Origin of the sequence: Mesobacillus selenatarsenatis SF-1, assembly GCF_000813125.1 — a bacterium.
Lineage (GTDB): Bacteria > Bacillota > Bacilli > Bacillales > Cytobacillaceae > Mesobacillus > Mesobacillus selenatarsenatis.
Window position 1 is genome coordinate 1 of the sequence record NZ_BASE01000005.1, and the last position, 89432, is coordinate 89432.

88 protein-coding genes, 1 tRNA gene and 3 other annotated features are annotated in these 89432 nt (G+C 43.1%); of the genes, 9 read left to right on the forward strand and 80 right to left on the reverse strand.

The features are described 5' to 3' along the window. Window positions 1-215: 215 nt before the first annotated feature. A complete protein-coding gene (locus TY49_RS00800; protein WP_041964004.1) occupies window positions 216-1355 on the forward strand; it encodes an IscS subfamily cysteine desulfurase in 1140 nt (379 codons plus the stop codon). A gap of 59 nt (window positions 1356-1414) precedes the next feature. Next, a complete protein-coding gene (locus tag TY49_RS00805) occupies window positions 1415-1954 on the forward strand; it encodes a transcription repressor NadR (protein WP_041964005.1) in 540 nt (179 codons plus the stop codon). Between the two features lie 355 nt (window positions 1955-2309). Here TY49_RS00805 and pheA read toward each other — a convergent pair whose 3' ends face one another. From pheA to TY49_RS00955, 28 genes are all read right to left on the reverse strand, one after another. Beyond that, the gene (gene pheA / locus TY49_RS00815) at window positions 2310-3152 is read right to left on the reverse strand and encodes a prephenate dehydratase (RefSeq protein ID WP_041964007.1); all 843 of its coding nucleotides are present in this window, start codon (window positions 3150-3152) and stop codon (window positions 2310-2312) included. Window positions 3153-3183: 31 nt separating this feature from the next. Next, entirely contained in the window at window positions 3184-3636 is a 453-nt protein-coding gene (thrR, locus tag TY49_RS00820; RefSeq protein ID WP_041964008.1) for a transcriptional regulator ThrR, read from the reverse strand. A gap of 133 nt (window positions 3637-3769) precedes the next feature. After that, window positions 3770-5062: a GTPase ObgE gene (obgE, locus tag TY49_RS00825; protein WP_041964009.1), complete on the reverse strand. Its 1293-nt coding sequence runs from the start codon at window positions 5060-5062 to the stop codon at window positions 3770-3772. 47 nt (window positions 5063-5109) lie between these two features. Further along, window positions 5110-5649, reverse strand: coding sequence for a sporulation initiation phosphotransferase B (locus TY49_RS00830; protein WP_041964010.1), 540 nt, complete (start codon window positions 5647-5649; stop codon window positions 5110-5112). Window positions 5650-6038: 389 nt separating this feature from the next. Further along, the gene (rpmA, locus tag TY49_RS00835; protein ID WP_041964011.1) at window positions 6039-6329 is read right to left on the reverse strand and encodes a 50S ribosomal protein L27; all 291 of its coding nucleotides are present in this window, start codon (window positions 6327-6329) and stop codon (window positions 6039-6041) included. 13 nt (window positions 6330-6342) lie between these two features. Further along, a complete protein-coding gene (locus TY49_RS00840; RefSeq protein WP_041964012.1) occupies window positions 6343-6675 on the reverse strand; it encodes a ribosomal-processing cysteine protease Prp in 333 nt (110 codons plus the stop codon). A 15-nt stretch (window positions 6676-6690) separates the two neighbouring features. Then, window positions 6691-6999 (reverse strand): 50S ribosomal protein L21, encoded by a 309-nt coding sequence (gene rplU / locus TY49_RS00845; protein WP_041964013.1) that lies wholly within the window; start codon window positions 6997-6999, stop codon window positions 6691-6693. A 15-nt stretch (window positions 7000-7014) separates the two neighbouring features. Continuing rightward, window positions 7015-7095, reverse strand: a sequence feature (ribosomal protein L21 leader region). Between the two features lie 89 nt (window positions 7096-7184). Beyond that, window positions 7185-8639, reverse strand: a complete 1455-nt coding sequence (locus tag TY49_RS00850; RefSeq protein ID WP_041964014.1) for an Rne/Rng family ribonuclease — start codon at window positions 8637-8639, stop codon at window positions 7185-7187. A gap of 65 nt (window positions 8640-8704) precedes the next feature. Continuing rightward, a complete protein-coding gene (locus TY49_RS00855) occupies window positions 8705-9571 on the reverse strand; it encodes a M50 family metallopeptidase (protein ID WP_041964015.1) in 867 nt (288 codons plus the stop codon). Then, window positions 9564-10343, reverse strand: a complete 780-nt coding sequence (locus tag TY49_RS00860) for a M23 family metallopeptidase (protein WP_041964016.1) — start codon at window positions 10341-10343, stop codon at window positions 9564-9566. Before TY49_RS00860 ends, TY49_RS00855 begins: the two co-directional genes overlap by 8 nt. A 147-nt stretch (window positions 10344-10490) precedes the next feature. Beyond that, entirely contained in the window at window positions 10491-11294 is an 804-nt protein-coding gene (gene minD, locus TY49_RS00865) for a septum site-determining protein MinD (RefSeq protein WP_041964017.1), read from the reverse strand. 1 nt (window position 11295) lies between these two features. Beyond that, on the reverse strand, window positions 11296-11976 hold the full coding sequence (gene minC / locus TY49_RS00870) for a septum site-determining protein MinC (RefSeq protein WP_041964018.1): 681 nt from the start codon (window positions 11974-11976) through the stop codon (window positions 11296-11298). A 374-nt stretch (window positions 11977-12350) separates the two neighbouring features. Further along, entirely contained in the window at window positions 12351-12866 is a 516-nt protein-coding gene (mreD, locus tag TY49_RS00875) for a rod shape-determining protein MreD (protein ID WP_041964019.1), read from the reverse strand. Next, window positions 12863-13753: a rod shape-determining protein MreC gene (mreC, locus tag TY49_RS00880; protein ID WP_041964020.1), complete on the reverse strand. Its 891-nt coding sequence runs from the start codon at window positions 13751-13753 to the stop codon at window positions 12863-12865. The genes mreD and mreC overlap by 4 nt, the downstream gene beginning before the upstream one ends. 76 nt (window positions 13754-13829) lie before the next feature. Beyond that, window positions 13830-14852, reverse strand: a complete 1023-nt coding sequence (locus TY49_RS00885; RefSeq protein ID WP_041964021.1) for a rod shape-determining protein — start codon at window positions 14850-14852, stop codon at window positions 13830-13832. A 160-nt stretch (window positions 14853-15012) separates the two neighbouring features. Then, window positions 15013-15702 carry a RadC family protein gene (gene radC, locus TY49_RS00890; protein ID WP_041964022.1) on the reverse strand — a complete coding sequence of 230 codons (690 nt, stop codon included), beginning with the start codon at window positions 15700-15702 and terminating at the stop codon, window positions 15013-15015. Window positions 15703-15767: 65 nt separating this feature from the next. After that, complete coding sequence (locus TY49_RS00895; RefSeq protein ID WP_041964023.1) at window positions 15768-16340, reverse strand: Maf family protein; 573 nt, start codon at window positions 16338-16340, stop codon at window positions 15768-15770. A gap of 202 nt (window positions 16341-16542) precedes the next feature. Then, window positions 16543-17664: an SPOR domain-containing protein gene (locus TY49_RS00905; protein WP_041964025.1), complete on the reverse strand. Its 1122-nt coding sequence runs from the start codon at window positions 17662-17664 to the stop codon at window positions 16543-16545. A gap of 118 nt (window positions 17665-17782) precedes the next feature. Next, window positions 17783-18604 carry a hypothetical protein gene (locus TY49_RS23730; RefSeq protein WP_052442032.1) on the reverse strand — a complete coding sequence of 274 codons (822 nt, stop codon included), beginning with the start codon at window positions 18602-18604 and terminating at the stop codon, window positions 17783-17785. Then, on the reverse strand, window positions 18601-19209 hold the full coding sequence (locus TY49_RS00915; RefSeq protein WP_041964026.1) for a PilN family protein: 609 nt from the start codon (window positions 19207-19209) through the stop codon (window positions 18601-18603). Before TY49_RS00915 ends, TY49_RS23730 begins: the two co-directional genes overlap by 4 nt. 2 nt (window positions 19210-19211) lie before the next feature. Next, window positions 19212-20204 (reverse strand): type IV pilus biogenesis protein PilM, encoded by a 993-nt coding sequence (pilM, locus tag TY49_RS00920; protein WP_041964027.1) that lies wholly within the window; start codon window positions 20202-20204, stop codon window positions 19212-19214. A 77-nt stretch (window positions 20205-20281) separates the two neighbouring features. Continuing rightward, window positions 20282-21043: a prepilin peptidase gene (locus tag TY49_RS00925; RefSeq protein ID WP_041964028.1), complete on the reverse strand. Its 762-nt coding sequence runs from the start codon at window positions 21041-21043 to the stop codon at window positions 20282-20284. Window positions 21044-21081: 38 nt separating this feature from the next. Beyond that, window positions 21082-21561, reverse strand: a complete 480-nt coding sequence (locus TY49_RS00930) for a type II secretion system protein (protein ID WP_052442033.1) — start codon at window positions 21559-21561, stop codon at window positions 21082-21084. A 126-nt stretch (window positions 21562-21687) separates the two neighbouring features. Continuing rightward, window positions 21688-22893 (reverse strand): type II secretion system F family protein, encoded by a 1206-nt coding sequence (locus TY49_RS00935; protein ID WP_041964030.1) that lies wholly within the window; start codon window positions 22891-22893, stop codon window positions 21688-21690. A 1-nt stretch (window position 22894) separates the two neighbouring features. Continuing rightward, entirely contained in the window at window positions 22895-23935 is a 1041-nt protein-coding gene (locus TY49_RS00940) for a type IV pilus twitching motility protein PilT (RefSeq protein ID WP_041964031.1), read from the reverse strand. A 13-nt stretch (window positions 23936-23948) separates the two neighbouring features. After that, entirely contained in the window at window positions 23949-25613 is a 1665-nt protein-coding gene (locus TY49_RS00945; RefSeq protein WP_041964032.1) for a GspE/PulE family protein, read from the reverse strand. A gap of 23 nt (window positions 25614-25636) precedes the next feature. Beyond that, window positions 25637-26962: a VanW family protein gene (locus TY49_RS00950; protein ID WP_041964033.1), complete on the reverse strand. Its 1326-nt coding sequence runs from the start codon at window positions 26960-26962 to the stop codon at window positions 25637-25639. A 32-nt stretch (window positions 26963-26994) separates the two neighbouring features. Then, window positions 26995-27537: a hypothetical protein gene (locus TY49_RS00955; RefSeq protein ID WP_041964034.1), complete on the reverse strand. Its 543-nt coding sequence runs from the start codon at window positions 27535-27537 to the stop codon at window positions 26995-26997. Between the two features lie 147 nt (window positions 27538-27684). Between TY49_RS00955 and TY49_RS00960 the strand changes: the two genes are divergently transcribed. The 3 genes from TY49_RS00960 to TY49_RS00970 are packed head-to-tail and all read left to right on the forward strand — an operon-like array spanning window position 27685 to window position 29476. Continuing rightward, on the forward strand, window positions 27685-28101 hold the full coding sequence (locus TY49_RS00960; RefSeq protein ID WP_041964035.1) for a type IV pilus modification PilV family protein: 417 nt from the start codon (window positions 27685-27687) through the stop codon (window positions 28099-28101). Between the two features lie 4 nt (window positions 28102-28105). Beyond that, entirely contained in the window at window positions 28106-28537 is a 432-nt protein-coding gene (locus TY49_RS23735; protein ID WP_052442034.1) for a PilW family protein, read from the forward strand. A 12-nt stretch (window positions 28538-28549) separates the two neighbouring features. After that, window positions 28550-29476 carry a hypothetical protein gene (locus TY49_RS00970; RefSeq protein ID WP_041964036.1) on the forward strand — a complete coding sequence of 309 codons (927 nt, stop codon included), beginning with the start codon at window positions 28550-28552 and terminating at the stop codon, window positions 29474-29476. A gap of 27 nt (window positions 29477-29503) precedes the next feature. On the opposite strand, the gene TY49_RS00975 is transcribed toward TY49_RS00970, so the two are convergent. The 3 genes from TY49_RS00975 to TY49_RS00985 form a co-directional block, all read right to left on the reverse strand. After that, the gene (locus tag TY49_RS00975; protein ID WP_084135336.1) at window positions 29504-31219 is read right to left on the reverse strand and encodes a sensor domain-containing diguanylate cyclase; all 1716 of its coding nucleotides are present in this window, start codon (window positions 31217-31219) and stop codon (window positions 29504-29506) included. A gap of 84 nt (window positions 31220-31303) precedes the next feature. After that, the gene (locus TY49_RS00980) at window positions 31304-32617 is read right to left on the reverse strand and encodes a bifunctional folylpolyglutamate synthase/dihydrofolate synthase (protein ID WP_041964037.1); all 1314 of its coding nucleotides are present in this window, start codon (window positions 32615-32617) and stop codon (window positions 31304-31306) included. Window positions 32618-32684: 67 nt separating this feature from the next. Further along, entirely contained in the window at window positions 32685-35324 is a 2640-nt protein-coding gene (locus TY49_RS00985; protein ID WP_041964038.1) for a valine--tRNA ligase, read from the reverse strand. Between the two features lie 215 nt (window positions 35325-35539). Further along, window positions 35540-35783 (reverse strand) — a binding site (T-box leader). Window positions 35784-35961: 178 nt separating this feature from the next. Here TY49_RS00985 and TY49_RS00995 point away from each other — a divergent pair. Beyond that, the gene (locus tag TY49_RS00995) at window positions 35962-36156 is read left to right on the forward strand and encodes a YszA family small membrane protein (RefSeq protein ID WP_041964040.1); all 195 of its coding nucleotides are present in this window, start codon (window positions 35962-35964) and stop codon (window positions 36154-36156) included. Window positions 36157-36174: 18 nt separating this feature from the next. Here TY49_RS00995 and ysxE read toward each other — a convergent pair whose 3' ends face one another. From ysxE to hemA, 8 genes are all read right to left on the reverse strand, one after another. Further along, complete coding sequence (gene ysxE, locus TY49_RS01000) at window positions 36175-37212, reverse strand: spore coat protein YsxE (RefSeq protein ID WP_041964041.1); 1038 nt, start codon at window positions 37210-37212, stop codon at window positions 36175-36177. A gap of 149 nt (window positions 37213-37361) precedes the next feature. Next, entirely contained in the window at window positions 37362-38543 is a 1182-nt protein-coding gene (gene spoVID / locus TY49_RS01005) for a stage VI sporulation protein D (RefSeq protein WP_041964042.1), read from the reverse strand. Window positions 38544-39551: 1008 nt separating this feature from the next. Continuing rightward, on the reverse strand, window positions 39552-40841 hold the full coding sequence (hemL, locus tag TY49_RS01010; RefSeq protein ID WP_041964043.1) for a glutamate-1-semialdehyde 2,1-aminomutase: 1290 nt from the start codon (window positions 40839-40841) through the stop codon (window positions 39552-39554). Window positions 40842-40898: 57 nt separating this feature from the next. Further along, window positions 40899-41879, reverse strand: coding sequence for a porphobilinogen synthase (gene hemB, locus TY49_RS01015; protein WP_041964044.1), 981 nt, complete (start codon window positions 41877-41879; stop codon window positions 40899-40901). A 3-nt stretch (window positions 41880-41882) separates the two neighbouring features. Beyond that, a complete protein-coding gene (locus tag TY49_RS01020) occupies window positions 41883-42659 on the reverse strand; it encodes a uroporphyrinogen-III synthase (RefSeq protein ID WP_041964045.1) in 777 nt (258 codons plus the stop codon). Then, the gene (gene hemC, locus TY49_RS01025; protein ID WP_041964046.1) at window positions 42656-43591 is read right to left on the reverse strand and encodes a hydroxymethylbilane synthase; all 936 of its coding nucleotides are present in this window, start codon (window positions 43589-43591) and stop codon (window positions 42656-42658) included. The genes TY49_RS01020 and hemC overlap by 4 nt, the downstream gene beginning before the upstream one ends. Before the next feature lie 13 nt (window positions 43592-43604). Next, window positions 43605-44438, reverse strand: coding sequence for a cytochrome C assembly family protein (locus TY49_RS01030; protein WP_041964047.1), 834 nt, complete (start codon window positions 44436-44438; stop codon window positions 43605-43607). Window positions 44439-44452: 14 nt separating this feature from the next. Next, window positions 44453-45799: a glutamyl-tRNA reductase gene (gene hemA / locus TY49_RS01035; protein WP_041964048.1), complete on the reverse strand. Its 1347-nt coding sequence runs from the start codon at window positions 45797-45799 to the stop codon at window positions 44453-44455. 259 nt (window positions 45800-46058) lie between these two features. Here hemA and TY49_RS01040 point away from each other — a divergent pair, with 259 nt between their 5' ends. Beyond that, window positions 46059-46544 carry a LiaI-LiaF-like domain-containing protein gene (locus TY49_RS01040; protein ID WP_041964049.1) on the forward strand — a complete coding sequence of 162 codons (486 nt, stop codon included), beginning with the start codon at window positions 46059-46061 and terminating at the stop codon, window positions 46542-46544. Between the two features lie 119 nt (window positions 46545-46663). Here TY49_RS01040 and yihA read toward each other — a convergent pair whose 3' ends face one another. The 21 genes from yihA to TY49_RS01145 all read right to left on the reverse strand — a co-directional run bounded on the left by yihA (window position 46664) and on the right by TY49_RS01145 (window position 69383). Beyond that, window positions 46664-47248, reverse strand: coding sequence for a ribosome biogenesis GTP-binding protein YihA/YsxC (gene yihA / locus TY49_RS01045; RefSeq protein ID WP_041964050.1), 585 nt, complete (start codon window positions 47246-47248; stop codon window positions 46664-46666). Then, window positions 47245-49572, reverse strand: a complete 2328-nt coding sequence (gene lon / locus TY49_RS01050; RefSeq protein WP_041964051.1) for an endopeptidase La — start codon at window positions 49570-49572, stop codon at window positions 47245-47247. The genes yihA and lon overlap by 4 nt, the downstream gene beginning before the upstream one ends. Before the next feature lie 141 nt (window positions 49573-49713). Then, on the reverse strand, window positions 49714-49926 hold the full coding sequence (locus tag TY49_RS01055) for a hypothetical protein (RefSeq protein WP_041964052.1): 213 nt from the start codon (window positions 49924-49926) through the stop codon (window positions 49714-49716). Window position 49927: 1 nt separating this feature from the next. Further along, window positions 49928-51595 (reverse strand): ATP-dependent protease LonB, encoded by a 1668-nt coding sequence (lonB, locus tag TY49_RS01060; protein WP_041964053.1) that lies wholly within the window; start codon window positions 51593-51595, stop codon window positions 49928-49930. 488 nt (window positions 51596-52083) lie between these two features. Then, complete coding sequence (clpX, locus tag TY49_RS01065; protein ID WP_041964054.1) at window positions 52084-53346, reverse strand: ATP-dependent protease ATP-binding subunit ClpX; 1263 nt, start codon at window positions 53344-53346, stop codon at window positions 52084-52086. Window positions 53347-53700: 354 nt separating this feature from the next. Further along, window positions 53701-53886: a hypothetical protein gene (locus tag TY49_RS01070; RefSeq protein ID WP_041964055.1), complete on the reverse strand. Its 186-nt coding sequence runs from the start codon at window positions 53884-53886 to the stop codon at window positions 53701-53703. A 55-nt stretch (window positions 53887-53941) separates the two neighbouring features. Further along, window positions 53942-55231: a trigger factor gene (gene tig / locus TY49_RS01075; RefSeq protein ID WP_041964056.1), complete on the reverse strand. Its 1290-nt coding sequence runs from the start codon at window positions 55229-55231 to the stop codon at window positions 53942-53944. 157 nt (window positions 55232-55388) lie between these two features. Further along, entirely contained in the window at window positions 55389-56411 is a 1023-nt protein-coding gene (locus tag TY49_RS01080) for a tetratricopeptide repeat protein (protein ID WP_041964057.1), read from the reverse strand. Between the two features lie 142 nt (window positions 56412-56553). Next, a complete protein-coding gene (leuD, locus tag TY49_RS01085) occupies window positions 56554-57150 on the reverse strand; it encodes a 3-isopropylmalate dehydratase small subunit (protein WP_041964058.1) in 597 nt (198 codons plus the stop codon). Window positions 57151-57436: 286 nt separating this feature from the next. After that, window positions 57437-58846: a 3-isopropylmalate dehydratase large subunit gene (leuC, locus tag TY49_RS01090; RefSeq protein ID WP_041964059.1), complete on the reverse strand. Its 1410-nt coding sequence runs from the start codon at window positions 58844-58846 to the stop codon at window positions 57437-57439. A gap of 99 nt (window positions 58847-58945) precedes the next feature. Further along, on the reverse strand, window positions 58946-60058 hold the full coding sequence (gene leuB, locus TY49_RS01095) for a 3-isopropylmalate dehydrogenase (protein ID WP_041964060.1): 1113 nt from the start codon (window positions 60056-60058) through the stop codon (window positions 58946-58948). A 32-nt stretch (window positions 60059-60090) separates the two neighbouring features. Continuing rightward, complete coding sequence (locus tag TY49_RS01100) at window positions 60091-61629, reverse strand: 2-isopropylmalate synthase (RefSeq protein ID WP_041964061.1); 1539 nt, start codon at window positions 61627-61629, stop codon at window positions 60091-60093. Continuing rightward, entirely contained in the window at window positions 61616-62638 is a 1023-nt protein-coding gene (ilvC, locus tag TY49_RS01105) for a ketol-acid reductoisomerase (protein WP_041964062.1), read from the reverse strand. Before ilvC ends, TY49_RS01100 begins: the two co-directional genes overlap by 14 nt. 37 nt (window positions 62639-62675) lie before the next feature. Then, on the reverse strand, window positions 62676-63191 hold the full coding sequence (gene ilvN / locus TY49_RS01110; RefSeq protein ID WP_041964063.1) for an acetolactate synthase small subunit: 516 nt from the start codon (window positions 63189-63191) through the stop codon (window positions 62676-62678). Next, on the reverse strand, window positions 63188-64897 hold the full coding sequence (gene ilvB, locus TY49_RS01115) for an acetolactate synthase large subunit (protein WP_041964064.1): 1710 nt from the start codon (window positions 64895-64897) through the stop codon (window positions 63188-63190). The genes ilvN and ilvB overlap by 4 nt, the downstream gene beginning before the upstream one ends. Before the next feature lie 76 nt (window positions 64898-64973). After that, window positions 64974-65226 (reverse strand) — a binding site (T-box leader). Between the two features lie 41 nt (window positions 65227-65267). After that, complete coding sequence (gene ilvE / locus TY49_RS01120; RefSeq protein ID WP_041964065.1) at window positions 65268-66170, reverse strand: branched-chain-amino-acid transaminase; 903 nt, start codon at window positions 66168-66170, stop codon at window positions 65268-65270. 683 nt (window positions 66171-66853) lie between these two features. Next, window positions 66854-67006, reverse strand: a complete 153-nt coding sequence (locus tag TY49_RS24460; RefSeq protein WP_156972572.1) for a hypothetical protein — start codon at window positions 67004-67006, stop codon at window positions 66854-66856. Beyond that, the gene (locus TY49_RS23740; protein WP_052442035.1) at window positions 67006-67512 is read right to left on the reverse strand and encodes an HNH endonuclease; all 507 of its coding nucleotides are present in this window, start codon (window positions 67510-67512) and stop codon (window positions 67006-67008) included. The genes TY49_RS24460 and TY49_RS23740 overlap by 1 nt, the downstream gene beginning before the upstream one ends. A 112-nt stretch (window positions 67513-67624) precedes the next feature. Next, window positions 67625-67846 (reverse strand): hypothetical protein, encoded by a 222-nt coding sequence (locus tag TY49_RS01135; RefSeq protein ID WP_041964066.1) that lies wholly within the window; start codon window positions 67844-67846, stop codon window positions 67625-67627. Next, window positions 67833-68459: a hypothetical protein gene (locus TY49_RS01140; RefSeq protein WP_041964067.1), complete on the reverse strand. Its 627-nt coding sequence runs from the start codon at window positions 68457-68459 to the stop codon at window positions 67833-67835. Before TY49_RS01140 ends, TY49_RS01135 begins: the two co-directional genes overlap by 14 nt. Window positions 68460-68666: 207 nt before the next feature. Further along, window positions 68667-69383, reverse strand: a complete 717-nt coding sequence (locus TY49_RS01145; protein ID WP_041964068.1) for a hypothetical protein — start codon at window positions 69381-69383, stop codon at window positions 68667-68669. A 128-nt stretch (window positions 69384-69511) separates the two neighbouring features. Here TY49_RS01145 and TY49_RS01150 point away from each other — a divergent pair, with 128 nt between their 5' ends. After that, a complete protein-coding gene (locus TY49_RS01150) occupies window positions 69512-70198 on the forward strand; it encodes a hypothetical protein (protein ID WP_041964069.1) in 687 nt (228 codons plus the stop codon). A gap of 450 nt (window positions 70199-70648) precedes the next feature. On the opposite strand, the gene TY49_RS01155 is transcribed toward TY49_RS01150, so the two are convergent. From TY49_RS01155 to TY49_RS01255, 20 genes are all read right to left on the reverse strand, one after another. Beyond that, entirely contained in the window at window positions 70649-71230 is a 582-nt protein-coding gene (locus TY49_RS01155) for a recombinase family protein (RefSeq protein ID WP_041964070.1), read from the reverse strand. A gap of 448 nt (window positions 71231-71678) precedes the next feature. Further along, on the reverse strand, window positions 71679-72158 hold the full coding sequence (locus TY49_RS01160; protein ID WP_041964071.1) for a hypothetical protein: 480 nt from the start codon (window positions 72156-72158) through the stop codon (window positions 71679-71681). A gap of 1 nt (window position 72159) precedes the next feature. Beyond that, on the reverse strand, window positions 72160-72930 hold the full coding sequence (locus TY49_RS01165) for an AbiV family abortive infection protein (protein ID WP_041964072.1): 771 nt from the start codon (window positions 72928-72930) through the stop codon (window positions 72160-72162). 95 nt (window positions 72931-73025) lie between these two features. After that, entirely contained in the window at window positions 73026-73481 is a 456-nt protein-coding gene (locus tag TY49_RS01170; RefSeq protein WP_052442036.1) for an SHOCT domain-containing protein, read from the reverse strand. A gap of 105 nt (window positions 73482-73586) precedes the next feature. Continuing rightward, window positions 73587-74069 (reverse strand): hypothetical protein, encoded by a 483-nt coding sequence (locus tag TY49_RS01175; RefSeq protein WP_052442037.1) that lies wholly within the window; start codon window positions 74067-74069, stop codon window positions 73587-73589. 103 nt (window positions 74070-74172) lie between these two features. Next, window positions 74173-75180, reverse strand: coding sequence for a tyrosine-type recombinase/integrase (locus TY49_RS01180; protein ID WP_041964074.1), 1008 nt, complete (start codon window positions 75178-75180; stop codon window positions 74173-74175). A gap of 132 nt (window positions 75181-75312) precedes the next feature. Beyond that, a tRNA-Arg gene (locus TY49_RS01185) sits at window positions 75313-75386 on the reverse strand. 122 nt (window positions 75387-75508) lie between these two features. After that, complete coding sequence (locus TY49_RS01190) at window positions 75509-76033, reverse strand: metallophosphoesterase (RefSeq protein ID WP_041964075.1); 525 nt, start codon at window positions 76031-76033, stop codon at window positions 75509-75511. Next, on the reverse strand, window positions 76026-76631 hold the full coding sequence (locus TY49_RS01195) for an XTP/dITP diphosphatase (protein WP_041964076.1): 606 nt from the start codon (window positions 76629-76631) through the stop codon (window positions 76026-76028). The genes TY49_RS01190 and TY49_RS01195 overlap by 8 nt, the downstream gene beginning before the upstream one ends. Window positions 76632-76645: 14 nt before the next feature. Then, window positions 76646-77401, reverse strand: a complete 756-nt coding sequence (rph, locus tag TY49_RS01200) for a ribonuclease PH (protein ID WP_041964077.1) — start codon at window positions 77399-77401, stop codon at window positions 76646-76648. 121 nt (window positions 77402-77522) lie between these two features. Then, on the reverse strand, window positions 77523-78593 hold the full coding sequence (locus TY49_RS01205; RefSeq protein WP_041964078.1) for a GerMN domain-containing protein: 1071 nt from the start codon (window positions 78591-78593) through the stop codon (window positions 77523-77525). Between the two features lie 138 nt (window positions 78594-78731). Continuing rightward, a complete protein-coding gene (gene racE, locus TY49_RS01210; RefSeq protein ID WP_041964093.1) occupies window positions 78732-79529 on the reverse strand; it encodes a glutamate racemase in 798 nt (265 codons plus the stop codon). 10 nt (window positions 79530-79539) lie between these two features. Beyond that, the gene (locus TY49_RS01215) at window positions 79540-79998 is read right to left on the reverse strand and encodes a MarR family winged helix-turn-helix transcriptional regulator (RefSeq protein WP_041964079.1); all 459 of its coding nucleotides are present in this window, start codon (window positions 79996-79998) and stop codon (window positions 79540-79542) included. Between the two features lie 186 nt (window positions 79999-80184). Continuing rightward, window positions 80185-80409, reverse strand: coding sequence for a spore germination transcription factor GerE (gerE, locus tag TY49_RS01220; protein ID WP_019154738.1), 225 nt, complete (start codon window positions 80407-80409; stop codon window positions 80185-80187). A 332-nt stretch (window positions 80410-80741) separates the two neighbouring features. Beyond that, window positions 80742-81209: an acyl-CoA thioesterase gene (locus tag TY49_RS01225; RefSeq protein WP_041964080.1), complete on the reverse strand. Its 468-nt coding sequence runs from the start codon at window positions 81207-81209 to the stop codon at window positions 80742-80744. Between the two features lie 350 nt (window positions 81210-81559). Continuing rightward, entirely contained in the window at window positions 81560-83851 is a 2292-nt protein-coding gene (locus tag TY49_RS01235; RefSeq protein ID WP_052442038.1) for a DUF8508 domain-containing protein, read from the reverse strand. Window positions 83852-84076: 225 nt separating this feature from the next. Then, window positions 84077-84658, reverse strand: coding sequence for a class D sortase, LPxTATN-specific (gene srtD, locus TY49_RS01240; RefSeq protein ID WP_041964082.1), 582 nt, complete (start codon window positions 84656-84658; stop codon window positions 84077-84079). A gap of 277 nt (window positions 84659-84935) precedes the next feature. Then, window positions 84936-85697: a succinate dehydrogenase iron-sulfur subunit gene (sdhB, locus tag TY49_RS01245; protein ID WP_041964083.1), complete on the reverse strand. Its 762-nt coding sequence runs from the start codon at window positions 85695-85697 to the stop codon at window positions 84936-84938. Between the two features lie 6 nt (window positions 85698-85703). Further along, window positions 85704-87461 carry a succinate dehydrogenase flavoprotein subunit gene (gene sdhA / locus TY49_RS01250; RefSeq protein ID WP_041964084.1) on the reverse strand — a complete coding sequence of 586 codons (1758 nt, stop codon included), beginning with the start codon at window positions 87459-87461 and terminating at the stop codon, window positions 85704-85706. Between the two features lie 86 nt (window positions 87462-87547). Further along, window positions 87548-88156 carry a succinate dehydrogenase cytochrome b558 subunit gene (locus TY49_RS01255; protein ID WP_041964085.1) on the reverse strand — a complete coding sequence of 203 codons (609 nt, stop codon included), beginning with the start codon at window positions 88154-88156 and terminating at the stop codon, window positions 87548-87550. A gap of 457 nt (window positions 88157-88613) precedes the next feature. On the opposite strand from TY49_RS01255, the gene TY49_RS01260 reads away from it, so the two are divergent. Next, on the forward strand, window positions 88614-89069 hold the full coding sequence (locus TY49_RS01260) for a YslB family protein (RefSeq protein WP_041964086.1): 456 nt from the start codon (window positions 88614-88616) through the stop codon (window positions 89067-89069). The last annotated feature ends 363 nt before the right edge of the window (window positions 89070-89432 follow it).

Genomic DNA, 89432 nt, shown 5'->3' on the forward strand with positions numbered 1-89432 from the left:
TTGAAACCGGGCATATATCCAGGCTTTTTGTGACCGGTTTCCTCTTATTGAACAAAGACTGGGAACATATCCGGGCTTTTTGTGATCGGTTTTCTCTTCCTGGACTGAGACGGGGAACATATCCGGGCTTTTTGTGACCGGTTTTCTCTTCTTGGACAAATACGAGGCACATAAGGAAGTATATCCATACCAAATTCCAATCTAGGAGCGAACCTATGAAATATTTCGATTACGCGGCAACTTGTCCGCTTGACCAGGACGCGGCAGATATTTTTATACAGGCATCGACAAAGTACTATGGGAATAGTCAGAGTCTTCATGAAGCAGGCAGTGCTTCTGCTAATCTATTGGAGAGCTGCCGACAGGAATTCGCGCGCTTGCTTGGTGTTGAAAAGGCGGGGATTTATTTTACAAGTGGAGGCTCTGAAGCGAATTATCTTGGGATTATGGCGCTCCTCTCTGCCAAAAGAAAAAACGGCAATCATATTATTACCGGGGCGGCTGAACATTCCTCCGTCTATAATTTGATGAAAAAGCTTGAAGGAGAAGGATGGGAGATCACATACCTCCCATTGAACTCAAATGGCAAAATTGAGCTTGCGAGTTTCATCGAAGCTGTCCGACCCGAAACTGTGCTCGTTTCGATTCAGCATGGCAACCCTGAAGTTGGAACAATCCAGCCGATCATCAATATGGCTGAATATTGCCGCTCTAAAGAAATACTGATTCACACGGACTGTGTGCAAACCTTCGGAAAAATTCCAGTTGCCCCACTGGCCGGCTGGGTAGATGCCCTTTCAATTTCAGGCCATAAGTTTTACGGACCTAAAGGAACTGGAACGGCTTATGTAAATCCCAAGCTTGCCTGGAAGCCTTACATTGATGGTACTGTACATGAAAAAGGCTTCAGGCCCGGCACGGTAAATGTCCCGGGAATCGCCGCTATGACCGCAGCAGCGCAAAAAGCACATTCCCTCATGGATACAGAAACGAAAAGAGCTATTAAACTGAGAGAGGCTCTTATCGAATCCCTTTCAGAGGTCAGGGATTCAATCGAGATTTTTGGAACAGAAGGCGATGAACAACTTACAGGTATCTTGGGAATGGCTATAAAAGGACTTGAGGGACAATATGTCCTGCTTGAATGCAACCGCAAAGGCTTTGCGATTTCCACCGGAACCGCTTGTCATACAGGCATGCTATCCCCAGCAAAAACGATGTCTGCAATGGGGATTAAAGGGAAACCGGCCAAGGAATTTTTCAGAATATCCTTCGGAAGGGAAACTCAGCAGGAAGATGCAGTTAATCTTGGAAGAATGCTTGCAGCAATCAACTCACAGGTGTCGTCCGTTTAACTTCAAGCTGATTTTATGGTAAAATTCTCGAATGAAGAAGTCGAAGGAGAGATCGGACTATGAAAGAACCTACGAAAATCCTCGGAGATGAACGCCGGGCTTACATCCTGAAACGTCTGCAGGAAAGCAGTGAGCCCATCACCGGAGGCGAGCTTTCGGCGATAACGAATGTAAGCAGACAGGTCATTGTTGGCGATATCACCTTGCTAAAAGCGAAAAACGAACCAATCATTGCTACCAGCCAGGGATATCTATATATGCATGCATCTCGTCCTTCAGCAGCAGAAAGGACTATTGCCGTCTCCCACGGCCCTGAAAGGACAGAAGAAGAACTCCTGCTTCTTGTCGATCACGGTGTAACTGTTAAGGACGTGAAAATTGAGCATCCCGTATATGGGGATTTAACAGCCTCCATCATGGTCTCAAACCGAAATGAAGTAAAACAATTCATGGAAAAAATCAGGGCAACCAAAGCTTCCTATTTATCAGAGTTAACGGACGGAATCCACTTGCACACAATTTCTGCTCCGACGGAAAAAGCGCTGGATGAAGCTGAAGAAACGCTAAGAAAAGAAAAGTTACTTATTGATTTAGAATAGAGAGGCTGTCTGAAAAGGTTCGATTAAAACAAATGAGGAATATTCTTGTTTTTAATTTTGCGGTAAAAATGGATTTTAAAACCTGAGTTGATTGAAGTGGAAGGCGCGAAGACTCCTCCGAAAATGCTAACGCATTTTCATCGTGCGTGGGCAGGTTCGAGGAAGCTCAATCAATGTCCTGCGGGATCAGCTGGACAGGTGAGACCCCGCAGAGGCCTACGGCGGCGAGGAGGCTCAGCGCCAGCCCCGCGGAAAGCGAAGCACCTGGAACGGAAATCAACGGACTTTTTTATACCTGCAAAAAAAATAAAAAGAGGGTGCCCAAAAGTTTTTACCTTTTGGGACACTCTCTTTCTTATATCTTATGGCTCGAATAGCTTCCAAGCAGTTTAACAGTGCAGCCTAATGCCTCTAGTTCAGCAATGGCTCCTGGAATTAACACGTCATCCATTTTCAAATTAATATCGATAATGAAAAAGTATTTTCCCAAACCCGTTTTCATTGGGCGTGATTCAATTTTAGACAGATTGAGCTTCCGCCATGAGAAAGCAGATAAGACCTGGTGCAGTGCTCCTGCGCGATCCGAAGGCAGTGTAATCATCAAACTCGTCTTGGACTCTTCAGTTGGAGCCATGAAAATTTCATGATCTTCCTTCGCCAGCACAGCAAATACGGTATGGTTATAGCTATAATCATGGACATTTTGCTCAACAGTGACTAATCCATATTCCTCTGCAGCGAGGCTATTCGCGATTGCCACGATGTTTCGGCCCGGATGGTTTTGTACATACTTAGCCGCTGCGGCTGTAGATGACATATGTTCAAGAGGTATTCCTTTGAATTCTTTATGTAAAAATTTATGGCACTGTGCTAGTGCGTGTGGATGGCTGCAAATCAATTCAGCTTCCCTCCACTTTTCGATATTATCCCGGTGAACCAGCAGATGCTGCCTGATTGGCACCACCGCTTCACCAACAATCTGAAGGTCTGTTTCATGGACTAAATAATCAATCGTGACATTAACTGAACCCTCAATGGAATTTTCCAATGGAACGATTGCTGCATCAATTTCTCCTGCTGAAGCAGCATCCATGCATTCTGGTATACTCACAAATGGAATCCTCTTAGCCTCTTTAAACAATTGCCGGGCAGCATAGTCCGTAAAGGTTGCTTCCGGTCCAAGAAAACCAATAATCAAGCCAATCTCCCCCTGCAGCAAAGCACTCTCATTAAGCTCCTGAACCCAGTACTTCAACTTTTTCTACAAATTCCAGTCTTTTCAGCCTTGCGAGCATCTCATCCATTTCGACTTTCATTTCGGTGACATTCAAGCTTAGCGTTACATTCGCCCTGCTTTGCAGAGGAATCGTTTGATGGATAGTCAGAACATTGCAGCCAGTAGCAGCAACCGTACTCAACAGTTCGGAAAGTGTCCCAGACCGGTCTTCAAGCTGGAAAAAAAGCGTAATGATCCGTTCCTTCACAACTGTGTGGAACGGAAAGACCGTATCACGATATTTGTAAAATGCACTCCGGCTCAAGTCGACCCTTTGAACTGCATCCCAGACCGACTCTGCTTTACCACGTTCGATCATTTCCTTTGCCTCAAGCGTTTTCTTCATCGCCTCAGGCAGGACATCTTCACGAACAAGATAAAACTTCCTATCTTGATTTTGCTTCATCTCCACCACCCCATCAGAATGCCAGCCTTTTTATTTTGCTTTAAAAATAACCATTTCGTTTAAAACAATCATTTTTAAAGAGGAAAGCCGATTAACCTGTGCTGGCTAATCGACCTTCTAAAATCATTTAAGCCTATTCCACGAATTCAAATTCATATTCAAGCAGTTTGACTGTATCTCCATCTTTCGCGCCTCTTTCACGAAGTGCATCATCAATGCCCATACCGCGCATCTGGCGGGCGAACCTTTGGACAGATTCATCCCTTGAGAAGTCAGTCATCTTGAACAGCCTTTCAATACTGTCACCCGAAATGACAAATGTTCCATCCGATTCACGGGTAATCTGGAATTCCTGTTCTGCTTTTTCGTGCTTGTACATCACGCGGTTTTCATCTTTTTCTAATTCCTCTTCTTCAATGAGAGGGAACTCCGGAGTCTTTTCAATCAGGTCAGCTACCGCGAACAATAATTCACGCAGACCTTCTCTAGTAACAGCTGAGATAGGAAAAACAGGATGTTCGTCCCCTAGCTTTTCCTTGAACACTTTCAGATTTTCTTCCGCATCTGGCATGTCCATTTTATTGGCTACAATTACTTGTGGTCTTTCTGTAAGCCTCAAGTTATATTCTTTCAATTCATTATTGATCGTCAGATAATCCTCATAAGGATCGCGGTTTTCCGTTGCAGCCATGTCAATAACATGGATGATTACGCGGGTACGTTCGATATGGCGCAGGAACTGATGTCCTAGGCCCACTCCTGAGTGCGCACCTTCAATAAGTCCAGGCAAGTCTGCAAGCACGAAGCTTCTGCTATCTTCTGTTTCGACCATTCCGAGATTTGGAGCAATCGTCGTGAAGTGGTATTCCGCAATTTTCGGTCTAGCAGCTGAAACAACAGACAACAATGTTGATTTCCCAACGCTTGGAAAGCCTACTAGCCCTACATCCGCAAGAAGCTTCAACTCCATGATGATTTCTTTTTCTTGTCCTGGTTCACCTTTTTCGGAAAGCTCAGGTGCCGGGTTGGCCGGTGTTGCGAAACGTGAGTTGCCACGGCCGCCGCGTCCGCCTTTCGCGATGACAGCCTTCTGGCCATGCTCAACCAAGTCAGCAATGATCGCGCCAGTCTCGGCATCGGATACAATTGTCCCTGGTGGTACCTTTACGATCATATCCTTCGAATTCTTACCATGCTGGTTTTTAGACATTCCGTGCTCTCCGCGCGGTGCCTTGAAGTGGCGCTGGTATCTGAAATCCATCAGCGTGCGCAGTCCCTCTTCCACCTGGAAGACTACATTTGCACCGTTACCGCCGTCGCCGCCAGCCGGGCCGCCCTTCGGTACATACTTTTCACGTCGGAACGCGACCATTCCATCGCCGCCGTCCCCGCCTTTTACATAAATCTTAACCTGATCGACAAACATTATGTCATTACCACCTGTCTGAAATTTGTTATCGCTTCTATGTTTCCCTAGAGTGATTCCAAGAAAACTTCTATCGTCAATTCCCCATCGACTACGCCATCCGACATTACTTTCATATTGTAACCCGGCTGCTGGTCGAGGAAACTTTTCAAGCGATTTTTATCATTTATTATTCCGCTAAAATCAAAAAAGAACCCGATTCCTTTCTCCTGCGGTTCAATTGTGACGGAGAGATGATTTTCCTGATATGGTTCAATCGAAGAATTCAATGCATCAAAAAGCTGCTCTGTCCAGCGAGTCAACAACTGGTCATCTAATCTGTGGAAGTTCTGAGAGTCCATTACTTCATATTCCAATTGGAAATGATGATTCTCCCAATTGCAGGTTAACAATGTAGAGGCAAACTGAGGAAGATGTAAATTAGATAGCTTTGCATCCTGCCTGGCTTCCATGATAATTTCTTCAATGATCTCTTTAGCCCGGTCCACTTTATTCAACGATAAATTCCCTTTAATTAGTTGAAGCTGATTCATCCAATCATGGCGTGCATGACGCAAAACCTCGATTGTATCCCTCTCTTTTTTCATACACACATACTCCTACTCATAAGACTGCTTGGTGTAAGTATAACAAAAAAGCCATTCTGCGTAAGCTAATTATGTATTTAAGTTAGTTGGATTTAATATCATATTTATTATTTGGCTCTGTTAAACAAGACTGTTGATTTTCGTTACAGGCGCTTCGCTTTCCGCGGGTGGCTCGGGAAGCCTCCTCGTCGTTTCACTCCTGTGGGGTCTCCCCTGACCCATGCTCCCGCAGGAGTCTACGCGCCTTCCACTACAATCAACAGGATGCTAAAACAAACATTGGGTGTTAACAGAGCCATTTATAATTCTTGTATGAAAAGTTTCTGTAAACCACAAAGGCATAAAATACAAGAAAACCCTAACCGCAGTGGTTAGGGCTTCTCTTTGGCTTACGCTTCTTGAGCTGCAGGATAAACACTTACTTGCTTGCGGTCACGGCCAAGACGTTCGAATTTAACGACGCCGTCAACCTTAGCGAATAGAGTGTCATCTCCACCTTTACCCACGTTTACACCTGGGTAGATTTTAGTTCCGCGCTGACGGTAAAGGATAGAACCACCAGATACGAATTGACCATCTGCACGCTTAGCACCAAGGCGCTTAGAGATTGAGTCACGTCCGTTCTTAGTTGAACCTACACCCTTCTTAGAAGCGAAGAATTGAAGATCTAATCTTAACATTTTGTTCCACCTCCTACTGTTTGAAGGTTAATTTTATATACTTTCCGTAATCTTTTTCCATCGATTGCAATGTAATGACCATGCTTTCAAGGAGTAGTTGGATTTTCTCCTGTGTTTCCACCGGCAAATTGTCGGGGATTTCACAGCGGAGAAAACCATCAGCACCTTGTTCAATGTCAGGGGTGACTCCTGTCAATCCAATGATGGAATTGACTGTCCCAATCGAGATGGTCGAAACACCTGCACAGACAATGTCACTGCCATGGGCAGCGAATCCAGCGTGGCCGCTAATCGTAAACGATTGGATGCTTCCGGATTTTGTACGATTAATCGTTGCACGAATCATGGTAATCCGCCTTAATTAAGCGTTGATCTTGTCGATAACAACTTTAGTGTAAGGCTGACGATGACCTTGCTTCTTACGATTGTTCTTTTTCGCTTTGTACTTGAAAACGATGATTTTCTTTTGACGGCCGTTCTTTTCAACTTTAGCAGTTACAGTTGCGCCTTCAACTACTGGGCTACCAACTTTAACGTTATCGCCACCTACAAAAAGAACCTTGTCAAAAGTTACAGTTTCGCCTTCAGCTGCGTTTAGCTTTTCAATGTAGATTGCTTGTCCTTCTTCTACCTTTACTTGCTTGCCGCCAGTTTCGATAATTGCGTACATTCCAGTGCACCTCCTCATTAGACTCAGACTCGCCAACCGCAGGCGTTTGCGTATTTGCAAAGCTTAGATACCTGAAGTGTGCGGTTGTAGCACGGGTGCTACAAACAATAACATTAAAATATTACCATATGCCGAGCGAAAGTGTCAACATAATAATCGGTGTTCTTTTAATGGCCAGATTTGGTTCAACCGAATTCTGTCGAAGCACCAACCTTAAAGATTTCATAAAAAGGTTTCGCCGCGTCTGACACTGAGAATTTTATCTTAATGCTCAGTGCTTTTTCAAGCCTCAATTTATGGATATCAGCTTCACCGGAAAAATGGTGAATGACCTCCTTCGTCGCGGCAACGTGAATTTCTTCGTAATCGGAGTTCTTGTATTCCCATAGTGCGCGCTCTAGTCTGTATGCGACGGATTCCGTGCTCAGAACCTGCCCTGTACCTCCGCATGTCCAGCATTTTTCAGTCAGAGTCTCGGCCAGCGACTGCTTCGTCTTTTTTCTTGTCAACTGGAGGATGCCAAGTTCTGTAAAGCCGATGATCCGTGTCCTGCGCTCATCCAGGTGCAGCTCTTTTTGAATGAGTTTCAGCACCTTGTTCCGTTCCGAATCAGTCTTCATATCAATAAAATCGATCAGAATGATGCCGGCAAGATCCCTGAGCCTTATTTGCCTTGCCGCTTCGACTGCCGCATTCATGTTCGTTTTCATGACAGTGTCACGCAAATCGGTTTTGCCGGAAAACTTGCCTGTATTCACATCAATCATCGTAAGTGCCTCTCCCTGGTCAATGACCATGTAGGCTCCTTTTTCCAGCCACACAATCCTTTTTAGCAGCCGCTCGATTTCTTGCTCAATTTTATAAAAAGAAAAGATGTTATCCTTCCCATTATAAAATTCAATCTCTTTACCTTCTGTAACCGCAAACTCGATTCTTTTCTTAAAATCGAGGCAATCCGTAATCACTTCTCCATTTGTAAAAGAAAGAAGTGCTCCCACAGCCTGCTCTAAAAAGTAATCACGGCTGTGTACGATTCCTGGTTTCTTCATTGCCGACATGGTCTTTTTCAATTCAGCGTATTGAGCGCGCTGCTGCTCAAGCTCACGCATGATTGCTTCCTCGGTCTGGTTCAGGCTTTCGGTCCTGAAAATGAGACCTTCCTCGGACGTTTTGACCTGGCTGGCGAATTCCTTCCATTTATTCCTGGTGTCTGGTGATTCTGCCTTTTTAGACACTGCTATGTACTTCCCATGAGGCATATAGACAAGATTCTCACCCTGTAATTCAATGACTGCAGTCAGCCTTGCCCCTTTTGTCCCAGCCGCATCTTTTTCAACCTGGACCAGCAGCTTTTCCCCTTGATGGACATACGAAGAGATCGAGCGATTTGCTTTATTCTCATCCTCTGACAGTACATAGGACGGAAGCTTATCTTTTTGCAGAAAGCCGCTTAATTCTTCGCCAAAATTAATGAATGCTGCGTTCATCCCTTGTATCACTTTTTCGACGATGCCAAGATAAATATTCCCGACCAGCGATTGCTGGCCAGGCTGTTCAATATATATTTTTTCGACTTCGCCATTTTTGACCAAAGCGAAGCGTTTCTCTCTCGAATTTGCATTGATAATTAACTGGTTCATTATTTCTCCTTAACCGCAAAAAAATGCAGCGCAAAGAGTGTCTGCGCTGCTTTTATTATCCTATTTTAGAAGGTGTAAAGCAAATCTCCTATTTTCGCCGACAATAACTTCTCACTGAAAAAAGCATGGAGCAATTCATTCTCATCCATAACCATTTCCTTGCCGTTCTGCTGCTTGACGATGATTGGATGCTTGCAGCCACGCTGGAACTTTTCAAGGACCTGGCCGACCATTTCATTCTCGGTTGCGTTAATTGGCTTAAGCTCCCTCAAATCCAGCTGTTTCCCATAATGCCTTTCCATTAAAAAGCGCATGAAGATAAAACGCCGCTGCTTCCATTCATAATAAAGTGAAAATGACAGGAAACCGATGATGACCCAAACATTCAATGTCAACGGTGCGATGATGATTAGGCTCGCCGAAAAAATAACGAGTGAACCTGCTGAAACATACAATGTCCGCAGATGGGCTTCCTGAAATGATTTGTTCATTGATAACAAAATGAACACCAGCTTGCCTCCATCCAAAGGCCATATCGGGATAAGATTGAACAGGAGAATCATCATATTATATTGAATGAACAGCAGATGCCATTTTTCCGGAAAAAACCCTGAAACAAACAGGATATAGGACAGTGCCATCATCCAAACATGCTGCAGCGGTCCAGCCAGAACAACAATCAACTCTTCGTTTAACGGCCTGTTCCCGTGCTCATCCATCTCAGCCACACCGCCAAAAGGGAGCATGGCAATTTTCTTGATTCTCCACGAAAAAAAAGAAGCTGCAGCACCATGTCCCATTTCATGAACAAAAATAATCAGCAGCACCATCATCAGCTCTATAAAATGCGCCGTCGCAACAGCAAGGGCGATGATCACCCACAACAAGGGATGGATGTGTATTTTTCGCAATAATGCAATGGCTTTATTCAAACTTGATCACCTGGACGGGATCTACGAAGTCATCCCCTTTTTTTATAGCGAAATAAAATGAACCTTTGATTCCATCCGTACTATCCATTGCCGTACCTACTTTCGCTCCTTTAGAAATATACTCATAGAGGCTCACATCGATCTTATCGAGATTTCCGTACCATGTTTCACTCTTGTCCGCATGCTGCACAATGACCGTCTTACCGAACCCCTCTTTCATGCCGACAAAGTGGACAAGCCCTTCATCCATGGCTTCCACGCCGGCACCTTTGCCAGTTTCAATCTGAATTCTCTGGCCATTGTCTCCAAAATCTTCAAGGATTTTTCCGGAAGCAGGGAGTGCATACTGGTTGCCTGGAGTCAAATCCTGTTTGTTTTCTTCATCACCACTTTTTTTGGCAGGAAGCAAAGCCAGCGGTTTGCCAAATTGGTCTTCATACCAGTCTGAAACGGCAGCAAACTGAAATTCCTGGTCCATCGTTTGCTTCACATATTGCTGGATTGTTTCTGCTTTTTCAGATGGACTCCGAAAAATGATCGCTACAATCAAAACAAGGCAAGCGGAAGCAAGTACCTTAAAGAGAAACACTTCCTTCTTGAATAGAGGATGGCCGCCTTCCCCTGGACCCGTGTCATAAGATGGAATCCTGTCAAAACCATGCCGTTCTTCCTCGGTCGAGAAAAAGCGGTTATGGCTCATTTTCTCCATTCTTTCCCGCTCTCTTTTCCTTTTCATCATCCTTCTGCGTATATCATCAGCTCTCGAGTTCATCTAATCCCCACCATTCCCCTTGTACTCTAAGTTAGTACAAGTCTATGACCTGTCCCACAAGAGTATGACAATTTCACTTATTTGAAAGTGAGGATTAAATAGAAAAGGCATCTGTCCTCGTATAAACGAGAAGCAGATGCCTTGTAATCAGCGGACTCCGAAGAACTTCTTAATCTTCGAAAATACGCCTTTATTATCGTTGTCTAATTGCTGCAATGGAACGGACTCACCGAGAATCCTCCTGGCGATGTTCCTGTATGCAATTGATGCTTTGCTATTTGGATTCAGTGCGATTGGCTCACCGTGGTTTGATGCTTTGATGACTTCATCATCATCGGCAACAATCCCGATTAAGTCGATGGAAAGATGTGTCGTGATTTCGTCCACATCAAGCATATCGCCATTTTTCATCATATGGGTGCGGATCCGGTTGATGACAAGTTTTGGTGACTCAACATTTTCTTCTTTTTCAAGCAAGCCGATAATCCTGTCAGCATCCCTGACCGCGGATACTTCTGGTGTTGTCACGACAATCGCCTTGTCAGCACCGGCAACAGCGTTTTTATAGCCTTGCTCGATTCCAGCCGGGCAATCAATCACGATATAATCATAATCCTGCTTTAGCTCATTCACCAATTTTCTCATTTGTTCAGGCTGGACCGCAGTTTTATCGCTCGTCTGGGCAGCTGGTAGCAAATAAAGGTGGTCATCGAAGCGCTTATCTTTTACAAGTGCCTGATGGATCTTGCATCTTCCTTCGATTACATCGACAAGATCATATATGATGCGATTTTCAAGCCCCATTACAACGTCAAGGTTACGCAAGCCGATATCTGTATCGACCAGGCAGACTCTTTTGCCTTGAAGGGCCAAAGCTGTACCAATATTAGCAGAAGTTGTCGTTTTGCCAACTCCGCCTTTTCCGGATGTAACTACTATCGCTTCTCCCACTTTAGAGGCCTCCTTCAAATCTAGTTAAACTAGGTCTTTTCTTCATTAAAACTTGCAATCTATCAACAACAATCTGTTGATTGTCAGATATGTAAGCACATTCCATCACGCGGTTGTCGTCTTCAGGGACATGGTCTGGGGCCCGGTTGATGCAATCACTGATTCTGAGCTGTGAGGGCTTCATGACAGAGGCAGCAATGACCGCTTCGTTATTCCCTTCCGTACCAGCATGCGCAACCCCTTTCAAGGCACCCATGATAAAAATATTCCCTGTTGCCTTCACCGTTCCTCCAGGGTTGACATCTCCAATGAGCAGCAAATCCCCTGTTATCTCAAGAACCTGGCCTGAACGGATCACTTTGGCAACAGGTACGATTTCTGTTTCCTGACGAAGCCTCTCAGCTTCCTGCCTGGTGATCACATTCGTCTCAAGGTCCTCAACGATTAAGTTTCTCTTCTGACGGATCAGGTCTTTCAGCTCTTCCTCTTGAGCCTTCGTAAGGTACCTATTTCCTACCTTCACCTTAACCGAAAGCAGCTGCTGCTCCTCCTGAACACGAGTTGAATTCGAAAGCTTCCGATCGAGCTCCTTCTTCAATTCATCATAGGAGCAAGTATCGTCCAAATGGAGCGTAAGTCCATCTTTTGTACCTTTTATTGTCACATTTTGTGATTTCTTCATACTGGATGTTCACCTCATAAGAAAAGCGCTAGCGCCTTGGTCAGCCTCGACAGGCATGAAACGTCCTGTGAGGAAGCAATTCCACAGCCTGTCAAGTACCCCGAATAAACTCCCCTTGTTGCAAAGCGACCAGGCCTAATCCCTGGGTGCAGCCTGCCTCCTCGAAAGGTCTTCTTTAGAAGTCCCATGACCAGAGGATCAGGAACGGGGGCTGAAAAGTCTGTTTTATTTCACCTAAAAGGAATTCGACAAGCTTCCCTCAGATTCCTTTATTTGAATAGGCGTGGTCAATAATTCCCTTACTTCGCTACTTCATTGGAATCAAAAAATAATATCTGCTTTTTCGGAGTGCCTCCCAAAATACAACAAGATAATCAGTCTTTAAGTCTGTCTGCAGCATTCTCAAACTGTTTTTTAAATGGATAGGCAGCCAAGATGATAAAAGCAAGATTTAAAATCAGCGTCGGGACTAGTCTTATTTTAACATAGGTCGAAAAGTCCAGGTCAGTAATTTTTATCAACAGCATCAACTCGTAGACTCCTACCTCCAAAAGCGCAATGCCAAGAATCGATAGGATTGAAACGATCAAAATATTTGTCTGAAGGATCCTCATCATATTTGCGAACAAATAGGCGATGAACGGGAACATGAATAGATAAATTCCGATGATTTCTGTGTAGATGACATCAAAAAGCAGTCCAAAGATAATGCCATAAAGAATTCCATGTTTTGGGCTCAGGTAAGCCGTCAAAAATAAGATTCCTGCCATGAGGAAATGCGGAACTAGTATCCGGTCACTGTTGAATAATTCTGCAGGCAGAAGTTCGACAAACAAACTTTCCAGGATGAATAACAAGGCGAAAAGTGCCGGGAGCAGGAAACGGATCAATTGCCTTCCTCCTCACCTTCACTATCTTCCAAGCTTTCTTCAAGGTCCACTGAGACCATTGATTTCTTGACAACCATGACATGTTCCAAATCATAAAGATTTGCTTCTGGCTTAATATATGCCGTTTGATTCAGGCCAAATTGATCCGGGACAACTTTGACAACCTTGCCGATTGGAAGGTCTTTCGGGAAGATTCCCCCCATACCAGTCGTGACGACATTTTGTCCTTTTTCAATTTCCGCATCGTACGGCAGCCCTTTTAACAAAAGAAGCTCTTTCTTCTTGTCATACCCTTCGATTGTTCCGTAAAGCGGCTTTTCTGCCTGGAGAATCGCAGAAATTCTGTTGGTCGGGTCAATGGAACTGATCAGCTGCACGGTTGCCGAAAATGGTGTCGTGCTCTTAACCTTGCCAATTAATCCTTTTGCAGTGATAACGGCCATGTTTTTTTCAACGCCATTAGAAGCACCTTTATTGATGATAATCAGTTCATTCCAGCGTTCAGGACTTCTTGCAATCCTCACTGCCTGGATTGGTTCATAGTCTGCTAGTGATTCTTTCTTATCTAAAATTTCCTGAAGCTCCTCGTTTTCTTTTTCAAGGGAGTATACTTTCGCTTCAAGGCGGGCCATATCATCAACGCGTTTCTTCAACTCTTTGTTTTCCTGATATGTATTTTGCAAGTCTTGAAGGTTTTCGATTAAACCAGCAATATAATTCGCAGGCCTTGAGACAACGGATTGCACCCAGCTTGTAGAGTCTTTGACAAACTGCTCGGGCCATGTCAATTCTTCTCTTTCCCTTAAAGAAAATCCAATCAATGCCACGAGGACTATAATGCTCACAAGCAGCATTATCAGGCGTTTATTAAAGAAAAACTGTGGCATGATTTACACCTCTAATCTAAAAAAATGGATTACAGAAGAGGAGGGAAGTGGATTCCCCCCGCTTCCCTTCTTCTTCTTACCTGGATTCTTTTGCTTTGTTCTTGAATAAATCGATATGATCCAAGGCCTTGCCTGTACCAATTGCAACACAGTCAAGTGGGTCTTCGGCAATCAAGACCGGCATTTTTGTTTCTTCACTGATGACCTTGTCCAAATTACGAAGCAACGCACCTCCGCCTGTAAGGACAATTCCACGGTCCATGATATCTGAAGCAAGTTCCGGCGGTGTTTTTTCAAGCGTCAGCTTAACAGCATCAACAATGGCGTATACTGTGTCACGCAGCGCTTTAGCAATTTCTTCAGCCGTAATTTCAATTGTCTTAGGCAATCCTGTCAACAAGTCACGACCGCGGATTTCCATATTTTCAATCCCATCGGCATCTCCTGCTGAACCAACTTCCATTTTAATCGCTTCAGCTGTTCTCTCACCGATCATCAGGTTGTAAGTTTTACGGATATAATTGATGATTGCGCCATCCATCTCATCACCAGCAATGCGGACAGATTGAGATGTCACGATTCCGCCAAGAGAAATGATTGCGACTTCTGTCGTACCGCCGCCAATGTCGACAACCATGCTGCCCGTTGGCTCCCATACAGGAAGGTTTGCTCCGATTGCTGCTGCAAACGGTTCCTCAATCGTAAAGGCATCTCTTGCGCCTGCCTGGCGAGTTGCGTCAATAACAGCGCGTTCCTCAACAGCTGTTATTCCAGAAGGAACACATACCATTACATACGGCTTGCCGGCAAACCAGCCTTTATTCTTCGTTGCCTGTTTGATATAGTATTTCATCATTGAGGCTGTAGTCTCATAATCAGCAATGACGCCATCCTTCATTGGCCTTAATGCGACGACATTACCTGGCGTACGGCCTATCATATTTTTCGCATCATTACCGACAGCAACGATATTTTTCGTATCCGTCTGAAGCGCCACAACGGACGGCTCTCGTAAAACAATTCCTTTTCCTTTAACATAAACAAGTGTATTAGCAGTACCAAGGTCGATTCCTAGGTCTCTTGTTCCAATCCCAAACATATTTGTATCTCCCTTTCTTAACAAAAAATGCAATAAAAGAACAGGCAATCTATAACAAAATTAGTTGAATGTTCATAGGCAGATTTCCTGACAAAATTTTAACTTTGTCCGCAAAAATCATAAATTATATTATATCGCAACGTCAATCAAAATCCTAGTATCATACATACCCTTTTTCCTTCAAACTAACATATTTATTTTCCCCAATGATCAAATGATCTAACAATTCGATTCCGACAACTTTCCCAGACTCAGCAAGTCTTTTCGTCACTTCTATATCCTCCCTGCTAGGGGTTGGATCACCGGATGGATGATTGTGGACGCAAATGACAGACGCTGCCGACCGGCGTACCGCTTCTTTATATACCTCTCTCGGGTGGACAATGGAAGCGTTCAGGCTGCCGATAAATATCGTCTGCCTGTGGATCACCTGATTTTTCGTATTCAAGTATAGGCAGACAAAATGCTCCTGTGTCAGGAAGCGCATATCATTCATTAAATATTTCGCACCGTCTTCCGGTGAGCGAATCACATAACGTTCATCAAGGGTATGGTTGGCGATGCGCCTGCCGATTTCAACTGCCGCGAGGACATGGATCGCTTTTGCTTTACCGATTCCTTTTATTTGGGTTAACTCTTCCAGTGTAGCATCTTTTAGAAGGCGGAGACCCTCAAACTGGGCAAGCATTCGGTTTGCAAGCTGGAGGACTGATTCCTCCCGTGAGCCTGTACCAAGCAACAAGGCAAGCAATTCATGATTGGAGAGGCTTTGGGGGCCATTCTGGACAAATCGCTCCCGCGGCCGCTCATTTTGCGGATAATCTCTAATCATTAATGAATTTGTAGACAATAGGTTTTCCTCCCAGTCATTGATTATGACGAGGGAAGTGTAGAAGAAGTTTCTGTGGCATTCTTTTAATAAGGAAGGTTGTAACCGATTTTTCTTAACTCCCTGATCAACTTGGATACAGGCAGTCCAACAACTGTGTAATAATCCCCACTGATTTCTTTGACAAGCATGCTGCCGAATCCCTGGATCCCATAGCTCCCTGCCTTATCGAATGGTTCACCGCTCTTTATATAGGTGTCGATTTCTTCATCTGACAAATCCCAGAACGTCACATCTGTTTTTTCATAGAAACGCGTTTCCTTCTCAGGGGAGATGATCGATACTCCTGTGTAAACTGAATGGGTGTTTCCAGACAGCTTTTTGAGCATCTGTAAGGCTTCTTTTCCGCTCTCAGGCTTCCCAAGGATTGCTCCATCATGGACCACGACAGTATCTGAGCCAATCACGAAACAATCAGGATAATCTTGAGCCACAGTTCCCGATTTTCTGGAAGCAAGCTCCATAACCACTTCAGCAGGGCTGAGGGACTCACTGAAACTTTCGTCTGCATCACTGCTCGAGATTTCGAATTTCAAGCGGAGGTTTTCAAGAAGTTCTTTTCGCCGTGGAGAAGAAGAGGCTAAAATGAGGCGTTGCATAAAATCACCTTTCTTTTCTTTTTGCATCAAAGGGAGATACAAGCTAATACTATCAAAGTTCACCATTTCAAACAATCTAAAGTCCTTATTCTGGCAAAAAAAATCAGAGCCTGGCGCATTTTGCCGAAGGCTCTGTTAATTTGTACAATTTTCCGGGAAATATTCTTTCTCCATCCCGCCAAGAAATGATTGCCGGCAGAGATTACTTGCCAATGGATTGATAGGCTGACAGGAATGCCAGAAGGCTTATCTCCATTTCCGCCAGCTGGTTGGCATCCTTACTTTTTTGATAGTTTATAAAAGCGGCACCCGCCCTCTCCATGCTTGCCTTAGCCTTCAGGACGGTTTTATCCTTTACACTCTTGTCTTCAATCTTGCTGATCATGTTCTGGTATTTTTCTGCTTTCTGGACTTCCTCTGGTCCAGCTGCTGCTCCGCTCATCAGGATAGAATGGATTTCGGGTGCCTGCTTGAGGAATTCAGATTCAGCTGCTGTTAAGCCGGCTGCCGTCCCACCTGCAATCTCGAATGGTTTTGCGAACACCTCAACACCTTTGGCCTTCAGTGCCTCTGCCTGTTGTTTCGCAGCCTCAATGCTTCCCGCAGTTCCTAAATAGACGGCAAACTGTCCATTTACAGGAAATAACTCAGCTGTAACTCCCTGGCCAGCCAGAAGATTCACCCTTTCCTTGGCAGCAGCCTCTGTTGTGAAGACACCATTCTGGACGACAAAGGTCGGGATCGATGTTAACTCAATTGACTCCTTCCCGCCTGCCGGTTTCTCTTCTGCTTGCCCTGGTGTTGGCTGAGCCACTGCTGGTGCAGCCGTATCAGGTTCTGATGGCAAGAATTTAAGGAATGTCACTCCAAATGCTGTCCCGAGCAAAACGGCAAAAAGGACATTCATAATAATAGTCGTATAAAGACGATTGTTCTTTTTAGACTTAGTATTCCAAACCGAAATGCCTATGCTTTTCTTTTTCGGCTTTTTTTCTTGCTTCGGAGCGATTTTGTATTCTTTGATAATTTCTTCTTCGACAGGATCAGGCAAGATCCAGTCAAAGCTTTCCTCGGTATGTTCCTGGGCTGCCGCTGTTTCATTCAACACAGCATCATTGTCCAGCGAATACACCTTGCTTCGGTCTTTGGGAACCTCGGTGATTTGGTAACTGTTGCTTTTTTCTTTATAATATTTAGGTTTTTCAAAGGGTTCTTCTTGTTTTGGTTTCTTTTTGCTGCCATTATCCTGCATTTTTTTGTCTGCGTGTACCGGACGGTCCTTGCCATTAATCTTGATAGTGATCGTCTTTCCTTGCTTGTCCAATGCTTGTACCTCCCCCTGTCCGTTCCTATTTTGCTCAATCCTATCATAGTGGCAAAAAAAAATAACAAGACTTTTGTCGTCTTGTTATAGAATGCTTTCGTCAATTTTTTTAGTAGATTTAGTTTTCGTTCGTTCCCTGTGTTTCATCAACTTCGGACTGCTCTTCTTCTAATAGATTATCCTCTGAATAATCGCCGAAAGTTGGGAATGGGTTGCGCTTGTTTGCTGGGGCTGGGGTTTCGATTTTTGGATTGTAGTCTTTTAATTCCGCTAGCTCTGGAAAATAGAAGGCATTGATCGTTAACGCCATTTCTATCGGTGCTTCTTCATCTGATAGAGTGAAGATTTCTTGAGGACCGCTAAAAGAGATAGATTCTACCACTACTATTCTCCTAAGAGATTCTAACGCTGAGATGAATTTTTCGAGACTAAAGTAGTTATCCGCTCTAACATTGATTTGTGCTGTTGTTTTCACCAGGCCGTCCGGCATCTCTAATTGCGGATTCGTTACTTCCACCTCAGAAACGGAATTATCAGCCTGACCCCCAGACTCATCAGTAACCTGTTCAGAAGCTGATAATTCCGGTTTTATTGTAGGGGAAGCCTGCTGGCTAGCATCGAATTCAATAGAAGTAACAAAGCTGTTTGAAATGACCTCTGCTTTTTCAATGTCAAGGACTAACTGCTCAACCATCGGATCAACCGGAAGCCTTTTTTGCAACTCAGCTGAGCTGCTAAAATCTGTTTCATTTACTGAAGCAAGCCTTTCTTCCAATGTTGAATTAAGCTGCTTCTCCATCTTTAGTTGACTTTCCTTTAATGACAAACTAGCATTCATAGGAGCTAAATAAAGATAAAAACCAGCGATATAAATTAAAAAAGACAATAAAGCTGCAGCCAGAAGGATTAAGTAATGCTTTCTTTCTAATCGGAGGTTCATGATTCATCTCCTCCTTCAACAGCTGCCGGTTTAAACAATTCAGGATGGAATACAATCTTATAGGCTGCACTATACCGTGGCAGTGTTTTTCCTTCAGAATCATTGATTGATCCAGTCTCTTCTACAGTCTCAATGGCTACAACATTCATCAATTCAGCTTCCCGAACCCATTCTGATTGTTTAAGAGAGCTTAAGTAAAAGGCAGAATCCCTTGCAGCATCATATTGAATCGTCACAAGGATAGAATCCATGTTGCTGTATTCAAAACTTTGGATGAATCCGCGTTCGGGCAACAAGGAGATGATATTTTGCATAATCGGTACTGTGAGAACTGGGTATTGCTCTATCCACTGGACAGCTTCCTGCAGCTTGATCACTGAATTCCCAGCGTTTTCTTCAGCCAATTTTTCCTGCTGTGCATTATTCAATTTTTCCAGAGTCAAGATTTTTTGATCGACTAGCTCCATTTCATTTTCATAGCTCCTGCCCTGAAAATATATAACGGAAATAATAATCGCAATTAAAATGAAGATTATAGCGGCGATAATAAGCTGTGATGATTTTCTATGTTCTTTTTTTGGTAAAAGATTAATTTCAACCAGCATTATTACACCTCTTTCAAGCCAAGCCCAAGAGCAAGGTTAAACGCAACTGTTAATCCTTCCGATTTGGACCCCATTTGATTCATATTAATAGTCGATACAGTCATACCAAACCGCTCTTTCATATCGACAATCGCCCGGTCCAGCATTGGATGGTCACCGTTTACTAATATTCTCGTTACCTCTTGTTTTCCTTGAGTCAGGGAAAATCGATAAAAATCCATTAGTTTCGTAATATCCCGATAGATTTCCTCAAGCTGGAATATAATATCAGAAACTTCTCCATCATAAACGAGTTCCGGACTTGAATGATCCTCTCCCGGACGTGAAAGCTTCCAGTTATCCTTTAAATCCCCTGGGATATGGCGCATAAATACAGGGATTTGCTCTTCAAAAATACACAAACTGACAACATCAAGGTCAAATTGGACAGTCAGCAATACTTCATTTTTCACAGCCATATCATGATGGTGATAGAGACGATAGATTGCAAGTGGTGAAATATCAGCGGCAACCGGCTTAAGTCTGACACTTTTGAATAAATCCTCAAACTCAAGTATGTATTTTTCTGGTGCTGCAAATAATAGAATTTCTTTCTTGTTATTCACTATGCCAAGGGTGATCGTGTCGAATACTGGATCTTCAAAAGGCAAATGGATGGTTGAACCCAGCTCCAAATATAAATATCCCTCGATTTCATCTTCGTTGATATCAGCAGGAATAGTTACCTTCCTGATAATGACAAGGGAATCTGGTACGATGAAGCGAATTTCCCTTTTAGCTATTTTCCACTCAGCAATGCACTCATCCAGTATATTCGATAATGTGGCAAAATCGAGGATTTTACCATCTGAGATGATTCCTGGCGGTAAATATCTCTCTCCAAAATGATTCACTGTAATCGGGTTCTTCTGCTTTAACTCCACAAAACGAATTGAATGGTCATTGAGCACGATATTGACGATTTTGTTACTGCTGGAAAATAAGGAAAATGCCATGATTGAAACTCCTTAATGTATGACTGTTCTTAGACTGATGTTAATTCTTGTATTTTAATTTGCTGTTTATATATAAGTTAGAATCCAAGCATGAAAAATCGAAGATACCATCCTAAGATTTCTTCACCAAAGAAATAGGCTGTTAGAGTACCAATGGCAATGAACGGACCAAATGGAATGGCTTGCTTTCTCTTCACAAATCCAAGAAGCATGGCAGCAATGCCAAAGAAAGCACCATAAAAGGTAGCAAAAAAGAAGGATAGAATCATAGTCTTAAAACCAACTGCGAAGCCAATCAACGCAAAAAGCTTGATATCGCCGCCTCCCATCCCTCCCTTGCTGATGAGGGCAATAAATAAGAGGATTAAGAAACCTGCAACTGCCCCAGCGACTGAGTCCCACCAGGGAGAGAGAGGAAGAAATATACGCTCAACAATAAAAATACCCGCAAAAACAAGCAACACCTTATCGGGAATAATCATGTAAGCAAGATCAGACACCGTAATGATGATAAACAATGAAATCAAAGTCAGGGCAATGAACAATTCACCGCTCCACCCAAGCAAAAGATAAGCCACCGCAAACAGAATCCCTGTCAAAAGCTCAAAAAAAGGATAAACGGGCGAAATGCCGACCTTGCACTGGCGGCACTTCCCCCTTTGAATAAAATATGAAACTACCGGAATCAACTCAATTGCCTGCAGCTGATGCCCACAATTAGGACATGAGGACCGCGGTGCGATGATTGATTTCCCTTCTGGGACACGCAGACCTACTACGTTGTAGAAGGAGCCTAGGAACAGGCCATATATTAAAGGAATTAATAATTCATAATCCATTCAGCTTCCTACCTGTTAATTTTTTCTCAAAGGAACTATTATTTAACATTATCTCTCTTTAAATTCCCAACAAGAATCGGTCCACCTTCACTATTCTGAACACCCCTAGTAGAATTCACCAATTTAACTGATTCAACCGAGCCATTTGTGATTTTCACGTAAGAACCAGCCTCTGGAGCCGCATTTAAGATAGTTGAGGGACTTTCTCCACCTATATAAGCACTACCTTTATCCGGACTATCAATAGCTTCAATATACCCTTTGCCTACTAGATAATCCAGAGTTAAGTAATCAGTTCCCTCCAAAAGAGTCTCATCAGCGGTGACAGCAAGTTTAGCAGCATTGACCAACTGTTGGGCGTTGGCTACATGTGCATCTTTTCTAGAGTTATCAATTAGCCCGCCAATACTCGGCACGGCAATCGCACTAATAATCCCCAAAATAACAACTACAGCCAAAAGTTCAACTAGCGTCAAACCTCTTTGATCTTTCATTTTTTTCTTGATTGCTTTTAACATAATATTTCTCTCCTTTTAGTAAATTTTACCCACGACTATTGGAATATGTATCTAATCATATTATAGATGATAGATAATAATTTTCATATAAAGAATGTGTAGAGAATTGTCTCTTTTTGGTCAAAATCAATTTACGTGATTGAATATGTCGAACATTGGAATCATGATGGATGTAACAATGGTTCCGACAAGTCCTGCGAGTATGACGATCATGATTGGTTCAATCAATGATTTTAATTGATCGGTACTGGTCTCTACTTCTTTTTCGTAGAAGTCGGCTACTTTTCCAAGCATGGCGTCCAGTGAACCTGTTTCTTCACCGATGGCAATCATCTGTGTGACTAACGGCGGGAATGCCCAGTGTTTCTTCATTGGTCCTGTCATTGATTGTCCAATCTCGAGCGCATCACGAGATTCACGAACGACTCTTCCTACCACTTCATTCTCTACAACATTTTCAACAATTGACAATGCCTGTAAAATGGGGACTGAACTCGAAAAGAGAGAGCTTAGAGTTCTTGTCATTCTGGCCAGGACTGCTTTTTGCATCATTTTTCCGAAAATCGGCATCCGCAGAATAGCAAAATCCAGATAATATTTTGTCTGTTTATTTTTCTTCATTGCCGAAAGACCTGCAACAACACCCACCAGTAACAGCAGAATCAGCCACCAAAAGGCTTGCATGAACTCACTTGCTGCAAGGACAAATTTTGTAATTGCCGGCAGTTCCCCGCCAAAATCCTCGAACATGCCAACAAAGGTTGGTACTATCGAAACTAGTAAAAAGATGACCACCAGTATCGCAATTACCGCAATTACAGCTGGATAACTGATTGCGGCGATGACCTTCTGCCGGGTGTTATGCTGCTTTTCATAGTGTTCAGCAAGCCGCTCCAGCGTCTCATCCATATTTCCGCCCGCTTCTCCTGCTTTCACCATATTAATATACATGGAAGAAAAGATTTTACTGTGCTTGGCGGTTGCTTCTGACAGCTGAACCCCTTCTCGCAGTTCTGCTTCAATATCCAGCAGTGCTTTCTTCAATGCTTTACTATCCGTTTGTTTCGCTAAAATTTTTGTTGATTCCACAACCGAGACCCCGGCTTTTAACAAGGTAGCAAACTGGCGTAGATAGATGACCAGATGCTGAAGCTTCACAGGATTTCCGATTGTAATATCTTTTGTCAGCCAAGTTTCAGGCACTTCGATTATTTCTGTAGTCCTGATTCCTTCCTCACGAAGCTTTTCCAATGCTTCACGTTTGGAACCTGCCGTGATCGTGCCTGAGCGTTTTTTTGTCCGGTCGCGTCCGGTATATTTAAATCGAGCCATATCAAACCATCTTCTCCAGCAAGTATGGTTCAGCAATTTCCTTAGAGATGATACCTCTCTGGACAAGCTCCTTGATGTCCATCTCAAGTGTATGCATGCCATGAATTCTCGAAGTCTGCATGATACTGATAATTTGATGGATTTTTTCATTCCTGATTAAATTTGCTACGGCCGCATTATTTATCAAAATTTCCGTTGCGTTTCTACGCCCCTTTTTATCCACAGTAGGAAATAGACGCTGGGAAATGACTGAAACAAGGACAGAAGCAAGCTGTATTCGAATCTGCGCCTGCTGTCCCGGCGGAAAAACATCTAGTATTCTATTAATTGTAGCTGGGGCACTTGATGTATGGAGTGTGCCCAGCACAAGATGCCCGGTTTCAGCAGCAGTAATCGCCGTCTGTATCGTATCAAGGTCTCGCAGTTCCCCGACCAGGATGACATCGGGATCCTGTCGGAGGGCCGCGCGTAATCCATTAGCGAAGTTATTCGTATCCAGACCTATTTCACGCTGGTCAATAATGCTGTTTCCATGCTTATGCAAATATTCAATCGGGTCCTCTAAAGTGACAATATGCTTACGCATTGTCGTGTTCATATACTGGATTAATGACGCCAGCGTCGTAGATTTACCGCTTCCGGTCGGTCCTGTCACGAGAACAAGTCCCTGTGGTTTTTCGGCAATTCTTTTAAGGATTTCCGGCAGTTCCAGCTCCTCTAATGTCGGGATTCTTGTAGGAACGATCCTGACTGCCAGGGAAACGCAGCCCCTTTGATGGTAGGCATTTACCCTAAACCTGGAGATGCCTGCTATTCCATACGAAAAGTCTAACTCACCTTTCGACTTGAACAGATCCCAGGAATTTTCGGGAACGATGGATTTTGCCATTGCTTCTATTTCATCTGGTGTAATTGTATCTGTCCCGTATCTTCTTAAGTCCCCATTGATTCTCATTACTGGAGGAATGCCAACAGTTATGTGAATATCTGAAGCCTTAAGTTCAAAGGCTGACCTCAGCAAATGCTCTATTTTTTCTTTCATGTTAACTCCCCGCTTATTCTGTTATGGCTACCCTTAAAACTTCTTCAGTCGTGGTGAGTCCTTGTTTAATCTTCAGCAGTCCGTCATCAATCAGGAAAATCGTTTTATTTCTGACAGCAAATTCCCTTAATACCGTAACTGGCTCTTCATTCATGATCGCTCTGCGAAGTTCATTGTCCACCGCCAGCACCTCATGGATTGCCAATCGGCCTCGATAACCTGTCATATTACAGGAAGAACAGCCTCTTCCCTTCCACACAGTCTCAATTGAAATTCCTCTTTTAGAAAAAATATCTATTTCACGTTTTGTCGGCTCATGAGCCTCTGCGCAGTCCCGGCACACCCTTCTGACGAGCCGCTGGGCGACAACTCCACTTAACGAGGATGCGACAAGGAAAGGTTCGACACCCATGTCCAGCATTCTTGTTACAGAACTCAGTGCGTCATTCGTGTGCATCGTGCTGAGTACCAGGTGTCCCGTTAAAGAAGCTCTCACTGCCACTTCCACTGTCTCTTTATCCCGTATTTCACCAACCATGATGATGTTGGGATCCTGGCGGAGAATGGACCTTAGTCCTGCCGCAAATGTCATGCCAACATTCGGGTTGACCTGGATTTGATTAATTCCCTCAATCTGATATTCTACAGGGTCCTCAATCGTAATGATGTTAACCTCTTCACTATTCAGCTTGTTCAAAGCGGCATAAAGGGTAGAAGATTTCCCTGAACCAGTAGGACCAGTAATTAAAACGATTCCATTAGGTTTTGAGATCATGTTCGTAAATCGATTGAGATTATGCTTGTTGAAACCAAGCTTTTCGATGTCATTCAATGTACTGCCCATATCGAGTATACGCATGACGACCTTTTCACCAAAAACGGTTGGCAAAGTAGAAACACGGAGGTCAATAGGATGAAAATCAAGATTGGCTTTGATTCTTCCATCCTGAGGAGTCCTGTTCTCAGTGATATCAAGATTCGCCATAATCTTGATCCGGGCAATCAACACGTTTTGCATATGCTTCGGCAGCACCCGTTCCACCCTCAGGATTCCGTCAATACGATAGCGGATGACAACCTTCCTTTCCTGTGGGTCGATATGAATATCACTCGCCTTGTTGGCAGAAGCATTGGATAGCAGCTGATTCACCAGCCTGATAACGGGAGAATCAGACTCTGTCAGACTATCTTCCTGCACAGTTTCCATTACCGGGGTGCTGATGCCAATTAAATCATCAAGTCCATCGTTATTATCGTAGTACTTATTAATCGCACGAATGATATCGTCCTTAGTCGCTATCGCCGTTTCTATATGGAAGCCTGTTGACAACCTGAGATCATCCACCGTGAAAAAGTCCATCGGATCCGCCATTGCAACAAATAGCTTTTCCCCTTCTTTTTTCAGAGGAATAACTAAATTACGTTTCGCTGTTTCTTTGGGGATAAGTGTAAAAAGCTTAGTATCAAATGGATAGCGATACAAACTGATATGCGGGATTCCCAGTTGGAACTCGAGAACTTCAATCAGTTGCTGCTCTGTTATAAGCCCTCTTTGCAGGAGTGCATCTCCAAGCTTTTGCCCAGCTGTTTTCTCAGCTAGTGTGGCTTGCAGCTGAGCTTCTGAAAGCAATCCTGTTTCGACTAACAAGTCGCCAAGCCGTCTTCTCATTTGTCTCATATTACTCACTCCTGAACTTTGGCTTACTTTGGTTCTTCATTCGGCTTGCCGAATAGACCGTCCTCTTCTTTGTCAGCTTCTACATTTGTTTCAACTTCACCTTCATCTTCTCCAGGTGAAGTTTCTACTGCGGACTGGCCTGGCTGCGCGTCCGAATCTCCAGTTCCAGGTAAAACTCCTGTATCCTCCCCGATAACAGTGCCAGATTTAGGTTCAGTGGCAACTGTTTTTAAGGGATGGACTTCTATTCGGTGGACGGGAGGATAAAAGTCCTCTGACAATACCTCTGTTTTCAATAATTCTCCCTTTTGAGAATAGGTTTCACGAACCAGCTTCACTATTACACCAGGGCTTCCTTCCACTTTTACGGATTTTTGTCCTACATTTAATAGTGGAGAGAATTGCTTGATCGTCCTCGGTCTAAATTCCTGCTTGTCCAAAGTTTGAATACTGTATTTGTATAAGAATGGCTCTCCTTTAACCGAAACTTCCAGATCTGGGCTATTCCAGTTGAATACAATTGTATAAGTGGAAGTATTAGGGTTATAAACACTGAAATCCATTCTCTTATTAAATTGAACTTTTGCTTCAAAACCCGGTTCAATATTCTCTGTAAGCTCCCTGCTTATATGCCTCTCCGATATATGAAAGTTCGTGGGCAGGATGGCCTGATAGATTGCAGTGGCTATTTGGCTGTAGGTATGGTCCAATAGCTCAGGTAATTCACTTTCCTTTACAAGAGATGCCAGCGAGAACTGTGACTCAGGTTCCAGCTCGATTGTCGGGAAGATTTTTATAAAACTCAACAACTCTTCATTATTATCATCCAATTTTATAGATATAGATGAAACTTCTATTGATTCTTCTTGGGGGAGATACCGGTCCAACTTGATGACAATATTCTCATTTAATCCTTGAATAGCTTCCGCCAAATCCTTTTCCAGCACTTCCAAGTTCAAACGGTTATCGATTGTGTCAGGCAAAACTCCATTTAAAGATTTCATCTCAACAAAGAGTTCATTCTGTTGTCCATCAATTGCAGAGCTAACCGTCTGGTCTGTTAAAAAGATGAAACTTCCCGCCTTAACCGAGTAGGCTTGTTCTTTATAAATCATTGCCACTTTCGCATTGGAAGACCATTCGTTCCAACGTGCTTCCAACAAAACTCTGGCTTCTTCTTTTGTTTTGTTTGATACATCGATCGTCCCGATGAAAGTATGATCCGAAAATATAGATTCCACACCTTTTTGGGAGCTCAAGGCTGAAGCACCAAAATAAGTGAAACTGTATGTAAATAATGAAAAAACAATGACAATCAACGAGACTTTTATTATTTGGCGTTTTTTCACATATATTCCCCTTAAAAAAAGATTGTATTGTACTAAGAATGCTGGTTTTCGTAGGCTGCATCGTCAACTTCTTCTTTTGGAGCTTCAAAGTTCAGCACAGGGATTGCCTCTAATTTCTCTAATTCAAACTCACGATCGTTTCTTGCTTCCAAGAATGAGATATCCTCTATCATTCTTATTTCTTCCTCTTTTGAGGAAACAGCCTTTTCGAGATGTCTCTCATTCAAAGCTAGATTGAAGTTTTCATCTTTATCAATCGATTTTGGTAAAACATGATGATCGTCCAACTTCGATAAATCACCTGAATCCATCACCCTTGATATTGTCTCTTCGGATTCAAGATTTGCTGTTGCCCTGCTGATTATTACGTAGCCTGCCGAAAAACCCAATAATACCATAACCAGTAGTGACTGCCAGGGTGAGGCAATCAAGCTAAAAGCCAATCCCAAAGAACCAACTACAGGAGCGGTGACAGCAATTAACTTTTTCTGCCTTTTTTCCAGGCCAAATGGAATGATGTAAATGAGTACAGCGCTAAAAACTGTAGATAGAAAAAGAAGTAACAGGCTTATCATTGTCTCACTCCATGCTTCGTTGTATTCTTTACTTTTTTTATACATAAAACAGCAATATATCAAACTATTATCTGTAAATACGACAAAATTCTCTCTCTTCTATTGTATAATAAAATTAATAGATTTAATAGACGGAGGAGCAATGACTTGGGCAGAAAGTTGGATGACCAAAAAGGAATCACTTTGCTGGAAGTGTTGCTGTCAATTGTACTTCTAGTTATAGTTCTTACATCTTTTGCTGGTTTTTTCACACAATCAGCACTGTTTGTGAAGAAAAATGAAGACAAGATCAGTACAACCCAGACCGCTCAGCAAATTGTGAATTTAATAGAAGTGAAGCTTACAAGGGATATACTGAGCACCAGCACTGAATGTCCAAGTCTTCCATGTAACCTTGATGAAGACAAATTATCAGGCCTATTGGGCCGTTCATTCGGCAGTTCCCAAAAGATTTTCGCTGAATTCAGTAAGGGTACAGAAGGATTAATTGCCGTGGAAGTGTCTGTACAAGATACCAACAACCCCGAAAGTAACTCAAGAACTTTTACATATATAAGAAGGTGATATCTTGAAAGACGAACGTGGACTCACATTATACGAACTGCTCGCTGCGATTTCGATCTTAATGGTCGCTTCTGCTCTCATATATGGAGTTTTCTTTAGCTTTAATAAAAACTATAATCAAATCTCGGCTAAAAATAATATGGACCAGACAGCGAACGTGATCATCGCAACTATCAAGCAATATCATTTAAAATACGATGAATATATCATTGACTACAATGCTTCGGCTCAGTCTGCACACATCGGGGTAACAGACAGCGAACAAATACTTGGTGATGCCAGATACTCACTACAAATCAAAGCCGGTTTTCCAGAACCAGAATCATTTTCTGAAAAAAAAATGATTTATTCGGATACTCCTCTATCAATCCATTTACTCCTTAAGGATAAAACCGGACAAACCTATGAAATGGAAACAATTATCAAAAGATATTAGGAGGGGCTCGTGATGAAAAATGAAAAAGGCTATGCACTTGTCCTGGTTTTGCTGATAATCACCATCACCTTCACCTTCGCCATATCATTGAGTGGAATGGCCCTTTCAGCTCGCAAGCAGTTCAACAAGACAGATGAGATCAATCGAGCCACAGACCTAGCTGAGATGGGAGTCGCTCATTATGATGCGCTCTTGAATAACTTCGTCAAGGAAGCCCTTTCAGAAACTGAAGATGCCATCCAAAAAGCTGAAGAAGAGGCCAAGAATAAAAACCATGCACCCCCAATCCCTGATTTCGACCAGTTATTTAAGTCCACCATGGTTTCAAAGGCGTCCGGAGTTGGAAAAATTGTCAAAAACATCAAAGAAAGCAATACTTACCAAGTTGATTTAACAGGCATATCAGGAAAAACCCAATCAGGGGCTCTGATCGTCGCCTTCATGAGCACTGGATCTACCGAAAACGAATCAAAAACCATTACTGGCAGTATAACAATCCTTAAACAGCGCCAAAGTCAATTCTCGGCTGGTGCTAAAGCACCGCTGCCACAAGAATTTGACCAAATCATCTCTACTCCCTTGACATTGAATAAAGCTCGGACATACGGTACATCCACTTATTTTGCAGAAGAAATCACATGGAACGGCGGGAACAATAAACCATTCATTGTGAGCGGAAGTGCCTTTTTCAATGACAAACTGACGATTAACGGCAGTTCAAGGATTAAAATCCTCGGAGATGCCATTTTTAAAGTCAAATTATCGGAGAAAGAAAAGTCCTATTCATTTTGCATCTCTGGCACGCCTTATCTGGTGGATCAGGAAGGCAACCTTGAAGTTTATGAAAACTTTCCTGCAGGAAGAGCTGAAACATGCCAGCTTTCTGAAAATGGCCAATGGGCAATCGATCCAGACGAAGGTGTCAAAGTACAATACTAAAAGGCTGATCCCTTGGGATCAGCCTTTTCACTTAACATATTCCGCAACCCGATTCCGCCCTGATCGCTTCGCACCAACATATAAAGCTCTGTCTGCATGTCTGATCAATGCGAGTGAATCTTCGGCGTCCTGCGGGGCAGTGGCTACGCCGATTGATGCGGTGATATTTACGTCAAGCTGCTTTCCTTCGTCATCCATCGATTGCATTAGTGTAAACGGATTATCCGCAATCAACAGCCTGATTTGTTCCGCAAGTTTAAGAGCATCGCCTTTCATCATGTCTGGAAGCAGAATCACGAACTCTTCCCCACCATAGCGGGCAACCGAGCCAATATTTCCGATTCGCTTGCTTAGCCGTTCACCGAGTTCGATTAAAATCTCATTACCACTTTGGTGTCCGTAAGTATCATTAACGGATTTGAAGTGGTCGATGTCGAGCAGGATTAAGGATAGGAGGTCCCTTTCGCCTTTTTGTAATTTTCCGAATTCTAATGACAACATGTTTTCAAAATAGCGATAATTGTATAGTCCTGTTAATGCACAGCGTTCACTATTTTCCTTCGTTTTTTCATGGTGCCTTGCATTTTCCACCGCAACCGCAAAATAGGAACATAGGATGTCGATAATCATCAGCTGCGATTTTTCGAATGCTCTTTTTTTGTTTGCGGCCAGGACAAGTACACCAATGACCTGGTTGTTTCGAACGATCGGTACACCGAGGATACTTTCTGCACCTGCCGGAATATAGCCTGAATTAATATGCTTCCATTGTTTTTTCGAATGGAAAAGAACAGGCTTTTTCTCTGCCCATACAAGCCCGCTTATTCCTCTACCTTTTTCAAGAGGCTCGGCAACCGGATCCAGGACTTCCCCGAATTCCACTTTATGAATGAGTTTTAATTCTTTGTCTTCTTCCACATCCAAAATGTAAGCATAGTCAACCGGCAGCATCTCAATCACTTTTTGAACAAAGAGGTCAAGAACATCATCCGACTTCAGCCTTTCAGCGAGCTGGTGGCCAATCTCTGCGGCACTTTGCAAAAAGTGGTTTACCTTGCCGCTTGAATAATAAAGACTGAGAATGATAGATAGACTCGCGAAAGGAATCCCGACGAACAATAATGAATAGATCCCCATCTCACTTTGGTATAGTTCAAAAAGTATAAAGCCGATAGGGAAAGTGATCAAAGTCGTGACGGTTTCCCAGATGAAATCCTTTCCGAAATATGGTCCCTTCAGTTTTAGGACGACTGCTTGCAGTAATATCAGGAATAATGTATTAACTCCGTAATTACTAATGCCATATACTGTTCCAAGGATGTACGTATATGGATCGTCCGTCAAATGATCGCCATGTGTTCCTCCCAGTGTGTAAAATATCAATCCACTCACTAATGATACGATGAAGAACATTAATGAGTTCAGAGGAAATCTGTATATATCAGACTTTTGTACGCGAAGTCGCATTAAAAGGATCAGCACGGAAATTTGCATCAAGACCATTTCTACAAATATACCGTATGTCAGGAATACAGCGAGCGATACCCATTGAATCAGAAAAATTGGCGTATTGTTGACTACCATTGGCATGGAAGCCACGACAGACATCAATAAGAGGAAGGTAAATACTTCCCACAATGAAATATCACCAGGAGGCGGATAGACTTGATAGGTCAGCCAGAGTCCAACCGGGACGATCAGTAACCAGCTGAACCAAATTGATTTTTTCACAATTGAAGTCATTTTTATCAACCGCCTCCTTCCTAGGTAAAAAGTCACACTTTTTCTAATAGTTTAGCAAACTTTCTATACAATGTCATAATTTTCTTATTTATTTTTCAACACGTTCATGATAAAGGGCTTTGCTTCTGATAAAAAGTAAAGAGAGCCTGTAACAATTAGAATTTCATCTTTGTTCAATTCATTTATTTTCTTATCGAGATAGCTTCTATAATCAACTGCGATGTTTTTATTCCCGCTGTTACTGCCAACTTCCATTAGTTCTTCCACGGAAGCTGCACGCGGAAAGTCAAATGTTGTGAAAGTCAGTTGGTCGGCAGCTTCTTCAAGAGTCGCAATCATCTTGTCCAATTTCTTGTCTTTTAGAGCCGCAAAAAGGATGCTAATCTTTTTATCGGCATATCGAGAATTTATTTCACGTGCCAGCGCATTTATTCCCTCTTCGTTATGCGCGCCATCGATCAGGACTAAAGGATTTTCACTTAAAATCTCAAGCCGGCCAGGCCAGTATGCTTGAGTCAGGCCTTCCCTTATATGCTCTTCATCAATCATAAAGGAATAGTAGTTTGCAAGGACCTGGCTAGCCATTACTGCACAGGCAGCATTGTCTACCTGATGAGAACCGATCATCGATGTTTCCAGCTTCTGAATCTGGCCGAACATGCTGGAAAATGAAAACTGTTCTCCCCGTTTTAAAGACTCTCTTGAACTTGTTGAAAATTCATCCCCAAGATGGTACAGCGGAGACTTCCCTTCAATCGCTTTTTTTCTAATGACATTCAGTGCTTCAGGCTGCTTCACTCCCGTAATTACACTTACACCATTCTTGATGATACCTGCCTTTTCAAAAGCTATTTCTTCATATGTATCACCAAGGATCGCCGTGTGATCCAGGCCAATGCTGGTGATGATCGATAGCAGCGGATGAATGACATTGGTTGAATCGAATCGGCCGCCAAGACCTACCTCATAAATGGCCACATCAACAGGGGTCATCTTCGCAAAGTAATATAAAGACATCGCTGTGATGACTTCAAATTCGGTCGGTCCGCCCAGTTCAGTTTGGTCCAATTCATCGGCAAGAGGCTTGATCACATTTGTCAGTTCAATCAGTTCCTGATCATTGATAGGCTGGCCATTGATGCTGATTCTTTCATTAAATTGCTCAAAGTATGGTGATGTAAAAGTTCCAACTCTATATCCTGCCGATTGCAGGATTGAACGAAGAAAGGTGACTGTGGAGCCTTTTCCATTCGTTCCGCCGATGTGGATAGTTTTAATCCTTCTTTCAGGATGGTCCAGTCTTTCTAGCATCCATTCCATTCTTGAAAGTCCTGGTTTAATTCCAAGTCTTAGTCTTGCATGGATCCAATCAATTGCCTGTTCATATGTATCAAACATGTAACACACCTCAATTCAAGATGAAGACGAACCAATACTGGTTCGCCTTCAAATTTTTGATATTTAATTAGTTTCTCAATTCGTTAATGCGTGCTTCGACTGCTGCACGTTTTTCCAGGTAGTCTTTTTCCTTTGCGCGTTCTTCGTCAATGACTTTCTCAGGAGCTTTCTTGACAAAGCCTTCGTTTGCCAGCTTCTTCTGGACGCGTTCTACCTCTTTATCAAGCTTCTCTTTTTCCTTTTGAAGACGGGCGATTTCCTCGTCGATGTTGATCAGGCCTTCAAGCGGCATGATGATTTCGAGTCCTGTAGCGACTGCTGTCATTGCTTTTTCAGGAGCGTTGACTTCAAGCCCGATTTCAAGGTTCTCTGGATTACAGAATCGAACGATATAGCCACGGTTATTTTCAAGCATACTTAATGTCTTTTCATCCTTCGTCTTCAGGAACATATCAACCTTCTTGCTAAGTGGCGTGTTCACTTCGGAGCGTATGTTTCGTACAGAACGGATGACTTCAACAAGAAGCTTCATATCGTCTGCTGCCTCTTTATCAGTCAGAGCCGGGTCAACCTTCGGCCAGCTTGCAACCGTAATGGACTCCCCTTCATGAGGAAGGTTCTGCCAGATTTCTTCCGTAATGAATGGCATGAATGGGTGAAGCAGGCGCATCGTGTTGTCAAGAACGTATGCAAGGATGGATCTTGTCGTCTTCTTAGCTGCTTCATCTTCGCCGTAGAGCGGAAGCTTCGCCATTTCAATATACCAGTCACAGAAATCATCCCAGATGAAGTTGTATAGCGCTCGGCCAACCTCACCAAACTCATAACGGTCTGAAAGTCTTGTAACAGTTTCGATCGTTTCATTCAGCCTTGTCAAAATCCACTTATCTGCAACAGATTTCTCGCCGCTCAAATCGATTTCTTCGTACTTCATGCCGTTCATGTTCATTAAGGCAAAACGTGATGCATTCCAGATTTTATTGGCAAAATTCCAGGTCGCTTCAACCTTTTCCGTACTGTAGCGAAGGTCCTGCCCCGGTGAGCTTCCAGTTGTCAGGAAGTAGCGGAGTGAGTCAGCACCGTACTGGTCGATGACATCCATCGGATCAACACCATTTCCTAGTGACTTACTCATCTTACGGCCATCTTCTGCACGAACGAGTCCGTGGATCAGTACATCCTTGAATGGTCTCTGGCCAGTGAACTCAAGGCCCTGGAAGATCATCCTTGATACCCAGAAAGCGATGATATCATAACCAGTTACAAGGGCGTCGGTTGGATAGTAGCGCTTAAAATCTGCAGCCTCCTCATTAGGCCAGCCCATTGTTGAGAAAGGCCATAGTGCTGAGCTAAACCATGTATCAAGAACGTCGTTGTCCTGTTCCCAATTTTCAGCGTCAGCCGGCGGCTCGTGGTCAACGTATACCTCGCCTGTTTCTTTATGGTACCAGGCAGGAATTCGGTGGCCCCACCATAGCTGGCGGGAAATACACCAGTCACGGATGTTTTCCATCCAGCGCATATAGGTGTTTTCGAAGCGCTCAGGTACGAAATTAACCTTCTCTTCTTTGCTCTGCAGGGCGATTGCTTCATCAGCTAGCGGCTGCATTTTAACGAACCATTGAGTTGAAAGATACGGCTCGACTACAGCTCCGCTTCGCTCAGAGTGTCCCACTGAGTGCATATGCTCTTCAATCTTAAACAGTATGCCTTCTTCCTGAAGATCTTTGACTATTTGCTTGCGGCACTCGAAACGGTCCATACCCTGGTACTTGCCAGCTTTGGCGTTCATAGAGCCATCTTCGTTCATGACAAGAACTCTTTCAAGATTATGGCGGTTTCCGATTTCAAAGTCGTTAGGGTCATGTGCAGGAGTGATTTTAACCGCTCCAGATCCGAATTCCATATCAACATAATCGTCGCCGACAATCGGAATCTCACGGCCAACGATTGGCAGGATTACGGTCTTGCCAATCAAATGCTTGTAGCGGTCATCTTCTGGATGAACAGCAACCGCCGTATCGCCAAGCATCGTTTCCGGTCTTGTTGTTGCGATTTCGATGTGGCCGCTTCCGTCTGCCAGAGGATATCTCATGTGGTAGAAAGCACCCTGGATGTCTTTATGGATAACCTCAATGTCAGATAAAGCTGTTTTTGCTGCAGGGTCCCAGTTGATGATATATTCACCGCGGTAAATGAGGCCTTTGCGATATAGGGTAACAAATACTTCTTTAACTGCATCTGACAGCCCTTCATCCAATGTGAAGCGTTCGCGGCTGTAGTCAAGTCCCAGTCCAAGCTTTGACCATTGCTGGCGGATATGCTGTGCGTATTCCTCTTTCCATTTCCATGATTCCTCAAGGAACTTTTCGCGACCCAGTTCATAGCGGTTGATGCCCTGGCTGCGAAGTTTTTCGTCAACCTTTGCCTGTGTCGCAATGCCCGCATGGTCCATTCCCGGAAGCCATAGAACATCGTATCCCTGCATCCGCTTCATGCGTGTAAGGATATCCTGAAGCGCTGTATCCCATGCATGGCCCAGATGCAGCTTCCCAGTTACGTTTGGCGGCGGAATGACGATTGTATAAGGCTTTTTCGTTTCATCGTTTTTCGCTTCGAAAAACTTCCCATTGATCCACCATTCATAGCGTCCTTGCTCAATCGAAGACGGATCGTATTTAGTCGGCATTGACAAATTCTCTTCCATCAGTTTTTCCTCCATTCAAATGCATTTCCTTGAATTAGAAAAGCGCAAGCGCCTTGTTCAGCCCCGACAAGCGCTGGAGGGCCGACCAGTGAAGTCGTTCTTTGACTTCATTGGGCGGACCGAAGCGACTCGAGGGGTTAGGCGCTGGAGCTAGACAATTCTCAAAGTGAAAATTTATACTTTCTTATCTTAAAATAAAAAAACTCCATTCGCCTTAAAAGGACGAATGGAGTATGTTCGCGGTACCACCTTTTTTCCCAGCAACGGTAAAAACACCTCAGTTGCTGGCTCAAATCTGGATAACGGCTTTTCACCGTCGCCTGTTACTGGGGATATATCCGTTCCCAGGCGATGCTCAAGGGCGACCTTCCATGGTTCCTGCTTAGAAGTCCTCTCAGCTACTGGACTCCCTCTCTTCAAGCTGGCTTCTCATGTACTCTTCCCTGTCAAAGCTTTACTTTATAGTGTTTTTGTATATTAGTTATACTACCCAAAAAAGGGGATTGACGTCAATCATCATTTCCTACTTTTTATTATTTTATACTTTTTCCGCCTTCATGTGCGAACAATAAGCACTTTTTGGGCCTTTCATTCATAGAATGAAAAAAGGGATACCTGATTGTTTGGAGGGATGGCGATGAAGAGACGTAGGTATAATCCTTATACACTCCCGAGGTGGGCGAGGACAGCGCGTGCAGTATGTGCTCAGCTTATTATTCCTTTTTGCGTGTTCCAGGGGATTCGCACACTTTTCTTTCCGACGACATTTGATGTCTTCCTGTTATCGATATTCATCATGATTGCACTGGCAATCAAATTCGAAATTATTTAAGGAGCCAAAGAGCATTTTTCAGCTCTGGGCTCCTTCTTGTTTTGCCTGTTGCTTTTGCCTCTCCAGTTCGTCTATCTTGGTTACTACATAACCCGTGTTGCTCAAGAGCCAGTACTGGCGCTGCAGCTTTTGGACAAACTTCCTCTCATCCACTTCAACCCTACGCTGATGGTACAATTCCGCGACACGGATAATACCTGAAGGAAAAGCAAGATAGCTCATGAATAACTGCATTTCATCCTCACGGAACGGAAAATACTTCAGATAGACATAAATCCAATCGATGATTTCGTCTCCATATTTCGGCTGTGTCTTCAACGCCCTTGCTAAAAAGGGCAGCAAATCCTGAATCGGCGACCCCTGTCGCGCCTTCTCAAAATTTATGAAATAACCATATCCTCTTTCGTCGAACAGGAAGTGTTCAGGAGAAACTTTACCGTGAAGAGTAACAGTCCGCGTTTTCTTTTGCTCCTTCGTTTTTTCATTCCAAGTCTCAAGTTTTTGCTTCGCGAACTGGATTGCTTGACTGATTTGAATGTAATACAGACAGAATGTCAGTTCAAACGGGGACATATATACTCTGTTCTCACAGCTTTCAAGGAATCCATTTATGAATTCTTCTTCCTTTTCCCATTCTTTTATCGTCTTTTCGTAATGCTCTTGCTTAACTTCATTGCTGATTTCCATTTCCTTTACTGACAATGTATGCATCCTCGCTAGTTCCCTGAACAACTGCTGGTGTCTTTGTGTTTGGTCCTCTCTAGTCTCATTCTGCATCCAGGGCATTAAATAATACAGCGACTTATTATGCAGAACTGCATATCGTCCGTCATTCGCCGGATAGACTGGAACAATCCTGTTATAGCCTTTTTGATAAAGGTGCTGGATATGCTTGATAAAATCCGTCCCCTCATACGGGTGGATTTTTTTCAAAGCGAAGGTCCCTGACTTCGTATAGACTTTTTTTACTTTGCCAAAATCCTCTGCAAAGTACGGATCGATAGGGTATTGTTTTAACACTGAAGAATCTTCTTTTAAAAAATTGCGATCATCCATCGAATCTCGCCTACTTTCCGTGCTTCATATGAATGAACAAAGCTGGGCAGGTGTTAGACACCTGCCCTTGCTAAAAGCTATAGCAATCCCAGCCAGCAGCCAAGCCAGCCCTGACAACCAGCCTCCCCTTGGACAAGGACATGTAAATGTTAGGTATTGTGAACAGCTACTCCAGGAACATAGAGCACCTGGCCTTCATGGACCTCATGGTCAATACTCAGGTGATTCACCCGCAGAAGCTGCTGGACTGGCACATCATAGCGTTCAGAGATCGACTGAAGTGAGTCGCCTTGCTGGACAATGCACACTCTGATTTTGGCAACTTCTGTTTCTTCTTCCTTCCTCGCCAAAAATTCGGCGATTGAAATGCCTTGCTTCATGTTCGGCTTTTTCTTTTTTAATACTGGAGAAGACGAGCTCTCCGGAGATTCCTCCATTTCAGCAGGCACATTTTCTGCCTCTGGCTGGTCTTCAATCTCCAGTTCAACTTCAACTTCTTCTTCCTGCTCAACTTCGACCTCTGCAACAGGCTCCGGCTCGCCTCTGAAGTCACTTAAAGCATATTCCGGAACTGGTTGGTGTTCTCTTTGCTCCTGCAGTTCTGGTTCAGTTAATTCTTCGGCATCTGCCTCTTTCCTTGCTTCTGCCCTGAATGGAGCATACAATTCTTCCTCATAGGAATATTGCTCTTCTTGATTTAATGTTTCATTTTGCTGAACAAATGAATAGGCAGGAGCTTCCGGGAAGTCTGGTTCAGCACTATCTTCTGTGTTATGGCTTCCTGTTTCTGCGTATGCTGCTTCAACCTCTGCATCAACTTCCTCAGTAGCCTCCTCACGGTAACTGACTTCCAGTTCCTCCACTTCTTCGCTGTCAGTCTCCTGATCAGCTTCATGCTGTTGTTCGCCGTATAAGCCAGTGATGGCAAGATCAGCGGTCAGCTTCAGGCGGTCTTTTTCCGGAAAAACATAATCGAATCCTTCTACCTGAATATCAATGTCATAAATACTTTCAATCCGGTTTTTAGGGATTGTGATATCCACCGGGAAACGGTGAAGGAATTCATTGACCCCTTCTTCCCTCTCCATGACAGAATGAACGTACTTAAGAGCAGAGAGTTGTTCCTCATCATTCTCTTGCTGTTGTTCGTGGCATGTATATTCCCCAGTCAACTCCAGCGATCCGCGAATGGATACGTATTGTTCATTATCCTGGATGGTTATGTTCGGATCGAGTGAAATCGAGACAAGCTCCGCGACTTCCTGTCCTCTTTGAAACCACACTGACTCTTCTAATGAAAATCGCAGGCACGATTGATTCCCCTGAGACAAAGCGACTCCTCCTTTCATTCCTTAAACGTAAAATCACTATGTCATTAACACTTTATGAGTCTATATTTACTTTTATGATAATTTAGAACATAAAAAGGAGCGGTATATAGATGCACAGATTGATAAAAGACATCTGTATGAAGTAATTACTTTTAGAAAACAAATCTAGAGTGACTTCAGACAAATCTGCTTGTAAATGACGGGAATTTGTCCGAACCTGGGGCTTCTTCGGACATTTCCTCTTGTCTATGACGGTATTTTGGCTGAACCTGGGGCTACTTCAGACAAATCTTCTTGCAAATGACAGGAATTTGGCCGAACCTGTGGGTACTTCAGACATTTCCTCGTGTCTATGCCGGTATTTTGGCTGAACCCAAGGCTACTTCAGACAAATCTTCTTGCAAATGACAGGAATTTGGCCGAACCTGAGGCAACTTCGGACATTTCCTCGTGTCTATGACGGTATTTTGGCTGAACCTGGGGCTACTTCGGACAAATCTGCTTGTAAATGACAGGAATTTGGGTGAACTAGGGGTACTTCGGACATTTCTTCCTGACTATGACGGTGTTTTGGCTGAACCTGGGACTACTTCGGACATTTCCTCGTGACTGTGGCGGTGTTTTGTCTGAACCTGGGGCTACTTCAGACAAATCTGCTTGTAAATGACAGGAATTTGGCCGAACCTGGGGCTTCTTCGGACAATTCCTCGTGACTATTACGATGTTTTGGCTGAACTTGGAGGTACTTCAGACATTTCCTCCCGACTATGACAGGAATTTGGCCGAACCTGTGGGTACTTCAGACATTTCCTCGTGTCTATGACGGTATTTTGGCTGAACCCAAGGCTACTTCAGACAAATCTGCTGAAGGCATCGGGGTCTTGTCCGAACGTAAGGCACTTCACACAAGTACCAATACGCACTAACTTGTCCTGTTTCCGCAACCAATAATCTTAGTTACCAAAAACAAAAAAACACTCCCCAAAACGGAGAGTGCGACACCAATTATTAACTCTGCAGCTTCGCAAATGCTTTCTCAGCTGCTTCAATTGTTTTTTGCAGATCTTCATCTGTGTGTGCTGTTGATAGGAATAACCCTTCAAACTGTGATGGAGGCAGGAATACTCCTTCGTTCGCCATTTCACGGTAGTAGGCTGCAAAGAATTCTAGATTCGATTGTTTGGCGACTTCATAGTTGATGACATTTTCATTTGTGAAGAAGATGCCAATCATTGATCCTGCGCGGTTGATTGTGTGAGGGATCCCGTATTTCTCAGCCGCTGCCTTCAGACCTTTTTCAAGAATATCAGCTTTTCGCTCAAACTCTTTGTATGATTCCGGTGTTAGCTGCTTCAATGTTTCCAGGCCAGCTGTCATCGCCAGCGGGTTGCCTGATAGCGTTCCCGCCTGGTAAATCGGACCGCTTGGAGCGATTTGTTCCATGATCTCTCTTTTACCCCCGTATGCGCCTACTGGAAGTCCTCCGCCTATTACCTTGCCAAGGCAAGTAAGGTCAGGAGTTACATTGTAATATCCCTGCGCACAGTTATACCCTACGCGGAAGCCTGTCATGACTTCATCAAAGATCAAGACACTGCCATACTGTGTAGTAATTTCGCGCAAGCCTTCAAGGAAACCTTCTACTGGTGGCACTACACCCATATTCCCGGCTACTGGTTCGACGATGACGCCGGCAATATCATCACCATACTGTTCGAATGCGTAACGGAGGCTCTCAAGATCGTTGTAAGGGACCGTAATCGTGTTCTTAGCAACTCCCTCAGGAACACCTGGGCTGTCAGGCAATCCAAGCGTGGCGACGCCTGAACCTGCTTTTATAAGCAATGAGTCACCATGTCCATGGTAGCAGCCTTCAAATTTAAGGATTTTGCTTCTGCCTGTATACCCTCGAGCAAGGCGCAAGGCACTCATCGTTGCCTCAGTTCCCGAAGATACCATTCTTACCATCTCAATTGATGGCACACGGTCAATGACCAATTGTGCAAGCTCGTTCTCGACAACTGTCGGCGCACCAAAGCTTGTCCCAAGTTCAGCTACCTTCTTGATTCCCTCAACGACCTTCTCGTTTGTGTGGCCTAGGATCAGCGGTCCCCATGATAATACATAGTCAATATATTCATTGCCATCGATATCATAGATTTTTGAACCCTTCCCTTTTTCCATGAAGAACGGATCCATATTGACTGACTTGAATGCGCGGACGGGGCTGTTTACTCCTCCAGGCAATAGTTCTTTTGCTTCTTTAAAAGCTGCAATCGATTTATCATATGAGCGCATATTATCCCTCATTTCTATTTGATTGGCTCTGTAGAAAAGCAGAGCCTTTTTCAATCCTTACAGTTCTTTAAGCCAGCGTGCTGCATCCTTCGCATGGTAGGTGATGATCAGGTCAGACCCAGCGCGCTTCATACCTGTCAGCATTTCCATGACGATGCTCTTTTCGTCAACCCAGCCGTTTTGGGCTGCTGCTTTGACCATTGAGTACTCACCGCTGACATTATAGATGACAACAGGCAGGTTGAAGTTGTTTTTCACATCGCGGACGATGTCCAGGTATGGCATGCCCGGTTTTACGATCAGGAAGTCTGCGCCTTCCATGACATCTGACTCTGCTTCGCGCATAGCTTCGATGCGGTTTGCTGGATCCATCTGATAGGATTTGCGGTCACCGAACTGCGGCGTGCTTTCTGCTGCTTCGCGGAATGGACCGTAAAATGCTGACGAATATTTAACCGCATAGGACATAATTGGTACATCATGGAACCCTGCTTCATCCAAAGCAAAACGAATCGCTGTAACAAATCCGTCCATCATGTTTGATGGAGCAATGATATCAGCGCCTGCTTGTGCCTGGCTGACAGCCGTCTTTCCTAATAGTTCAAGAGAAGGGTCGTTAAGTACTTTGCCATCCTCAATTACGCCGCAGTGGCCATGGCTTGTATATTCACAAAGGCAAGTATCGGCGATGACAACCAAATCAGGAAAATCTTTTTTGATGACGCGGATTGCTTCCTGCAAAATTCCATGGTCATGATACGCCTGACAGCCTACTTCATCTTTTTCGTTCGGAACACCGAAAAGCAGCACAGATTTAATGCCCAGAGATTCCACTTCAGTGATTTCTTCTTTTAGATTATCAAGGGATAATTGATAGACTCCTGGCATTGAAGAAACTTCTTTTTTTACATTTTCTCCTTCAACGACAAAAAGCGGATAGATCAAGTCTTCAGTGCGAAGATAGTTTTCTCGTACAAGCGCGCGCATATTCGCTGTCTGACGAAGACGGCGGTGGCGGCTGAATTCAAGGTGTTTCATGGATTACCCTCCAATATTTATAAACTTGGCAATGCTTTTCAGCATTTCTTCAACAGTGTACTTTTCAGGCACGGCATGGACATTCAATCTCCATTGCTCTGCCTTCCTTTTTGAGACAGGACCGATGCAGGCAACGATGCAATGCTCAAGCTTGCCTCTTAAATTTTGTTCTTCTACGATTTTCATAAAATGATCAATCGTAGAAGGGCTTGTAAAAGTAAGTATATCAAGACTTTCTTCGGTTAGCATCTTAACGAGCTTGCCCCTGCTTTCTTCAGGCAGGTAAGTTTCATAGATGATGATTTCTTCAACGATCGCTCCCTTTTCCTTCAAAGCGGCTGAGATATAATCCCTGGCCAGGTTCCCTTTTGGAATCAGGATTCTGTCCCCCTGATTAACATGAGGGAGGAACTCCTCAATGAATCCTTCGGCAACATATTCTGCCGGAACGAAGTCTACATTTTCTCCCATATCTTCCAGGATTTCTTTCGTTTTTTCGCCAATCACGGCTATTTTCGGCAGAAGAGTCCGACCCTTTTTGATAAAAGAATAGAATGTTTCCACAGTCACATTGCTCGTAAAAATGATCCAATCGTAGTTATGTAAATTTGCAAGTGTATTATGTAGTTTTTTTGAAGCTGTAACCGGCTGAAAGGCAATAAGAGGGATTTCCACGGGAATCCCTCCATTTCTTTTAACCAAATCGGAGAAAGACTTCGCGTGAGCCTTCCCCCTTGGAATCATGACTGTTTTATTTTGCAGCGAATGCGCTGGAATCATTCACTATCAAGCTCCTGTTTTACCTTGTCGATCAAGTCTTTCGCTCCCTGACTGATCAGCTTCTCAGCAGCTAGCTCTCCCAGCTCCTCAGGATTTGTGCCTGTAACCTGCTCCTTGAAGATTGTCTTTCCATCCGGCGAGCCGACTAGGACAGTGAGCACGATTTCTTCCTTGTCATTGAGATTTGCATACCCTGCAATCGGCACCTGGCAGCCGCCTTCCATCTTGTGAAGGAAAGCTCTTTCGGCTCTTACTGTAGCACTTGTTTCAGCGCAAGTGAATTTTTCAAGCAGCTGTAGAAGCTCTTCGTCATCGCCGCGGCACTCAATCGAAAGTGCTCCCTGGCCGACAGCAGGGACACAAATATCCTCATCTATGAACTCGGTTACTGTATCACTAGCCCATCCCATGCGCTTCAAACCGGCAGCAGCAAGGATAATACCATCATAGTCTTCAGTTTCAAGTTTAGCGATCCGTGTATCAATATTTCCGCGTATCCACTTCATTTCAAGATCAGGACGCTGAGCCAAAAGCTGCGCGCTCCTGCGAAGGCTGCTTGTTCCGATTACTGAGCCCGGTTTTAATTCTTTAAAAGGTATATGATCGTTGGAAATAAGCACATCACGGTGATCTTCTCTCTCTGGGATAGACCCGATGACAAGCCCCTCTGGAAGTACTGCAGGCATATCCTTCATGCTATGGACAGCCATATCAATTTCTTTGTCGAGCATAGCCTGTTCGATTTCTTTTACGAAAAGACCTTTTCCTCCGACCTTTGATAAAGTCACATCAAGGATTTTGTCTCCTTTTGTGACGATTTCCTTTACTTCAAACTCAAAAGGAGCACCTAATTTCTTCAGCTGCTCAATTACCCAATTTGTTTGTGTCAATGCTAGCTTACTCCGTCTGGAGCCAACGATAATTTTTCTCATGACAGCCTCCTAATTATTGATACCAAAAATGGAAAGACGATAATTTTCCGAAAAGGAAAAAATTAATTAATACAATCAGGAACGATGCAACATTCCATAGGGCAAGTGATCTTCCATACATTTCTTTTCCAACCCTTAAATAAAGGTAAATGCTATATACTGCGAGTACGATGAATGAACCTATCAACTTGGCATCATACCAGGCAAGGTCAGGTACTTTTATCCATGCCCATTGAAGACCGAGGATGAGGCTCAGGATCAGCATCGGCACTCCGATGACATTCAATATGTATGACCAATAATCAAGTTTCGTTAAATCCGTGATCCTCCATAACAGCTTACCCCACTTTTTCCGCTTTAAAAGGTCATATTGAATGAGATAAAGAAGCGAAAAGACCACTGAGATAGAGAATGCCCCATATGACAGGATCGCCATGGTGATATGGATGAGCAAAAGCTCTGATATCAGCTGCTCGGACATGACATTGGAGTCATACTGCACCGGTGCAAAAGTATGGATCGCCATAATTATGAATCCAAGGATATTTGTAAAAAAGACAATAAAATCTACTTTTAATAGTTTATTGATCGCCAGCGACAGCGTTACCAGTACCCACGCATAAAAGTAAAGCCCTTCAAAGAGGGTCAGGACTGGGAAACGGCCTTTGTCGACCATGTAATATAACAGGAAAATTGTCTGGAATACCCAAACAAATGCAAGTAACCAGAAAGCAACTTTGTTTGCCCTCCGGTTACTGTTAAGAAAATCGATAAAGTATAAGAGCACGCTTGCCGCATAAATCACAATGGTTATTTCATGGAGACGTGTAATATAAAGATCACCCATGGACACTACCTCTCTTACGGCTGAAAAGAAGCCTGAGGCGAAGGAACTTTTACCTGCTTGGTTTCAGCCGTTTTCATTCCTTCTTGTTCAGCGACGAGCTGTTCAATATTGAAAATCTTCACGAATAGATTCAGTGCTTCATCTGCATCAGGCCCATCCGCAAGCTCTTTCGCCTGCAAAATTGGATCCTTCAGGAGCTGGTTGATGATGCTCTTTGTATGCTTGTTAAGGACTTTAATATCACGATCAGATAGATGAGGCAGTTTCCGTTCGATACTGTTCATCGTTTCTTGCTGGATTGATAGGGCTTTGACCCTCAAAGCAGAAATGACCGGTACAACACCAAGTGTATTCAGCCACTGTTTGAATTGGACAATCTCACCTTCAATCATGATAAGAATCTTCTCTGCTGCCTTCTGTCGTTCCTGCAGATTAGCTTCAACAATGCCCTCTAGATCATCGATATCATAAAGGAATACATTTTCCAGAGTCGCAATTTCCGGATCAAGATCACGGGGAACAGCGATATCCACCATGAATAATGGTTTTCCTTTTCGCTTTTGTTCGACCTTTGCCATCATATCCTTTGTGACGACAAAGTCCTTCGCACCTGTTGAACTGATAAGGATATCTGCATCCACCAGCGCAGTCTGGAGTTCATCCAAAGTTTTGGCCATGCCGGAAAAACGATTAGCCAAATCTTCAGCTTTCTGGTAAGTCCGGTTGATGACCGTTACCTTCTTTGCACCATTTGCATGAAGGTTCTGGATCGCCAGCTCGCCCATCTTGCCTGCACCAAGAATCAGCACATGCTTTTGATCAAGAGAGCCGAAAATCTTCTTGGCAAGTTCAACAGCTGCGTAGCTGACAGAAACAGCGTTCGCACCGATATCTGTTTCGGAATGGCCACGCTTGGCAATAGTGACTGCCTGCTTAAATAACTGGTTGAAGACCGTTCCAGTAGTGTTCTTTTCAAGGCCAAGCATGAAGCTTGAACGCACTTGCCCAAGGATTTGTGTTTCACCCAGCACCATGGAGTTCAAGCCGCAAGAAACCTTGAATAAATGTTCAATTGCCCCATCTTGTTCGTAAATGAACAGGAACGGCGTAAATTCTGCCTGAGGGATCCCGAACCATTCAGATAAAAACTCTTTGATATAATATCTGCCTGTGTGAAGCTGGTCCACGACAGCATATATTTCTGTACGGTTGCAAGTTGATACGATGACATTCTCAAGGATGCTCTTCTTTTCCTGAAGGGCACTCATCGCTTCACCAAGGTTTCCCTCGTTGAATGTCAATCTTTCGCGGATTTCGACAGGGGCAGTTTTATAGTTTAGTCCGACAACGATAATATGCATTATTAATTGACACCCCCAACATAGAAATTGCATAATTGGCTAAAGCAATTATACATGAAGTTTTTTTCCTTTTAACGTTGTAAATGTGAACAACTGTTGAAAAAACATATATATAATAGCATTAAATAAATTGAACTATTTTTCCCGTCTGTTTGTTATACTTTTATACTATATCAAAAGCAAATAAACATACTCCCTAATGTACCTTATCAAAGTTTGTCCCTTAATTCAAGTGAGCCTTTCTGGAAGTGGTGAAAGAATGAAAAATCAGAGAATTATACCAGGAATGATATTAATCGGATTTGGAATCTATTTTTATCTTCAGCAGGAAAATGTTTCGTTGTTCAATGAATTTTATACGTGGCCGACACTCTTGATCATTGTCGGGGCTGCCTTTTTAGTTCAAGGATACTGGGGCAAGGATTATGAAGCCATCTTTCCTGGTGTGATCCTCGTTGGCTTCGGTGTCCACTTTCATGTGGTCAATAGATTCGACCTATGGCCCGATCACCTTGGTGCATTTATTTTAATCATTGCTCTCGGCTTCTTGCTCCGCTATCAAAAAACAGGCAATGGCTTGTTTCATGGAGTCCTCTTTCTCATATTAGCAGGGTTGCTTCTGTTTTATGACAGAATCACTGGATGGCTTGGTTTATTGGAAAATGGAGTCGCGACGGCATGGAGATTTTGGCCGGCAGCATTGATCCTTATTGGTGTTTACCTGTTATTCATTAAAAAGAAATAACAAAACTGGCCAGGCGCAGGAGCGAGACACTAATCTTGGTTCAAAGAGTAAATACTTAATAAAGTATTAAGAAACCCGCACCGTGATTGTCAACGGTGCGGGTTTCTTATTATAAACGATTATTTCATGAAACTTCCTAATACTGACCAGGCTTTGTCTTTCCCTTCTCCTGTTTCTGATGAGAAAAGAATGATCGTGTCGTTCGGGTCTAAATCAAGGGTTTCTTTTGTAATCTTTAAATGCTTTTGCCACTTTGACTTTGGAATTTTATCCGCTTTAGTTGCGATAATGATGACCGGAATCTCGTAATGTTTGAGGAAATCATACATCATCACATCGTCTTTTGAAGGCGGGTGCCTCAGGTCAACGATCAGCAGCATCGCCTTCAATTGTTCGCGTGAGGTAATATAAGTTTCAATCATCTTGCCCCAGGCTTCACGTTCGGATTTTGAAACTTTAGCGTAACCGTAACCCGGAACATCTACAAAATGAAGCATTTCATTGATCAGGTAAAAATTCAAAGTCTGAGTCTTTCCTGGCTTCGAGGATGTCCTGGCAAGGCTTTTCCGGTTAAGCATTTTATTGATAAAAGAAGATTTACCAACATTCGATCGGCCAGCAAGGGCGAATTCCGGCAGATTACTTTCCGGATATTGATTCGGCCTTACGGCACTGATCACGATTTCTGCACTATTTACTTTCATTGAGAATCACCGCTGGCGAGAGCGTGTTTCAATACTTCATCTAAATGAGAAACTAACACAAATTCAAGCTCCTTACGTACACTTTCTGGAATATCATCAATATCTTTTTCATTATCTTTTGGACAAATAACCTTGGTTAGGCCTGCTCTGTGGGCGCTCAGAGATTTCTCTTTGAGACCGCCAATTGGCAATACGCGTCCTCTAAGCGTTATTTCTCCGGTCATTCCGACTTCCCTGCGGATCGGTTTTCCTGACAAAGCGGATACAAGTGCAGTTGCAATCGTAATACCCGCTGAAGGACCATCTTTCGGTACAGCACCCTCAGGAACATGGATATGGATATCATTCTTCTCATGAAAGTCCGGATCAATGTCCAGATCCTTTGCCTTTGAACGCACATAGCTGAAGGCAGCCTGGGCAGATTCCTTCATGACATCCCCAAGCTTACCAGTAAGGACGAGCTTGCCTTTTCCCGGTGACAGGGAAACTTCAATTTGGAGGGTATCGCCACCGACTGTTGTATAAGCGAGACCAGTGGCAACGCCTATCTGGTCTTCCAACTCAGCCTGCCCATACCTGAACTTAGTCTTTCCAAGGAAGTCCTCGACGTTCTTATCACTAACGATTACACGTTTTTTCTCTCCAGAAACAACGATTTTCGCTGTTTTCCTGCAGATGGATGCAAGCTGCCTCTCGAGGGAGCGCACACCAGATTCCCGTGTATAATAACGAATTACCTTCGTAATCGCTTCATCCTTCATCTGAAGCTGTGATTTTGACAGACCATGGTCCTTGATTTGTCTTGGAAGGAGATGGTCCTTGGCAATGTGCAGCTTTTCCTGCTCAGTATAGCCTGCAATATTGATGATTTCCATTCTGTCGAGCAACGGGCCAGGTACAGTTGAAAGATTATTGGCTGTAGCGATGAACATTACTTTTGAAAGGTCATATGGCTCTTCAATGTAATGATCGCTGAAATTATGGTTTTGTTCGGGATCGAGCACCTCTAGCATCGCAGAAGAAGGATCTCCGCGGAAATCATTTGACATTTTATCGATCTCATCAAGTAGGAAAACAGGGTTAATCGTTCCTGCCTTTTTCATCCCCTGGATGACTCTTCCCGGCATAGCACCGACATAAGTCCTTCTGTGGCCGCGAATTTCTGACTCATCACGGACACCGCCTAAAGACACCCTTACAAAGTTACGGTTCAGGGATTTAGCGATCGACCTGGCCAAGCTCGTTTTACCGACTCCCGGAGGTCCAGCCAGACACAGGATTGGTCCTTTTAATGAGTTCGTAAGCTTCTGGACCGCAAGATACTCAAGAACTCTTTCCTTAACTTTTTCCAGTCCGTAATGGTCCTTATCAAGGATCTTTTCGGCTTTGCTGATATCAAGATCATCCTCTGTCGACTTTGACCACGGCAAAGCAACAAGCCATTCAATATAATTCCGGATCACTGCGCTTTCTGCAGAAGTAGTCGGCACTTTCTCGTAACGGTCGAGTTCCTTCAAAGCAGTTTCCTTCACATTTTCAGGCATTCCAGCAAGCTCGATTTTTTCAGTAAGCTCAGCAATTTCTCCTGTCTTTCCTTCCTTCTCTCCAAGCTCCTTCTGGATGGCCTTCATCTGTTCACGCAAATAATATTCTTTCTGAGTTCGCTCCATGGAACGCTTTACACGCTGTCCGATCTTTTTCTCGAGGCCCAGCACTTCTTTTTCATTATGGATGATTTCAATTACACGATTCATCCGGTCTTTGATGTCAATCGTCTCGAGAATTTCCTGCTTCTCTTTAAGCTTTAGCGGTAGATGGGAAGCGATGATATCAGCCATCCTGCCCGGCTCTTCAATATCAGAAACAGATGCATACGTTTCCGCAGAAATTTTCTTGGACATTTTTATGTATTGTTCGAAATACTCAAGCATTGTCCTCATTAATGCTTCATCTTCGACATCCTTTGATTCATCATCTTCAAAGGTTCTTACTTTACAGGAATAATGGTCATTCTCATCAAAAAGTTCAATGATTTCAGCTCTGGACAATCCTTCAACCAACACGCGGATCGTTCCGTTCGGAAGCTTCAGCATTTGTTTGACGCGAGTCAAAGTACCCATCTGGTACAAATCCTCCTCGCCTGGTTCATCTATGGATATATCCTTTTGGGTTGTAAGATAGATTAAATGGTCATCCACCATTGCCTTCTCCAATGCCTGTACCGATTTTTCTCGTCCTACATCCAAATGCAGAACCATCGTCGGGTACACAAGCAAACCGCGCAGCGGCAGAAGTGGGACAGTGTGCTCATTCTTATTCGCCATGACATTGCACCTCCAACATGCATTGTATCAAACCATAAGTATAATAATACTTTGTTGTTCAATTCTATCGTATTTATTTTCAAGTGTCTAATAACAAGAGCAGTTAGCACCGTTTTGCCTCATTGATTAGTATCCTGATATTCATGTGAAAATATGTCCACATCTGAAGTTACTTTCAAAACCAAACATAAGCTTTTTTTTTGGGAAAATAGCAATTTCAGCCCGGGTACCTTCAATACACCCTCTTTCCTTTTTTAGGGAAAAATAAACCCCTTTTACTGTTTGGTTAACTTTAGGTGAAACAGCAGCAAAACAGCGTAAAAAAAGAACGCCGGCAAGCGTTCTCTTTATCATTCTAGCTCGTCTCTTTTGCCGTTAAGTCACTGGCAGCCTTGATGATTTGCTCCCTCGGATGATCTTTTTCAAGAGCAATTTCAAACACTTCATTCAGGTGTGTGACTGGAATGATTTCTATATCTGTGATTTCATTAAGGATGGTCTGCACATTTTCCTGCGGAATGATTACCTTTTTGGCACCTGCTTTTTTCGCTGCCTTCACTTTTGGATAGACACCGCCAATCGGCTTTACATTCCCATGGATGCTAATTTCTCCTGTCATTGCAACTGTATGGTCCATCGGGATTTTATAGATTGCTGAATAAATTCCCGTTGCCATTGCGATTCCGGCAGATGGACCATCGATTGGGGTACCGCCTGGGAAGTTGACATGGATGTCGAATTCATCAGCTGGAACACCCATCGATCTTAGAACAGTGATGACATTTTCAATTGAACCTCTTGCCATGCTCTTTCTGCGTATGGATTTTCCCTGTCCGCCGATGCTTTCTTCATCGACGATGCCAGTGATATTGATTGAGCCTTTATCCTTTGCTTTAATTACAGTAACTTCGATTTCAAGAAGCGCACCCGTATTGGGCCCATACACAGCCAATCCATTGACAAGACCGATTGCTGACTTTTCATTGATCCTTCTTTCCATCCTTGGTGTGAGCTGGCTCGAATGGACTACCCATTCAATTTCCTCTTCTTTAATGTAGGTTCGTTCGTCAGTAATTGCCAATCCTGCAGCTATCTGCACCATATTAACGGCTTCACGTCCATTTCGTGCATAATTTGACAAGATTTCAATCGCTTTTTCACTCATATTCAGTTCTACTTTTTCAGCTGCATTCCTTGCTACTTCAGAAATTTCCTCCTGTGATAGCTCACGGAAAAACACTTCCATGCATCTCGATCTGATTGCCGGAGGGATCTCGCTTGGAGTTCTCGTCGTCGCGCCTACAAGGCGGAAGTCTGCCGGGAGCCCATTTTTGAAGATGTCGTGGATATGGCTTGGGATTTGCGTATTTTCCTCATTATAATACGCACTCTCTAAAAATACTTTCCTGTCTTCCAGTACTTTTAAAAGCTTGTTCATCTGGATTGGGTGCAGCTCACCAATTTCATCAATGAATAAAACTCCTCCATGTGCATTGGTCACAGCACCCTGTTTCGGCTGAGGAATGCCGGCCTGTCCCATTGCACCTGCCCCTTGATAAATCGGATCATGAACGGAACCGATCAATGGGTCAGCAATTCCTCGCTCATCAAACCTGGCCGTTGTAGCATCCAGCTCAACAAATACTGAAGATTTTTTGAAGGGGGATTTTTGGTTTTGCTTCGCTTCTTCTAATACGAGCCTTGCCGCGGCAGTTTTTCCTACTCCCGGTGGCCCATAAATGATGACATGCTGCGGATTGGGTCCACATAACGCTGCTTTAAGTGCCTTGATTCCATCTTCCTGTCCGACAATATCCTTGAAGCTGGATGGCCTGACTTTTTCGGCAAGCGGTTCACTCAGGGAGACCGATCTCATCTTTCTTAACTGTTCCATTTCCTTTCGGGATTCCCGATCAATTGATACTTTTTGCGTCCGCTGATTCCTGAGTAAATTCCAGAAATACAGCCCGATGATGATTCCGAAAAACAGCTGTATAAACAAGGCGATTCCTGTCCAACTCAATTTACATTCCCTCCCGTAAGTTGATACTATTGGCTTTAACCTAGTATCTCCCTGAGAGTGTTGGAATAAACAATATTTTCAAGTGAATTTTTCCACCCGGAGAGACCTTAGTATGGCAGGATTAAAGAGTGTTTCGTCAAAATGAATATAGCATTTTCTGGTTCTGACAGCTTTTCTTCTTTTACCGGTGAACCTGTCTGAAGTTGCCCTTACTTCTGACAGCTTTTCCTCTAACAACACCAAACCTGTCCGAAGTTGCCCTTACTTCTGGCAGCTTTTCCTCTTTCAACACCAAACCTGTCCGAAGTTGCCCTTACTTCTGACAGCTTTTCCTCTTCCAACACCAAACCTGTCCGAAGTTGCCCTTACTTTTGACAGGTTCCCCGTATAGCACAAAACCCTCTGAAGTTAGATAGGAATATTGATTACAAAGAGAGAGCGGTTAAACTAAAAAAATACCCGGTGAATAATCACCGGGATTTTGTGTATTATGCTGAATTTCTTTCGTCTTTAAGGACTGTTCCGTCCTCTAGCACTAGCTTTGGCGGCATGTTGTTTTCGACTGTTTCCTTTGTGATGATACACTTTACGATATCTTCACGGGATGGAAGGTCGAACATGACATCCAACATGATGCCTTCGATGATTGAACGAAGTCCGCGGGCACCTGTCTTGCGTTCAATTGCCTTTTTGGCAATTTCAATGAGTGCACCGTCTTCAAATTCAAGCTCGACGTCATCTAGGTTTAGCATTTTTTGATACTGTTTTACAAGAGCGTTCTTCGGTTTTGTCAAGATTTCGACTAGCGCTTCTTCATCAAGCGGAGTCAGGCTGGCAATTACCGGAAGACGGCCGATGAATTCAGGGATTAACCCGAATTTAAGTAAATCTTCAGGTAGGACTTTTGACAACAATTCCTTCTTGTCTAAGTCTTCCTCTTTCTTTTCAGAGCCAAAGCCGATTACTTTCTGGCCGAGGCGACGCTTAATGATTTGCTCAATACCGTCGAATGCTCCGCCGCAAATGAACAGGATATTCGTCGTATCGATCTGGATGAATTCTTGGTGCGGATGCTTTCGTCCACCTTGTGGCGGTACACTTGCAACTGTTCCTTCAAGAATTTTCAGGAGCGCCTGCTGCACACCTTCACCGGAAACATCTCTAGTAATAGAAGGGTTTTCGGATTTTCTAGCGATCTTATCGATTTCATCGATATAAATGATTCCTTTTTCAGCCTTTTCTACATCGTAATCAGCTGATTGGATCAATTTCAAAAGGATGTTTTCAACATCTTCACCAACATAACCTGCTTCAGTCAGTGATGTTGCATCCGCGATTGCGAAAGGAACATTGAGAATACGGGCTAATGTTTGAGCAAGCAAAGTTTTACCGCTCCCTGTAGGCCCGATCATCGCAATATTACTTTTTGATAGTTCAACATCATCAATCTTGCTGTTTGAGTTGATACGCTTATAGTGATTGTAAACGGCTACAGATAAGTTCTTCTTAGCCTGGTCCTGACCAATTACATACTCATTAAGAATATCGCGGATTTCCAGTGGTTTAGGAACATCCTTAAACTCAACTTCTTCTTCAGTGCCAAGTTCTTCTTCAACGATTTCTGTGCATAATTCAATACACTCGTCACAGATATAGACGCCTGGCCCTGCTACCAATTTGCGGACTTGATCCTGCGTCTTGCCGCAGAAAGAACATTTAAGCTGTCCTTTTTCATCATTAAATTTGAACAATGCCTTCACCCCTTGAGAACTTCTAAACATATATAAAGCTGCGATTCATAAGCAAACGATAAGTTAAGTAACAGTTTTTTCTGCTGCTTTCGAGCAGGTATGTATTGCATTGTATCACATTTTGCCAGGTGACAGGAAATGATAACCCTCAGCCATTTCAGTTTCGCGCTTATGAATCGAAAAAATATGTACTAATTCATCTTTTCCATAAATCAAGCCGTTAAATCGACTTATATGAAATTGCTAAAAAAATTATGTATGTATATTGGTGTTAATTGTAGAAAACAAGGCACGATTTACTCGCGCCTTGTCTCTATATTATATACTAAGTATAAAATTCACTTTGAGAAATGTCTAGCTGCGGCTCCTAACTCCTCGAGACGCTTGTCTAGTGTTGCCTCCTAGAAACTCCGAAACTTCAACTCCGCCGGCAGAAGCAAAAAGCGCTTCTTTGTCGGAGTCTCCAGTTTCTGCGTTCCTGGACAGTCGGCTATACTTTTCTATTTCGGTCCTGCCAATGAAGTCAAAGAACGACTTCACTGGCAGGCCCTCCAGCGCTTGTCGGAGTTAAGCAGTCGCCTCCGCTTTTCTCTTATTATGCAACAGTCTTACTGTTTTCTACAAGGAAATCAACTGCTTTTTTCAATTGAAGGTCGCCTTTGATTCCGTCAAGGCTTCCGCCTAGTGCTGCTTGGATTTGGTCAGCAGTCATATTGTACATTTCAGACATCTTTTGAAGCTCTGCACTTACTTCTTCATCAGTAACTTCGATGTTTTCAGCTTTTGCGATTGCTTCAAGAGTAAGGTTCACACGTACGCGTGTAGCAGCTTCTTCTTTCATTTGTTCGCGAAGAGCAGCTTCGTCTTGACCTGAGAACTGGTAGTATAGGTCAAGGTTCATGCCTTGCATTTGCAAGCGTTGTTCGAACTCATTTACCATGCGGTCGATTTCAGTGTCGATCATGGATTCAGGAACTTCGATTTCAGCGTTAGCTGCTGCTTTTTCTACAACAGTGTCACGTTCGAAGTGTTCTTTTTGGTGTGCTTTGTCATGAGCAAGACGATCTTTGATCTTTGTCTTAAGCTCTTCTAAAGTTTCAACTTCTTCATCAGCATCTTTAGCGAACTCATCATCTAGAGCTGGAAGTTCTTTTCCTTTGATTTCGTGAACTTTCACTTTGAAAGTTGCAGGCTTACCAGCAAGTTCAGCTGCATGGTACTCTTCAGGGAAAGTAACCTCTACATCTTTTTCTTCGCCAGTAGCTAATCCAACTAGCTGTTCTTCAAAGCCTGGGATGAAAGAACCTGAACCAAGTTCAAGTGCGTAGTTTTCAGCTTTGCCGCCTTCGAAAGCTTCGCCATCAACGAATCCTTCGAAATCGATGACAACACTGTCGCCATTTTCAGCAGTGCCTTCTTCTTTAACAACAAGCTCAGCCTGCTTTTCCTGCATTGCTTTCAATTCGTTTTCTACTTCTTCATCTGATACGTTTGTGTCGAATGCTTCTACTTCAAGTCCTTTGTACTCGCCAAGCTTCACTTCAGGCTTAACTGTTACAGTTGCCTTGATGATCAAGCTCTTGCCCTTTTCGATTTGTTCTACATCGATTTCCGGGCGGTCAACTGGTTCGATTCCAGTTTCTTCGATTGCATTTGCATATGCTTCTGGAAGAAGGATATCAATTGCATCCTGATATAAAGACTCTACGCCGAAACGCTTTTCGAACATTTGGCGAGGCATTTTTCCTTTACGGAATCCTGGTACGTTAATTTGCTTAACGACTTTCTTGAATGCAGCGTCAAGACCTTGGTTGACCTTTTCTGCATCTAATTCAATTGTTAGAACCGTTTGGTTCCCTTCTCTTTTTTCTACCTTTGCAGACATACAGTTCCCTCCAACAATTATCTATTGTCATTTTCATTCGACGATGAATACCCTTGTTTACCAAGCAATATTCCAGATTAAATGTAAAATAGAATGATTTTTACATAATACAACCACTACATTATAACACAGGTTTATTTCGTTTCAACAGCTTGAACTATATTATCGGGTAAGAAATTTCTTCTAGCTTCCGGATAAAGTCCAGAACCTGTTCTGTCTCCTCAACCTGGCTGTCGTATATTCCAGCAAATGACTCTAGTTGATCTTCAAATCCATAATACTCATTAGCGATGAAATGGCAGGCAGCAGCCCAGGCCGAAACCTGCCCGATTGGCAGTTTAAATGGGTAGATCAGAAAGAAATAACGCTCGACCAACCTTTGGACGTTTTCGAATAAGACAGGATCGTCACTTTCAATCTCATCGCTTAATAGTTTGATCACACCACTGTTCTCAATAAAATCCCTCAGCTCCGGTAAATTTGCAGGATTGAACGATTCTGTCCAGCCAAATTTGAATACATGTAATTCTTCAGCATACTCTTGTTCTTTCAATATATTAAGCAGCATTGTTTTTAAGAAAGGATGGCCATCTTCTGACGCGACATACTCCATTATTTTTTTTATATAAGGTCTTATATTTACCTTAGCGAGGCCCGCAGCAACCATCACCTGGTCATTGGGGTTCTTATAGTCAAACAGATTAAGCTCATCCTCTTCAGGTTCCTCTTCAAACCTCTCAATGGGCCCGACTTCTGTTTCGCCATTAAGCATCTTCCTGGCAAATTCAAGCATGGTGATGAAATGCTCATGCTTGTCTGCTGGAATTTCCCGTTCTTCCAAAAGAGCTTCGATAGTCGTGACGACTTCATTATATTCATTCAACTGGACAAGAATCATTAAATACATGTCAATCACTTGTATGTAATCACCCAGCCCGCTCCGCAGCATCTCTGCCACGAGTTCCTTCGCCTGATTGGTATTGCCTGCCTCATAATTAGCAAGCACAAGGCCAACGTATACATCACTATTCTCAGGGTCATGTTCCAATGCCTGCTCGAGAAATTGAATCGCATCCCTGTACTTTTGCTGTTTCAAATAATCCAGGCCCTTTTCCAACAGACGCTTTTCCAGACCGGGAAACAGGACCACTTTATCCTTTTTTGATTCCCGTTTATCCATAAACATACCGCCTTACTTTTTCTATTGATTTCCGTTGAATGCACTTCGTGAGTTCAGCTTTTTTAGAAAGTTTAGCACGAATCCCTGAAAAAACAAAAAGATTCACAAGCAGTGCCTGTGAATCAATCATATTTTTTTAAAATTAGATTATTTTTTCTAAATGCTTTCCTTCAAATACTTTGATACTTCCTTCGAGCTGAAGGGTTAGTTCGATCTCATCCCAGCCATTGAGGAGCATATTATACCAATATGGAGTGATATCAAATTTGGCCTCGAATCCCTGGTCGTCATAAACTCTCTTCTCTTCTAGTGAAACGGTCAGTTCATATTCCTGCCCGCTTGCTTTCTTAAGCAAATATGAAACGTCTTTTTCTAGCAGAACAACCGGAAGGATTCCGTTTTTCAGACAATTCTGTTTAAAAATATCAGCAAATGACGGGGCGATTAAAACCTTGAACCCATAATCCAACAAAGCCCATGGCGCGTGCTCCCTGGATGAACCGCAGCCGAAATTTTCATTCGCTATTAAAATACTTGCCCCCTCGTTATCCGGGTCGTTGAGCTCAAAGTCGTCATTCAGCTCTCCGTTTGGTTTATAGCGCCAGTCGTAAAACAAGTACTGCCCAAAACCTGTTTTTTCGATTCTTTTCAGGAATTGCTTTGGAATGATCTGATCTGTGTCAACATTTGTCCGGTCCAAGGCAGCGACTTTTCCCTTCATTTCTGTAAAACTAGACATTTCAGGCTCCTTTCCTCGAAAAATATATTTTTGTAAAACTAAATTCAGCAGAATGGTAGTTATATAATTCCCCCCCAAAGCAAACTCTGCTTTTAGGTAGTGAAATGACCCGAAATATACCGGTTTCGGGTCATTTTTGCAGCTATATTTCTTGCTGGAAAAATTCTTCTCTTTCTCAACGAGGATATTTGCACGTAAAAACGGATAATTGCACCATTCATACGATTAATTGAACCAGAAGCTTAATTAATTGCACCTTCGTCATATATTTGGTAAAAAAGGTAAACTAAACGGTAATGCCAGCCATGGACCTGACATCTACAAAATGCCCATGAAGTGCCGCAGCAGCAGCCATTGCAGGACTGACTAGATGGGTACGCGCTCCGGCTCCCTGTCTGCCCTCAAAGTTGCGGTTTGAAGTGGAAGCACAATGTTCCCCGGCTGGCACTATGTCTGCATTCATACTCAGGCACATGCTGCAGCCGGATTCTCTCCATTCAAATCCCGCTTCTATAAATACCTGGGCAATGCCTTCTGCCTCGGCAGTTTTCTTGACCTGCTGAGAACCAGGCACAACAATTGCTTCGACTCCAGGAGCGACTTTTTTCCCTTTGATCACCTCGGAGGCTGCCCTGAGATCCTCAATCCTTGAATTCGTACAGGAGCCAATGAAGACCTTGGTTACATTAATATCTGTGATTGGCTGACCTTCCTCCAGCCCCATGTATGATAATGCCCTTTCTAGTGACTTCTTTTCTGTATCAGTATCACATTCATTTAGGTAAGGCACTCTGTCCGTGACCGGAGCAGTCATCGATGGGTTCGTGCCCCAGCTGACCATCGGCGATATGGCATCGCCTTCAATCTCGATGGAATGGTCATACACTGCATCTTCATCAGAAGAGAGCTGCTGCCATTCAAGTATTTTATCGAGGAAGGCGTCGCCCTGGGCAACATATTTCCTTCCATTCAAATAAGCGAAGGTTGTATCATCTGGGGCAACAAGGGAAGCCTTAGCCCCTCCTTCAATCGACATATTGCAAATTGTCATCCTTTCCTCCATCGACATTTTCCTGATGGCAGCACCGCAAAATTCGATGACGTAACCCGTACCGAAATTGACTCCATACTTACTGATAATGAATAGGATGAGATCTTTTGCGCTCACGCCTGGTGCCAGACAGTCTGTCACCTCGATTTTCAGGGTTTTTGGTTTCGTTTGCCAGAGTGTTTGAGTCGCGAGGACATGCTCAACCTCACTTGTGCCGATTCCGAATGCCAGTGCTCCGAAGGCACCGTGCGTCGAAGTGTGGCTGTCTCCGCACACAATGATCTTCCCTGGCTGTGTCAAGCCTAGCTCAGGTCCGATGACATGGACAATGCCCTGTTCAGGACTGTCCAGATCAGCCAATGGAATGCCGAATTCAAGGCAATTATCCCTTAAAGTATCCATCTGGTTTTTCGCAACAGGATCATTAATTTCACTCCGGTTGATCGTAGGCACATTGTGGTCCATCGTCGCAAATGTCAAATCCGGTCTCCGTACAGACCTTTTTTTCATCCTAAGTCCTGAAAAAGCCTGCGGCGAGGTTACCTCATGGACAAGATGAAGGTCGATATATACCAGGTCTGGTTTACCTTCTTCCCGATGCACAACATGCTTCTCCCAAATTTTTTCGATGATTGTTTTCCCCAATGGTACCCTCCCCTTTTTTATAAACACTTCTATCTCGCCTGCCTGGCTAAGTGTTAGTTTTTGAGATTTTCAAAACGGCCGATGAAATAGATTCAGACCTTATGCATAAGCACTCATGATATTCAGGATCGCTTCATTGTCCAACAGAGCGGCTTTGATTTCCTCAATCATTCCCTCAGTTGTTAAGAACGGTGTGCCAAACAAGGCAATGTCGCGGGTTCTGCTGCCAGCGTCCAGCACCTGTTCTACTGCATTCTCGATTGCCTCAGCTTCTTCTTCAAGGCCAAAGGACAGTCGCAGCATCATCGCAGCTGACAGGATCATCGCGATTGGATTAGCCGCGTTCATTCCAGCAATATCTGGTGCAGATCCATGGATTGGCTCATACAGATATGGCCCTGAAGCCGAAACGCTGGCTGATGGCAGCATGCCAAGCGAGCCGGTCAGCACGGATGCTTCATCGCTTAAAATATCACCAAACATATTCTCTGTGACGAGCACATCGAACTGGCGCGGATTCTTGATTAGCTGCATCGCCGCATTATCGACCAGCATATGGTTAAGTTGAACATCAGGATAGTCCTTCGCCACCTCTTCTGCTGTTTCGCGCCACATTCGGCTCGATTCCAGAACATTTGCTTTATCCACAGAAGTGACCTTGCCTTTTCTCATGGCAGCCAACTCAAATGCATAGCGGATGACTCTCTCAATCTCGTTTTTCTGGTAAAACAATGTATCTACTACAGAAGCTTCGCCTTTCTGGACACTTCTTTCACTCGGTTTCCCAAAGTAAAGCCCGCCGGTCAATTCCCTGACCACTACCATGTCAACACCTTCAACGACTTCCTTGCGAAGCGGTGAAATCCCGGAAATACTGGAGTAGTATTGAACCGGCCGGACATTCGCATATAACCCGAGCTCTTTTCGGATTTTCAACAAGCCTTTTTCGGGGCGAATATGTCCAGGCATCAGATCCCACTTAGGACCGCCCACAGCTCCTAACAGGACAGCATCACTAGCTTTACAGAGATTGAGTGTGCGCTCCGGGAGCGGGGTTCCGAATTCATCGATTGCTGCCCCGCCGATTTCTCCATAAGTAAAATGAAACTTATGGTTAAAAAGCTCAGCTACTGCCTGGAGGATTGTAACCGCCCCCCTGCTTACTTCTTTGCCTACGCCATCTCCTGGCAGGATTGCGATCCTTTTTTCCATTACATTCGCCTCCGATTTCTTAATGATATTTTTTAACCATTAACTGCTACTTTCTTTGTTTCTTCCATATATAGAACTCTATTGACTGCATTTAGGTAGGCTTTTGCTGAAGCCTCAAGGACATCCTGTGCAAGGCCTCTTCCACTCGTCTCGACGCCGCCAAAATCCAGCTTTACATATACCTGGGCCAGGGCATCCCTGCCGGCTCCAACAGATTGAATCCTGTAATCTAGCAAACTTGCTTTTTCTTTCATGCAATTTTCAAGCGTATTATATAAAGCTTCAATACTGCCAGAACCTGTGGACGCTTCCTGAATCTTTTCATTTTGGCAGCCATACAGGGTAACTGTCGCGGTAGGAACCTGGTTGGTCCCATATTGAACCTGAATGGAATCAAGACGATAATATTGCTGATCTTTTGACAGCTTCTCTTCCAGGATGATAGCCACAAGATCGTCATCCGTCATTTCCTTTTTCCTGTCTGCGAGTTCCTTGAAAACGGCGAATAACTTATTGATATCCTGATCAGGCACGGTCAGCCCGATTTCATTCAGCCTGTTGCGGAATGCGTGGCGACCAGAATGCTTTCCGAGAACCATCGAGTTATTCTGCAGCCCAACAAGTTCCGGTGAAATGATTTCGTAGGTAGTTTTTTCTTTCAAAACGCCATCCTGGTGGATTCCCGATTCATGGGCAAAAGCATTCCTTCCGACCACTGCTTTATTGGCCGGCACCGCCATACCAGTCAGCTTGCTGACAAGGCTGCTCGTTCTGCTAATCTCCTTAAGGTTCAATCCCGTTTCCGCCTGGTAAAAATCTTTGCGGATATGAAGCGCAACAGCAAATTCCTCAAGCGCCGCGTTTCCTGCCCTCTCACCTATCCCATTGATTGTTCCTTCAACCTGTGTGGCGCCTGCAGATACTGCTGCAAGTGAATTGGCGATGGACATTCCAAGGTCATCATGACAATGTGCTGAAAGGTCGACCTTACTAATAGAAGGAACATGCTCTCGCAAGTAAGTGAATATTTGGCCATACTCCTGCGGCGAAATATAACCGACAGTGTCAGGAATATTGATGACCTTTGCACCGGCTTTAATAACCTCTTCTACGATTTCAGCAAGGAAATCAAGCTCTGTCCGGCAGGCATCCTCTGCAGACCATTGAATGACAGGGAACTTGGCTGCCGCATATTTCACGGTTTTTACCGCCGTCTCAATAACTTCTTCTTTTGTCTGCTTTAGCTTGTGGACCCTGTGGATTGGTGAGGTGGCGATGAACAGGTGAAGCCTCGGCTCTGCGCCATGTCTCAATGCCTCCCATGCTGCATCGATATCTGTTAAAACCGATCTCGCCAGTCCTGTAACCGAACATCCTTTGATTTGGCGGGCAATTTCGGCTACTGATGCAAAGTCGCCTTTAGATGCGGCTGGGAACCCAGCTTCAATTATGTCAACATTCAGCCTCTCTAATTGCCTGGCAATCTCCAGCTTTTCGGAAAAATTAAGATTGACTCCTGCTGACTGCTCCCCATCCCTCAAAGTCGTATCAAAAATGTTAATTCTTCGCACTGGCAGCCACTTCTCTCTGCTTTTGTTTGTTGACAAACGGCATCATCTTTCTGAGTTCCCTCCCCACTTCTTCGATCTGGTGGGTGTTTTCTTTTTCATTTATTCTATTAAAGACCGGTCTGTTGTTTTCATTTTCCGCAATCCAGCCTTTGGCGAAAGTGCCTTCCTGGATGTCGGTCAGAACTCTTTTCATTTCCTCTTTTACCTGGTCATTTACCACTCTTGGCCCGCTGACAAAGTCGCCCCATTGAGCAGTGTCAGAAATCGAATAGCGCATTCCTTCGAGTCCGCCTTCATACATCAGGTCCACAATCAGCTTCAGCTCATGCATCGTTTCGAAATAAGCCAGTTCCGGCTGGTAGCCGGCCTCGACGAGTGTTTCAAAGCCTGCTTTCACGAGCGAGGTCAGCCCGCCGCATAACACAGCCTGTTCTCCGAATAGATCCGTTTCAGTTTCTTCTTTGAAGGTTGTTTCAAGCGCTCCCGCTCTCAACGCGCCAATCGCTTTCGCGTATGCCAGCGCAAGGTCTCTTGCCGTCCCTGACACATCCTGATGGATTGCGAACAGCGCTGGCACTCCTGCTCCTTCTTGATAAGTCCTTCTGACCAAATGGCCCGGCCCCTTTGGCGCGACAAGCAAGACATCACAGCTTTCCGGCGGAACAATCTGGTTAAAATGAACGTTAAAGCCGTGGGCGAACATGAGCGCCTGGCCTGTCAGTTGTGGTTCAATCTCATTTTTGTACACTGCGGTCTGTCTCTCATCAGGCAAAAGAATCATGACTACATCGGATGCCGCTACAGCTTCTGCAACTGTTTTAACCTCAAAGCCATCCTGTTCCGCTTTCTCCCATGACTTCCCTTGCCTTAAACCAACGACAACCTCAACCCCGCTGTCCCGGAGATTCTGCGCATGTGCATGGCCCTGTGAGCCATACCCCACAACTGCCACTCTCTTTCCGTTAAAATACGCCTCATTCGCATCACCGTTATAGTACATTTTCGCCATATTCTCTCTCCCTTTCTGAATGGAAATTTAGTTTATATTACACAAATGAAAACGATTTTTGCTGGCCGGTACGCTGGTTCCCCCTTGGGAATGCTGTCGTTCCGGTACGAGCCAATTCTCTGATTCCATATGGTTTTATTAGATCGATAAACGCTTCAATTTTTTCTGTTTCTCCTGTCAATTGGATAATGATGCTATCCTTGCTGACGTCAATCACCGATGCCCGGAATGGCTCAATGATCGAATAAATCTCTGCCCTGTTGTGGGGAAGGACGGGCACCTTCATGAGAATGAGCTCCCGGGCAACAATCGCCTGGTCACTGATATCCGCCACCTTAAGGACATCAATCTGCTTATTGAGCTGTTTCGTGATTTGTTCGACCATTCCGTCATTCTCCACATGGACAACACAGGTAATGCGCGAAACTCCCTCTTGCTCGGTCAGGCCTACCGAGATGCTTTCAATATTGTAGTTCCTCTTCGAAAATAAATTCGTGATCCTGTTAAGTACTCCCGGCCGGTTCAAGACCGTCATCGTTATGATCCTTTTCATTTTTTCACTCCCACCATTTCGTGGATTCCTTTTCCAGGTGCGATCATCGGGTAGACATTTTCGGCACCATCGACCCTGAAATCGAGCAGCACCGGCTCCTTGTCATGCAGGACCTCATTCAGGACCAAATGCGCTTCTGCTTCGGAGTTGATTTCAAACCCTCTGATACCATAGGCCTCGGCCAGTTTTACAAAAGATGGCTGGACCGGATTTTTACTGTGGGAATATCTTTCTTTGTAAAAAATCTCCTGCCATTGTCTGACCATTCCAAGCGCTTTGTTATTTAGAATAGCTATTTTGATCGGCAGCTTAAACTCTGCGATGACCGCCAGCTCCTGCGTTGACATCTGGAAGCCTCCATCTCCGAGAACGGCCACAACGCACGCTGTCGGATCTGCCAGCTGTGCTCCAATGCTTGCAGGAAGTCCAAATCCCATTGTTCCGAGTCCTCCTGAGGTCACCCATCGATCAGCCTGCTGGAGTTGATAATATTGTGCCGCCCACATTTGATGCTGGCCGACATCGGTCACGACAATTGCTTCACCCGCCGTTTTTTCATATAGAAGCTCCATTACTTTTTGTGGTTTTAGCACCTCGCTGTTTTCGTAATGATAAGGAAAGTCCTTCTTCCAGGCTGCGAGTGTTTCTTTCCATTCTTCCTGTTGAGGTGGACTTGCTCCCACCCTGAGCAATTGTCTTAATGCCTCTCCAGCATCTCCGACGACCGGAATTTGAGTTGGCACATTTTTACCGATTTCAGCCGGGTCGATATCTATATGGGCAACAGTTGCTTTTGGGGCGAAATGTTTTAAGTTTCCGGTCAGCCGGTCATCAAATCGTGCTCCGATATTGATCAGCAGGTCACAATTATAAAGCGCCATGTTCGCTGCATAGCAGCCATGCATCCCAGCCATTCCAAGGAACAGTTCATGGTTGGCCGGAAAGCCTCCCAACCCCAATAATGTGTGGACAACATGAAGGTTTTGCTGTTCTGCGAATTCTTTTAACACGCTCGACGCCTTCGCGTGGAGGATACCTGCCCCTGCAAGAATGACCGGCCTTTTTGCCCTGCTTACTGCTTCGGATAGTTTTCTTACCTGAAGGAAATTCGGCTCCGTAGTTGGCTGGTAACCAGGAAGATAGATTTCCTCCTCAACTGGTTCTGCCGATACACCTGCTGCCAGGTCTTTTGGGAAATCGATGACGACTGGACCTGGCCTTCCGCTTGTCGCAATATAAAAGGCTTCCTTGATGATCCGCGGTATGTCTTTAATATCTCTGATCTGATAGTTGTACTTCGTGATAGGAGTAGTGATTCCAAGAATGTCGGCCTCCTGGAAGGCATCTGTACCGATTACCCCAGTCGCAACCTGGCCTGTGAAGACGACTAGTGGCAAGGAGTCCATCATCGCATCCGCAATGCCGGTGATGATATTGGTCGCTCCCGGTCCAGATGTAGCGATTACCACACCCGGTTTCCCGCTGATCCTCGCGTATCCTTCCGCTGCATGGATCCCTCCCTGTTCATGCCTTGGCAGAACATGAAGTATTTTAGAATCATAGAGTTTGTCGTAAATCGGAAGGACTGCTCCTCCCGGGTAGCCAAAAATGACTTCGACATTTTCCTTTTCCAGCGCACTAATCAGTAAATCCGCACCGGTTACTTCACTCGTATTAGCCTTTGTTTCCTTCAAGGCAGCTTCCATTTATCGAACCTCCCACTGTACTATTTTTTCAAAATAAAAAAGCCCATCCATCTCCATATGCCTAAGGTTGCCCAGGCAAAGGGATGGAATAGGCTTTATCTCCTTTTTCCACGGTACCACCCTTATTCACGCATGATGCGTGCACTCGTGACAGCTCAGCTGCCGGTTTTGATAACAAGTGCCATGCACTCGACCAGTTTTACTAGGATTCCTTTCAAACTGGCGCTCCAGGGTGAGTTCATTTAATGCGGCATCACCGGTTTCCAGCACCCCCGGCTCTCTGTGCATGCTGATCGCATTAAATTACTTGTCCCTGTCCTCGCTTTTATCCTTATTCAATTAGATATTGAAAGTTTACGAAAAGAGGCTTTTAACTTACTTGATGAGCTTTTTCCGGATAGACCTGGATTCCATCTGCAACGACTCTTGCCCTGAATTCACGCAGGATATTTTGTGTATGCTGTCCCGGTATTCCATCGCCGATGACTCTTCCATCCACTTTAACAACTGCGATTACTTCTGCTGCTGTCCCTGTAAGAAATACTTCATCGGCTGTGTATACATCATGGCGGGTAAATGGTTCCTCCTTGACCTCATACCCAAGATTTTTCGCGATTTCAATTACCGCATTTCTGGTGATTCCTTCAAGTGCTCCAACATATCCTGGCGGTGTGAGAAATTCATTTCCCCTGACGATAAAAATATTATCCGCTGACCCTTCGGCAACATAGCCCTGGTCATTAAGCATGAGCGCCTCACTTACATTTGCCAGATGTGCTTCGATTTTCACAAGAACATTATTTAAATAATTCAATGATTTTACTTTTGGACTTAATACATCCGGACGATTTCTTCTGGTCGCAACAGTGACAATTTCCAGTCCGCATTCATACAATTCTCTTGGAAAAATAGAGAGCGGCTCAACAATGATGACGACATTCACTTTCGGGCACTTATAGGGATCCAGCCCCAGGTCCCCGACACCTCTGGAAACGACAATGCGGATATAAGCATCTCTGAGTTGATTCCGTTCCACTGTTTCAACAACAAGGCCGGTGAACTCCTCCTTAGAGTGTGGCATGTTCAGCATGATGGACTTAGCTGACCGGTAAAGTCGGTCCATATGTTCTTCCATCCTGAAAATATTGCCGCTGTATACCCGTATCCCTTCAAAAATACCGTCTCCGTATAGAAATCCATGATCATATACCGAAACCTTAGCATTTTCCTTGGTGACAAATTCACCGTTTAAGTAGATCCACTGATCGGGCACAATAAACACTCCTTTAACAAATAGACGCTTTAAATTATTAAATTAAAAGGTTAAAAAAATACAGTTTTACATCATCTAAAAAATTAATATAAAACCCTGATTCACTCGAGAGGCTTTCAACTTGTTTTTTTATTTGAGGATTATCTTACGCCCAATTTCCATACTCGTCAACACCCTTTTTCTAAATTATTTGATAATTTAGATTAGTTAGTTAATTTGTATCCGCTTACATTGTTGATATATTCACATTTGTAAAAAATAAAATTTTTTTATTGAACTTCAGTTTCCTAGCGGATAGGAACGAGAGGACATAAAAAAAACTCACCTTTCAAAAAGGTGAGTTAAAGTATGTAGTTTAAATGGCGTCCCAGGAGAGATTCGAACTCCCGACCGCACGCTTAGAAGGCGAAAACTAACGCTTCCTATAAACGCTGATGTAACGGTCATTGAACGGCATTTAAATCGTCAATATGTAACGGTCATTTGCCGAACTTTCGACCGATTTCATTATAGCACGCTTATTCAGATGAAGAAAGTGTTATTTTATCAAGCATATAGCCGCATTTAGTCCTAAATTTTGCTACAAGATAAAAAAGAAACGTAAGCTTTTGGCCTACGTCTTCTCATTGTTATCTAGGTCGATATCTGTAGGCATTTTTACGCCTGGCAACCGCTACTCCACGCTAATTACGGTCTGTGTTCGTTCTTTCTGCGTACTCTTCGAGAATCGTAAATTCTTCTTTAGTCGTGCGTTTATTGATGGTCTTGTAGATTCTATGCCTGATTGCTTCTGCCTGTATCTGTAGCTCTTCGAATGTTAGTTCTTTAGGATTCATTATCGTTTTTCCCCTTCGTTTACTTTCGTCCATGATTTATGATTTACGATTCTATTTACTGTCGTTTGTTGGATTCCGTACTCTTTCGCTAGTTCTGCCTGTGTTACGTCACCTTTCGAATATTTGGCTCTAATTTCCCTTACGATAACTTCGCTTCTTGCGCCTTTGCTCGGCTTCCATAAGCCCGTTTCCCTTGCGTGCCGTAGGTTTTCGGCTGCTGTTACGGTTTCTATGTTTGCGAGCCTATTGTCGGTCTTGTTACCGTTTATGTGATTCACTTGCTTGTTGATAATTTCTAGCCCTGCGAAAAAAGCTACTAGCTCGTGAACAGTGTAAAATCCATGTTTCCCGTTGTGGTGCAAATTGACGTAGTGATATCCGTTTGTTACAAGAATCGGCTTAAGCGGCTTATTCCTAGCCCCGATTATCGTCCCTGCTTCTACGTCTACCTTGTATTGCGCATTGTCTACTAGTTCCAGTAATCGTAAATATCTCCTTGCGTTCATGTCTAACGATCCCCCGTTGATTTTTTTTGTCTCCCGACGTTCCTATAGGCGCAGGCTACGAGCACTTTTGGTATCAAAAAAAGAGCAACGCCGTTAAGCGCTACTCTAGGTCTTACTCTTCGTGTTGCTCTTCGGTGTCGTGTTCGTTCTCTTCTAGCTTAGCTACTTCTACGTGCTTCTTCGCTACTGCGTATAGCGTTAAGTTATCTGTGCTAGAGTTCATCGCAGCCTTTTGCTTAATCGCTTCTAGTTCGCTAGCCGTAATACTTTCGCCACTCCGTAGCTTTTTCTTGATTCCTTCGACTTGTAGCCGTAGTTTCTTATATCCGCTCATTAGTTAATCGCTCCTTTACGCTGTTCGGCACTTCTCCACGTTGTAGCGTCTGTATGTCGCAGCTCGTTACGCAAACTTTCTCGATTGCCTGCTGTGTCCGGAATCCTACACTGTAAGGGATAGTGTAACCGCCATAACGGGGATTGATTGTATTAAAAGCTTTCCTTGCTTCGTCTTCGAAAAACTTAATACGACGCTGAATTTCGATAAACTGCACAAGATACTCGATTTTAAGCTTTTCGAGCTTCTTGACTTCTGGATCGATGTGTTCATTCTGAAACTTCGTTTGATACTCCTTTAGCCCGTTCTCTAAGTCTTCTAGCGTGATTGAGCCGCTATTAATCGCCCGTGCTGCTTTTTGCATTTCTCGAGCGTGTTCTAAATTGGCAATAGCTGCCGATTGCTCTTTCTTAATCTTAGCTAGCTCCTTTCGATTGTCTGCGCCTTCTGCTACAGCTTTCTTAATTGCTTCGTTGTAGCGGTATTCTAGCCCCTTAACTTCTAACTCTGCTACGGTAACCTTCTCCGCATATTCCTGCTGCACTTGTAAGCCCTGCTGCTTCTCTTCGTTGTACTTCTCGAATAGTTCGTATCTTGGTAGTTTGTTTGTCATTTCTCTTAGCTCCCCTTTTATTTTGTTAAGGCGTTCTCGCCTTACACAACCATAGGCGCTGTTACTTTTAAGCTTTGGTATTAAAAGATTATTTTTTAAAAAATTTGTGCGAAGTCTATCTGAGCTAACGAATTAAATAACGTATTGGAACGGGAAAAAAGCTCTAAGAGAAGGCGTAGAAGTAAAAGGAAAGGTTATGATAGTCGATTAATTTTTATTATCGAATGCAGCTAATTTAATCTTAAGCCTTTTAAATAACCTCGTTACTTCCTGATGATGTTTGAGCCCTAACGCACTGGAAAGTTCCACTTTAGATAAGTCGGGATTATCGTACTTAGTTCGCAATAGTTTGCGCTCCTGCTCCGTTAAAGTCGGTACGGCTAGAATCTGAGCAACTAGTAAGCTATTAACAGAGCTGCCCTCTACGTCCGTCTGCGTGTCTGGAATATAATCGGCAGCTTCTTCTTTTAATCGCCGAACTTTAAGCTCGAAAGCGCCTTGCTGCGTCCTTGTCCGATTCCTTGTAAGGTCGATTCCTCTTCGCTTAATTACGAGTAATAGCGTCTCGTAGAAGTAGAACTCGCCGAAGTGATTATAGTTATCGCATAGCTTCCATGCTTCCTCAAAAAAGATACTCTCGGAGTCTGCTGCGCTTAGGCGGCTATTGTTCCATTGTTTGCCCGCTTCTTTCGCCCGCCACTTAATCGAATGACTTAGCTGCTTTAAGAGCGTTTCTAAGCGTTGTTCTTTTTTCGCAGTATCTAGCTCTAAGGCATAACGCTCCCATAACTTTTCGATTTGTAGAACGTAATCTATAGAGGGACGATTTTTGTATCGCCGCTTTAGCCCCTCTAGCTTTGTTTCAGTTTTCGACTTGGTATTTTCTTTCTCGTTAATATTGACTGGACTAAATATTTTTGTCATGCGTCTACCCCCTTTAAAAAGATAGGCGCGGATAGTAAACTTTATTGGATAAATATATTAAAAATCTCTTATTCTCTATTGTTAAAAACATATATAATTGGAATAGGTAATTTTTAGGGGGAATAGAATTGAGAAAGATTTTGTTGGCAATCATTACATTAGGTGTTCTATATTTTATAGGGGGCTTCGTTGCTGTAAAGTTAAATTGGATTAGTAGTAATACTTACAATTCGTATGCAACTATCGTTGGTGGAGTTGCAACATTATGCGGGTTAATAACATTTGCCTTACCGAAGTTAACACCAAAAGACTTAGAAATACTAGAAATACAAAGCCTCGAAAGAGTTACAAAAATTGCTGAGGATTTAAATTCAAAAAAAAGCGAACTTAACTTAAAAGAGACTGAGTTAAGCAAACTGGATAAACAAAAAAAGGAAATGGAAATTCTAGTAATAAAGGCAAGTACAAGTTTATTTTTACAGGATCAAATTAAAAGAAATGAGAGCAGAGTACTCAACTTAATTAATCAGAATAAAGAAATCATTCGTTTACTCGAAGAAATAAAACTTAACAAAGAAAAGCTTGCTGCACTAGACGAAGAGATTAAGAATAGTGAACAAGTAGAATTATTGGAAGAGATTATTGAAAAGGCAAGAAGGAATGATAATAAAAATAATCAATCTATAGTTATTGGTGGGTTGTACCCTTTAGAAATACCTTTAAATCTATTCACCAATGTAGCAGGGAATTTTAGTGCTACTCTTAGAAAAAAAGAAGAAGGTAATAACCTTTTACGGCGTACGTTAGTCTGTTAACAAGAACTAATGTTTACGCTTTTTTTATTTCTTATCTACCGAGTCTGATTACGTACACGGAATTTAAAAGGTACAATTGCAGGTATAATTTATAGGGGGCTTGGGGGCGTGTAAAATTGCCCCTTATAGCCCCGTGTAAGATTAAAGCTGCGCTCAATGATTCTTCTATGGTGTTTCCCCACATTACTTAACGATTCAATGCGAGTCTTCTTGCTCTTCTCTGAGCGATTGAATACACAGATTATACAAGAAAGATACGAATAGAGTTCGATTAGCTTTTCGCTGCTCACTGTGCTGCTACTTTCGGATACAAGATAGATAGACGATAGAATGCGGCTTCCATATCGGCGTAACGTGTCATCGTATAACACCCCGTAATAATGTAAAAATGTTGTGGCGTGATATATTCGGGTATGCAGGCATAAAAAAGAGCGCTCTATTGCGCCCTAATTACTTTAAGCCTTCACGTTCTAATAATCTATACAGCGTACCTGTACCAATCGATAGCGTCTTCGTTATATAGCGAACTGATTTCCCTTCCTTATACCAATCTATCGCCTGTGCCGCCTTCTCCGCTTTCTTGCCGCCCTCTACTACTTCTAGCTTACGTCCTTTAAACTTGCCCTCTTTTTTCGCTATTTCGATTCCTTCTCTTTGGCGTTTAAGCGTAAGTCCTCGCTCTAGCTGCGCAAGACTGCCGAAAATGTTTAGTAAGAACTCATTCATAGGATTGTCGCTTGTAGTATCGAGCCATGATTCGCCTAGCGACTTAAGACAAGCGCCTCTTTCCTTAATACGGTCTACTATATCGATAAGGTCTTTAACTGAGCGAGATAGACGGCTTATTTCATGTACGATTACTATGTCTCCCTCTTCCAGTTCCGCGAGCAAGCGTTGTAGCTCTGGACGTTCTGTATTCTTGCCGCTTACTTTCTCTTCGTAGAATACTTCGCAGCCTGCCGCTTTAAGAGCTTTCTTTTGTCTAACCGTGTTCTGTGATTCGCTGCTTACTCGTATGTATGCTTTTATCATTATCGTTACCCCCGATATCCGTTTCTGTTATTGCTTTAATTTTAGCTTTAATTTCAGTAACAGTCAAACGGTAACAATACAAATAGCCGCAAACCCTTGTTATTACTGCCTTCCTGTTTTCCCTTGAAACGTTACCGTATAAGCACACTCTATCGGAACGCTGTGCGCAGTTTTTGAGTATTAATTTCAATTCCGCTTAACCCCCTGGGTTTTACAGTAAGGCTTCCGGTAGGAACGGGCAGCGCATGAACCCCTATGAGTTCAATATATGTAAACGATTGTAACCGATATATCACCAAGCATTTTTACTTTATACGCTTATATGAAAGGACTTTTGCGATAACTGGCGGTTAACGTTACTCGTTTACATATTACTTTCGTATTGATCGTTATCTATTGAATAAAAAAAAGCGCTAAGCTTATTTAGCATGCGCCAATTTATTCCTCTCTAATCTTTCTTATAATCAAAAAGAATATCATAAATATTTCCGTCCCTACGGTGGGTATCCTTTCTCTTCCACCATGACTTTATTAGCTTTGGTTGTTCAACATCTTTTTTCATAGCTTTAATTAATTCGATATATCGCTCTTGCCCTTCGATCGAACTTGTGCTGATACCCTCTTTTTCACAAATCGCAAGATTCTCGATAACTTCATCAGAGCCATATAAAATAACTAAGTTCTTACAATACATATAATTTCTATTAATTTCGTAACTAGTATTAAAATCAGTTCTTATACTTGTAGGCCTACTAAAAACAAGTAAAGCGTTTATATATTCTGCATAATATTGACTTTTCTTATCTGCGACTTTCATTAACAAATCTTTATTTTTTGTTAGAAAGTTTGATAGTATTGCCCCTAACATTATTCCAAAAATAGAAACTAACCAACCATTCGAATTTATCCATAATAAAACTTTCTCCATATTAGCGCTCCTCTTCATTTTTCTGGTCGTGATTATATTGTACTCCTACTTCTCTCATCATTCTTAATACATCTTTTTCTTTTATATTAATATTTCTGATGTAAATTGACATCAATATTAGTTTTTTCAATTCCTCTATATCCTCTAAACCTTTTCTTTCATATTCTTCTATTGCCACGTAACCTTCCATTGGATATAGCTTTACTAAGTCCATAATCTCCTTATAAAAATTCTGGTAGTCTTGATTAGATTCAAGTTGAAATAAATTCCCTTTCAATGATTCTTCTTTACTCCCATAATAATTATAATAATCCTTTGCCAAATCAAGCATATGAGAAGCTATCACTTCTGTTATAACTTCTGATGGTTTGCAGTATTCGCCATTTTTATATCTACCTGCATAAAGGCTTTCATTTTTTAGGTTATTTAACTTTTCTTCTAATTGTTCCGGTTTAATATTCAATAGTTTAATAAATCTCTCTACTTTATCCATTTTCGTAATAATAACACTTTTAAATTTCTCTTTGTGTCTGACAAGTCTGTCATTAAGTTTCTTCCAATTCGTATCACCATACACAATATTCTCAGCCATACTATTTACAATCATCGCAATTTTGGATAGTTCCTCGCAGGCTAAATGTGCTAATGTATATGCTCTTGCATATCTCCCGTTCGTCAATAATAATTCGCTTTCAGTTATTAACTCTGTTGCATTTTCAAGAATTTTAACTCTAGCAACTTCAACCTCTTCAATTGAAAATTCTTTGCTCACAATTAGCACCCCTCTATGTCTATAAACTTATTATACAATTTTTTCCTACATTACCCATAAAAAAAAGAACGCTGTTATAGCGTCCTCTCTGCGTATTATCCTAAAAGCTGCTGTTTTTTGGCATTAAACTCGTCGTCTGTTATAATTCCTGCGTCCCGTAGCTCTGCAAACTTCTTTAATTCGTCGGCAATTGATAGCGGCTGAATCGTCGTAGTTTCGATTTGAAGGGCTGCGTCTCGGTAGTCTTCGATCAATTGCTTACAACGTTGGAATTCAGGATAGTCTTTCTTGCGGAACATTACAGTATTCTCGTCTTTCGCAGCGTCAAAGTTTGAGCGCCCCTTCGATTCGCCTGAGCCTGAGAAAATTATTTGCATGTGTCCTGCTAATATCGTCCCTGGCTCTTTCATTTGAATTCCCGTTATGGACTTAATTTGTATATCCTTTTCTTTGCGACTATGATAAGTACCTTTTTTATGTTTGATAGTAACCTTCATAGGACTTACTTCTACAAACGCCGTGCCACTTTCGAAAATATGCTTCTCACTCACAAACATTCCCCCCTCAATGTTTTCACCGATTATCTTTAATTTAATTTCTACAGTCGCAAGCTTTGTTCATTGAAGTTAAATGCCATAGTTTTAAGCTATTCTATTCTATCTTTTATTTTTCGAATTTTTATTATTCCCGCCTAACCCTCTCTGAATAGCACCTGCGCATGCTTCCGTCAATGGTTGACCGATGGCTTCCTTATAATTAAAGCCTAATAATTGCATTGTTTTTAATGTATCCTTATTTATCAGTTCAATTAAAAACTTCATATTTTCGCGATTTTCATCAAGCTTTGGAGAAAAAGAACTTAATAGTTCTACTACCCGTTGAAGGGTGTTCTGAAGGTGTTCAATGTCTTCGTCACTTATGGTAACTCTTTCGTATAAGCCTTTATATTCGCGCGCTACCATTTCTAGTTCCATTTTATCTTGTAATAGATTATTAATGATTTCTTCATAGATAATTTGCTTCTCGTTTTCTGCTTTCTTTTCTTTAGCTTGTGTCATTTTTGTACTAACCCAATCATACGAGTTCTTCCCCAATGCTTCTGTAAATCTAATAGCTAATTGAGCAACCTGTTCTTCCATTATTGAACTTCCTCCTTTGATTTGATAACTCTATTATACAATTATTTCCTTTCTACATATAGAAAAAGAGCGCTAAGCATAATCGCCTGCGCCCAAAAAGTAATTATAAAAATTTACGTAAGTTCTCCGCTACTTCTTCTTTATCGAGATGTAAGTACTGGCTGGTTACCGCTAAATTACTGTGTCCTAACGCTTTTGAAATATGGGCAATATTAGCGCCTTTTTCGAGCAGATTCTTCGCAAACCCTCTTCGTAAAGCGTGGGGATTAATATTTTTCAGTCCATATTCTTTAGCGTACTTATTCAATCTCTTTTGTATGTTATTATGCGTTTGGCTCGTCGCAATAATACCGCCTTGCTTCGTTATAAAAACATAATTATTTTCTCTTTGATATTCCTTACGGATAGCCTCATTCTGGTTGAGTAGAACTGTTAGCAAGCGATTTAGAGTCCCATCGATCGGTAATAAAAGTTGGTCGTGATTCTTTATGATTGAGCCGTCGATCTTCATAAGATTGTTTTCTAGGTCGATATGTCGATTTTCTAAGTGAACGATAGTATTTATACGTAAACCTGTCTTATACATTAATAATAGCGCTGTAGCGTCTCGAAGCTGCACAAAGTCATTTAAATTTAATACCGATAGCAGAATATTAATATCGCGTTCAGCAGCGCCTTCCTTAACAATATTATCGACTTTTATATTAATTGGACGCCAAAATTTTCGCTCTATCCAACCGTTGTCAAAGCACCTAGAAAGAAATGCCTTCAAACATTTTAGGCGAGTTAACTTAGTTTGCTTAGAAACGTCCATAATCGCAAGCCATTCGTAAATATGGTCGGAGTTTAGTTCGTCCACATACGTTGTCCTTACCGTCCCAATAAAATGTTTAACATAAATGTTATAATCGCTAATTGTGCGTGGACGGTTGCCGCTTATCTCCATTTGACGGGTAACAGTAGCGAGTGCCTTTTCGATAGTGAGACGGTCTGTATCTCGTTCTTTCAACAACTTCGCCTTCTCAACCTTTCCGCCGAATTGCTCTGATTTTCCGTTAAATAACCCACTTAAATCTTCTGTTACCGTGAGTACCGCTTTCTTTTTTGTCATAAATAAAAAACCTCCTATGCGTAAATGGCTAAGTCGATTTCGGTAATACTTTCGCATTTGACCGATACATTGACCGTTTCATTTAACGTCATAGAAGGTTAGTTTAGCGGGCTTTATCGCCGCTGTTCGTAGCGTCCCAGGAGAGATTCGAACTCCCGACCGTACGCTTAGAAGGCGTATGCTCTATCCAACTGAGCTACTGGGACTTGGTTGTTTTTTAAAGACAAGATTTATTATATTAGCCAAACAACTAAAAGTCAATAATAAATCATAACTTTTTTTCTGAGGGAAACCTGATGACTCCCCTCAGAAAATCATTATAGTAGTTTCAACTCTTTTTGTGAAGTGAAAACTCCTGTCTTAACTCTGTCAACTCTCCATTACCATAGTCATAGATCTGTAATATAGCTTTTTCGTTTTCCAGCTCAAGGATGGCATAGCTCTTTTCAGCCCTGCTCCGTGGCAGCCTGATGCTTCCTGGATTGATGAACAGTACATCATCGACCATTTCTGCTCCTAGCAAATGTGAATGTCCAAAGCATACAATATCAGCTTGCAGTTCTTTAGCCTTATAGTATAAATTTACGAGAGTAGACTTTACTGAGTAAAGATGCCCATGCGTCACAAAGATTTTCACACCATTTACGTCATGGGTTTCATCATCAGGAAAGGTGCCATAAAAGTCGCAATTCCCTTTGACCGACCTGAAATTCACAATAGCAGCATCGCTTTCAGAAAGCTCTGAGTCACCGCAGTGGATCATCAAGTCCACATCATTTCCATGCAGCTTCTCGATTCCCTCAAGTACCTCAGTTGACCCGTGGCTGTCACTGACAATCAGCACCTTACTCATGGCTATCCTCAAGCTTTTTCAGGAGGTCGTCCAGTTTTCTGATCGCATTGGCCCGATGGCTGATTTTATTTTTTTCGTCTGAGGCCAGTTCGGCCATAGCTTTTCCCTCTGTTTCTACGAAGAAAATCGGATCATAGCCAAAACCATTGCTACCGCGCCTTTCATTCAGGATTCTTCCTTCACATGTCCCGAATACCGTCACCGTTTCCTTACCTGGCTCTGCCATCGCGAGTGCACAGCAGAATCTTGCGGTTCGCTCCCTTTCTGGCACACCCTGAAGTTCTTCGAGGACTTTGTCGATGTTATTTTCATCATTTTTTTCAGAACCTGCGTAGCGTGCAGAATACACACCTGGCCGTCCTTCCAATGCGTCGATTTCTAGTCCTGAATCATCCGCAATCACACGGACACCAAGATTATTAGCGATTGTCTCAGCTTTTAAGATAGCGTTCTCCTCAAAAGTTGTTCCTGTTTCTTCTACATCTTCAATTTCTGGATAATCGAGCAATGTTTTTACCGCCAACCCTTTTGGCAAAAAAAGCTTCTCGAATTCCTTTGCTTTTCCTATGTTTTTTGTCGCGATTATGACTGATTCCATCTTTGAGATCTCCCCTATTTCTTTTTTCCGCCCTCAATTTTAGCAGTCAATTCTTCCCCTAGTGCTTCCTTCTGTTTTTCGAACAGTTCTGTTATTCCATCTTGCGCTGCCTTTAAGAGCTCCTGCAGCTGGCTGTATGAAAAAGTAGCTTCTTCTCCGGTACCTTGCAGTTCAACAAATTCTCCATTGCCTGTCATGACAACATTCATGTCGACATTGGCAGCAGAATCCTCAACATAATTCAAATCAACAACAGCCTCGCCGTTCTTCAAAATCCCGACACTCGTCGCAGCAAGAAAGTCTGTCACTGGAAACGCAGACAGCTTCTTTTGCTTGCTCAGCTTCTCTAGAGCCATAGCCATAGCAACAAATGCTCCGGTGATTGACGCAGTTCGTGTGCCGCCATCTGCCTGGATGACATCACAATCGACCCAAACAGTTCGCTCGCCTATAGCCTCAAGATTAACGACTGCGCGCAGTGCTCTGCCGATCAAACGCTGGATTTCCATAGTCCTTCCGGTAATCTTTCCTTTTGCCGCCTCACGAATATTCCTCTGTTCAGTAGCGCGTGGCAGCATAGAGTATTCTGCCGTAATCCATCCTTTTCCTTCGCCCCTCATGAATGGAGGAACGCGGTCCTCAATGCTGGCAGTACATATTACCTTCGTATCTCCAACAGAAATCAGCACAGAGCCTTCTGGATGTTTCAGGTAATCAGTTTCAATATGTATTGGTCTTAATTGCAGGGGTTCACGCCCATCAAATCGCATTTAAAAGCCCTCCTTAGCATGATAAAAGGCAGACAGCCTGCCTGGAAAACACAATAAATAAGAGGCAGGATATGTGCCTGCCTCTTTGAATGTCTTTATTTAGTATATCAAAATCTGGCTATTAAAAACTACCTGTGTTTACTTTTTCAGGCCTTGTAACCGGCTCAGCCAGTTTTTCTCCCGATTCTGTCAGCACATCCGCCTTCCCATTCACCGTAAGGGCCACACTCTCAACACCATTCTGTTCTGTCAGTGACAGCACAAGTGAATTGAGCAGGTGTTCAGATACCATCTTTTCTTCAAAGCTGCCGTAAATTGATTCATTGAAGTTCAATGTTACCTTTCCATCCTCAACCTTAGGCGCTTCGAGCAGCTTTACACCAGACTCGAAGTCCGACAGTAGATTGGATGCATATGCTGGTCCTTCAACAAGCTCGTTCACAATTGCGGTAATGTTATCCTTCACATCATTGCTGACGCGTTTTGTTACAGGAACATAATAATATGCGCCTTCCTCACCGCCAATATAATAAACAGTGACTGCTTTAGTATTTGTGATATCAACGACATCGGAGTTGTCGACATTGATGCCATCCGCACGACTCAACTCTCCCCCAATAGGAGTACCGCCTACAGGCATTGCCTCAAGAGGAGTGCCATTCATCTGAAGCTTAACTTCATTAACTGTATCAAATTGTGTAAGCGTCCATGTCACAGCCTGAAGAATCTTTTTCTCATCCTCTTTTTTATAGGTTGCAAATTCTTTTGAAAAGTCTACTGTCGCTGTTCCGTCCTTGATGTTCACTGTCATTTGTGTGTCAGCTGGAAGGACGGCCCTGAAGCCATTTGGAAGCATTTGCTCAACAGGCCCATTCGCAACAAGGTATTCCAGTGCCTGCTGGGCTACACCCTCTTTTTTCGGCAGACCCATCGTCTGTGAGACGACATATCCATTTTTATCGATCAAATAAAGTTCTGTCTGATTGGACGTCTCAACTGCTTCTTTTCCATCCTCACTTGTTTCTGTAGAAACATTTTCATCAAGCGCCTCCCCATCTTCCATGAAAGTAACATCCTGGGGAGGATCGATCTTCTTCTTTTCCTCGCCACCGAACAGTCCACAGCCAGATAGGAATACCGTAGTTGCCAATGTAGCAGCTGTTACGACCACAGCCTTTTTATTTTTTGACATATAAATCCCTCCAAAGACAGTTTGTACTAATATGTATACGAGCCTTTGGATATTTTAGACCGCCTTTGAGAAGATTTTTGGTCAAATAAAATAGAATTAAACAAAATCAAAAAAGACCTCCGTCTCCGGAAGCCATAATTAACCTAATTTAATTTTCTCAACGTTTTCTATCGGCCTTTCCAGCCACTGGGATGCTATGGAGGAAAAAATCGTTCTTGAGCCTGTCATGTAATAGGAATGCTCAGGAAGCTCTTCCCTGTCAGCAAACATGTCGTTATGGCCAAGGATCGTGCTTACCTCTCGGGCTGTTTCTTCGCCCGAACTGATCACCTTGACCTCAGGACCCATGACTTCCTTAATGAGTGGTTCGAGCAAAGGATAGTGGGTGCAGCCCAGGATCAATGTATCAAGTCCCAGCCCATGTAATGGTTGCAGGGTTTCAGTGACCACTTTTTTTGCGACTCGTCCATCGTATTCACCACTTTCTACAAGCGGCACGAATTTAGGGCAGGCGAGTGCTTCAATAGCAGTCTTACGGTTGATGGATTTCAGTGCATGCTCGTATGCTCGGCTTTTTACTGTGCCTTCAGTTCCGATAATGCCAATTTTATAATTGTCCGTTACCTTGATTGCTGTCCTCGCACCAGGCTGGATGACGCCTAACACAGGAATCGATAGTTCATTCCTTATTTCGTCAAGGACCACCGCGGTCGCTGTATTGCACGCGATGACAAGCATTTTAATATTCTTTTCAAGCAAAAAGCGGGTCATTTGCCAGGTAAATCTTTTCACTTCCTCAACAGGGCGAGGCCCGTATGGACAACGGGCCGTATCACCGACATAGATGATCTGTTCATATGGAAGCTGTCTCATGACTTCCTTGGCAACGGTTAGCCCGCCTACTCCTGAATCAATGATTCCGATTGGTCGATTCAAAAAACTCGCCTCATTCTCCACGCATTTCTTGATGTAATTTCGTTAAGCCCTCTTTAAGGGATAATATTTCCTCACCTGAAAAATCCTTCAATACCTCTTGAAGGTACAATTGGCGTTTCTTGATCACTTCATCGATGATCCTTTCACCTTCGTCCAGCAAATGGATGCGAACAACACGCCTGTCATTAGGATCCTTTACTCTTACAACAAGTTCATTTTTCTCCATCCTGTCAACAAGATCCGTGGTGGTGCTGCATGCCAGGAACATTTTATTCGACAGCTCCCCGATTGTCATATCCCCGTCCTCGAATAGCCATTGCAGTGCAATGAACTGGGGAGGAGTAATTGTGTAATTGCTGAGGAGTTCGCGTCCCTTCTGCTTTATGATCCCAGATATGTACCGTAGATCCTTTTCGATATCAGCAACTGTCTCCAGCCCCTGATTTTTTTCTACCCCTTCAAGTTTCATCCAAAACAACTCCTAAAAATCTATTTCCTTTATCCATAAAACTTGTTATCCAAGCAGAGATGATTTTTACTATTGTCCTTATTTTCTACTTTTTTCGAGTAAATTTCAAGACAGAATTCCGATTACAGCCTGTTTTACCCCTTTAAACATCTTAACCGGCCTCCCATCCAGGTTGGCCGGTCTTGATTAAAGTTCTAGCTCTCCCATACGCAGGAGCTCTACAACAGCTTGGGAACGCCCCTTTACACCAAGCTTTTGCATGGCGTTTGAAATATGGTTCCGAACCGTTTTTTCGCTGATAAATAATTCACTAGCGATCTCTTTTGTTGTTTTGTCTTGTACTAACAGTTCGAAAACTTCTCTTTCGCGTTTAGTGAGTAATGGCTTGTGAGTATATTCATTTTCCTTCAAGTATTGTAACCCTCCTTGCCTTCGCCAGCTGTGAACTGCGGGGTGGGTATAAATTTAGTCAAAATATCATATGTGAAGGAAAGAATTGTAGTGACAATATTTAAGGGACTTCATGCCATTTTTTATTAATGGCTGTTTTCGTAAAAATTGTTGTTAAAATCCTAAAGCCGATTTTAACGTAATATATCCCCATTTTGCAGGTCGGTATTAAGTTTGCATGCTCTTTTCTCATAAGAAGCGTCAACTTTACGAAGGAATATGGTGATTCACTCCAATTTTGTATTCAATAGCAACAAAGTTTGAGAAAAGAGCCTTATTAATTAACACAAAACTTATTTAACGATGGATTTCTTGCTTTCTGAAAACAAGTGCCTCATATCCTCTGTCCAGGATACTCCCTTGCCTGTTTTCTTGGAGATTTGAACGATCGTTCCCCTTCCAGTCAGGCATATCGAGCCGTCTGCTTTTTTGACCATATAGTGAAGATCAACCGAGGAATTCCCAATCGAGTTTGCCTTCACGTATATTTTTAGGTTCTCATCAAAAAAGATCTGGCTTAAATAATCACATTGCAGATCGGCAACGACCGGAATCGTCTCATTCTCTGGTTTGACCCAATCCTGCATGAACCCCTGGCTCTTAAAATACTCAATCCTCGCCTGTTCGAAATATGTAAACGGGACAGTGTTATTTAAGTGCCCAAACATATCTGTTTCAGAAAACCGTACCTTCACCTGGTAAAAAAATTCAAACTCCTCTTCCCAGCTTACAATCTCATTAATGTATTCCATCTTCTTCATGTTGAAACCTCCCGTAAACTGAATGAACATTCATTCTTTTCTTTATTATAAATATTTTTAGTCTCTTTGGGAAGGGCAAAGAGCGCAAGCGCCTTGTCCAGCCCCGACAAGCGCTGCCCGCCTATAACGCCACGTCCTGTGGCTGGCGGGTCTAGCACATCGTGTGCCTCGGAGGGCCTGGCAGTGACGTCGTTCTTTGACTTCATTGGCAGGATCGAAGCGTCTCGAGGGGCTAGGCGCTGGAGCTGGATTATGAAAAATCCATATAGATATATCCACATCGGAATTTTTTTACATTTTAATAGACAACAAAAAAGAGGGATTGGAAATTTCCAATCCCTCCTTTAGATTCAGCTAGCCTTGTTATAGCCACAAGCTTTACCTTTTTTATCGTGCCCTAAATGCTTTCCGTTATCTTCATTCTGCTTTTCTGGTCCGTTGCCACTTGAATCCGGACACTGTCTATGCCCATTATTCAAATGAATTTGCACCATCACAGGATCATGGTCACTTGCTCGTCCATGCTCTTCCATATACAAGGAGTTGATATTGATAATATCAGCCTCTGTTTGATCAGCAAGATGATTAGATACAAGAATATGATCCAACACCTGTGAATTCCCCTGGTAGTTGTAAGTGAACCTCTCGCCTTCTGGCAAAGTCTCAACCATATTAGTCAATTGGCCGTTTTCCAGAACCTCAATTGGCTTGGAAAATTCGAAGTCATTCAAATCGCCCAGGACAACAACATTTGCCTTTGGATCTTCTGCATGTATGCCTGCAATAAATTCATTGAGCAATTTTGCAATCTCGATTCTTTGCACTTCGCTATCGAGTACAGGTGGCTGGGTCACCCCGAATAAAGGATCATCTCCACCCTTTGAGTTAAAATGATTCGCAATGACAATTACTTCCTGTCCTTTGAACACAAACTCTGCAGCCAATGGCTTTCTAGTATCTTCAAAAATAGGATTCTGTGGATCAATTCTTCCTGGATTCAAGGTTAGGTCCCCGTTTTCATAGGCAACAGCGTCTATAGCTGTTCCTTTCGGAGCTTCTTTAAGCTGAACTCGTTCTGAATTATATAAATACCCAACCCGGATATTACCTCCAGGCGCACCACCATCATGATTGTACTCAGGAGCGATGTCGGTCCAGCTGTATGCAGGTCCGCCTTGTGCAATAATTTCATCAATCAAAGCCTGGTAGCTTTGTGATGCATCTGCAGAGCCGCTGGCAGCCTGGCCATCATTATCCTGTACCTCTACCAGACCAACAATGTCAGGGGTCTTTAAGTTATTGTTGATTGAATCTGCAATTCTAGCAGTCTTGGATTGATCAGTTTCAGCAGAGAAATTTTCAATATTATAATTGGCAATCGTTAGTTTATTCTCTTTTTGTTCAAAAGTGACATAATCCTCGATCAATTCACTCTCAACCAGCTCAGGAAGAGTTTCCTGGTCAACGAGGATTTTATAGTTGGAGAAGCCGAAGCTAACAACACCAGTAACCAGGCCGTTAAAATGGTCCCCTGCTTTTGCTACAAAATCACGATCAATAAGCAGTAACATTCTTTCAGGATTAGAGCTTTCCTCAGTCAGCAGGATTCCGCCTTGCGGGCTGTATACTTTCCCTTCAACCTTCTCGGCGATGACCGGTACTTCGCCATACTTTTGAGGCCCAATTACCTGCGGGCTTTCTACTCCGATTCTCATTCCTTCAAGGCTTTCATAAAAGTCAATGCCATCCTCCGCAGGATCAAAAACACTAAATTGGTCATTGTCGATTACCTGGGTTGGAGCAATACGGTCTTGACCAATGATAATCGGCTCAGGAACCTCGACGCCCGAAGCAAGTTTTGTCACTTTAGTAGCGTTGATTTCAGTCATTGCAAGGTCGGTTTTCAGCTTTTCTCTGTAACCATCCAATACCCACTCTTTCACAAGGCCATCGACTTCGACTTGATCACCTTCAGCAAGGCCGTGGCCCTTTTTATATACATAAATAGCTTCAGATGTATTGGGATTGCCATCATCTTCCGGATCCTGCATGAAGAAAGCATTGTTTCCTTCAACTTTTGTTACAATACCCGCAACTTGAGCTACCTGCTGATCCTTATATGGAGAAGCATGGCCTTCACCCTGGATATCATGGATTTTCAAGCCAGTTACTGCTGGCGTTTCTGGCTCGCCTGGTTCACCTGGATTCCCGCCGCTGCCATCAGCGAACACCATAGCCGATGGGGATTTTAACCCTGGGACAGTAAAATAGGCAGTCAGCGATCCTGTAACCCGTACCTTTTTCCCAACAATGTCTGGATTGGTTTGTAAGCCAAATGCGTCTCTATAAGAAGGACTTATTTGAACTGGCAGTATCTTTGCAGGATCTGTTTCACCAGCAGTATCTGCCATCAAAAAATTATAATTATCTTTGAATGGTGCTTCATAATTATATGAATTGGTACCTTTTGCATGCCCTACTATGTATCCTTCAACTGTACCTGTACCATTGTTATTTTCTATTGCCTGCTGGACAGTCATAACGGTTTCAGCGGATGCTTGACCAGAAAACGGTATCGCATAGCTTACTAGTAAAATAACTGCTGTCAGCCAGGAAATAGTTTTACGCTTTAAATTCCCCATGTATATTCCTCCTGAAATTTTGTCGGAATTTATAGTATTCCGCCAAGTGAAATATAACATGGATAATTACGCCTTTTCATGAAGTGAATGTAAGTTTTTTGATAAATACTGAAAAATGAATCTATAGTATGAAAACGTTTTCTAGAGAGGCGAACTTATTTACTAGATAAAAAGAAAGCAAGCCAGGACTATTGGTCCTGGCTCACTTTACATAGTATTTTTGATTCAATGATCATCCGATGTCCTTTTCGCATAAATAATATAACGATCGGGCGCATCACCTACATAACTGAATGGATAGCATGTTGTTAGAACGAGCTCTTCTTCGGAATTTTGGAGGGTAATGATACTGGTATCATCTGCGCTGACAATTTTCGTGCCGGTTATCTCGTAGGTATAATTACCATAAGGCATTTTCATCGTCAATTGATCCCCTATTACCAAATCCCCTGCTTTGCGAAAGACTGTATCACGATGTCCTGATAGGACAATTTGTCCGTTTTCCTCAGGGTAGAACGAGCCTTTATAGTGGCCAACTCCTTTTTCAAGATCGTCAGCATCCGTTCCTTCGACTATTGCCAATTCCGCATTAATTTTTGGAATCAACAGCAATCCAGAAGCCTCTCCTGTCTCAGGCTTGAATTCTTCCTTTTTTACCTTCGGTTTATCTTCCTCGACCAATTCTTTTGCTGCCTCAAGGGAAATCTGCTCCTGTCGTTTAGTGTCCCATAACTGAAACAATCCAATCCCCAGGATAACTACACCACTAACAACAATCCCAATCGCCAATATCTTTGTAAGTTTCATATACCGCTCCCATTTATGCCTTTAGTAAAGTATACCAAGGGAACCACCCTCTAAAAAAGTACTATTTTAGCCGTAAAAGAAAAAACCTCCCTTTCGAAAAAAGAAAAGGAGGTTGCTTTTGTAGAATTAAGTATAAACTTTAAACACTCAGATTAGTGTCCAGCTCCAGCGCCTAGACCCTCAAGTCGCTTCAGTCCACCCAATGAAGTCAAAGAACGACTTCACTGGTCGGCCTTCCAGCGCTTGTCGTGTCTGAACAAGGCGCTTGCGCTTTTCTTTATACTTGATCGCTTCCGAAGAAGTTTTTGAATGCTTGCAGTGTTGTATCACGGTTCAAGGCTGCGATTGAAGTTGTCAATGGAATGCCTTTAGGGCAAGACTGGACACAGTTCTGTGAGTTACCGCAGTTTGCGAGTCCGCCATCTCCCATGATTGTTTCAAGACGCTCGCCTTTGTTCAAAGCACCTGTTGGGTGGGCATTGAAGAGACGAACCTGTGACAATGACTGTGGCCCGATGAAGTCTGACTTGTCGTTTACGTTAGGGCAAGCCTCCAGGCAGACACCACATGTCATACACTTGGAAAGTTCATATGCCCACTGACGCTTTTTCTCTGGCATACGTGGACCAGGACCGAGATCGTAAGTACCATCGATTGGCACCCATGCTTTAACACGCTTCAAAGAATCAAACATGCGGCTGCGGTCAACCTGAAGGTCACGGACAACCGGGAATGTTCTCATCGGCTCTAGCCTGATTGGCTGCTCCAGCTGGTCAACGAGCGCTGAGCATGACTGGCGCGGGCGGCCATTGATGACCATTGAACATGCACCACAAACCTCTTCAAGACAGTTCATATCCCAAGCAATTGGAGTAGTCGCTTCACCTTTTGTATTTACAGGATTACGGCGAATTTCCATTAGCGCGGAAATGACATTCATATTTGGACGGTAATCTAGTTCAAACTCTTCCTGATAAGGGGCTGAATCAGGAGTATCCTGACGACTGATGATAAAACGGACAGTTTTTTTATCTGACATACCTTATTACTCCCCCTTCTTCTTAGAGTAATCGCGCTTACGCGGTTGGATTAATGAAGTATCAACTTCTTCATAGTGGAAAGCTGGCGCAGAGTTTGCATCAACAAACTTCGCCATTGTTGTTTTCAAGAAGTCCTCATCATTACGATCTGGGAATTCTGGTTTATAGTGCGCCCCACGGCTTTCGTTACGGTTATATGCACCGATTGTGATAACACGTGCAAGCTGAAGCATGTTTTGAAGCTGGCGTGTGAACACAGCACCCTGGTTGCTCCATTTTGCCGTATCGTTGATATTGATATTCTTGTAACGCTCCATCAACTCAACAATCTTCTCGTCTGTTTTCAGAAGTCTATCATTGTATCGAACAACAGTCACATTGTCAGTCATCCATTCGCCAAGCTCTTTGTGAAGAACATATGCGTTTTCAGTGCCATCTAGTGACATTACATTATTCCACTTCTCCTGCTCCATCTTAACTGCATCATCAAATAATACAGAAGAAACAGAATCTGAGCTCTTTTCAAGGCCGTTGATGTAACGAATCGCGTTTGGACCTGCTACCATTCCACCGTAGATTGCAGACAATAGTGAGTTAGCTCCAAGACGGTTCGCACCGTGCTGTGAATAATCAACCTCACCTGCAGCAAACAGGCCTGGAATGTTTGTCATTTGATCATAGTCAACCCATAGTCCGCCCATAGAATAGTGAACTGCAGGGAAAATTTTCATAGGAACTTTTCTTGGATCATCGCCCATGAATTTCTCATAGATCTCGATGATACCGCCAAGCTTGATATCAAGCTCTTTAGGATCCTTATGTGAAAGATCAAGATAAACCATGTTCTCGCCGTTGATGCCAAGCTTTTGGCTTACGCACACATCGAAGATTTCACGTGTAGCGATGTCACGCGGAACAAGATTTCCGTAAGCAGGATACTTCTCTTCAAGGAAGTACCATGGCTTGCCATCCTTATAAGTCCAAACTCGTCCACCTTCTCCGCGGGCAGATTCACTCATCAGGCGGAGTTTGTCATCGCCAGGGATTGCTGTAGGGTGAATCTGGATGAATTCACCGTTAGCGTAATATCCACCCTGCTGATATACGATCGCAGCAGCTGAACCCGTATTGATAACTGAGTTCGTAGTTTTTCCGAAAATGATACCAGGACCACCAGTTGCCATGATGACGGCATCAGCAGCAAATGATTTGATTTCCATTGAAGTCAGATTCTGTGCTACGACTCCGCGGCAGACACCTTCTTCGTCCTTGATTATACCAAGGAATTCCCATCCTTCGTACTTTGTGACCAATCCAGCCACTTCATGACGGCGTACCTGTTCATCCAAAGCGTATAGAAGCTGCTGCCCAGTTGTTGCACCAGCAAATGCTGTACGGTGGTGCTGAGTACCACCAAAGCGGCGGAAATCAAGCAAACCTTCTGGCGTACGGTTGAACATAACTCCCATACGGTCAAGAAGGTGGATGATGCCAGGCGCTGCTTCAGCCATAGCCTTAACCGGAGGCTGGTTCGCAAGGAAGTCACCGCCATATACTGTATCATCAAAGTGCTCCCATGGAGAGTCACCTTCACCTTTAGTATTTACTGCGCCGTTGATTCCGCCCTGTGCACATACAGAGTGGGAACGTTTTACCGGCACAAGAGAAAACAGTTCAACAGGAGTTCCTGTTTCTGCAACTTTTATTGTAGCCATTAAACCGGCCAAACCGCCGCCGACTACGATAACTTTACCTTTACTCATCGTGACTCACTCCCTTAAATCCATGTCTGTCTTTCATATCCGATCAAAAGTAAATCTTTTTTCAGCAAATAGTCCTAGAAAAGGTTTTATACGAATGCCAGGATAGCGCGTACACCTACGATGGAAAGCGCAATGAAAACCCCGATAGTGACATAAGTGGAAATCACTTGTGAACGTGGTGTTACAGTGATTCCCCAGCTTACGAAGAATGACCATAATCCGTTCGCAAAGTGGAAAGTTGTCGAGATGACACCAATTAAATAGAACCAAAGCATGAATGGAGATGAAAGAATTGTCTCCATCATCTGGAAGTTAACATCTGCACCAAATGCTGCTGCAATACGGGTTTCCCATACATGCCAAGCTACGAAAACCAAAGTGATCACACCAGATACACGCTGAAGCATGAACATCCAGTTTCTGAAATGGCTGTATTGGCCTATATTGTTTTTAGCAGTAAAAGCAATATAAAGACCGTAAATTGCATGGAATAATAATGGTAAGAAGATAATGAAAATTTCTAGAAAATACCTGAAAGGCAACTGCTCCATAAAATGTGCTGCGTTATTGAATGATTCTTCTCCCCCTGTAGCAAAATGGTTGACTACAAGGTGCTGCATAAGGAAAAGACCTACTGGAATGACACCCAGCAAAGAATGCAGCCTCCGCCAATAAAACTCTTGTCTACCTGCCATATGTATACCCCCCTTGAAATTTGGCCGTGATGTTCAGGCTTCTCTCCCTATCTCTATTAACCTAACAGATTGATTCAACCCAACATCAAATAAATAAGCATTTCTTACAATTATGTGACATGTTCATTTTACTCCCATCATAATAGAGCGTCAAGAAAACGGATACATAAAAATGCTTATATAAATAAAATTTTTAAAATATATTGATATTGTAAAAATACCACTTTCTAATTATTCCAACGCGTTAAAGAGTATATTAAAATAATACTATTGCCTATAGGACACAGCTAATTAAAATTTCCCGGAACAATAATTTTTGGATACCAAAGTTTCGGGTATGGTATAAACATGGAAAAATTTTATAGAATTTCTTATGCCAAGCAATATTTAACAACTTTTTAATTTAATGTTTTCGCGGCAAATTGTTTATAATAGAGTGATAGAAAGAGGGGAGAACATGAGCGAAATAACTACTTCTGAGCAAAAAACTGAGAGCGAGCCACTGGCTGTCCCTGCGTTTGGATACGAATTGATCAGGGAAGTCCTTCTGCCGGAATTGCTCGGCAAAGATACGCCAGAAATCCTATATTGGGCCGGGAAGCGTCTTGCCCGAAAGTTTCCATTAGCAAGCCTTGACGAAACCATCCGCTTTTTCCAGGATGCCGGCTGGGGCACACTTACCATCAAAGAAGAATCCCGAAGAGAAATGGTGCTTGAACTTGGCAGCGCGCTAATTTCCTCCCGACTGAAAAACAACCCAAAAACCACGTTCCAGCTAGAAGCAGGCTTCATCGCCCAACAAATGGAACTGCAGAAAAAAGTAACAGCCGAAGCCTTCGAACACCCCAATAAAAAATCATCGAAAATTTTGTTCACGATCAAATGGGATAAGAATGATCCGATTGATGAATGATGTAGGTAAGCAGCCAGTTTAACAGAATATTTCTTTGCTAAAGCTAAAAGTGTATATCAAAGGTTACTGAGGCCAAATCTCAATCAAAGGTCACAGTAACCTTTTTACTATAACTAATACTTATTGAGTTGAACCCGCTTACCTTGGGGCATTGACTCTTTGTTTGCTATATTCATAATCGGCCGAAGTTTTTACCACTTTCCAGTCCATATCACTTTTGATGTGCCCGGTTGCTCTCCCTTTTGGCTAAACGGGGAACATATTTTCCTTCTATAAATATGATACATTCAACTCATCTCTTTAACGGAGATGAGTTTTTTCGCCTGGTTGCTCTTCCTTTTTGCCAAACGGGGAACATACTTA

Coding starts and splice junctions, on each gene's coding strand:
- TY49_RS01145 (WP_041964068.1), bottom strand. CDS start 69,383: ATGACAAAAATATTTAGTCCAGTCAATATTAACGAGAAAGAAAATACC.
- TY49_RS00805 (WP_041964005.1), top strand. CDS start 1,415: ATGAAAGAACCTACGAAAATCCTCGGAGATGAACGCCGGGCTTACATC.
- TY49_RS01135 (WP_041964066.1), bottom strand. CDS start 67,846: ATGAGCGGATATAAGAAACTACGGCTACAAGTCGAAGGAATCAAGAAA.
- ilvB (WP_041964064.1), bottom strand. CDS start 64,897: ATGGAAGCTGCCTTGAAGGAAACAAAGGCTAATACGAGTGAAGTAACC.
- TY49_RS01160 (WP_041964071.1), bottom strand. CDS start 72,158: ATGGAGAAAGTTTTATTATGGATAAATTCGAATGGTTGGTTAGTTTCT.
- TY49_RS00945 (WP_041964032.1), bottom strand. CDS start 25,613: ATGAGACAAATGAGAAGACGGCTTGGCGACTTGTTAGTCGAAACAGGA.
- rplU (WP_041964013.1), bottom strand. CDS start 6,999: ATGTACGCAATTATCGAAACTGGCGGCAAGCAAGTAAAGGTAGAAGAA.
- minC (WP_041964018.1), bottom strand. CDS start 11,976: ATGAAGAAATCACAAAATGTGACAATAAAAGGTACAAAAGATGGACTT.
- TY49_RS01195 (WP_041964076.1), bottom strand. CDS start 76,631: ATGGAATCAGTCATAATCGCGACAAAAAACATAGGAAAAGCAAAGGAA.
- TY49_RS01255 (WP_041964085.1), bottom strand. CDS start 88,156: ATGGCAGGTAGACAAGAGTTTTATTGGCGGAGGCTGCATTCTTTGCTG.
- TY49_RS00970 (WP_041964036.1), top strand. CDS start 28,550: ATGAAAAATGAAAAAGGCTATGCACTTGTCCTGGTTTTGCTGATAATC.
- TY49_RS00850 (WP_041964014.1), bottom strand. CDS start 8,639: ATGAACCAGTTAATTATCAATGCAAATTCGAGAGAGAAACGCTTCGCT.
- mreC (WP_041964020.1), bottom strand. CDS start 13,753: ATGCCACAGTTTTTCTTTAATAAACGCCTGATAATGCTGCTTGTGAGC.
- hemB (WP_041964044.1), bottom strand. CDS start 41,879: ATGAAACACCTTGAATTCAGCCGCCACCGCCGTCTTCGTCAGACAGCG.
- TY49_RS00940 (WP_041964031.1), bottom strand. CDS start 23,935: ATGAAAGAAAAAATAGAGCATTTGCTGAGGTCAGCCTTTGAACTTAAG.
- rpmA (WP_041964011.1), bottom strand. CDS start 6,329: ATGTTAAGATTAGATCTTCAATTCTTCGCTTCTAAGAAGGGTGTAGGT.
- TY49_RS00860 (WP_041964016.1), bottom strand. CDS start 10,343: ATGAACTCGAGAGCTGATGATATACGCAGAAGGATGATGAAAAGGAAA.
- sdhB (WP_041964083.1), bottom strand. CDS start 85,697: ATGTCAGATAAAAAAACTGTCCGTTTTATCATCAGTCGTCAGGATACT.
- TY49_RS00930 (WP_052442033.1), bottom strand. CDS start 21,561: ATGTTAAAAGCAATCAAGAAAAAAATGAAAGATCAAAGAGGTTTGACG.
- TY49_RS00895 (WP_041964023.1), bottom strand. CDS start 16,340: ATGCAACGCCTCATTTTAGCCTCTTCTTCTCCACGGCGAAAAGAACTT.
- TY49_RS01030 (WP_041964047.1), bottom strand. CDS start 44,438: ATGGGTGATCTTTATATTACACGTCTCCATGAAATAACCATTGTGATT.
- TY49_RS00830 (WP_041964010.1), bottom strand. CDS start 5,649: ATGAAAAAAGAGAGGGATACAATCGAGGTTTTGCGTCATGCACGCCAT.
- rph (WP_041964077.1), bottom strand. CDS start 77,401: ATGCGATTTGATGGGCGTGAACCCCTGCAATTAAGACCAATACATATT.
- leuD (WP_041964058.1), bottom strand. CDS start 57,150: ATGTCTAGTTTTACAGAAATGAAGGGAAAAGTCGCTGCCTTGGACCGG.
- TY49_RS01040 (WP_041964049.1), top strand. CDS start 46,059: ATGAAAAATCAGAGAATTATACCAGGAATGATATTAATCGGATTTGGA.
- ilvC (WP_041964062.1), bottom strand. CDS start 62,638: ATGGCGAAAATGTACTATAACGGTGATGCGAATGAGGCGTATTTTAAC.
- pilM (WP_041964027.1), bottom strand. CDS start 20,204: ATGGCATTTTCCTTATTTTCCAGCAGTAACAAAATCGTCAATATCGTG.
- TY49_RS01155 (WP_041964070.1), bottom strand. CDS start 71,230: ATGATAAAAGCATACATACGAGTAAGCAGCGAATCACAGAACACGGTT.
- hemA (WP_041964048.1), bottom strand. CDS start 45,799: ATGCATATTATCGTTGTCGGACTAAACTATAAAACTGCCCCTGTCGAA.
- yihA (WP_041964050.1), bottom strand. CDS start 47,248: ATGAAAGTAAATAGTGCAGAAATCGTGATCAGTGCCGTAAGGCCGAAT.
- lon (WP_041964051.1), bottom strand. CDS start 49,572: ATGGCGAATAAGAATGAGCACACTGTCCCACTTCTGCCGCTGCGCGGT.
- hemL (WP_041964043.1), bottom strand. CDS start 40,841: ATGCGCTCATATGATAAATCGATTGCAGCTTTTAAAGAAGCAAAAGAA.
- TY49_RS01190 (WP_041964075.1), bottom strand. CDS start 76,033: ATGAGTAAGGTGCTGATTGTCAGTGACAGCCACGGGTCAACTGAGGTA.
- TY49_RS00955 (WP_041964034.1), bottom strand. CDS start 27,537: ATGATAAGCCTGTTACTTCTTTTTCTATCTACAGTTTTTAGCGCTGTA.
- ysxE (WP_041964041.1), bottom strand. CDS start 37,212: ATGGATGATCGCAATTTTTTAAAAGAAGATTCTTCAGTGTTAAAACAA.
- TY49_RS00800 (WP_041964004.1), top strand. CDS start 216: ATGAAATATTTCGATTACGCGGCAACTTGTCCGCTTGACCAGGACGCG.
- TY49_RS00840 (WP_041964012.1), bottom strand. CDS start 6,675: ATGATTCGTGCAACGATTAATCGTACAAAATCCGGAAGCATCCAATCG.
- ilvN (WP_041964063.1), bottom strand. CDS start 63,191: ATGAAAAGGATCATAACGATGACGGTCTTGAACCGGCCGGGAGTACTT.
- TY49_RS01205 (WP_041964078.1), bottom strand. CDS start 78,593: ATGTCAAAAAATAAAAAGGCTGTGGTCGTAACAGCTGCTACATTGGCA.
- TY49_RS23730 (WP_052442032.1), bottom strand. CDS start 18,604: ATGAACCTCCGATTAGAAAGAAAGCATTACTTAATCCTTCTGGCTGCA.
- TY49_RS01215 (WP_041964079.1), bottom strand. CDS start 79,998: ATGAAACTTGAAGGGGTAGAAAAAAATCAGGGGCTGGAGACAGTTGCT.
- TY49_RS00995 (WP_041964040.1), top strand. CDS start 35,962: ATGAAGAGACGTAGGTATAATCCTTATACACTCCCGAGGTGGGCGAGG.
- TY49_RS00985 (WP_041964038.1), bottom strand. CDS start 35,324: ATGGAAGAGAATTTGTCAATGCCGACTAAATACGATCCGTCTTCGATT.
- tig (WP_041964056.1), bottom strand. CDS start 55,231: ATGTCTGCAAAGGTAGAAAAAAGAGAAGGGAACCAAACGGTTCTAACA.
- TY49_RS23740 (WP_052442035.1), bottom strand. CDS start 67,512: ATGAACGCAAGGAGATATTTACGATTACTGGAACTAGTAGACAATGCG.
- TY49_RS01140 (WP_041964067.1), bottom strand. CDS start 68,459: ATGACAAACAAACTACCAAGATACGAACTATTCGAGAAGTACAACGAA.
- thrR (WP_041964008.1), bottom strand. CDS start 3,636: ATGAAGCAAAATCAAGATAGGAAGTTTTATCTTGTTCGTGAAGATGTC.
- TY49_RS01235 (WP_052442038.1), bottom strand. CDS start 83,851: ATGGGGAATTTAAAGCGTAAAACTATTTCCTGGCTGACAGCAGTTATT.
- obgE (WP_041964009.1), bottom strand. CDS start 5,062: ATGTTTGTCGATCAGGTTAAGATTTATGTAAAAGGCGGGGACGGCGGC.
- leuB (WP_041964060.1), bottom strand. CDS start 60,058: ATGGAAAAAAGGATCGCAATCCTGCCAGGAGATGGCGTAGGCAAAGAA.
- TY49_RS01180 (WP_041964074.1), bottom strand. CDS start 75,180: ATGACAAAAAAGAAAGCGGTACTCACGGTAACAGAAGATTTAAGTGGG.
- TY49_RS01260 (WP_041964086.1), top strand. CDS start 88,614: ATGAGCGAAATAACTACTTCTGAGCAAAAAACTGAGAGCGAGCCACTG.
- TY49_RS00980 (WP_041964037.1), bottom strand. CDS start 32,617: ATGTTTGATACATATGAACAGGCAATTGATTGGATCCATGCAAGACTA.
- TY49_RS00935 (WP_041964030.1), bottom strand. CDS start 22,893: ATGGCTCGATTTAAATATACCGGACGCGACCGGACAAAAAAACGCTCA.
- TY49_RS00915 (WP_041964026.1), bottom strand. CDS start 19,209: ATGCTGGTTGAAATTAATCTTTTACCAAAAAAAGAACATAGAAAATCA.
- TY49_RS01055 (WP_041964052.1), bottom strand. CDS start 49,926: ATGATAAAGAGAACGCTTGCCGGCGTTCTTTTTTTACGCTGTTTTGCT.
- TY49_RS00885 (WP_041964021.1), bottom strand. CDS start 14,852: ATGTTTGGGATTGGAACAAGAGACCTAGGAATCGACCTTGGTACTGCT.
- TY49_RS01080 (WP_041964057.1), bottom strand. CDS start 56,411: ATGGATAAACGGGAATCAAAAAAGGATAAAGTGGTCCTGTTTCCCGGT.
- TY49_RS01225 (WP_041964080.1), bottom strand. CDS start 81,209: ATGAAGAAGATGGAATACATTAATGAGATTGTAAGCTGGGAAGAGGAG.
- TY49_RS00925 (WP_041964028.1), bottom strand. CDS start 21,043: ATGGATTATGAATTATTAATTCCTTTAATATATGGCCTGTTCCTAGGC.
- TY49_RS01175 (WP_052442037.1), bottom strand. CDS start 74,069: ATGGAAGAACAGGTTGCTCAATTAGCTATTAGATTTACAGAAGCATTG.
- sdhA (WP_041964084.1), bottom strand. CDS start 87,461: ATGAGTAAAGGTAAAGTTATCGTAGTCGGCGGCGGTTTGGCCGGTTTA.
- TY49_RS24460 (WP_156972572.1), bottom strand. CDS start 67,006: ATGAATCCTAAAGAACTAACATTCGAAGAGCTACAGATACAGGCAGAA.
- srtD (WP_041964082.1), bottom strand. CDS start 84,658: ATGAAACTTACAAAGATATTGGCGATTGGGATTGTTGTTAGTGGTGTA.
- TY49_RS00975 (WP_084135336.1), bottom strand. CDS start 31,219: ATGACTTCAATTGTGAAAAAATCAATTTGGTTCAGCTGGTTACTGATC.
- hemC (WP_041964046.1), bottom strand. CDS start 43,591: ATGAGAAAAATTATCGTTGGCTCCAGACGGAGTAAGCTAGCATTGACA.
- TY49_RS01020 (WP_041964045.1), bottom strand. CDS start 42,659: ATGATTCCAGCGCATTCGCTGCAAAATAAAACAGTCATGATTCCAAGG.